Here is an 81,728-nt window from a genome sequence, read left to right as displayed (position 1 = left end):
CAGCGCTGCTCGAGGCGGTCCGCGGCCGCTTCCATCCGCTCGATCTTCCCGTCGAGCTCCCCGGTGCGGCCGGGCCGGATATCGGCCTTGAGCACGAGCGAGACGCGGGAGCCGTAACGGCCCGCCTCGGCGGTGGCACGGCGGACCACGTCCATCACCTCGTCCCACTCCCCCTCGATCTCGGTGAACATCGCCGAGGTGCGCGTGGGCAGGCCCGAGGCGCGCACGATCCGCACCGCGGCGGCGACCGCGTCGTGCACGCTCGCGCCGTCGGCCCCCTCCTGGAGTTCGCGGACGAGGGCGGGATCCGAGGGCTCGCCGGTGGGCTGGACGGAGAAGGCGACGATCATGGCGCCAGTCTGCGCCGGGCCGCCGCAGCGATGCAATGCGTCTCACAGTCCTGCAGGGCCCTGAAGGGCGTGGATCGCTCCGCGGAGACGGTATGCTTATCTCTCGTTGCGGGCTTACGGCGCGCACATGGTGGTCGTAGCTCAGTTGGTAGAGCTCCTGGTTGTGGTCCAGGCGGTCGCGGGTTCAAATCCCGTCGATCACCCCAAGAAACGCCCTGGTGACAGGGCGTTTTTTCATGCCCGTCGGACCTGCGGGCCATATACCCACCGCAGGAGTCCCTCCGCGGGACCGGCGCACCCGAGAGCCCGCTCCCGACACCAGGCCCGAGGCGTGCCTCCGGAAGCGCTCGCCCTGGTGATTCCGCGATGGCCCGCGGCACCGTGGAGCCCTTCCGGGTCAGGGGCCGACCTGCTGGCCCTCGTCGAACTGCTCGCAGTCGGTGCCGTCGATCCGGCCGTCGACCGTGATCGTGCCCGGCTCCGCGGAGCCGTTCCAGTACCAGTGGGTGCTCGGGGTGTTGCCGCCGGTGCTGGCGATCGCGACCGGCGCCCGCAGCACGACGCGAGTGCGGGTCAGCTCGAGGGGCACCCAGTCATTCAGCTCCGGCTGGTCGTCGGCCCGGTCGATGAGGGAGAAGTCGGGGTCGTCCCCGATGTAGGAGATCGTGATCTCGATCCAGTAGGTGTCCTCGGCGAACACCTCGGGATAGGACCAGGCGCGGGGATTGGACTCGATCTCGGTGGGGTGGATGCCCGTGTTCGCGTTGAGCCCGTAGTTGGCCGGAGCGCGGCTCGACACGGCGAGGGCGGGGGCGGCCGTCGCGACGGCCGCCACGGGAGCTGTCCATGCGGCGGTGGAGAGAAGCGCACGCCGCGTGGCCGTCCCGGTTCGTGGCGTGGGCGTGATGCCGTCCACACCGATGATCCCCTCACGTTCTCGGGAGTTCAGTGTGCAAGCAGTTTCCATATACTGGTGTGACCCGAGTCACACCCGCCCGTTGTGTTCGATCCACCCTCCGGCGCGGCCGACGCACCCGTGGGTCAGCTCGCGATCGAAGGAGCAGCAGATCGCTGCCGAGACGAGATCCCCGCACGATTCCGGTCACCTGTCGGAAAGTCCGGTTAGCCTGATTCCAAGTCCGTCCACTCCGAGCTGGTCGACCGTTTCGTCGACGCCATGGGCGGACCGGTCGACACCGGTGGACGTGCCGCGGTCGCCCTGCGATGCGATCACGGGCTCGCACCGTTCCGCGACAAGGTGCTGCCCCTCGCTCGCGCTGCGCGATGGCGCATCTCCCAGGCCTACAACCCCCGGAACTGGCACTACGCGGAGAATCACGGTGTCACGCCGGCGGATCTGAACACGTGGGTCGCCTCCGGGGACGTGGAGGTCTGGAACCACTCCGCGACCCACGGGCCGGCATCACGGAAGGTCGAGCTGCTCGACGAGATCTTCGGTGGTCTCCGCGAGATCGAGGACCAGCTCCCCGCCGCTCGTGGCCAGGTATGGGGATGGAACCCGCCCGGACTCGCACCGGGCAACTACGGCGGATTCGATGGTGGGCGCACCGCCGCGAGCTGGGCGACCCCAGCCGGGCGGCTGATCCTGCGACACCATGCGGTGGCGTCCGGAATGCTGCACGGCACGCATCTGCAGGTGCTGGACGGAACTGTGCGCATCGGCCTCGCCCGCTGGCAGATCGACTCCCGGCCCGTCCCCGAGACCCTCCGCATGATCGACCGCGCGGTGCTCGAGCGGCGAGGGCTGCAGTTGATGCTGCACCCCGCAGAGCTGGATCGTCCGGGTCGACTGACCGAGGAAGGCCTGCGACGGGTGGTACGGCACATCCTCCGGCGCCGCCGGCAAGGACTCCTCATCACGGTGTCCCCGTACCAGCTCACGCTCGCCGACGCGACCCGCGGGCCACGCGCCAGCCGCGTCGCACGTCTCCGCCGGCGGAGGATCCGCCGTCGGCTGTCCGAGGGCTGACCCCGGAACGGGCGGGGCATCCGCATCCACATACCCACGCCGCGACTCCTCAGTCAGGACAATCGTGCCCGTCGCGCGGCAGCCCCGGCTGCGCGAAGTACACCGCCCCGCACTCCTCGCAGTGAACAGCACCGAGATCCTCGGCGTAGGCGCGCGCCTCTATGGGCGGACCGTAGAGCTCGCGATGCCGGGCTCGTGCCCGGACCAGATTTTCATCACTCATGCCCAGAATCTATCGTGGATGTCTGACATGTCGGTCTTGTCCGGAACGGCCTGACGGTCCGGCGCGCACCCCGCCCCGCCGACGGATCAGCGGGTGAGAGCTCCCGCGAGCGTCTCGCGCAGCGGCGTGGTGGGACGACCGATGAGCCCCGAGAGGGTACCCGACGCAGGGTCGGCCAGCTCGCCGTGCGCGACCGCCTGCTCGGTGCTGACCAGGAAGTCGACGAGGCCGTCGGGCAGGCCAGCCTCCGCCAGCGCCGCACGATGCCCCTCGGTGCTGACGTGCTGCGCAGTGACCGTGGCTCCCGCGAGCTCGCCGACGAGCTGTGCGAACTCGTCCTGCGTGAAGCCGGTGTCCCCGGCGAGCTCGTAGGTGGCAGCCTCGGCGGTCTCCGCCGTGAGCACCGCGGCGGCGGCTGCGGCGTAGTCACGGCGCGCGGCGGTGAACTGTCGGCCGTCCCCGGCACTGGTGAGCACGTATCCGCTGCCCGCGGCCTGCGCCGCGGCGTCGACGAGGTTCTCCGAGTACCAGCCGTTGCGCAGCAGCGCCACGGCGAAGGGCGCGTCCGCCAGGAGCTGCTCGGTCTCGACATGGTCGGGCGCGACGGCGAGGTGCTGGGCGGTATCCGCGTGCAGCACGCTGGTGTAGGCGACGAAGGGCACGCGGGAGGCCGTCGCCGCCTCGATCACCGCGGCATGCTGCGCCACTCGCTGACCGACGGCGTCGCCGGAGATCAGCAGCAGGCGGTCGACCCCCTCGAGCGCCGGGGCGAGAGCCTCCGGCCGGTCGTAGTCGAACGGTCGCACCTCGATGCCGCGTGCGGCGAGATCGGCAGCCTTGGAGGTGTCCCGCGCGAGGGCGACGATCTGCTCGGCGCTGGTGCGGGCGAGCAGCTCGTCGACGACGAGGCGGCCCAGCTGGCCGGTGGCTGCGGTGATGGCGATGGTCATGGTGGTGGTCTCCCTCTCGATTACTTACTGATCGTAAGTCCTTACGTATCGTAAGCACACGCTAGGATGGTTGTCGAGGAGAGGAAGGAGACTGCTGTGACACCACCGGCGACTCCGTCGTTCGATGCCTTCAGCGCGCAGTGCCCCTCGCAGTCCGCGCTGCGCGATCTCACCGGACGCTGGGTTCCCCTGGTCATGGTCGCCCTCGACGACGGCGCGACCCGCTTCGGGGAGATCCATCGTCGCGTCGGCGGATCGAGCGAACGGATGATCTCCCAGACCCTCCGCACCCTCGAGGAGGACGGCTTCGTGCAGCGCACGATGGACGGCGCTCGTCCCGCCTACACGCTGACCGAGGGCGGCCACGCCGTCGCCGGGCGCTTCCGCGAGCTGCTCGAGACGCTCTACAGCCACCTCGGCACCCAGCACCCGGACCGGACGGGGAGCACCGAGGAGGACTGAGTGCCGCCACCCATGGCGCCCGCTCTCCTCCCTGGGCTACCGTGAGGACGCTCACACCGAGCTCGGGAGGATGCCATGGCTGAGGTTCCGGATCGCGCAGACATCGTCGTCATCGGCGCAGGGGTGGTGGGCAATGCCGCCGTCGCCCATCTGGCCGAGCTGGGATGGCGCGACATCGTGCAGGTCGACAAGGGCCCGCTGCCCGATCCCGGCGGTTCCACAAGCCACGCCTCGAACTTCGTCTTCCCCGTCGATCATTCCAAGGAGGTCACCGACCTCACCGTCGACTCGCTGCGGCAGTACGGCGAGCTCGGCGTCCTCACCGTGTGCGGGGGCATCGAGGCCGCGCGCAGCGCCGAGCGGATGCAGGAGCTCACGCGGCGCATGACCTCGGCGATGTCCTGGGGCGTGGAGGCCCACATGATCTCCCCTGCCGAGATCCAGCAGCTGGTCCCCTTCTGCGACGCCTCCGCTCTGATCGGCGGCTTCCACACTCCCACCGGCGCGATCGTCGACCCGCTGCGTGCCGGCGAGCTGTGGCGCGAGCGCGCCCGGGCGCTCGGCGCCCTCAGCACCCATCCCGAGACCGAGGTGCTCGAGCTCGAGGTCACCGGCGGGCGGGTGCAGAAGGTGGTCACCGATCGCGGTGCGATCGAGACCGAGACCGTGGTCATCGCCTGCGGCGTGTGGAGCCCGCAGGTGGCCGCCCTGGCCGGCGCCTCGATCCCGCTCACCCCGGCCGTGCACCAGATGCTCGACGTCGGCCCGATCCCGCAGCTCGAGGCCACCCAGGAGTGGATCAGCGTCCCGCTGCTGCGGGACATGGACCACAAGATGTACGAGCGCCAGCGCGGCGCGGATCTCGAGATCGGCTCCTACGCGCACCGGCCGCTGCTGCATCGCAGCGAGGAGATCCCGCCCGTCGGCGACCTGCGAGGGCAGGCCTCCCCCACCAGCTTCCCCTTCACCGAGGAGGACTTCGCCGAGCAGCTCGCCCACGCCCGCGGACTGTTCCCCGAGCTGCTGAGCGATCCGGAACCTCCGCGACGGGCGGCGATCAACGGACTGCTCTCCGTCACGCCCGACGGCGGCGCCCTCATCGGTGAGCTGCCCGAGGTCCGGGGCCTGTGGTCGGCGGCGGCGGTGTGGATCAAGGAGGCCGCCGGTGCGGGCCGGATGCTCGCCGAGCTGCTCACCGACGGCGTCAGCGAGATCGATGCGCACGGCGCGGACCCCGCCCGCTTCCACCCCGGTGCCCGCACCGAGGCCCATGTCCGGGCCCGGGCCGCGGAGGGGTTCCCGAAGATCTACGGGATCTCCCACCCCCGCGAGCAATGGCTCAGCGACCGCCCCCAGCGCACCGGCCCCGTCCACGCGCGCACCGAGGCGCTCGGCGCGGAGTACTTCGAGGCGGCGGGCTGGGAGCGGCCGCAGTGGTACACCTCCAACGAGGACCTCCTGGACCGGTACGCGCAGCAGATCCCCGTCCGCGAGCACGAATGGGACGCACGCTGGTTCTCGCCGATCATCGAGGCCGAGCACCTCGCCCTGCGCGAGGGCGTGGCGATGGTGGACCTCGCCTCGTTCGCGATCCTCGACGTCACCGGTCCGGGTGCCCTCGGACTGCTCGAGCACCTGGCGATGGCGCGCATCGACGTGCCGATCGGTCGCGTGGTCTACACGCCGATGCTGACCCCCGCGGGCACCTTCCGCTCCGATCTCACGATCGTGCGCCGCGGCTCCGAGGACTTCCGGATCATCACCGGCGGCGCCGAGGGCGGCCGCGACCTGCTCTGGCTGCGGGACCATCTGCCCGCGGACGGCTCGGTGCAGCTGACGGACCGCACCTCGGCGATCTCCACGATCGGCGTCTGGGGGCCGCGGGCCCGCGCCCTTCTCTCCGCGGTGACGACGCACGATCTGTCCGATGCCACCTTCGGCTTCGGCACTGCGCAGGACGCGGAGCTGGGCAGCATCCCGGCCTCGCTGCTGCGGATCTCCTATGTGGGCGAGCTGGGCTGGGAGATCCATGTGGCGAGCGAGCACGCGCTCGCACTCTGGGACCAGCTGTGGGAGGCGGGCCAGGAGCACGGCGTCCGCCCGGCGGGGATCGGCGTCTACGGCACGACGGGACGGCTGGAGAAGGGCTACCGACTGATGGGCGCCGAGCTCACGGCGGAGTTCGACCCCGTCGAGGCGGGTCTGGCGCTGCCGAAGGTCAAGCGCGCGGATTTCGTGGGCAAGCAGGCCTACCTCGCTGCCCGCGAGGGAACGCCCGCGGCGCTGCTGTGCACTCTGGCCATGGAGCCGCCGGCGGGCGGCACCCCGCCCCGCTTCCCGACCGGCGGAGAGCCGGTGCTCGCGCCCGACGGCGACGTGCTCGTCGACGCTCGGGGCCGACGCTCGTTCGTCACCTCCGCCGGGCCGGCCCCGTCGCTCGGCCGATACCTGCTCATGGCGTACCTGCCCGCCGAGAGGGCGCGGGAGGGCGAGAGCCTGCAGGTGCAGTACCTGGGCGGCCGCCACGCGGTGACGGTGCTGACCGTCGGCCGCACTCCGCCCTTCGACCCCGACGACGCGCGGATGAAAGGCTGATCGACGTGCTGTGAGCCTGCGAACGGCAGGAGATCAGCGCATCCAGCAGGGGCTGATCGACGTGCTGTGAGCCTGCGAACGGCAGGAGAACAGCGCATCGAACACGGCTGATCAGCCTGTGACCTCCGCACGGTGCCCGAGCGCGCGGGAGATCTGACCGGCGGCCCGGCGCACGGCCTCCGCCGCACCGGGCAGCGCCTCCGGGGAGAGCCGATAGGCGGGGCCGGCGACGGAGAGAGCGGCCACGACCGTGCCCTCGGGTCCGCGCAGCGGCGCGGCCACCGCGTTCAGCCCCTCCTCGAACTCCTCGATCGACTGCGCCCAGCCGCGCTCCCGGGCATGGCGCAGCTCCTCGCGCAGGGCGTCGCGGTCGGTGAGGGTGCTCTGCGTGAACGCCTCCAGCGTGGTGGACAGCAGCTCCTCGCACTCCTCGGGCGGCAGATGCGCCATCAGCATCTTCCCGCTCGAGGTGGCGTGCAGGACGGTCCTGTCCCCCACCCAGTTGTGCATGGCGACGGTCCTGGTCCCCTGCGCCTGGTACAGGTTCACCGCCGCGCCCGAGCGGTAGACGGCGAGGTTCACGGTCTCCTCGAGCACCTCGGCGAGCGCATCGCAGACCGGGCCCGCCTGCGTCACGAGGTCCAGCCCGGAGCGAGTGGCCGAGGCCAGGCGCAGGATCCCCACCCCGAGGCGGACCTGCCCGCTGGAGGAGTGCCGTTCGACCAGCTCGTGCGCGGCCAGAGCCCCGATCAGACGCGAGGCGGTGGAGGCATGGACCCCCAGCTCACGGGCGATCTCCCCGACGCCCGCGCCGCCCTCACGGGCGAGGATCTCGAGCACCGTCGCGGCCCGCTCCACCGACTGCACCGGGCTCGAGGCACTGCGCACCCCGGCATCGGCCCCGCCTCCGTCGCCTCGGCTCTGCGATCCCTGTCGTTGCGCCATACGCACATGATTGCGCATCGCGCAGTGAAGTGCCACAGTTGGCTACGGACACATCTCTTGGAGGCCACGATGACCGTGAACCCGAACCCACAGGTGCTGCTCTACCCCCGGATCCGCAAGTCCCCCTTCTTCTACGCATCGCGTCGCCACGGGGTCGCGATGTACAGCGTCTACAACCACACGTACCACCCCCGCCACTACGGCGACCCGGTCGCGGAGTACTGGGCGCTGCTCGAGGGCGCGACCCTCTGGGACGTCGGCGTCGAGCGCCAGATCGAGATCTCCGGTCCCGACGCCTTCGACTTCACGAACCTGCTGGTGACCCGCGATCTCTCGAAGTGCGCCGTGGGGCAGTGCAAGTACGTCTTCCTCACCGACCAGCACGGCGGGATCCTCAACGATCCCGTGCTGCTCCGGCTCGAGGAGAACCGCTTCTGGCTCTCCCTCGCGGACAGCGACATCCTGCTGTGGGCGCGCGGGGTCGCCGCCTACGCCGGGATGGACGTCCGGATCGTCGAGGCCGATGCCGCACCCGTCCAGGTGCAGGGCCCGGCCTCCTTCGCCGTGATGCGCGACCTGCTGGGCGATGCCGTCGCGGACATCCCCTACTACTACCTCCACGACTTCCACGTCGAGGGGATCGACGTGACCGTCTCGCGCACCGGCTACACCGGGGAGATCGGCTACGAGATCTACGTCCACGAGGCCTCCCGGAACGCCGAGCGCCTCTGGGACCTGGTGTGGGAGGCCGGGCGCCCGCACGGCCTGCGGGTGATCGGCCCCTGCCACATGCGCCGCATCGAGGGCGGGATGCTCGCCCACGGCGCGGACATCACCGTGGACACCAATCCCTTCGAGATCGGGATGGGCTACGACTGGATGGTGGATCTCGAGCAGGAGGCGGACTTCCTCGGCAAGCAGGCGCTCACCCGGATCAAGGCCGAGGGGCCGCGGCGGCGCCTGGTGGGCCTCGAGATCGGCGGGGCGGATCTGGGCACCTACAACGACGGATCGATGATCGACGCCTTCCCCGTCCTGCACGAGGGCGAGCGCGTCGGGCAGGTCACCTCCGCCTGCCGCTCCCCGCGGCTGGAGAAGAACATCGGACTGGCCATGGTCCCCGCCGCGCTCTCCGCGGTGGGCACCGAGCTGCAGGTGGACGTCGGCGAGCGCCCCGGCGTCGCGGAGCCGTCCGGCCAGACCCCGGTCGAGGCCGTGGTGGTGCCCAAGCCCTTCATCGACCCCACCAAGGAGCAGCCCAAGGCCGATGTCACCGCCGCCGCCCCCGGCCGTGGCTGACAGCGAGCCGGGGCGCGGCCTTCCCCCGGACGTCACCGCCCGCGCCCCGGCCGCTCCCCTCCCCCGGGATTCGGCCTCCTCCCTGGCCGCCGCGCAGTTCGAGGTCATCCCGCTGCCCGGCATCGTGGGGGCCGTGCACGAACACCTCCCTCCCGGGGCGCGAGTCACCGTCACCTCCTCCCCGCGCCAGGGCCTCCAGGCCACGATCGACACCGCCGCCGGCCTCGCCCGGGCGGGCTTCGCGGCGATCCCCCACCTGGCCGCACGGCAGGTGGACTCGCGCCGGACCCTGGAGCGCCAGCTCGCGGAGCTCACCGCCGCCGGCGTCCGGGAGGTGTTCGTCATCGCCGGGGACGCCACGACGCCCGCCGGCCCCTACGAGGGCACGCTCGCCCTGCTCGAGGAGATCGCGCGCACCGGGCACCGCGTCGAGATCGGCGTGGGCGTGCACCCCGAGGGGCATCCCTACGTGCGCTCGCCCTTCGCGGCGACCGATCTTCTGCTCAGGAAGGCGGAGCACGCCTCGGTGCTGGTCAGCCAGCTGTGCTTCGACGCCACGCTGCTGCTGGACTGGACCCGGGAGCTGCGCCGGGCGGGGATCGGGCTGCCGCTGCGCCCGGGGATCGCCGGCCCGGTGGACCGCGGCCGGCTGCTGCGGATCGGGGCGCGCGTGGGCGTGGGGCCGTCCCTGAAGCTGCTCGCCGCCCAGGGCGCCGGGATGCGGCACCTGCTGGGCCGCAGCAGCTGGTCGCCGGACCCGCTGCTCGAGCAGCTCGCCCCCGGCTACGAGGATCCCCAGCTCGGACTCGCCGGCGCGCACGTGTACACCTTCAACGCGCTCGAGGCGACGGGCACCTGGTGGCGGGAGCGGGGCGGAGCGTCCACCGGACGTCCAGCGTGATCTGGCACAGTCGGCGCGCCGCAGTTCCCGTCGAAGGGCAGCCCCATGGACTCACCGCTTGCTCCGGAGCCCCCGGAACCCCCGACGGGCGCCGCGCCGTCGACGGAGGAGGACGTCCAGCTCGTCGGCGAGCTGATCCGGAGGCGACAGGAGCAGCTGACCAGTCCCGAGACCGATCAGGATCAGCTGGCAGCCCAGATGCGTCAGATCCATGCGGAGTTCACCGCGCTGCGGATGCACTACCAGTTCGGCATCGACGAGGTGCAGACGAAGGTGAACATCCTGCGCCAGGAGTTCGAGCTGATCCACGACTACAGCCCCATCGAGCACGTGCGCACGCGGCTGAAGTCCACCGAGTCACTGCTCGAGAAGGCCGTCCGCACCGGCGGCGAGATGACGATCCCCGCCATCCGCGAGCGCGTGCTGGACATCGCCGGGGTGCGCATCACCTGCAGCTTCGTCTCGGACGTCTACTGGATCGCGGACATGCTCAGCCGCCAGCAGGACCTCGAGGTGCTCGCGGTCAAGGACTACATCGCCGCGCCCAAGCCCAACGGCTATCGATCCCTGCACGTGATCGTGCGGGTGCCCGTGTACCTCTCGGAGCACACCGAGCTGGTGCCCGTCGAGCTCCAGCTGCGCACCATCGCCATGGACTTCTGGGCGAGCACCGAGCACAAGCTCTCCTACAAGTACGCCCGGAACCTGCCGACGGCGCTGCGGGAGGAGCTCGACGACGCCGCGCGGGTGGCCGCGGACCTCGACGCGCGCATGGAGCGGATGCGCGACGAGATCCGTCCGATGCCGCAGAGGCCTTCTGGAGAGGCGCGCTGAGCCTCATAATGGGCGCATGAGCGACTCGAGGCGGCGTGTGCTGATCACCGGGGCGACCGGGGGCGTGGGCTCCCATCTCGCGGCGGCCCTGGAGGAGGACTACGAGCTGGTGCTGCACGGCCGGGATCCGGACAAGGCACGGGCGGGGCAGAGCCTCGCGATCGCCCAGCTGGATGTCTACGAGGAGGTGCTCGCCCTCATGGACGGCATCGACACCGTGGTCCACATGGCCGGCGCCTCCTCCCCCGAGTCGAGCTGGGAACTGGTGCTCCAGGCCAACATCATCGGGGTCCGCAACGTCCTCGAGGCGGCCCGGGAGGCGGGCGTGCGGAGGGTGGTGCTCGCATCCTCCAACCATGTCAACGGCATGTACGACCGGCACGAGCAGTGGCCGGTGTACCCGCAGCAGCTTCCCCGACCCGATTCGCTCTACGGGGTCTCGAAGGCGTTCGACGAGGCGATCGGCCGCTACTACCACGACGAGTTCGGGCTCGAGGTGATCTGCCTGCGCATCGGCTGGTTCGCCGAGGACCCGCTCGCGGCGACGGACGACCTCCTGCGCGCCATGTGGCTGAGCCCGGCGGACTGCACGCAGGTGGTGCGCTGCGCGATCGAGGCGACGGTGGGCTTCGGTCTGTACTACGCCATCTCCGACAATCCGAACCGACGCTGGTCCACCACCAACACCACCCTCGAGCTGGGGTACCGCCCGCAGGACTCCTGGACCCAGCTGCCCGGCGCCGTCGAGCACGTCGTCGAGGGCGGCGCCCCGGTGCGCGACACCTGGCCCCGGGGGTCGTGAGAGCGGCTCGGTCGGTGCGGCCGGGCTGACCTCCTGCCGTCCGCACGTTCCGGCACGTCGATCAGTCGTGCCCCTCGGCGACCAGGGCGGACAGCTGGTCGATCGCGGCGGGGTCGCCGTGGATCGCGACCTTCTCGCTCCTTCCGCCGAGGTGATCGAGGGCGGCCTCCCGCCCCCAGGCCCAGAGATCCAGCGCGAGCGCCGAGCCGGAGACGGTCGCGCGCGGGAGCCCCTCGGCCTCCGCCGGGTCCTCGACGAGCCGGCCGACGGGGGCGTCGAACTCCTTCCCGTCCCGGGGCCGCGTGCCGGACCAGCGGCTGATCCCCAGCAGCCGGTCGCCGCCGCCCTGCGGGCGGACCTCCACGGCCGCGACGGGACGCAGGGTCGCCCAGTCCGGGATCCACTCGATGCTCGCCGGCCACATCACGCGCAGCACGTGCTGCAGTCCGGCGGCGGCGACCTCGGCGTCGATCGGGGTCACCGGATGGCCGGCGGTGAGCTCGGCGTCGACGCGATGGATGGTCGCCTCGTGGGTCTGCATCCGCCGCACCGCCCCCACGGTCCGCTCCGCCGCGTACCAGAACCAGGCGGGCTCCTCATCGGCCCGGGCCGCGAGCTGCTCGAGGAGGGCGGCGGTGGCCGCGGCGCGGCGCTCGGGAAGGGCATCGGGGTCCTTCGGACGCGGCGCCACCCCCTCTTCGAGGGGCTGCACCTCCTCGTCGGTGGTGGCGCCGGTGGCGAGGACCGCGGACCAGAACTCGTGCACCTCGGTGAGGTGCCACAGCAGATCGGCGGCGTTCCAGTCGGGACAGGTGGGGACCCTCTGCTCGGGGTCCGCAGCGACGAGCGCCGCGGCGAAGCGGTCCGCTTCCTGCTGGATGATCGCGGCGGCATCGAAGCTCATGCCGCCCATCGAAGCATGTCGGCGTGACGAGTGACACCCCCGCGGGCGTCTCCCGGTGCGCCACCCCCTTGCCCCACATACCCCCGAGGGGTATAAATGGAGGCACGAAGTACCCCTCCAGGGTATGCCACCGCCGTCACGACGGCACCGTCAGAAGGAGCGCACCATGAGCGAGACCATCACCGACTTCCAGGTGACCGGCATGACCTGCGGACACTGCGAGATGTCCGTGCGCGAGGAGGTCTCCGAGATCCCCGGCGTGCAGGAGGTGGCCGTCAGCCATGCCAGCGGCCGTCTCTCGGTGACCACGGAGCAGCCGGTCGACGAGGCCGCGGTGCTCGCCGCCGTCGCCGAGGCCGGATACGCCGCGATGCGCGCCTGATGCGAGCACCTGCCCGACTCGCGCTCTACGGCCTGCTGCTCGTGGTGCTCTTCGCAGCGTCCTACCTGCTGGCCGACCTCCTGGTCCCCACCCAGTGGGCGGAGACCTGGTCCGGCACCGCGGGCCACTGACCCCGCCGCATCCCGCCCGCCCTCCCGAGGAAGAGGTTCCCCCGCCATGACCATCACCCCACCCCCGCTGCCCGCGAGCTCGTCGATCGAGCTCGAGATCGGCGGGATGACCTGCGCGTCCTGCGCGAATCGGGTCGAGCGCAAGCTCAACAAGCTCGAGGGCGTCGCCGCCTCGGTGAACTACGCCACCGAGAAGGCGCGGGTGACGGTGCCGAAGGGCTACGACGCCCAGGAGCTGGTGGCCGTGGTGGAGCAGACGGGGTACACCGCCGCTCTGCCCGCACCACCCGAGGCGGAGTCCTCCGGAGCCGAGGGCGAGGAGACGGAGGATCCCGAGCTGCGCTCGCTGCGCCAGCGACTGATCGGCGCGGCCGTGCTGGGGATCCCGGCGGTGGTGCTGTCGATGGTCCCTGGCCTGCAGTTCGCCTTCTGGCAGTGGCTGGTCCTGGCCCTCACCGCCCCGGTGGTGGTCTGGGCGGCGTGGCCCTTCCACCGCGCCACCCTGGTCAACCTCCGCCACGGCACGGCGACCATGGACACGCTGATCTCGGTGGGCACCGTCTCCGCCTTCCTGTGGTCGCTGTACGCGCTGTTCCTGGGCGAGGCGGGCATGCCCGGCATGACCCACGAGTTCACGCTGCGGATCGGACCCAGCGACGGCTCGGCGAACATCTATCTCGAGGTCGCGGCCGGGGTCACGCTGTTCCTGCTGCTGGGACGCTATGTCGAGAAGCGCTCGAAGCGCCGGGCCGGTGCGGCGCTGCGCGCCCTGCTGGACATGGGTGCGAAGGACGTGGCGGTGCGCCGCGGCGGCACGGAGGTGCGGGTCCCGGTCTCCGAGCTCGCGGTGGACGACGAGTTCGTGGTGCGCCCGGGCGAGAAGATCGCCACCGACGGCGTGGTCCTGGCCGGCAGCTCCGCGGTGGACGCCTCGATGCTCACCGGCGAGTCGGTGCCGGTCGAGGTGGGCGAGGGCTCCTCCGTCACCGGGGCGACCGTCAACGCGGGCGGTCAGCTGCTGGTGCGCGCCACCCGCGTCGGCTCCGACACCCAGCTCGCGCAGATGGCGCGGATGGTCGAGGACGCGCAGTCGGGCAAGGCGGAGATCCAGCGCCTGGCCGATCGGATCTCCGGCGTGTTCGTCCCGGTCGTCATCGCGGTCGCCGTGATGGTGCTCGGGGCGTGGATCGGGGCCGGCTTCCCGCTCGAGGCCGCCTTCACCGCCGCGGTCGCGGTGCTCATCATCGCCTGCCCGTGCGCACTGGGACTGGCCACGCCGACGGCCCTGCTGGTGGGCACCGGGCGCGGCGCCCAGCTGGGCATCCTGCTCAAGGGGCCCGAGGTGCTGGAGTCCACGCGCCAGGTCGACACCGTGGTGCTGGACAAGACCGGGACGGTGACCACCGGGGTGATGACGCTGATCGAGGCGCTCCCGACCCCGGGGGTGGAGCGCGAGGAGCTGCTGCGCCGCGCGGGCGCCGTCGAGGACGCCTCCGAGCACCCGATCGCCCGCGCGATCGCCCAGGGCGCGCGCGAGGAGACCGGAGCGCTGCCGGCGGTCACCGGCTTCACGAATCGCGAGGGGCTGGGAGTGCGCGGCCTCGTCGAGGGCCGGGAGATCCTGGTGGGGCGCGAGAGCCTCCTGGGCCAGGAGCTGGCGCCGGAGCTCGCCGCGGCGAAGGCCGATGCCGAGTCCCGCGGCCGCACCGCCGTGGTGGTCGGCTGGGACGGCGCCGCGCGCGGCCTGCTCGTGGTGGCCGATGCCCTCAAGCCCTCGAGCGCGGCGGCCGTCGCGCAGCTCAAGGGCCTGGGGCTCACCCCGATCCTGCTCACCGGCGACAACCGCGCCGCCGCGGAGCAGATCGGCGCCGAGGTCGGCATCGAGACCGTGATCGCCGAGGTCATGCCGCAGGACAAGATCGACGTGGTGCGCCGCCTGCAGGACGAGGGCAAGGTGGTCGCGATGGTCGGCGACGGCGTGAACGACGCCGCCGCACTGGCCCAGGCCGACCTCGGGATGGCGATGGGCACCGGCACCGATGCGGCGATCGAGGCCTCGGACATCACCCTGGTGCGCGGCGACCTGCGCAGCGCGGCCGACGCGATCCGCCTCGCGCGGCGTACCCTCGGAACCATCAAGGGCAACCTCTTCTGGGCCTTCGCCTACAACGTCGCCGCGATCCCGCTGGCGGCGCTGGGGCTGCTGAACCCGATGCTCGCCGGAGCCGCCATGGCGTTCTCCAGCGTGTTCGTGGTCGGCAACAGCCTGCGGCTGCGCTCCTTCCGCAGCCGCGCGCACGAGCCGCTGGCCTCCGCGGACGCGACCGTCGCGTCGGAGGAGAGCGCGGACCGGTCCCGGGCGAGGCTCTGATCGCCCTGCACGCCCCGCTCCACCCGCACACCCACCCGAGAGGGACAGACCGATGACCACTGTCGACCCGACCGCCGCCTCCACCGAGCACGCGCACGACCACGCCGGGCACGGCTACATGTCCGACAAGGACCGCTACCTCGCACGCCTGAAGCGCATCGAGGGCCAGGCCCGCGGACTGCACCGCATGGTCGACGAGGAGAAGTACTGCATCGACATCCTCACCCAGATCAGCGCGCTCAAGAGCGCCCTGGACGGCGTGGCGATGGCGCTGCTGGACGACCACCTGGGCCACTGCGTCCTGGATGCCGCCCGCGCGGGCGGCGACGAGGGCGAGGAGAAGCTCAAGGAGGCCTCCGCGGCGATCGCCCGGCTCGTGCGGTCCTGAGCTCCGTCGGGGACTCCGGGACCGGTCGCCTCGCCGATCAGCGCCCCTTGCCGCGCCAGCGGGCGAGCACCTCGTCGGTGGTGAGGAGCTCGGCCTGCCGGTCGGCGGACAGCAGCTCCAGGACGTGCTCCTTGTGCTCGACCTGCTCGTCGGCCACCGCGTCGGTGATCACGGCGGCACGCACGTTGTTCGCGTAGGCGTCCCGTGCGGTCTGGGCGATGCAGGCGTGGGTCGAGACGCCGGCAATCAGCACCCGGGACACCTCCAGGTTGCGCACGCGCAGCAGCAGATCGGTGCCGAACCAGGCGCTGTCGCGGGTCTTCTCGATCCGGGTCATGCCCGTGGTGTCCAGCTCGGCCACGGTCGCCGTGCCGGGATCGCCGTGGAAGAGGAAGCCCTGCCCCGCCTCGAGCATGCCCAGGGTCCAGGTGGAGCCGTCGCGGCTGTGCTCGGTGGTGATCAGGAAGATCGGCACGTCGCGGCGCCGCGCCTGGTCCGCCAGGCGCTGCGCCGCGGCGACCACCTCGGCGCGGGACGCCTCCAGCGCCGGATGGTCGAAGAACGCCTCCTGCAGGTCGATCAGCAGCAGGGCGCTGCCGTCGGCCCCGGCGCGTGCCGGCCCCTGTCCGGTGGATGGTCCCATGGTTCCGCCCTTCCCTCGGGGCCGCTCCCCGACCGCTCCACCGTAGGCGGGGGCGGGGCCGGCGTCACGGGCTCGGCGTGCCGCCGTTGACGTTCAGGGTCTCGCCGATCACGTAGCTGGACTCCGTGGAGGTGAGGAAGACATAGGCCGGGGCCAGCTCGGTGGGCTGTCCGGCCCGGCCCAGCGGGGTGTTCTTGCCGAACTCCGGCAGGGCATCCTTGGGCTGGCCGTCGGAGACCTGCAGCGGGGTCCAGATCGGCCCCGGCGCCACCGCGTTCACCCGGATGCCGCGGGGAGCCAGCTGCTGCCCGAGCCCCTTGGTGAAGTTGTTGATCGCGGCCTTGGTCGAGGCGTAGTCCAGCAGATGCGCGGAGGGGTTGTAGGCCTGGATCGACGTCGAGTTGACGATGGTCGAGCCGGGCTGCAGGTGGCGCAGGGCCGCCTTGGAGACCCGGTAGATCGCGCGGATGTTGACGTCGAAGGTCGCGTCCCACTGCTCCTCCTCGAGATCCTCGAGGCGCTCGATCGCGATCTGCCGGCCCGCGTTGTTGACGACGGCGTCGAGCCCGCCCAGCCCGGAGGCCGCCTCCTCGACGACACGGGTGCAGAACTCGAGGTCCGCGAGGTCCCCGGGCAGTCGCAGCGCGGTGCGCCCCGCGTCCTCGATGAGACCGGCGATGTGCTGGGCGTCCTCCTCCTCCTCGGGGAGGTAGGAGAGGGCGACGTCGGCGCCCTCCCGGGCGAAGGCGATCGCGACCGCCGCCCCGATGCCGGAGTCCGCGCCGGTGATCAGGGCCCGTCGGCCCTCCAGACGGCCCGTGCCGCGATAGGAGTCTTCCCCGCGATCGGTCTGCGGGATGAGCTCGGCATCGAGGCCGGGCTCGCTCTGGTGCTGCTTCGGCGGCGTGATGTCGGGGAAGCGATGTACAGGATCCTGAAAGGTCAGCTGGTCGGTCGTCATGATCGTTCCTCTCACCATGTCGCGGAGGGCCGGCGGAGCGGCGCACGGCGTGGTCCGACGCCCCCGGCCCGGGACGTCGTCAACGTAACCTCGATCCCCGCGGCAGGGGAAGGAGTGCGACCGACCGCTCGGTCCCGGCCGGTGCCGGACGGGTGCAGTCCCGCTCCAGGAGCCGGCAGTAGAGTGCGGGGGTCCACCCCCTGCGAGGAAAGTCCACGATGCCTGCTGCCAGCACCCTGACCGCCACGTCCCTGCATGCCGGCCATCCCGGTCAGAGCGTGCTCGCGGGAGTCGACCTCACCCTCCGCGCCGGGGAGGCGCCGGTAGGACTGCTCGGCGCATCGGGCTCGGGCAAGACCACGCTGATCGAGACGCTCTCCGGGGCGCTGAAGCCGACGTCGGGTCAGGTCACCTGGAACGGGCGCAGCGTGCACCGGCTGCGCGGGAAGGAGCGCCGCGCCTTCCGCGCGGCGGTCCGCTTCGTCTCCCAGTACGCGATGACCATCGCCGACCCGCGCGAGACCGTGACCTCGCGGCTCGAGCTGGCCGCGAAGGAGGCGCGCAAGGGCGGACGCACCCACGCCGTCTCCTCTGCCGAGATGCTCGAGAGCGTGGGCCTGCCCGAGAATTTCCTCCCTCGCACGATGCGCACCCTCTCCGGCGGGGAGACGCAGCGGGTGGCGCTCGCGACCGCACTGGCCACCCGGCCGGAGATCCTGGTCCTGGACGAGCCGCTGACCGCGGTGGACCCGACCATGCGCGGCGAGATCGCCGCCCGCCTGGCCGATGTCATCGCGCGCCTGGGCATCGGCACACTGATCGCCTCCCACGACGTCGAGCTGCTGCAGCGCCTGTGCCCGCAGATCGCCTTCCTCGGCGAGGGCCGGATCCTCGCCACCGGGACCCTCGAGGAGGTCCTCGCCCACACCGAGCACGAGGAGATCGCCGAGCTCGCGGACAACGCCGCCGAGGCCGTGCGGCGGTTCGCCTGATCGAGGTCCATGGTCCGGCGGCGACGGCGGCGCTAGGCTCCTGTCATCAGCCCTCCCCCGGTGAAAGGACCCGCGATGTCCGATCAGCCTCCCGGCATGTCCTCCGAGGCGCTCCGCAACGGCACCGGGAAGGAATGGCCCCAGTGGGTGGAGATCCTCGACGGGATCGGCGCCACCTCGATGGACCACACCGCCATCGCCCGGCACATCCGTGACACCTACGCGCTGAGCACGTGGTGGTCGCAGGCCGTCGCCATCGGGTACGAGGATGTCAAGGGCATGCGCCCGCGCGGGATGACCAGCGACGGCTTCGCGGCCAATGCGAGCAAGACCTTCGACCTCCCAGTGCACGTGCTGTGGCGCCATGTCGCCGAGGACGAGCTGCGCGCGCTCTGGCTCGATCCCGGCCTGCTCACGGCGTCGAGCGCGAAGGAGGATCGGACCTTCAACGCGCGGTGGAACGCCGACGACTCGCGGGTCAGCGCGACCTTCACGGCGAAGGGCGAGGCCCGCAGCTCCCTGAGCCTGCAGCACCGCCGTCTGGCCTCCCAGGAGCAGATCCCGGAGACGAAGGCGTTCTGGAAGGACGCCCTGGCCCGCCTGGCCGACGTCGTCGGTCGCGGGAGCTGACCCGGCACCCCGGCCGGTGGTGGCCCTTGCCCCCGCTCTGCACCGGTTCACACCCGGCACCGTCACCCGGCGATCCGGGACCTGGGCAGTACTTTGGACCACGCTGAGATCATCCTGAATCCCGGTGCGAGCACACCGCCTCGCGAGGACCTCGCCGCCTGCGCGCCCGCCGCCTCCCCGACGGCGACCTCCCGCTCGGCGGCCGAACGCCCCCTTCTCGACGGCGACGACCGAAAGGAGAACGACGATGAGCGACGAGACCGAGGTGCAGCGCCTGCGAGCCGAGGTGGCGGCGCTGCAGGCCGAACTGGCCACGAAGGAGGCGGCGACCCCCGCCCCAGCTCCCGCGGCGCCCCGGTCCGGCACCGGATGGTTCCGTCCGCTGCTGGCCAGTGCTCTCATCGTCCTCGCCGCCCTGCTGGCGCCGGTCACCGTGATCGCCAACTGGGCGCATGACCTGGTCACCGACACGGACCGCTACGTGGAAACGGTCGCTCCCCTGGCCGAGGACCCCGCGGTCAAGGCCGCGGTCTCCGAGGCGGTCACGCAGGCGATCATGGAGGCGCTGAACGTCGACGAGCTCACCGCCCAGGCTCTGCAGGCCATGTCCGAGCAGGATTTCGTGCCGCCCCAGGTGGCACCGATGGTGCCCGGGCTGGCCACTCCCCTCAGCGATGCTGTGGAGGGATTCGTCCACGACACGACCGATCAGTTCGTGAACTCCGAGCGATTCGAGCAGGCCTGGGAGACCGCCAACCGGGAGGCCCACGCCCAGGCGGTCGCGGTGCTGACGGGCGAGGGCTCCGAGACCGTCCACGTCGCCGATGGCACCGTGGCGCTGAACATCGCCCCCTTCGTCGCGGCGGCCAAGGAGCGGCTCGCCGAGCGCGGATTCGGTCTGGCCGAGCGCATCCCGGAGATCGACAAGACGATCGTCATCTTCCACTCCGAGCAGCTGTCCGCCGCGCAGACCGCCGTCAGCTGGCTCAGCACGGTCGCGCGCATTCTCCCGTTCCTCGCCCTCGCCGCCCTGGTGGGCGGGGTGCTCCTCATGCCGGATCGACGCAAGGGCCTGCTGGCGGCGGGGATCGCCGTGGCGGCGACCATGGCGCTGCTCGGCCTCGCGCTGAACATCGTCCGCCCGCTCTACCTCGGTGCCGTACCGGAGGGCGTCCTCCCCCACGACGCGGCGGCGGCCGTCTACGACCAGGTCACCCTGTTCCTCACCACGGCGCTGCGGGCGGTGCTGGTGGTCGCGGTGGCGCTCGTGGTCATCGCCTTCCTGCTCGCGCGGTCCGGGGCCGGTGCGACGGTGCGCCGAGGGATCGGCGCGGGCCTGGGCCGGCTGAGCGAGACCTCGGGGATCTCCCGTGGACCGGTGTCCCGGTTCGCCTATGAGCACGTGAACCTGCTGCGTGCGGTGGTGGCCGGGATCGCGGTGCTCTGGTACGTCCTGCTGCCGCACCCCACCGGCGCCGACGCCCTGATCATCCTGGTGGTCGCTGTGGTGGCCCTGTTGCTCGTCCAGCTGGTCGCCGGACCGCGGAACGCTCGCTCGGAGCTCGCCGAGGAGCCGTCCGGAGCGGCTGCCGCGCAATCACCGGCATCCGCCGCCGGCCCGGCCGCGGGGCCGACGGAGCATCGCTCCTGATCCACGACCCGGCGGCGCCGGCGCCGACCTCCGGGAGCTGCATGACGGGGGCACCCACCAGCTGGTGGGTGCCCCTGTCATCTGCGTCCGGACAGGTCACTGCCCGGGCCACGGATCCCGCCAGTCGACGACCTCGGCCGAGCCCAGTGCCACGGGTCCCCGGGTGAGGACGTGCGGGGTGCCGTGGAACCAGGCACCGCGACGGTGCTCCCGGGCGAGCTGCGCGATCCACTCGGCGTTGCGCGCGGTGGTCTCCTTCTCCGCGCAGTACTCGTCGGTCCGCAGCGTGCTGACCTCCCGCGGGTCGATCGGCTCGCCGCTGCGGGTGAGCCGGCGATCCAGCACCACGGCCGGCCCGATCTCCTCGACACCGATGGCCCAGAACTCCTGCGCAGGCAGCTCCACCGCCGCGATGTCGCGCCAGGCGCTCCAGATGGCGTGCGGGTGGATCGGGGTCAGGAAGATGACCTCCGTCCACCGCGCGTCGATCACGGGGATCCACGTCTCCGGGAGCCGGCGCCGCTGCGGAGTGTCGTCGTACTTCGCGATCGCAGTGGCATAGGCCTCGGGATCCGCGTGCTGCAGCGCGCTGAGAGGGTGCAGCTCCTCGAGGCCGGCGTGCGCGGCGGAGCGGAGGTGGAAGACGCAGCGGCGATGGTCCGCCGGCTCCTGCTCGCCGGGGCGGGGCGAGGCCGCGCTCAGCGCCATGGCCACTCCCCCTCCCCGCACGGGACGCTCGTCGCACACTCGCGCAGCTCGGTCATCATGGCATCGGCAGAGCCGGCCGCCCGGGCCCGCATGTACTCCTCCAGCGCAGTCATCGATCCACCGTAGCGGCCCGCGGTGCGGGCCGGCCAGATCATCGGCGGGCACGAGAAAGCCCCCGCCGCGACTGCGACGGGGGCTTATCTCACCGGTGCGCCATCAGGGACTCGAACCCCGGACCCGCTGATTAAGAGTCAGCTGCTCTAACCAACTGAGCTAATGGCGCGAACAGGAAAGAACTTTACCCCCATCCGGCCGCGCGTCCAAGCCGAGAGGGCTCTCTGTGAGCGAGCGAACAGCGGCGGCGTCCCCGCGAGTCCCGCACCCTTCCCCCGAGGCGTTTCCGCCCGTCGGCCGGGACGGAAGCCGCCGCGGCGGGCACCGGCGATCCTCTAGACTCGGATCTCCCAGGAACGTCGGCGCACGAGAGTCTCCCCAGGCTGCTCGGCAGAGGAGGTCAGGGTGAGGATCGCGGTCACCGGTGCCACAGGTGTGCTCGGCCAGGAAGCCGTCCAGGCGCTGGTCTCTGCCGGGCACGAGGTCACCGGCATCACGCGCCGCGACTCCGGCATCCCGATCGTCGAGGGGCGCGGCGCCTCCGCGATCGTGGCCGACGTCTTCTCCACTGACGATCTGACCCGCGCTTTCCGCGGGCACGAGGTCGTCCTGAACACGCTCGCCCACGTGCCGGTGGGCGGCGCCGGGATGCGCCCCCTGGCGTGGCGCGAGGACGATCGGCTCCATGCGGAGGCCTCCGTGGCCATCGCGAAGGCCGCTGCCGAGGCGGGTGTTCACCGCCTGATCCAGGAGTCGTCGGTGTACCTGTACCCGGACAACGGCGCGGACTGGATCACCGAGGACCAGCCGCTGAGCGTGCGCAATCAGGCCTTCCGCCCCCGCGTCAAGGAGATGCGCGCCGCGGTGGACTTCGCGACCGCGGGCCGCAGCGCGGTGATCCTGCGTCTGGGCCAGCTGTTCGGCCGCGACCCGCAGACCACCCATGCCCTCAAGGCGGTCCGCGAGGGCGACCCGATCCTGCTGGGCAAGCCGGAGAGCTACGTGACCCTGCTGCACCACTCGGATGCCGGGCGCGCCTTCGTGGCGGCGCTGCGGGCGGGCAGCGGCTTCTACAACGTCGGCGGCGAGCCGATCACCCGCAGCCGCTGGGCGAAGGACCTCGCCACCGAGGCCGGTGCGCGCCACAGCGCGAAGTTCTACCCCGAGATCACGCAGGCGATCGTCGGCACCCGCCTCGAGGTCCAGCGCCGCTCGCTGCGCGTCTCCTCGGTGCGGTTCATGAACGAGACCGGCTGGCGGCCCACGGTGGGCCCGTCCACCCCCGGCTGGTCCCGCCGCTGACCTCGAGCCTCGCCGCCGGCATCGGTCGGTGCCGGCGGAACGGGCCCGTGCTGCGGGGCCCAGCGCCGCAGCGTGCAGTCCGCGGGCCCGGGCGTCGATGCCGTGGGACCGGACAGGTCGCCGGTCTCCTGCATGCCGCGATGCTGCCCTCTGCACAGTCGTCATACTCGATGCATGGACCCGGAATCGCCGTTCCCCTCTGATCATGGCCGCTGCCCCTGCGGCAGCGGCGACACCCTCGGCGCCTGCTGCGGGCCGGTGCTGCGCGGCGACCGCCGGGCCGCCACCGCGCAGGCGCTGATGCGCTCGCGCTACACGGCCTTCGCCCTCGGCGACCTCGAGCATCTGCTGCGCAGCTGGCACCCGGACACCCGGCCGGAGCGCGGGGAGCTGGCCGCGTCGCTGGCCGACGAGGTGCGCTGGCTGCGTCTGGACATCCTGGGGACGAGGGCGGGCGGCCCGTTCGACGCCGACGGCACCGTCGAGTTCCGGGCGATCTCCAAGGGCCCGCGGGGCCGGCAGGAGCAGCACGAGATCTCGCGCTTCGTCCGCGAGGACGGGCACTGGCTCTACGTCGACGGGGACCTCTGAGCGATCCGCGGACACTCGCGATCACTCGCCGCGGCCCAGCGCACATCCGCAGCGAGCACGCAGAAAGGTGCGGTCCCGAACCATGATCCGGGCGGGGAGGGGGAGGGCGCCCACCCGGGCCGGTCCCTACCCTTGATCGGGGCGGATGTGGTGCGGGCCCGCACCTTTCCAGGTCGCGGTCCGGGGAGCGATGTGCCCCGGGGAGGCTCAGGACTTCGCGGCCCGGGCTCGTTCCTTCGCCGCGCGGGCCTTCCGGGCCTCGGTCTTCTTCTCGGAGTCCTCGTCCCCGCCGGACAGGACGATCGCCGCGGCGACCCCCGCTCCGAGGAGGACCACGCCGATGACGCCGCCTGCGATCGCCGGGAGCGTCGCAGAGGTCTTCCCGTCACCGGCGTCGGAAAAACCCTTCACCGAGCCGAGCACCTCGTTCTTCCACCGCCGCGCGGCGTTCTTCGGGTTCACGCGATCGACCAGCTCGTCGATGTCGGACGCGAGGTTGTCCTGCCGGCGATAGGCCTCATCGCGCATGTCATCCAGGCTCTTCTTCGTGGCCACCACTGCCTCCGGTGTTCTCTGGTCTCGATCGATCCGATGCTATCGCGGTCGGGTCGCTGTGACGGAATCCCCGTCGAACACGGGGCGCCCCGACGCCGGATCCGTGCCCGGCCTGTCGGCAGGCGGCCCCGCCGGCGCGGGACTCAGCCGCGGGTGCGGGCGAGGAAGTCCTCGGCCCCGCCGACGAGCTCGATGTGTCCGGTCTCGACGTCGGCCGTCGCCATCGCGGCGACCTCGGCGGCGAACTCCTCGACCGAGTAGAGCTTGCCGGCGGCCTCGCGCCGCTCCTCGAGCGCACCGGGACGTGCACGGTTCAGGAGGGTGGCGGTGACCGTGCCCTCGATCATGTCGCCGGAGACCACCACGAAGGAGACGCCCTTGGCGCTCATCTCGTCGATCCGGGCGGTCAGCGCGGTCTCGCCGGCGCGCTTGGAGCGAGCGACCTGCTCGTACTCGGGCATGGTCTCGACCTCGTCGATGAAGTGCGCCTGGTGGCTGGTCACGAAGACCACGCGGCCGCCGGGCGCGAGGCGCTCCAGGCCGGCCTCGAGCGCGGCGACCTGCGCGTCACGGTTCAGCCGCATCGCGTAGTCCTCGCCGAGGTTCGTCTCCATGCCCCCGGAGGCGTTGAGGACCAGCAGGTCCAGACCGCCGTAGGTGTCCACTGCGGCCTGGAGCAGGGAGGCGATGCCCTCGGCCTCGGTGATGTCCGCGCCGACGGCGATCGCCTGACCACCGGCCGCCTCGATCTCCGCGACGACCTTGTTCGCGCGCGGCGCCTTCTGGCGGTAGTTGATGACGACGTTCGCGCCCTGCTCGGCGAGCAGCGTCGCGGTGGCGGCACCGACTCCACGCGAGGATCCGGTGACGACGGCGGTCTTGCCTGCGAGGGCGCTCATGGGGAACTCCTGTGAACTCGGGGGTCTCGTGACGTGGTCGAGGGGCGTCGCAGCCGCACGGGTCGGGATCCGGGCCGGAGCGGCGCGCCACCAGGGACACGAGCCTACCGGAGCACGACCCGCGGGCCGTTAGGCTGGGCGGGCGCGCGAGTGGCGGAACTGGCAGACGCGCTGGATTTAGGTTCCAGTGCCCGAGGGCGTGAGGGTTCGAGTCCCTTCTCGCGCACGCAGGCTTTAGCTCCTGACCTGCAATGACGAAGCGACGGAGCGGGCGTCGGAGTTGATCCGAACACGAAATGAAGACATCGACCCCAAGGGTCCGTTCGTCAGACCCCTCCCCCAGGCTGGGCGCCATGTACGACGCACGACAGCTCGAGCTCGGCGCACTCCCGCCCCCAGACCACAGGCCGGCACGTGGTGCTCGACCGACACCGGTTCAACCCCGTGTCGTGGGACCTGCTCGGTCAGACCTCCCAGGACCCGGCACGGACGGAGCGGGCGGGAGCGACGTCGAGCAGCATTTCGCCCACCAGAAGGCGGTGCAGACGATCCAGGACGTGACGATCCACTACCAGCTCACACTCATCGGCCCGACAGTGACGGTGACGCACTCGGACATCGACGAGACTCTGCCTTTGCATTCGGTGCGGCTCACGGCCGGCGAGAGCGAGCTCGTCGTCGTCTCGACGGAGTGGATCGACCGCTGGGGCGAGCTCGACGAGTACGTGCTCGCGTGGCTGCTGGAGCACATCGACCTCCACGCTGCACGATCACGACCCGGGTCACGTCGGTACGACGAGGTGTGGATGCGGGCGTGGCGCGAGGCGAACCCGGTGGTGAGCTAAGAGGTGTGCCGGCAGCGCCCTGGTAGACGAGCGGCTACGACGGCCGGGAGTGACCACGCGCCCGTGCTCCCCACGGTGAGTGGGTGGACCTCCTGCGGGCGCCTTCACCTCGACAGAGCTGGACGTGTCTCTCGATAGCTCGCGATTTTTGACACCCGACAAGAAACTGCGACAATGACAGCGTGGATCCCATCTGAAACCCCCTCGCAGGAGACCGCCTTGGAGCGTCGAACCCTATTCCGTAGACTCGCCGGACCGGCAAGACACGACGAACTCACGAGCAACGTTCTCTGACATGGGATCACGGAACACTGTGCGATTCCTGCTCATCTCCGCCAGCACTGGCGTCGTATTCAGCTGGCTCCTGGACGCGGTCCGCGGCGGATTCGAGGGCGGCCCCACAGCACTTGCAGCCGTCCTCGTGCTTGTACTCATCGCCTGCGCCGCTCTGACATTCCATGGGGGCTCACGATCCTGACCGAGGTTCTCAGCGTGGGGGAAAGCTGGATTCAGCTCCTCCGGCCACGACGGAGCTCGGGACGGAAGGAATGACCACCGTTCGCGGTGACGAAGCGTGATGAGCTCCGCGCCCAGCACGGCCGAGCCGGAGCGCGCCCGTGCTGAGCGACTCCGTGGAAACAATGACTGAGCGCCCGCATCTCAGCCAGGAGACCAGGGAGGGCGGGCACTCCTTCGTCATCCACCAGGTACTCTCAGCAACCCTTTCGGGGCCGGTGTGCGGTTCGCACGTACTCGCCTACTACCGCGAAAGGCAAAGGTGCGAGATTCCACCATCCGACGAGGTGCCCGTCCGCGGAGTACTGAATGACCATTCCGATGACAGCCGTCATCACGAGCACAGAGACCACGTTTCTCAGCGTCACCCTGGCCACCTTACATGTGGGGCGCTCTGGAGCGAGCCCTGCAGGTCATCGACTACCTGACGGAATGCAAGCATCGCCTGGAGTGCCTTGAACCCGCCGTGACGAGCGATGGACCTCGCCTCGATCGTGAAGCCAGGAGGAGGGCGACGTCATGTCATCGTCGATTGATGTCGTGCCCGGCGGATCAACGATTGCTGACTTCTCGGGTGTCCGTGGCGGCGAAGAACTGCCGTGCAGCATCCGCGAGCCGGATGATCCCCAGCACCGCCACAATTCCACCGAGCAGGACGCTCTGCGACAGAGAGACGCCGGAGGTGGCCCAGGCGATCCCGAACCAGACGATAATCACTGACACCAGGATCCCGACTATTCCCAGAAAGAGTTTCTTCCAATCCATCCACCCTCCTCGCCCGTGCGGTCCGAATCGATGATGGTACATGGGGTGCATGCCCTGCCATCGCCACCGGACGTCGCGGTACGAGGGCCGGTTCCGAGGCCCCTCTCTCACACGACGGCTTTCTTCTCTGAACAGCAGGTACTCGGCATCGGGACGGGTCGCTGGGCCACGGCGGGCATGGATCGATCAGATCAAGGCCCGAGGCCTTCCCATCAAGCCTTCCCCCGGACGTGGCACCGTGAACGAGGCACCGCAGGTCGGGCTCGGCGCACTCCCGCGCCCCCGCAGACCCGAGATCGACGGACAGGTTGCGACGCGAGGTGCGGCCACCCGGTACGAGGCGGGAGCGCGACGCATGCCCTGGAGCCCTGACGGACTCCGCTTTAGGTTTGTGTCACGAGACATTGCGTTCACCGCGGTATTCTGAGGGTGAGGAACGGCAATGAGGGAGGGTTCCCATGGACGAGCCCACACGGTCCGCGCGGGCAGGGACAACGTTGCGACGCGCCCTGCTGACGACCGCCGCCTGGACCGCACCGATGGCTGTCGTGGCGACCGCCGCTCCCGCCCTCGCCGCCTCGGTCGCCTGCGAGATGAGCTTTCCCCCGCCCAGCAGCGGGAACGGGTGGAGTCCGCAGACCACGCCAGGGAACATCCTCTCGGGAACCTCAGGCAGTTGGCAGTTCACCAACGGGGGCTACATCGTCACCCGGGATCCGAACCAGGCGTACGACGGCGCCATCACGGTCGAGGTGACGAGCCCTCCGATCTCCTTCCAGGCCGGCTTCGAGTACCTCTTCACCTTCGACTACGAGCTGTTCGAGGAGGGACCGAGGTCGATGACCTTCGACCTCCTGGTCGACGGCGAGGTGGTGCCGGGAAGTCATCTCGACACCGCCGATGCCCCGGGCACCGGCAGCGTGGAGGCTCTGTACACGGCGACGAGCACCGGGGAGAAGACCGTGTCGCTGCTGTTCACCTTCGAGTCCGGCACCGAGGAGACGGCCTCCGACGGCATCCGCGTCTCGGGCCTCACGGCGGAGTGTGCCGCCTAGCCGTCTCCGCGACGAGACCGGACGTTCCCGTTCCGATGCGGTCGTCCAGCGTGTATCGGCGATGCCTGCGCGGCTAGGGTCGGTCCATGACCGACACCTCGACACCTCGCCGCGGGAACCCCGCCGGCATCGCCTCGCTCGCCGTCGCGATCCTGCTGCTCCTGGCGAGCATCGCCGCCCACGCGCTCGCGCCCGCGCTTCCGCTCCTCCTCGACCAGGCCGGCATGTCGTACCGAGTGGTTCCGCTCCTGATCACGGGTCCACAGGTGCTCCTCGCCATCATCGCGGCCGTCCTCGGCATCATCGGGCTGCTGCTCCGCGACCGGCCCCGTGTCCTCGCCCTCATCGGCACCACCCTCGGCGTCAGCCACCTCGTCGTCGCGGTCGTCGGAGCGCTCGCCTCCGGGGTCGTCGCGGCACTGCTCGCCGCGGCCTGATCACCCCTGCTGCGAACGCGTAGGACTGCGGCCCCGCCAGCGTCTACCCTGGTCCCGGTAGCACGGAGGACGGTCTCGAGCCCTCCTCGCGCATCGCTGGACCACAACCCGAGGAGACGCTTCATGACCCTGTTCGGCCTCGTCCGCCATGGGCAGACGGACTACAACCTGCAGAACCGCTTCCAGGGCTCCTCGGACATCCCGCTGAACGCCACCGGGATCGAGCAGGCGCACCATGCCCTGGACGGCCTGCCCGACGTCGAGTGGGACGTGATCCTGTCCTCGCCGCTGCAGCGGGCCGAGCAGACCGCGCGGATCATCGCCGAGGACCACGGCATCCCCTTCGGCGGCACCGAGGAGCGCCTGGTGGAGATCCACTGGGGCGTCGCCGAGGGAGAGCCCGTCGAGGAGATGGAGGAGCGCTATCCGGAGCGCTCCTTCCCCGGGCGTGAGGACCACCAGGCGGTCGCCGATCGCGGCTATGACGGCCTGGAGGCGCTCGAGGAGCGCTTCCCCGGGAAGAAGGTGCTGCTCGTCGCCCACGGCACGCTGATCCGCTTCGTCCTCTCCGGCATCATCGAGCGCCCGCTGCCGTCGATCCCCAACGGCACGCTCTCGCAGGTCGAGCTCGAGGGCACCTCCTGGCGGGTGCGGATGATCGCCGGTCGCGACGTCGACCACACGGTCAAGGTCGCCTCCCGGGAGCAGAACCCGCGGTTCTTCGTCGAGAAGGGCCAGCTGGCCCCGCTCCCCGCCGCGTCGGCGGAGGCCCCCGGGGCCGACGACGCACCCGCCACCGCCGAGGGAGGGCCCCGATGAGCAACCGCACCGCCGTGGACTCCGAGGGCTCCTGGTTCGAGCCGGAGCGGATCTCCGAGCTGCGCCGGCACCTGCCGATCACCTACGTCGACGTGGTGCCCGTGCGCGCCGACACCGACGGCTCCGTGGCGGAGGTGGGCATGCTGCTGCGCGCCTCCGGCGACGGGCAGATCGTGCGGGCGATCGTCTCCGGGCGCGTCCTGATCCACGAGAGCCTCCGCGAGGCCATCGCGCGGCACGTCGAGAAGGACCTGGGGCCGATGGCGCTGCCGCGGGTGCCGGTCTCCCCGGTGCCGTTCACCGTGGCGGAGTACTTCCCGACGCCGGAGGTCTCCCCGTTCCACGATCCGCGCCAGCATGCGATCTCCCTGGCCTATGTGGTGCCGATCGACGGCGAGACCGCCCCGCAGGAGGATGCGCTGGAGCTGTCCTGGTTCGGGGTCGACGAGCTGCTCGCGGACAGCTCCCCGCTCGACGAGATGACCGGCGGGCGCGACCTGCTGGTGCGCCGTGCGCTCGCGCACGTCGGCGCCGCCTGATCGGTCCCGCTCCGACGGGTGGACGCCGGCCCACGGTGCGGCGCGGGGTCACGCGCCGCACCGCCCCGGAGGCTCAGGCCAGCAGCGGGGCCACCTGCGCGGCGAGCGCGCGGAAGGCCGTGCCACGATGGGAGATCGCGTCCTTCTCCTCCGGGCTGAGCTGCGCCGCGGAGCGCGTCTCGCCGTCGGGCCGGAACAGCGGGTCGTAGCCGAAGCCACCGTCGCCGTGGGGCTCGCGCAGCAGCACCCCGGGCATCTCGCCGCGCTCGACCACCTCGCGGCCGTCGGGGCCCACGAGTGCCGCCGCGCACACGAAGCGTGCCCCGCGATGCTCCTCGGGGACGTCGGAGAGCTGGGCGAGCAGCAGGGCGTTGTTCGCCGCGTCGTCGCCGTGGCGCCCGGACCAGCGGGCGGAGAAGATCCCCGGGGATCCGCCGAGGACGTCGACGGCGAGCCCGGAGTCGTCGGCGATCGCGAGCAGGCCGGTGGCCGCCGCGGCCGAGCGGGCCTTGAGCAGGGCGTTGCCCTCGAAGCTCACCTCGTCCTCGACCACGTCCGGCAGCGCGATCCCCGCGGAGGAGATGATCTGCTCCGCCGCCAGGCCCGGCACCGCCCCGACGAGGATGCGTTGCAGCTCCCGCAGCTTCCCCGGATTGTGGGAGGCGAGGATCACCCGCGCACCGGCGGGCGTTCCCGCGGGAACGTCGGCGCCGCTCATCGGGAGGTCGCCAGCACGTCCCGCTGGACCTGCGCCAGGCGCGCGCAGCCGTCGGTCGCGAGGTCCAGCAGGCTGCCCAGCTCGGCGCGGTCGAAGGGCGCGCCCTCGGCCGTGCCCTGGACCTCGACGAAGGAGCCGGAGCCGGTGACCACGACGTTCATGTCGGTCTCGGCCTCCACGTCCTCGCGGTACTCGAGGTCCAGCAGCGGACGCCCCTCGACGATCCCGACGCTGATCGCGCTCACGGAGTCGGTGAGGACGTCACGCGCGGCAGGCAGGGCGGTGTGCTGCTTGCCCCAGGTGATCGCATCGGCCAGCGCGACGTAGGCGCCGGTGATCGCGGCGGTGCGGGTGCCGCCGTCGGCCTGCAGCACGTCGCAGTCCAGCTGGATGGTGTTCTCACCCAGCGCGTCGAGATCGATGACCGCGCGCAGCGAGCGGCCGATCAGCCGGGAGATCTCGTGGGTGCGCCCGCCGATCTTCCCCTTGACCGACTCGCGCGGGGAGCGGGAGTTCGTCGCGCGCGGGAGCATCGCGTACTCGGCGGTGACCCAGCCGGAGCCGGAGCCCTTCTTCCAGCGCGGCACGCCCTCGGTGAAGGAGGCGGCGCACAGCACGCGGGTGCGGCCGAACTCGATGAGCGCGCTGCCCTCGGCGTGGTCGAGCCAGTTCCGGGTGATGCGCACCTCGCGCAGCTGGACGGGGGTGCGGCCGTCGACGCGGTCGCCGGCAGGGGTCGGGGTCGAAGAGCTCACGGAGCTCCTTCCTCGGGAGTGTGGGACGGGACGACCTCGAGGATATCCATGGGGCGGACCCTCCGCAGACGGCCCGTGTACACCTCGCGGGCCTCGGCCAGGGGAACCGCCGGGTCCGTCCAGGCGGGGATGTGGGTCAGCGCGAGGTCCCGCACCCCGGCGCGGGCCGCGGCCTGCCCGGCTCGGCGCCCGGTCAGGTGCACCCCGGTGAAGCGGTCGTCGCGCCCCTCGATGTACCCGGCCTCGCAGAGGAACAGGTCCGCGTCCCGGGCCAGCTCCTCGAGCGCCGCGCAGGAGTCGGTGTCCCCGGAGTAGGCGACGGTCTGCCCCGCGGCCGTGATCCGGAAGCCGTAGGCCTCGACCGGATGGACCACCGCACGGGTCTCGATCTCGAAGGGGCCGATGACCAGGCGCTGCCGATCGGCGAGCACGTGGTACTCGAAGGGCGAGCGGTCCACTCCGGCCGGGATGTGGCCCTCGCGCCCCACCACGGCGGCCAGCCGGTCCGCGAGCGGAGCGGGGGCGTGCAGCGGCAGCAGCGGGAGGTCGACGCGCGAGTGGTATGCGCGGAACACCTCGAGCCCGGTGAGGTCGAGATAGTGGTCCGGGTGCAGGTGGGAGACGATCACCGCGTCCAGATCGACCGGGTCGATGAGGCGCTGCAGCGGGCCGAAGGCGCCGGAGCCCAGATCCATCAGGACCCGCCAGATCCGGCCGGCCGCGTCCTCGTGCTCGAGCAGGTAGCTCGAGGCGGCGCCGTCGGGGCCCGCGAAGCTGCCGCTGCAGCCGATGACGTGGATCCTCATGTCGACACCACGGGCAGCGACCCGGTCATCTCGAGGGTGGGGCCCAGGAAGCGGCGGGAGAGGCGCGCGAAGCTCTCGCCGCCGGTCCCGATCGCGGTCTGCGCGAACACGTGGCGCGGGGGCCGCTCGGACTCGCGCAGCTGGTCGCTCGCCCGCAGCAGGCGATACACGTCCAGCGCCGTCTCCTCCGCGGAGGAGACCAGGGTGACGTCCGGGCCCATGAGGTAGCTGATGGGGCCGGCGAGCATCGGGTAGTGGGTGCAGCCCAGCACCAGGGTGTCCACCCCCTGGTCGCGGACCGGCGCCAGGTACTCCTCGGCGATGGACATCACCTCCTCGCCGCTGACCACGCCGTTCTCGACGAACTCGACGAAGCGCGGGCAGGCCTGGGTGACCAGCGAGAGGTTCGGCGCGGCGGCGAAGGCATCCTCGTAGGCGCGGGAGGTGACGGTGCCGGCGGTGGCGATCACGCCCACGCGATGGTTGCGGGTCGCGGCCACCGCACGGCGCACGGCCGGCTGGATGACCTCGACGACCGGGACGTCGTACCGCTCGCGGGCATCGCGCAGCACCGCCGCCGACGCCGTATTGCAGGCGATGACCAGCATCTTCACGCCGTGCCCGACGAGCTCGTCCATGATCTCCAGCGCGAGGGAGCGCACCTCGGCGATGGAGCGGGGGCCGTAGGGGCCGTGCTCGGTGTCGCCGAGGTAGACCAGCTCCTCCTGCGGCAGCTGGTCGAGGACGGCGCGGGCGACGGTGAGCCCGCCCACCCCGGAGTCGAAGATCCCGATCGGCGCGTTGTTCATCCGGGCAAGGCTAATGTTCGCGGGCCCTCGGGGCAGTGACGGCACGCTCAGTGCGGGCCGTGTCACAGACCACCTGCTCATGCGCTGGTCGCGCCCCGCTCAATCGAGCGCGCGCAGCAGGCTCTCCTGCAGCCAGGACAGCAGCTCGTACACGGCGATGACGATGTCCGCGCTGACGTGCTCGTCGTCCTCGACGGCGGCGCCCTCGACCCGTTCGCCGATCTGCTGCAGCATCCGCACGGTGTCGAAGTCGCCGTCGCGCTGGAGGTCCAGCCGGTCCGCGAGCACGATCCGCACGTCGTTCAGCGCCCGGAGCACCACCAGGGCGTCCTCCTCGTCCAGGACGACCTCGCTGTGATCGGGCCCGGCGGCATCGAGGACGGCCATCACCCGCCGCAGATCGGCGAGCTTGCCCTCGGCGAGGTGCTGCTGCCCCAGCCGGCGGTACTCGGCCGCGAGCTCGGTGTCCTCGGAGGCGGCGGGGAACAGGCGCTTCACGGCGGAATCGGAGGGCTCGCGGGCGTCCCGGCCGGCGAACTCCGCCTCGAGCCGGCGCAGCGGATCCTCGCTGTCGGCCGCGCGGCGCAGCACCCCGGCATCCGCCTCGATGCCCAGGTCCGCGCGGATCAGGTCCGCGGTCTCCTGGGCGACCTGGGCGATGATCGCCTTCTCCTCGCCGTCGAGCCGGCAGGCGAGGCTGCCGTCCTCGCGGCGGCGGAACGCATGCGCCATCAGTCCTGCCCTGCCCTCTCCAGCGTGGCCCGCAGCCCGAAGGAGTGCATGGCCTGCACGTCGGTCTCGACCCGCTCCCGGCTCCCGCGCGAGACGATCGCGCGCCCCTCCTCGTGGACCTGCATCATGAGCTGCTCGGCGACCACGCGGGAGTAGCCGAAGTAGCGGCGAAAGACGAACACGACGTAGCTCATGAGGTTCACGGGATCGTTCCAGACCACGGTGCACCAGGGTCCGTCGGCCTGCAGGTCGGTCCCCGCCGCGGCGGAGGGGTCGGTGCGAGAGCCCGTGGCGGGATCCACCCGCGGCACCTCGACCGCCATGCGTGCTCCTCCTGTGTCCTGCGCTGCGTCTTCGTCCCGCGCTGCTGACGCGGCATCGGCCGCTGTCGCGACGCGGTGGCACCCGAGTCTACGGGGCGTGCCGCGTCCACCGCCCCTCCCGGCACGCATTACGGTGGACTCTGTGACTTCTGCCCTGCTCACCGACCTCTACGAGCTGACCATGCTGGAGGCCGCCCGTGAGGCCGGCACCGCCTCGCGGCGCTGCGTCTTCGAGGTGTTCACCCGCTCCCTCCCGGAGGGTCGCCGCTACGGCGCGCTCGCCGGCACCGGCCGCGTCCTCGACGCGATCGCCGACTTCCGCTTCGACGACGCCGATCTGCGTGCCCTGCGCCGCACGGGCGCGCTCTCCGAGGCCACCCTCGAGCACCTCGCCGAGTACCGCTTCACGGGGGACGTGCACGGCTACGAGGAGGGCGAGCTGTTCTTCCCCGGCTCCCCCGTGCTGCGCATCGAGGGCACCTTCGAGAACGCTGTGCTGCTGGAGACCGTGGTGCTCTCGATCCTCAACCACGACAGCGGCGTCGCCTCGGCCGGGTCGCGGATGGTCACCGCCGCACGGGGGCGTCCCTGCATCGAGATGGGCGGCCGCCGGGTGCACGAGGACGCCGCGATCGCCGCCGCCCGCGCCGCCTACGTGGTGGGCTTCGACTCCACCTCCAACCTCGCCGCCGCAGCGCACTACCGGATCCCCGTCCGGGGCACCTCCGCGCATGCCTTCACCCTGCTCTTCGACACCGAGGAGGAGGCGTTCCGCGCCCAGCTGGCCGCCCAGGGGACGGGCACCACCGTGCTGGTGGACACCTATGACGTGGAGACCGCGGTGCGCACCGCGGTGGAGCTCGCCGGTCCCGAGCTCGGCGCCGTGCGCCTGGACTCCGGGGACCTCGGCGAGCAGTCTCGACGGGTGCGGGAGCTGCTGGACTCCCTGGGGGCGACGGACACCCGCGTCACCGCCACCGGTGACCTGGACGAGTACCGGCTCGAGGAGCTCGCCGGCGCCCCGCTGGACGGCTACGGGATCGGCACCCGCCTGGTCACCGGCGGCGGCAGCCCCGCCCCCGGCTTCGTCTACAAGCTCGTGGAGCGGGAGGGGTCCGACGGGCAGATGCACCCCGTGGGCAAGCAGTCCCGGGACAAGGCCACCCTCGGCGCAGGCAAGCGCGCCTTCCGCCTGCGCGTGGGCGAGCGCGCCCACGCGGAGCTGGTGCTGCCGGGCGAGGCGCAGATCGCCGAGTTCGAGCGCGAGCTGGTGGCGGAGCTGACCAGCGGCGCGGCGAACCCGGACTGGCAGCGCACCAGCCTGCGCCCGCTGCAGCGGCCGCTGATCCTCGGTGGGGAGATCGTCGAGGACCTGCGCCCGCCCGCGCGTGTGGAGGCCGCCCGGGCCCGCCATGCGGCCTCGCTCGCGGAGCTGGGCCTCGAGGCCGCCGACGGGCCCGACGGCCCGGTCGCGATCGAGACCGTCACCGACGGCGTGGAGGCCGCGCGGGTGCTGGGCTGAGGCCTCCGTCGACGCGCCGTGCGGCGGCCTCGCCGCGCGTCAGCGCCGGCCCACGAACCACCCGCGGACGATGTCGATGCGGGCCTGGATCTGCTCGGCGCTGGCCTGCGCCACGGCCGGTCCCCCGCTGCGCGAGCGCAGCGTGTTGTGCACCGAGCCGTGCGGGGAGCCCGACTTCTTCGACCAGGCGGAGACCAGGGTGCTGAGCTCCTTGCGCAGCTCCATGAGCCGGCGGTGGTCCACCACGCCGGGCGTCTGCGCCGGCGCGGGCCCGCTCTTCTGACGCCGCTCCTGCTGCTGGGCCTGCTGCTGCTGGAGGACGGTGCGCATCTGATCGGCGTCCAGCAGGCCCGGGATCCCCAGGAACTCCTGCTCGTCCTCGCTGCCGATCATGCCGCCGGCGCCGTACTCGCCGCCGTCGAAGAGCACCCGGTCGAAGGAGGCCTCGGACTCCAGCGCCTCGAAGGACATCTCCAGCTGATCGCTGGTCTGCTCGGGGCGGTTGGCCTGCTCGATGAGGCTCTCGTCGAGCCCCGTCTCCGGGTCGCCGGTCTTGGGGCGGCGGTCCAGCACGTGGTCCCGCTCCGCCTCGAGCTCCGCCGCGTGGGCCATGAGGATCGGGACCGTGGGCAGGAAGACGCTCGCGGTCTCGCCGCGGGTCCGCGAGCGCACGAAGCGCCCCACGGCCTGCGCGAAGAACATCGGTGTGGAGGTCGAGGTGGCGTAGACGCCCACGGCCAGGCGGGGCACGTCCACGCCCTCGGAGACCATGCGGACGGCCACCATCCAGCGGTCCGTCGAGGCGGAGAACTCCTCGATGCGCGCGCCGGCGCCGGCGTCGTCGGAGAGCACCACGGTGGGGTCCTCGCCGCAGATCTCCCGCAGCGTCGCGGCATAGGCGCGCGCGGCCTTCTGATCGGTGGCGATGACCAGTCCGCCGGCGTCGGGGACGTGGCGGCGCACCTCGGTCAGGCGGCGGTCCGCGGCCGAGAGCACCGATTGGATCCACTCCCCCGCCGGGTCCAGCGCGGTGCGCCAGGCCTGCTGGGTGATGTCCTTCGTCTCGAGCGCGCCCAGCTGCGCGGAGACCTCGTCCCCGGTCTTGGTGCGCCAGTGCATGCGGCCCGAGTAGGTCATGAACAGCACGGGGCGCACCACGTGGTCGCGCAGCGCCTCGCCATAGCCGTAGGTGTAGTCGGCCTTCGAACGGGCGAAGCCCTCGCCGTCCTCCTCGTAGGTCACGAAGGGGATCTCGGAGTCGTCGGAGCGGAAGGGCGTGCCGGTCAGGGCCAGGCGGCGCGTGGCGGGATCGAAGGCCTCGCGCACGCCGTCGCCCCAGGTGCGCGAGTCCCCGGCGTGGTGGATCTCGTCGAGGATCACCAGGGTGCGCTCGGCCTCGGTGCGGGCGCGGTGCAGCGCCGGGTGCATGCCGATCTGCGCGTAGGTCACCGCGACGCCCTGGTAATGGGAGCCGTGGGCACCCTGGGCGTTGGAGAAGTTCGGGTCCAGCGAGATGCCCACGCGCGCAGCGGCATCGGCCCACTGGGTCTTCAGGTGCTCGGTGGGAGCCACCACGGTCACCCGGCGGACGGTGCCCTCGGAGAGCAGACCCGCAGCGACCTGGAGGGCGAAGGTGGTCTTGCCGGCGCCGGGGGTCGCGACCGCGAGGAAGTCCTTCGGCGCGGTGCTGCGGTAGAGCTCGAGCGCCTCGGACTGCCAGGCTCGGAGCTTCGGGACGGTGCCCCAGGCCGCCCGTTCCGGGTAGGCCACGGGCAGCGATCGCGCGGCCGCCTCGGAGGGCTGGCGGGGATCGCTCGCGGAGAACAGGGAAGGAGTGGTATTCACGGCGTGGACCACCGTACCGCCGCGGTCCGACGACCCGCCGGAGCGACCGATGTGAGGAAGTCGCGCCCCGACGCCGACCTCAGCGACGGCCCCCGAAGAAGCCGCGGAAGCCGCCGCGGCCGGATCCGCCCGACCCGCCGGAGTCGCCGTCGCCGCCGTCCCGCGGGGCGCGCATGCCCTCGTAGATCTCCTTGCACTCGGGGCAGACCGGGTACTTCTCGGGATCGCGCCCGGGCACCCAGACCTTCCCGCACAGCGCGATCACGGGAGTGCCGCCCAGAGCGGCCTGCGTGATCTTGTCCTTGCGCACGTAGTGGGCGTACCGGTCGTGATCACCGTCGTCGGTGGTCTGCTCCTTCTCCTGGAGCTGACGGTCCAGCACCGCGGTGCTGCCCGGGGCGGCGCCGGGGTCGTCGGCGTAGGGGTCCATCCGGGACGGGTCGGACGTGGAGGACATGGCACACTCCCTGAATCGATGTCGGGCTCCCCAGAGCCTAGCGGCCCTGCCTCCGAGGAGTCAGGCGCGCCCGCTGGGACAATCGGCCGATGGACGCTGCCATGGACTTCCTCCGCCGCCTCCCCGACGAGATCCGCGAGGCGGGCGGCTCGCTGCCCGGCCGCCTGGGCCTGGTGGTCCTCGCCCTCGCGGCGAACCTCGGCTTCTACCTCCCCTCCATCCCGGACGGGACGCCGGGGCTCGGACTCCCCGGGCTCGACAAGCTCGTGCACCTGCTCGTCTTCGCCCTCACGGTCTGGGCCGCCGGGCGCCTGCTGGCCCCGCTCCGGCGCTTCCCGATGGGCTGGGTGGTGATCGTCGCCCTCGCCCATGCCCTGTTCATCGAGCTGTTCCAGCTGGTGCTGCTGCCCCAGCGCGGGGCCGAGGGCGCCGACCTCGTGGTCGATGCGATCGGCATCGCGCTGGGCGTGGGAGCGTGGATGCTCGAGCGCCGACGCTCGCTGCGCGAGGATCCGTACCCGCTCGAGGACGACGAGATGGAGGCGGAGCACGTCCCGGAGGACGCGGCCGGCCCTCCGCGCTGAGCGGACGTCGGCGGCACGGCCCCGCCGGCTCAGCGCAGACGTGCTCCCGGGTTCGGCGCCGCGGCCAGCAGGCGCCGTGTGTACTCGTCCTGCGGATCGTCGATGACCGAGCGGCTCTCGCCGGCCTCGACCACCTTTCCGTGGTGCATGACCATCACCTCGTCGGAATAGCGCCGTGCGCTGCCCAGATCGTGGGTGATGTAGAGGACGGCGAGATCCTCGTCCCGTCGCAGGGCGTCGATGAGGTCCAGCATCTCCTTGCGGATCGTCACGTCGAGCATCGAGACCGGCTCGTCGGCGATGAGGACCTTCGGGGAGGCGGCGAGCGCCCGGGCGAAGGAGACCCGCTGACGCTCCCCGCCGGAGAGCTCGTGCGGGAAGCGGTCGAGGTACCGCTCGGCCGGGGTCAGCCCGACTCTCTCGAGCAGCGCCAGGCATCGTTCGTGGACCGCCTCCGCGGTGCGCACGTCCTGGTGGATCCGCACCGCCCGCCCCAGCGTGTACTCGATCCGACGCAGCGGGTTCAGCGAGGCGAAGGGGTCCTGGAGGGTCAGCTGCACATCCCCCACGTACTCCCGGTGGCTCATGCGCCCCGCGGAGAGCACCTCGGTGCCCTCGAGCAGGATCTCTCCCGCGGTGACGGGGATGAGACGGGCGAGCATCCGCCCCAGCGTGGACTTCCCCGACCCGCTCTGACCCACCAGGGCGGTGACCCGTCCCGCGGCGAGCACGATCGAGACGTCGTCGACCGCGCGCATCCGCTGCTGGCGCCGCAGCAGGCCGCTGCGCGCGCCGACCGGGTACTCCTTGACGAGGTTCCGCCCCTCGAGGACGACGGCGGGCCCGGCGGCCGCGCCGGGAGCGGTGGTCGTGTCGGTGGTGGTCATGCGAGGCTCCCCAGTTCTTCGAGCGAGGACAGCAGGTTCTTCGTGTACTGATGCCCGGGCTCCCGGTAGAGGTCGCGGGCCGGGCCGTACTCGACCAGGTGGCCGCGGCGCATGACCGCGACGGAATCGGAGATCTCCAGCAGCAGCGCCAGGTCATGGGTGGTGAACACGATCGCGAAGCCGTACTCCTCGCGCAGCCGCACGATCTGGTCCAGGACGTCGCGCTGCACCAGCAGGTCCAGGGCCGTGGTGGGCTCGTCCATGAAGATCACGTCCGGCTCCAGCACCAGGGCGATGGCGATCGCGACGCGCTGCTTCATGCCGCCGGAGAGCTCGTGCGGGTAGGCGTCGATGCGATCCGCCGGGATCCCGACGCGCTCGAGGTGCTCCCCCGCGATCTCGGTGCGCCGAGCGGGCGGAAGCCCCGGTCGGTGCACACGGATCACGTCGTCGAACTGGGCACGGATGGAGGTCACGGGGTTGAGGGCGTTCATCGCGCTCTGGAACACCACCGCGATCTCGTTCCATCGCAGCGCCCGGAGCCCCTGGTCCTCGAGCCGGAGCAGGTCCGTGGGGGTGCCGTCGTCCGCGCGATAGACGATCGAGCCGCCGGCGACCTCCGCCGGGGGCCGCAGCAGCCGCGTGATCGCGTTGGTGAGCGTGGACTTCCCGGACCCCGACTCCCCGGCCAGACCCAGGATCTCCCCGCGGCGGAGGGTGAGCGAGACGTCCTGCACGGCGTGCACCGTGCCGAAGGCCGTGGGGTAGTCGACCCGCAGGGAGTCGACCTCGATGATCGGTGATCCCGGCATCGGGGAGGTCCGCAGGCACGGGGCGAGTTCGGGTTCGTCCGCTCGATCAAACTCCGGGTGGGCGGCGGTCCGCTCCGCCGTCTCGTCATTCCCGGGCCCCGCCGGACTGTCGTTCTCGGCGAGCGTCTCCGCGACCCCGGAGAGCTCGGCCTCCGCTCCGGCGGCCACGGCCGCCGCGGCGCGCCGGCCGGAGCGACCGGGTCGGGTCGCGGAGCCGGTGCGGAGCCGGGGGTTGGAGTACTCGTCGATCGCGAAGTTGATCAGCGCGAGCCCCGCACCGACCACCGCGATCGCGAGGCCCGGCGGCACGTACCACCACCAGGCACCGGACAGCAGCGCCTGCGAGTTCTGCGCGAAGTAGAGCATCGAGCCCCAGCTCGTGGTGGTCAGCGAGCCGAGGCCCAGGAAGGCGAGCCCGGCCTCGGCGAGGATGCCCCCGATGACCGAGAACAGGAAGCCCGAGGCGACCAGCGGCAGCATGTTGGGCAGCACCTCGAAGAACATGATGCGGGCGCGGCTCTCGCCCGTCCCCCGGGCCGCCTCGACGAACTCCCGGTTGCGCAGCGAGAGGGTCTGGGCCCGGATGACCCGTGCCGATCCCGCCCAGGAGGTGATCGCGATGACCACCGCGATCGACAACAGCCCGCGCGAGGGCAGATAGCCCGTGAGCACGATGAGCAGCGGCATGCCGGGGATCACCAGGAACACCGCGGTGAGGATGTACAGCAGGTCGTCGGCGACGCCGCGGAGGTATCCGCCCAGCAGGCCCACGGCCACGGACACCACCTGCGAGACGACCCCCGCGACCAGACCCACCAGCAGCGAGGTCCGCGCGCCGGTCATGAACTGGGAGAAGACGTCCTGGCCGGTCTGCGTGGTGCCCAGCCAGTGCCGTCCCGACGGCGGCTCCAGCATGTCGAAGGAGGTCTGGTTCGGGTCGTACCGCGCGATGAACGGACCGACCACGGCGATCACGACGAAGGCGACCACGATGGCGAGTCCGGCGCGGACCTTCCCGCTGCGCGGGATCAGGGTGGAGATGGACATGGCTCAGGCCCCCTGCCGGGTACGAGGATCGAGGACGACGTAGGCCGCATCGGCGATGAGGTTCGCCGCGATGACGGCCAGCGAGATGATGAGGAACAGCCCCTGCATGAGCGGGAAGTCCTGGGCGGAGACCGCCTGGAACAGCGTGTAGCCGAGGCCCGGATAGTTGAAGATCACCTCGGTGAGCATCGATCCGCCGACGACGGCGCCGAGCGCGAGGGCGAAGCCGGTGATGCTGGGGAGGATGGCGTTGCGGGCGGCATAGCCGAACAGCACCGTGCGGCGCGGCAGTCCCTTCGCCTCGGCCATCGACACGTAGTCCTCGCCGAGGACGGTCACGGTCATGTTGCGCATCTGCAGCACCCAGCCCGCGAAGGAGCCGATCACGATCGTCAGCGCCGGCAGCGCCGCGTGGTACAGCACCGATCCGATGAAGGGCAGCGCCAGCTCGGGGAACATCGTGCGGTCGTAGCCGCCCGCATAGGGGAACCACCCCAGCGTGACCGCGAGGAGCAGCACCAGGATCAGCGCCATCCAGAAGTACGGGATCGCGTTGAGGAAGGTGAGGGCCGGGAGCACATGGTCGGACCAGGTGCCGCGCCGCCAGGCGAGGAGCACGCCCAGCCCCGTGCCCAGCAGGAAGCTGATCACGGTGGCGACCCCCACCAGGCCCAGGGTCCAGGGCATGGCCCCGGAGATGATGTCGCTGACCGGCACCGGGAAGTGGCTCAGCGACACCCCCAGGTCGAGGCGCGCGAGGTCGCCGAGATAGGCGAGGTACTGGACGAGCAGCGGGTCGTCGGTGATGCCGAACTGCGCCTTGATCGCCTCCGCGGCCTCCGGGGTGAGCTGCCCTTCGGAGGCCGCGATGAGGACCTGGACGGGATCACCCGGCATCAGGCGGGGGATCAGGAAGTTCAGGGTCAGCGCGGCCCAGGCGATGAAGGCGTACAGGGCGAGCTTCTTCAGCAGGAATCTCATGGTCTCTCTCCCTCAGCTGCCGGTCCGGGTCAGGCGGTGCAGGATCATGACGCGCGATCCCGCCTCGACCGGGGAGCCCAGCGCGTACGGATCCTCCGCGCTGGGGAAGCCGGTCCAGTCCGCGGTGTTGTAGTTGAACCAGTTCGGCGCGATGACGATCGGCAGCACGGGGAGCCGCTCGACCATGAGGTGCTGGAGGCCGGCCAGCGCCTCGCGCTGGACCTCCGGGTCCTCGGTCGTCGAGTACTCGCTCAGCAGCTCGTCGCTCTCCTCGTCGTACCAGCGCTGGAAGTTCGCGGTGACGGGCTCGCCGTCGTCGCTGCGGTACTCGGAGGAGAGCAGCGCGCGGTACAGGTACCACGGGTTCTGCCCGGCAGCGGCGGTGGTGATCGTGACGTCGTAGTTCCCGCTCCGGTGGGCCTCCACCCAGTTCTCGAAGGAGATCCCGCGCGGGGTCAGCTCGACCCCGATCCGGCGCAGCTGGGTGCCCAGGATCTGGGCGACGGTGACCCAGTCGTTGTAGGTCGAGGGGATCTGCAGCGGGAACGACAGCGGCGTCCCGTCGGGCGCGACCCGGATCCCGTCCTCCCCCGCCTCGTATCCCGCCGCGTCGAGGAGTCGGTTCGCCTCGTCGAGGTCGACCGCGAACTCGAGATCCTGGAACTCCTCGGCGATGTACTCCTCGAAGGTGGGTCGGGGAAGGCCCGTCGGATGCGGCGGCCCGAAGTAGTTCATGTAGGCGACCTCCGCGATCTCGAGGCGATCCACCGCGAGGCTGATGGCGCGCCGCAGGTCCAGGTCCTGCCACAGCTCGCGCTCGAGATTGAGGGTGAGGTTCACGACCCCGGCGCCCGGGTACCAGTAGCCGCGGTGCTCGGGATCGTGGCCGACGAAGACCTTGTCGATGTTCGAGATGAAGCCGCCGGACCAGTCCAGCTCGCCGGCCTGGAGCGCGGTGTTCATCGTCTGCGTGGTGAAGGACGGGAAGGCCAGACGGCGGGGCTCGAACTCCTCGGCCGCCCAGTGCTCGTCGTTGCGCACGAAGGTGTAGAGCTGGTCCGAGAACCGTTCGAGCCGGTAGGGGCCGCTGCCCATGGGCTCGGCGATCTGCTCGGCCCCGGGGTCGAAGGTGGAGAACACGTGCTCGGGGACGATCGGCCGGCTGCAGACGTCGGCCTGCTGCACGAAGGTCGGCGTCGAGAAGGAGATCTCGACCGTCGTCGCGTCGAGGGCGGTGGCCCCTGCCACGGCGAGGGCCAGGCCGTTGGTCGCCGGATTGTCGCGGATCATCTCGTAGGTGAAGACGACGTCCTCCGCGTCGAGCACCTCGCCGTCGGTCCAGCGGACGTCATCGCGCAGGTGGACCGTCAGGACGGTCCCGTCCTCGTTCCAGGCGACCTCGGTGGCGAGCCAGGGCACGGGATTCTCGGCGTCCATCGGCGAGGACAGCTGCAGCGTCTCGTAGATCAGTCCGTGCGGCCCCTGCAGGGACCCTGCCGCATACGGATTGAAGCTGGGCTGGAAGGTCGTCGCATCGTTGGCGTGGATCCGCACCGGGAGGTCCTCCGTCGAGGTCTCCGGTGCCGAGCAGCCCACCAGTGCGGTGCCTCCGGCGACGCCGGCGGAGCCGAGCAGCAGGGCACGGCGACTGACTTCTGGGGTCATGGCATGGGTCCTTCTCCTGAGTCGTGACCGCGGCGTCGTCGTCCGCGGTCGGGGCCTGCGGGGCGCAGGTGGCCGGGGCGCAGGGCAGGGAGAGGAGCAGGAGCCGGGACCCGGGTCCTCGCGCGACCCCTGATGTGCGCCCGTGTGCGTCGAACGCTCAGCAGCGTCCGTGCGGGTGTGCGCTCGCGCCGGGGAGGAGGCTCCTCGCCGAGCTCGCTGCCCGCCGATCGCTCCGTGCAGGGTGCGCGCAGGGGCGCGGTCCTCCGGTCCGGAGATGGCCGTGATCAGGCCTCGGGCGATCGTGTGACGCGAACAACATGCCTGCAACCTACACAGGTTCAGGCAATTACGTAACCCGGTTGCACAAAGAAGTGCTCCGACGTCTCACCCAAGGTCCGGGCGCCACCTGACAACCGTCGACGAAATGTCCGTTGTGCACCCTGCAGGGAACAGCAGGTGCCGGCGATCCGTGACGCAGGGCTCCTCCGAGCGGGAGGGGGGCGCCCCGTCGCGCAGCACGGACATCCGACCCCTGGTGGTCCGCGGGCTCAGCCCTCGAGCGTGATCTCGTCCGCGTAGACGGCGGTCATCGTGCCCGTGATGGTGTCCACGGTGCCCGCCTCCTCGCGCGCCACCTGCTCCACCGCGCTCGCGACCGCCTTGGTGACCCCGTCGTGGAAGACGCTGGGCACGATGTAGGTGGGGTTGAGCTCCTCCGCGGTGACCACATCGGCCAGGGCCCGCGCCGCGGCGAGGAGCATGCGGTCGCTGACGCGGGTGGCGTGGGCGTCCAGCAGCCCGCGGAACACGCCCGGGAAGGCGAGGACGTTGTTGATCTGATTGGCGAAGTCGCTGCGCCCGGTGGCGACCACCTCGGCGTGCTTGACGGCCTCCGAGGGGTCGATCTCCGGGGTGGGGTTGGCCATCGCGAAGACGATCGAACGATCGGCCATGGTCGCCACGTCCGCGGCGGTGAGGATGTTGCCGGCGCTGACGCCGATGAAGACGTCGGCCCCTGCGACCGCGTCACGGAGGGTGCCGGTGAGGCCGCGCGGATTCGTCACCTCCGCGATCCAGGGAAGGCGGCCGGTGAGCTCGGTCCGCCCCTCGTGGACGATCCCGTCGATGTCGGTGACCACCACGTCGCGGGCCCCGGCCGCGCGCAGCAGGCGCAGGATCGCGGTGCCCGCCGCGCCGGCGCCGGAGAGCACGATCCGGGCGGAGGCGACGTCCTTGTCGACCACGCGCAGGGCGTTGCGCAGCGCGGCCACCACGACGATCGCGGTGCCGTGCTGGTCGTCGTGGAAGACGGGGATGTCCAGCTCCGCGCGCAGCCGGTCCTCGATCTCGAAGCAGCGCGGGGCGGAGATGTCCTCGAGGTTGATGCCCGCGAAGACCGGGGCGATCGCCTTGACGTGGGCGACGATGTCGTCCACCGAATGGGCGTCCAGGCAGATGGGGAAGGCATCGATGCCGGCGAAGCGCTTGAACAGCGCGGCCTTGCCCTCCATGACGGGCATCGCGGCGAGCGGCCCCAGGTCGCCCAGGCCGAGGATGGCGGAGCCGTCGGAGACCACCGCGACGGTGTTGCGCTTGATGGTCAGCCGGCGGGCGTCCTCGGGATTCTCGGCGATGGCCTTCACCACCCGGGCCACGCCCGGGGTGTAGATCATCGAGAGGTCGTCGCGGTGGCGGATCGGGAGCTTCGACTCCACCGTGAGCTTGCCGCCGAGGTGGGCGAGGAAGGTGCGGTCGGAGACCTTGCCCAGCTCGACCCCCTCGAGCCCCTGCAGCTCCTCGACGACCTCCATCGCGTGATCGTGCCCGGCGGTCAGCACGGTGATGTCCGCGCGCATCCGCTCGGGCCCCGAGGCGGAGACGTCGAGAGCGGTGACCGTGGCCCCGCGGCTCTCGATGCTCGCGGTGATGTCGCTGACGGCGGCGGAGCGGGCGGCGAACTCGAGTCGGATCGTGATGGAGTAGCTCACGGTGGGCATCGGTGACATGCACCACACCCTACCGATGCGCCCGGCCTGCCCGCGGGAGGACGCGCGCGGGCCCGCACCAGGACGGGCCCCCGCGAGGACGCGAGGGCTCCGTCCGGCGTCAGTCCGTGTACGGCTCGACGTCGTCGGCGTAGCGCTCCCACAGCCGCAGCGCGGCGGAGACCTGCTGCGCGTAGCGCTCGGGGTGGGCGGAGGCCTGGACCGTCTGCGCGGCCGCCCCGGGATCGGCGTGACGATAGTTCGGCACCGCCTGGAGCAGTCCGGGCGCCTCGGAGTGGTCGCCCAGGCCCAGGAAGGCGTCGATCGCCTTCTTCTTGTGCCGCACCTCGGCGGCCGAGCCCCAGCCCATCGAGGGACGCTGCTGGAAGAGGCCGCCGGAGTCGAGGTCGACGGCGGGCTCGTAGTTGTACAGCCAGGACTCGACGATCGCGGTGCTCAGGGCGATGCAGGCCGCTTCCTTCCCCAGCTCGTGCCCGCGGACCACCGCGATGATGAACCGGGCGTTCTGGATCTGCCAGCGATCCATGCCGTCGATCAGGAAGCCCTCGCGCGTCTCGGCGCGGGTCATGAACTCCTCGGTCCAGGTCTCGTCCGCCGCGCGGGCGGGGGCGAGGCTCCCGAGGGTCGCGAGCGAGGCGGCACCGAGCACACCGGCGGCGACGAGGGAGCGCCGCGTCAGCGGCGAGGTGGAGGTGGAGGTCATGCGGGCCATCCTTGTCAGGTGAGGCGGGGGCGGAAGCCCCCGGTCGGTCGGGCCGTGCCACCGTAGGGGCCGACCCCGGTCGCAGGGAACAGCCACCTCGCGGGGCCCGAGCGGCCTCCGGCGGGGTGCTTGAACCGTCCATGACCGCAGCAGGGGCCGGAGCTGACCCGGACCGGCAGGGGTGTCCTCACCGGTCGCGGCGCGGTCGGGGCGTCCGGGGCGCCCGGGCGAGCCCCGTCGCGGGGCGCGCAGCGACCCGGCGGGTAAAAAGTGTGCTCGTGAGCGCCCGCACGCCCCGCACGGGACCTGCGTCACGCCGCGGCACCCTGCTCGGTGGCCCGCGCCACAGGAGCCGCGCTCAGGAGGCGAGGTCGGCGATGGCCTTGCGCACCCGCTTGTCGGAGACGGTCTGCCGCGTGCCGAGGGTCTGCGCGAACAGGCTCACCCGCAGCTCCTCGAGCATCCAGTCGATCTCCTGCACGTCCGGGTCGGTGCGTCGCCGTGCGGAGAGCGCGGCGCGGCGCGTGGCCCAGTACTGCTCGAGGTCGCCGATCTGCCAGGCCAGCTGCTCGTCACGTCGCGGGTTCTCCGGCAGCTTCTCCAGGCGCAGCAGATCCGCCTCGAGGTAGCGGCGCAGGTCCGGCAGGCGCTCCGTGCCCGTGCGGCCGATGAATCCCTCGGCCAGCAGGCCGGCGGCGTGCTCGCGGATCTGCGTGAGGTGGGACAGCACCGCCAGCGAGGTGGCGCGGCTCAGCTCCCGCTGGAGCCTCGCGTTCATCGCCAGGGCCGCGGCGGCGTCCTTCACCGCCTGCGCGGCCAGGGCGTCGTGCTCGGCGCGGACCCGCTCCAGCAGCGCCTCGTACTCGGTGCGGCTGCGCACCTGCGCGGCGCCCGCGAGGTGCAGCGTGGCGGCGAGGGAGGCGTCGGCCAGCAGCGCGGAGGTGGAGGCGTAGGAGGAGCCGGAGACGGCGAGCTTGGTGGGATTGGGCAGGGCGTTCAGCACGCCGCCGAGATCCGCGCCGAGGTCACGGTCCAGCAGCGCGATGACTCCCTCGCGGTGCGCGAGGTGCTGCTCGTCGGCGGTGGCGAGGACGGCGAGGTCCACGCGGTCCAGGCGTCCGTCGGCCCCGCGCCGAGCGAGGAGCGCCGGGTAGCCGGTGACCTTCAGCCCGCCGACGGTGGACTCGTGCACCGCGGGCACCCCCTGCGCGGGGAAGCCGGGCAGGTCCCGGCGGGCGAGGTCGTCGGACTGTGCGGAGACCGAGGCGTCGACCCGCTTCTTCAGTCGCTGCCGGAGCGCGAGGAGATCGTCCCCGGCCCCGACCTCACGGCCCGCGTCGTCGACCACCCGGAAGTGCATGCGCAGATGGGCGGGCAGCTTGCCGAGGTCGAACTCGGGTCCGTACAGCGGCAGGTCCTCGGGCACGCCGGGCAGGGCCACGAGCTCGTCGGCGACCGCCTCGAGGAAGACCTCCCCGGCATCCGGGTCGTCGTCGTGGAGCGTCGCCGCGACCGCCTTGGCGCGCTCGGGAGCGGGGACCAGGTGACGGCGGATCGGCTTGGGCAGGGAGCGGATCAGCTCGGTGACCAGCTCCTCCCGCATCCCGGGCACCAGCCAGTCGAAGCCGCGATCGGCTAGGCGGTTCAGCACCGCCAGGGGGATGGTGGCGGTGACGCCGTCGGCGCCCTTCGCCCCCACCTCGCCGAAGGAGTAGCTCAGCGGCAGGGTGATGTCGCCCTGCACCCAGGTGTCGGGGAAGTCGGCCTGGATGGCCTCGCGGGTGCCGTCGTCGGCGACCAGCAGGTCCTGCTCGGTGAGAGTGAGCAGGTCGGGGGTCTCGTGGCGCTGCTTCTTCCACCAGGTGTCGAAGTGGCGGCCGGAGACGACCTCGGCCGGGACGCGCTGGTCGTAGAAGCGGAACAGCTGCTCGTCGGAGACCAGGAGGTCCCGCCGGCGGGTCTTGGCCTCGAGCTCCTCGAGCTGGGCCATCAGGGCGCGGTTGTCGCGGAAGAAGTGGTGGCGGGTGCGCCAGTCCCCCTCGATGAGCGCGTTCTGCACGAAGATCTCCCGCGCGGCCTCGGGGTCGATGCGGCCGTAGCCGACCACGCGGTCCGCGACCAGCGGCACCCCGTAGAGGGTGACCTTCTCGTGCGCCATCGCCGAGGAGCGCTTGGAGGACCAGTGGGGCTCGGAGTGGCTGCGCTTGACGACGTGCGCACCGGTCTCCTCCGCCCAGGCAGGGTCGATCCGAGCGGCGGTGCGTCCCCACAGCCGGGAGGTCTCCACCAGCTCGGCGACCATCACGAAGTCCGGGCGCTTCTTGGCCAGCGCGCTGCCGGGCCACAGCGCGAAGCGGGCACCGCGGGCCCCGGAGTACTCGCGGGTGCGGTCGTCGAGCAGGCCCACGTGGCTGAGCAGCCCGGCCAGCAGGGACTGGTGGATCGCCTGCGGGGAGGCCTCGTTGTCGTTGGTGGACAGGCCGACGTCCTTGGCCATGTCGCGCAGCTGCGTGTGGAGGTCCCACCATTCGCGGATGCGCAGGTAGTGGAGGTGCTCGGCGCGGACCTCGCGGCGGAAGGCGCTCGAGGAGAGGGCCTTGCGCCGGTCCTGGAGGTGGTTCCAGAGGTTCAGGAAGGCCAGGAAGTCGCTGGTCTCGTCCTCGAAGCGCTTGTGCTTCTCCTTGGCCTGCTGCTCCTGACCCAGCGGCCGCTCGCGCGGATCCTGGATCGAGAGGGCGGCGACGATGACGAGCACCTCGCGCAGAGCGCCCAGGCGATCCGCCTCGATGAGCATGCGCGCCATCCGCGGATCCAGCGGGAAGCGGGCCAGGGTGCGGCCCACGCGGGTCAGCCGCCGCCCGCCCGGCTCGCGCGGGGCGTCCTCGATCGCGCCGAGCTCGTCGAGCAGGCGCACCCCGTCGGTGATAGCGCGGGAGGCGGGAGTCTCGACGAAGGGGAAGGACTCCACATCCCCCAGGCCCAGCGAGGTCATCAGCAGGACCACGGAGGCGAGCGAGGTGCGCAGGATCTCCGGCTCGGTGAACTCCGGCCGTCCCTCGAAGTCCTCCTCGGAGAACAGGCGGATCGCGATGCCGGGTGCCGTGCGGCCCGAGCGGCCCGCTCGCTGGTTCGCACTGGCCTGGGAGATCGGCTCGATCGGCAGGCGCTGGACCTTGGTGCGCTGGGAGTAGCGGGAGATGCGGGCCAGTCCCGCATCGATGACGTAGGTGATGCCGGGAACGGTCAGGGAGGTCTCGGCGACGTTCGTGGACAGGATGATGCGGCGGTACGTCCCCGCCGGCGGCGGGGAGAAGATCTTCTGCTGGTCCTGGGCGGAGAGCCGCCCGAACAGCGGCAGCACCTCCACGGGCAGCGCGGCCCTCCCCCGCGTGCCGCGCTGGAGATGGGTGGTGAGCGCCTCGGAGATCTCCCGGATCTCGCGCTCGCCGGGCAGGAAGACGAGCATGTCGCCGGGGCCCTCGGCGGCGAGCTCGTCGACCGCGTCGGTGATGGCCTGGGTGAGATCGCGCTCGATGGAGTGGATGTCCTCGAGCTCGTCCTCGTCGTCGACCTCCGCCTCGAGCACCAGCGGGCGGTAGCGGATCTCCACGGGATAGGTGCGCCCGGAGACCTCGATGATGGGCGCGGGCTCCGTCTCCCCGGAGGGGAGGACGTGCGCGAAGTGCTCGGCGAAGCGCTCGGGGTCGATGGTCGCCGAGGTGATGATGATCTTCAGGTCCGGGCGCTGGGGCAGGATCTGGCGCAGGTAGCCGAGGATGACGTCGATGTTCAGCGAGCGCTCGTGGGCCTCGTCGATGATGATCGCGTCGTAGCGCCGCAGGAGGCGGTCCCGGCCGATCTCCGCCAGCAGGATGCCGTCGGTCATGAGCTTCAGCCGCGTGCCGCGGCTGGTCTCCTTGGTGAAACGGACCTGGAAGCCGACGGTCCCCTCCCCCAGCTTCTCGCCGAGCTCGGAGGCGATGCGCTGGGCGACGGAGCGGGCGGCGATGCGGCGCGGCTGGGTGTGGCCGATGAGCGACCCGCCCTGCCCGTACCCCAGCTCGAGGAGCATCTTGGGGATCTGGGTGGTCTTGCCGGAGCCGGTGGCGCCGGCGATCACGACCACCTGGTGCTCCTCGATCGCCTTCTGGATGTCCTCGCGGCGCTGGGAGACGGGGAGGTCACCGGGGTAGGTGATGCGCGGGCCGGGGGTCGTGGAGGGCGTGGTCATGGCGGACCCACTCTACGTCCCCCTCGCACTCGGGGCTCGTGGATTCCGGCGTGGAGCGTTCACCTGCACACGGCGGTGGCTACGGTAGTCCGATGCTGCCCGAGGGTCTGTCCATGCTGTGGGAGTCCGACGATCCGGAGCTCGCGCTGCGCGATCGCTTCGGCCTCGCGGATCTCGCCGAGGCCGAGCGCTTCGTGCGCACCGTGCTCGCCGAGACCTGGGATCTGCGCGTCGCGTCCCTGCGGCGAGTGGTGATCAGCGATCACAACGCCCTGGCCTGGGTCACGGGCCCCGCGGGAGAGCTTGTCGTGAAGTGGTCGCGGGCGGTGCCATCGTTCCCGACGCTCGAGGCGTCGACGCGCCTGCTCGCGCACCTGGCCGCCCAGGGCATCCCCGTCGCCGCGCCGCTGCCGTCGCGGTCCGGCGAGGTCCGCACCGTGCTCGACGGACCGCGGGGCCCGCTGTCCGTGGCCGTACTGCCCGAGGTCTCCGGCGACTGGCTCGATGTCGCCGATCTCGCTGCGGTGCACGACACCGGGGCGGTGCTCGCCCGCCTCCACGCCGCGCTCGCCGGCGCGCCTCCGGAGCTCCGGGCGGCGCTGACCCCGTCGGCACCGGGGCCGACGGCACCACCGGGGCCGACGTCGGCCCCGGCGCCCGCGGCACGGCGACCCGCGGCGGAGGACCCGTCGGCCCACCTGTCCGCCGTCCTGGGCCGCTGGCTCGCGGAGTCCGACCCGGGCCGCGCACCCGCGGCCTCGCGCCGCCTGTCCGCGCTGCTGGCGGAGGCGCCGAGGCTCCGAGCGCCCGCGCAGCTGGTCCACCACGACATCCGCGCCGCCAACATCCTGATCAGGGATTCCCGGGTGGTGGCCGTGCTGGACCTGGACGAGGTGGAGCCGGCCGTGCGGGTGGACGACCTGGCGCGCGCCTCGACCTATCTGGCCACCCTCTTCCGGGACTGGGGGCCCACTCCCGCCGCCGCCCGCGGCGCGCTGCGGGCGGGCTACGAGACGGTCGCTCCCCTGGACCAGGAGGAGGCGGCGTGGCTCGAGATCCTCACCCTCTGGTACGGGATCATCGCCTTCCCCGCGCACGCGGAGCGGGAGCAGTCCGCTCCGGCGTCCTGAGCCTCGCTGCGGCGCCGGGTGCCCGGCGCCGGGCGCCCGGCGCCGGGCCGCGGCTCAGGCGCGCAGAGCCCGGTGGCCGACGGCGCCCAGCGGATCATCGGCCGGATACGCCGTGACCAGCATCAGGCCCATGCGCACGGCCCAGGCACGGGCCCGTGCCACCAGCGCCTCCCACACCGTGTCCTCCTCGATGCCGGTCCAGGACGCGGCCTCCCGGTAGGTCGCCAGCAGCGGCTGCGCCGGGCCGTGCAGCAGCAGGGCGCCGAGGTCGCTCGCGGGGTCGCCGCGGGTGGTGTCCCCCCAGTCGATGAGCACCGGGGCTCCGCCCACGGTCCGCGGCGGGACCACGACGTTGCCGGGGTGCGGGTCACCGTGCAGCAGCAGGGGCCTGCCCTCCCAGACCTCCGCGTCGAGGCCCTGCTCCCAGCGCTCCCGTGCCCGCCGGTCCTGCTCGATCGGCAGGCCGGCGCGCTCGAGGTCGATCCGGAACGCGTCCTCCCGGGTGGCCAGAGGCACCCCGCGCACCGGATTGGCCGCGATCTCCGGGGCCGGTCCGGAGTGCACCACGGCGAGCATGCGGGCGAGAGCCTGCGCGGTGGCCGATCGCACCTCCGCCGGGACCTCCGCGGCGGTGACCCCGTCGTACCAGGGCACCAGCACGGCGTCCTCCGCCGAGGCCAGCAGCTCGGGGACCCGCATCGGCAGGGACGCCCCGGCGCTGCGCAGCCGGCGCAGCACCGCCGTCTCCCGGTGCAGCAGCGGACGGGCGGCCTCGCGGCGCACAACCCGCAGCACGAGGGCTCGCCCCGCGAGCCGGCCCACCGGCCACAGCACGTTGTCCCAGCCCGCTCCGCGCGGCGTCTTCGCGATCTTCCACTCGACCCTCTCGAGCTCCGCCTCCCGCTCGGGGCGCAGTCGCGCGCACAGCAGTTCGACGCGCGAGAGGTTCACGGTGAGGTCGGAGGGCGGCGGAGCAGGGGCGACGGGCGGGGCCTCGGTCATCCGGCCACGGTAGGCGACCCGGGGACCGCGGGCAACGCACTATCGGCTGTCCTGGACAGGCCGGCCCTGGGCACGAGCCGACCATCCTCACGGCGGCGAGGGCAATCCGAGGCAATCGCCGCAGGTGGCGCTCATCACTCGATACGCTGATCGGCGGATGACTGGACGGCGGCCGCCGTCCTCGGGCGACGCGGCCCGCATCGACACAGGAGGCGCAGATGGCACGTATCGGCATCCAGCTCATGATGCTCAAGGACCACGTCGCGGAGCAGGGGATCACCCCCGTGCTGCAGCGGGTGAAGGAGACCGGCTTCGAGGTCGTGGAGGTCTCGCAGATCCCGATGACCGAGGAGAACGTGGCCGGCATGGAGGCCGCCCGCGAGAGCCTCGGCATCCAGTACGCCGCGATCTCGGCACGGACCTCCGCCCCCGCGGGCGGCGAGGGCATCACGCTGGAGAAGGACTTCGACCTCCACGTCGAGCACGCTCGGCGCCTGGGCACCTCGATGATCCGGATCGGGATGATGCCGCTGGGCGCGCTCGCCTCCACCGAGGCCTTCGACGCCTTCGCCGCGGAGGCCGACGGCTATGCCGTGCGCCTCGCCGAGGAGGGCATCGCGCTGAGCTATCACAACCACCACGTGGAGTTCGCGCGGATCGAGGAGACCACGCTGCTGGAGAGGCTGCGGGAGAAGGCGCCGCACCTGCGGTTCGAGATCGACTGCCACTGGGTGCAGCGCGGCGGGCGTGACCCCGAGCGCACGCTCGCGGCCTTCGACGGGGTGCTCGACCTGGTCCATCTCAAGGACTTCCGGATCACCCTGCCCTCCGCCGAGACCTTCACCGCCATGAGCGAGGGCACCCCGGGCGCCTGGGCGCAGTACTGGACCGCGGACATCGTGCAGTTCGCCGAGGTCGGCTCCGGGACGCTGGACTGGAAGCCCGTGATCGAGCAGGGCATCGCCTCCGGCGCGCAGCACCTGCTCATCGAGCAGGACCAGACCTACGGCCGGGACATCTGGGAGTCGCTGGCGATGAGCCGGGCGCACCTGGTCTCGCTCGGCTACGAGAGCCTCATCACCGCGGCCTGAGGCGGGGAGCGCCCCGGAACAGCGAGAGGCCCCCTCCCCCGCGCCGCGGCGCAGGGAAGGGGGCCTCTCGTGGTGAGTGCAGTGGTGGAGACGGCGGGAATCGAACCCGCGTCCGATAGTGCGGAGCCAGGGCTTCTCCGGGCGCAGTCTGCAATGACGTGTTCTCAGTCCCGACGCTCGTGCAGACACGTCGTCGACGGACTCAGTCACTCTGAGGTGTTCATCCTTCCCCGATGACGAGGGTCGGCAGCAGTGGCTCCTTAGATGATGGAACGATCCGGGTCAGGAGCAATCCCGGGGTTCCAGACTGCTAACGCTGATCAGGCAGCGAGAGCGAAGTCAGTGCGCTTGGGTTCGGCACTTATTGGTTTCCAGAGGACATTAACGAGATGACTCTGGATTCTCGGCCCGCTTCCCCTCGCTGGACAACTACCGTCGAAACCGATCGTCCCCGAGCGTGGGTCAAGCAGCACAGATATCGACGACCCCGCAGGGCCGTCCGTGCACTCACTCTTCTGTTGTCAATCACCCACCGACGAGCGGTCTCCCCCTCGTCGTCGTCCTACTCTACCGCGGCCGGACCACCCACGGAAGCGATTATCTGTCAGCTCACGGCGAAGCCTGCGGCCTCGGGGCCGGCAGCGACCGCCCGGCGGATCCGGTCCGAGGCCCGGTCAGGCGAGCTCGCGCCGGCGCATGGCGCGCTGGGCCTCGCGCAGATCCTGCTTCTCGCGGAGGGTCTGGCGCTTGTCCCACTCCTTCTTGCCGCGGGCCAGTCCGATGACGACCTTCGCGTGGGAGCCCAGGAAGTACATCTCCAGCGGGACGATCGTGTAGCCCTTCTCGCGGGACTTGCTGGCGAGCTTCACGATCTCCTGCTTGTGCAGGAGGAGCTTGCGCTTGCGGCGGGCGGCGTGGTTGGTCCACGTGCCCTTGACGTACGGGGCGATGTGCACGGCGTCCATCCACACCTCTCCCCCCTCGATGAAGCAGTAGCCGTCCACGAGGGAGGCACCGCGGTCGCGCAGGGACTTCACCTCGGTCCCGGACAGCACGATGCCCGCCTCCCAGGTCTGGTCGACGTAGTAGTCGTGCCGGGCCCGCTTGTTCGAGGCGATGAGCCGCTTCTCGGGACCCTCGTCCGCCGCGGACTTCTTCGTGGCGGCCTTCTTCCCCTTCGCGGCCATCGGGTCCCTCCTGTCGTGCGTCGCTGATGCTGGTGCGTCCCGGTCGCCACGTGCGACCGGACATCACAGCGTACGACGAGGTCACCGTCGGAGGCGACCGAATAGTCCCCGGATCACGCCGCCGGGACGGCGCGGCGGGCCGCGCCCGCCCTCAGATGTACGAGGCGGGGTTGACGGCGTTGCCGTCCTCGTGGATCTCGAAGTGGAGATGGCAGCCGGTGGAGGACCCCGTGGTGCCCACCGTGCCCACCGTGCCGCCGGCGGAGACCTGATCGCCCACGGAGACGCTGTAGCTCTGGAGGTGATGGTACGAGCTGGTCATCAGCTTGCCGTTCTGGATGCCGTGGCTGACGATCACCTTGTTGCCGGACCGCCCGCCGTACTGGGCGGAGATCACGCGGCCGGCATGGGTGGACCCCACCGGCACCCCGCAGGCCACCGGGTAGTCCACGCCCGCGTGCAGCTTCCGGGTCCCGTAGATCGGGTGGACGCGCCAGCCGAAGTTCGAGTTCAGCCGCCCGCTGACCGGGGCGACCCAGCCGCCGGCGGAGCTGACCGGGGCCTCCGCCGCCTCGCCGCCACCGCTGCCGCCGTTGCTGCTGCTGCCGCCGGAGGAGTTCTCCTGCTCCTTCTGGCGGGCGGCCTCCTCGCGCTCGCGCTCCTGGCGGGCGAGCTCCTCGATCTCGCCGTCCAGCGTCGAGCTGCGGGTCTCGAGATCCGAGGTGTCCTGCTCGTGCTTCTCCTTCTGCTCCTCGAGATCGTCGCGCTGGATCTGCTGCGTCTCGTAGAGCTCGTCGAGCTCCTCCTTCGCCGTGGCGGCCTCCTCCTCGGCCTCCTGGGTGCGCTCGACGGCCTCCTCGGACTCGACCTTGAGGTCCTTGATCTCCTCGCGGACCGCGCTGAGGCGCTCGGCGGAGTTCTCGGTGACGACCTGGTCCGTGCGCAGCGTGTCCAGCCGCGTCCCCTGGGAGGACATGGTCAGCTGGTAGTTCATCGACCGGTCCACGGCGTCCTGCGGGCTCTCCCCGCCGACGTACACGGTGGAGGGGTTGGGCAGCGCCCCGCCCTTGTAGGCGGCCAGAGCGACCTCGGCGAGCTCGCCGTCGCTGCGGTCCACCTCCTCCTGGCCCTCCTCGACCTCGCCGGAGAGGCGCTCCTCCTCCTCCTGCGCCTCCTCGAGACGCTCGCCGATGATCCGGTCCTCCTCCTGGGCTTCCTCGAGCGCCTCCTGCGCCTCCTCGAGGTCCTCCTGGGCCTCGGGGATCTGCAGCTCGGTCTCGGCGAGGGCGAGGTAGGTGTCGGCCAGCTCCTCGTTGACGTCGTCGAGCTCGATCCGCAGGTCCTCGAGCTGCTGATCGACCTCGTTCCGCTCGGCGATCTTGTCCTCCTTGGAGCCCTCGGCGACGGCCGGGCCGGCCAGCAGGGGCAGGGCCAGGAGGGAGGCGGCGAGCAGGCTGAGGGGACGGCGCAGAGTGTTCCAGGACATGCTCAGACCTTCAGGTAGCGGTTGAGGGAGACCACCGAGGAGGCGATCGAGAGGACGGCTCCCAGGGCGATGAGAATCGGCGCGGCCCAGATCAGGTCATGGGTGCCGACCGTGATGAGCTGCTGGCCGAGGGTCGGTGCCAACCAGCCCTGGACGATGTAGTGCAGCCCCACCCAGAGCATGCCCGAGGCGATGAGGCCGCCGATGATCGCGGCGACCGCCCCCTCGAGCAGGAAGGGCAGGCGGATGAACAGGTTCGAGGCGCCCACCAGGCGCATGATCGCGATCTCGCGCCGACGGTTGGCGACGGACATGCGGATCGTCGTGGCCACCAGCAGCAGGGCGGCGACCAGCATCAGCACCGCGAGTCCGAGCGCGAACAGGGTCGACTGGTTGAGGATGTCGATGAAGGGCGCGAAGGCACTGAGCAGGTCCGTCACCTCGTCCACGCCGTCACGGCCCTGGAAGAACTCGACCACCGCGGCGGAGTCGTCCGCGTTCTCGAGCGTGATGTGGAAGGAGACGGGCATGTCCTCGGCGGTGAAGTTCGAGACGAACCCCTCCCCGGCGAACTGCTCCTGGTAGATCCCCAGCGCCTCCTCCTGGGAGCGCTCGGAGTAGTCGGCGATGTACGGGGAGAGCACGTCCCCCTCGAGGGCCTCGCGCACGGACTCGATCTGCGCGTCGGTCGCCGCCCCGCCTGCGCAGGACGCGGCGGTGGAGTGCGGGGAGCACAGGAAGATCGTCACCTGGGACTGCTCGACCAGGGTCGCCTTCATGTCCATGATCTGCTTCTGCATCACCAGACCGGTGCCGACGAAGGTCAGCGAGACCGCCGTGACGATGATGACCGAGATGACCATGGCGATGTTCCGCCACAGCCCGGTGAAGATCTCACCGAGGATGTACCGCGCCCTCATCGCCGCTCCTCCTCGGGGTCCTCGGCGAAGGGATCCTCGTCCTGCTCGCGCAGCGCCTCCCGCTCGTCGATGAGGTCCTCCTCGAGCACGTCGTCGACGGGCACCTCGCCCGGACGCGGGGTCGCGGAGGAGCCGGCCGCAGGGTCGCCCTCGGCGTCGTGCAGGTCGGTGGCCGCGGTCTCGAAGCGGTCCTCCGTCGCGGAACCGGACGCCGGGGCGCCGTCCTCGAAGGGGCCGTCCTCACGGTGGCGGGAGTCGTCGGGCAGATGGCCGGAGATGACGCTCACCGGGGTCGGGGTCTCATAGTTGCCGGCCTCCTCGTCGCGGACCACGTGGCCGGCGACCATCTCGACAACGCGCCGGCGCATCCGGTCCACGGCCGCCCGGTCGTGGGTGGCCATGACGACGGTGGTGCCGCGCTCGTTGATCTCGGCCAGCAGGTCCAGGATCCCCGAGGCGGTCGAGGGGTCGAGGTTGCCGGTGGGCTCGTCGGCCAGCAGGATCGAGGGGCGGTTGACGTAGGCGCGGGCGATCGCGACACGCTGTTGCTCACCGCCGGAGAGCTCGTGCGGGAGCCGCTTGCCCTTGTCCTCCAGGCCCACCATCTCGAGCATCTCGGGGACCAGCCGACGGACCACCTTGCCCGGGGTGCCGATGACCGCGAGGGCGAACTCGATGTTCTGGTAGGCGGTCTTCGAGGGCAGCAGGCGGAAGTCCTGGAACACCATGCCGATGTCGCGGCGCAGCGAGGGAACCTTCCACGAGGGGATGCGGGAGAGGTCCTTGCCCGCCACGTAGACGGTGCCCCGCGTGGGCGTGACCTCCTTGAGGACCATCCGCATCATGGTGGACTTCCCCGAGCCGGAGGCTCCCACCAGGAACACGAACTCCCCGCGGGAGAATTCGATGTCGAGATTCTCCACGGCGGGGTGCTGGCCGCGCATGTACGTCTTGGTGACGTTGTCGAAACGGATCACTGGTGCCTGTCGGTGCCTGTCGCCTGTGGGGGAACGCGTGCCGTTCCAGGGTAGGGGTGAGGGGTCGCTCTCCGCCGCCGCGCAGGTCACCATCTGGGTCAAAACCTGGTCAAGGGTCGGTGCGGATCGTGCTGGGCACGCCCGGGCGACCGTCGCGGGACGGCCGGACGGGCGACCGGAGCGACGACCGATCAGGGGCGGCGCCGGTCGCGGCGCCGGACGTGGTCAGTCGGTGAGCTTGCCCTGCTCGGCGCGCCAGCGGATGCCGGCGTCGATGAAGCCGTCGATCTCGCCGTCGAAGACGGTGGAGGGGTTGCCCTCCTGGTGGTCGGTGCGCAGGTCCTTGACCATCTGGTACGGGTTCAGGACGTAGGAGCGCATCTGGTCGCCCCAGCTGGCCTTGACGTCGCCGGCGAGCTCCTTGCGCTCGGCGGCCTCCTCGGCCTTCTTCAGCAGCAGCAGGCGCGACTGCATGACGCGCAGCGCCGCGGCACGGTTCTGGATCTGCGACTTCTCGTCCTGCATGGACACGACGGTGCCGGTGGGCAGGTGGGTCATGCGCACGGCGGAGTCCGTGGTGTTCACGGACTGGCCGCCCGGGCCGGAGGAGCGGAAGACGTCGATCTTCAGCTCGTTCTCGGGGATCTCGACGTGGTCGGTGGACTCGATGAGCGGGATCACCTCGACCGCCGCGAAGGACGTCTGGCGGCGGCCCTGGTTGTCGAAGGGGCTGATCCGCACCAGGCGGTGGGTGCCGCCCTCGACGGACAGGGTGCCGTAGGCGAAGGGGGCGGAGACCTCGAAGGTGACGGACTTCAGCCCCGCCTCCTCCGCGTAGGAGGTGTCCATGACCTTGGTGGCGTAGCCGTGGCGCTCGGCCCAGCGCAGGTACATCCGCAGCAGCATCTCGGAGAAGTCCGCGGCGTCCACGCCGCCGGCTCCGGCGCGGATGGTCACCACGGCGTCGCGCTCGTCGTACTCACCGGCCAGCAGGGTGCGCACCTCGAGCTCGTCGAGGGTGCGGTGGATGGAGACCAGCTCGTTCTCCGCCTCGGTGAGGGTGTCGGCGTCGTTCTCCTCGGCGGCGAGCTCGACCATCACCTCGATGTCCTCGATGCGCTGGCTGAGCTCGCTGATGCGGCGCCGCTCGGACTGCGCATGGGACAGGGCCGAGGAGACCTTCTGCGCATTGTCGACGTCGTCCCAGAGGTCCTGCGCGGAGGCCTGCTTCTCGAGGTCCGCGATCTTCGCGTCGAGCGCGTCGATGTCCGTCACCTGCTCGATGGAGTTCAGGGTCGAGCGGAGCCGGGGGATCTCTTCGGAGAAGTCGATGGAAGCCACGAGGGAAGAGTCTACGGCAGTGCCGCTGTGCATGCCGGGGCGGTCACGGCGGCGGCGGGGTCGGAGCCGCTCACCGCGGCCGTGTGGGCGGGTCCTCGCCCTCGGCGTCGGCCCACCGCCCCAGCTCGCGTCCCACCTCGACCAGCAGTTCCCGCCCCTCGGCGAGCGCTCTCTGTGAGGAGCCGGCCCGGGAGGTGAGATCCCACGCCCGGGCGATCCCCGCCGCGGCGAGCTGCGCCTCGCTGAGGGTGACCGCGCCGGCGACGGCCGCGACGCTCAGGCCGCGCTGCTGGGCGCGGCGGGCGACCTCCGCCGGGCCCTTGCCGTGGAGGGTCTGCGCATCGAGCTTCCCCTCCCCGGTGACGACCAGGTCCGCCTGCTCGAGCAGGGCGTCGACGCCGACGATCTCGAAGACCGCATCGGCGCCCGAGCGCTCGGCGGCGCCCAGCAGGGACAGGGCGAAGCCGGTGCCGCCCGCCGCCCCGGCCCCGGGCCGGTCGCGGTGGCGCCCGGAGGGATCCAGGAGCTCGGCGGCGCGGGCGAGGACCGCATCGGCCGCGGGGACGTCCTCGGGGGCGATGCCCTTCTGCGGGCCGTAGACGGCGGCGGCGCCCTCGGTGCCGAGCAGCGGGTTCGTGACGTCGTTCGCGGCGACGAGGGTGACGCCCTCGAGCGCGGCGAGCGCGGGGGCCAGGTCCACGGAGGCCAGCTCCTCCAGGCCCTCCAGCCCGGGGCCGATCTCCCCTCCCCTGCCGTCCAGCAGACGGGCACCGAGGCCCTGCAGCAGGCCCGTGCCGGCATCGGTCGAGGAGCTGCCGCCGAGGCCCACCACGACGGTGCGGGCGCCGCCCCCGGCCGCGGCGGCGATCAGCTCACCTAGCCCGCGGGTGGAGGCGGTGCGCGGGTGGAGGGCCCCGCCGGGCAGGGCGTGGAGCCCCACGGCCTCGGCGAGCTCGAGCACGGCGGTGCCCTCGCCGAGGGCCCAGCGGGCGCTGCGCGGCTGCCCCGTCGGCCCGGTGATCAGCGTGACCATCTCCCGGGAGCCGGCGGCGATCGCCGCGTCGACGGTGCCGTCGCCGCCATCGGCGATCGGGCAGGCGAGCACGCGCGTGCGCGGGGAGGTCTCGGCGATCCCCTGCCGCAGCGCCTCGACCACCTCGGCGGCACGGAGCGTGCCCTTGAACTTGTCGGGGGCGAGCAGCACGGTGCGGGGCGGGGGCTGCGGGTCCGCAGCGGGTGACGGGGTCGTCGGCGTCATCGGGAACGAGCCTCTCCATGGACGGTCAGGGGGACGGACAGCCCCGTCCCCCGGGTGAACCACCCTGCCAGGGGCGGGTGGGTGGTGGCGGTGAGGACCACGTGGACGGTGCCGTCGGGGTCCACCCGCACCTCGCCGAGCCCGAGATCCTCCGTGCTGGTGGAGTCCAGGGGGTAGCGACGCAGGTGCTCCTCGGCGGCCTCACGCGCGGAGTCTGCGTGGATCGCCGCGCCGCCCTCCGTGTACACCCGAGCCGGGTCCACGGCCTGCGAGGCGGCCAGCGCGGCGCTGTCCGCGGCGTGCTGGAGAGCGGTGCGTTCGAGGTGGACGCCCGTGATCGCGGTCCCCACGCCGACCACCATGAGGATCACCACGAGCACCCCCGTGGTCAGGATCGTCATCGAGCCGCGGGCCTCGGCGAGGCGCGCACGCAGCGTCGCCCCGGCCGGCCCGCCGGTCCGCGTCGCGGGAGTCATAGATCCTCCCGGTAGAGGTCGACGGGGACCGCGTGGGAGGCGCCGACGGCCACCGGCCCGGCCCCTCCGAGGATCGGGCCGAGGCCCGGCACGGGCACGGCGACCTCCACCTGCGCGGTGACCGTCCCGCCGGAGGTGGCGCAGGGATCGTCGCTGCAGCTGACCTGCGCCACGTCCTGGGCGGGGAGCCCGTGGTCCTCGAGCACCATGGCCGAGTGCCGCGCGGCGCGTTCGGCGGCGCGCCCCGGGTCCGGCTCGGTCGCGTGGATCCTCGCCACGTCCCGCGAGATGGTGTCGGCGGCGAAGACCGCTGCCTGCACGTTCCCCAGGGTGAGCACGAGATACAGGGACGGGATGAGCAGCGCCGCGGACAGCACCACGAACTCCACGAGGGCATTGCCGTCCTCCGCAGCCAGGGAACCCGGTCCGCGCGCCGTCTCAGCGGCGGACCACGGGGCGCCGCGCAGATGGCGCGGCGCGAGGCGGAGAGGCACCGCCTCCCGGCGGTGCACGCGCTTCACCACGACTCCTCGTCGAGAGCCCGGCCCTCGACGCTCATCACCCCGGAGGGCCCCAGCAGGCCCACCAGGGGGAGGGTCGCGGTGACGCGGACGCGGATCGTGCCGTCCTCGTCCTCGACGGCGGTGGCGTCCGCCGCCAGGCCGTCCCCGAAGCGCTCGCCGATGAGCTGCTCGGCGCGCGAGGCGCCGTCCTGCGGGGACGAGCCGACCAGCGCGGCGTGATGGGCACCCTGCACCGCGGCGTCGACCAGGGTGTTGCGGGTATGGACGATGAGCGCCGCCTGCACCACCATCAGTCCGATCATGACGATCAGCACCGCGACCATCGGGAACTCGGCGACGGCGGAGCCGCGCTCCGAGCGCAGGCGCCGCGCCCAACTCCGCCATGATCGGGCACGCTGCGCCCCGTCGCCGCGGACTGCGGCGCCGAAGTGGGAGCGCTCGGGCGTGCTCATGGTGCGCCAGTTCGGGACGGCGGGCGGCTCAGAGGCTGCCGCCGAGGAAGGGCGCCATCGCGTTCTGGAAGATCTGCACGATCTGCTCCGAGGCGACGGCCCACAGTGCGACGACGATTCCTGCCGTCATCAAGGTGATGAGCACCCATCCCGGCACGTCCCCCTGATCGGAACCCATGCGCTCGAGGAGGCGCGCGGTGAGCGTGCGCCGCGCCTCCCGGGCGGTCCGGGGAGGAGCCCCGGGACGGGAGCGGAGCGGACGGCGGTGGAGTCGGTGTCGGTGGACGGTCATGTCGGCCTCCTCGGCAGATGATCCCGGGTCGTTCCCGGGGATGGTGGGCACGGTGTCGGTGGAACGGGAATGAGGTACGGCGGTCAGAGGGAGATCTCCAGGACGGCGAGGCCGGGGAAGATCGCGAACACGATGACCAGTGGCAGGACGAAGAACACGACGGGGACGAGCATGAGGATCTCCCGCTGTCCGGCGATCTCCATGAGCTCGCGTTTGGAGGTCTCGCGCGCGTCCTGCGCCTGGGCGCGGAGCACGTCGGCCAGCGGGGTGCCGCGCTCGATGGCGATCGCGACCCCCTCGGAGAAGCGCCCCAGGGAATCCAGCGGCGTGCGGGCCCCCAGGGAGATCAGCGCCTGGGAGATGCTGGTGCCCGACCGGATGTCCGCGACCGTCGCGGCGAACTCCTCGGGCAGCGCGCCGTGGGATGTGCGGGCCACGCGCTCCATCGCGGCGATCGGGCTCTCGCCGGCGGCGACGGCGAGGGCGAGCAGATCGGCCACGGTGGGGAACTCCCGCGCCATGCGCGCGGCCCGACGGGTGATCTCCACTCCCAGCAGGTAGTCGCGCAGCAGCACCCCGAGCAGGGCGCCGAGCACCACGATCAGCAGGCCGAGGAGCGGGCTGGCCCCTCGGGTCCCGATCACGGCCAGGGCGACGGCGATGCCGACGACCGTGCCGGCCGCCCCGAGGATGACCTGTTCGATGCGGAAGGAGTCGGTGGAGGTGCGCCGGCCGGCCAGGCGGAGACGTCGCTCGAGCTGGTCCTGCCCGCCGGTGAGCCGCTCGAGCAGCCCGAGGATCCGGTGCGCGACCGGGCCCATGAGGTTCTCGAGCACGATCCGGGCACGGCTGGTGGACCGGGGAGCGGCGAAGAGGGAGTCGCTCGGCGAGCGCCGCAGGTACGGGTCCACCCGTCCGGCCAGGTCCCGTGCGCGGAGCCAGGGCAGTCGGCCCGCGAGCAGGGCGAGACCGGTTCCCAGCAGGAGGCCGATCACCGCTCCCGCCAGCACCGCCGAGGACCCGGTCATCGCAGCACCCGCTCGTCCTGCGGCAGCCGTGCGATCAGAAGCATCACGCGGTAGGCGATCAGAGAGACGGCCGCGCCGACGACGATCAGCAGCAGGCCGGTCGCGGAATCGTAGGCCTGCGCCGCCTCCGGCCTGGTGGCCATCAATGCCAGCACGATCCAGGGCGCAGCCAGGGCCAGGCGCGCCGCGTTGACGGTCCACGACTGGCGCGCCTCCAGCTCCGACCGGGTCCGGGCGTCCTCGCGGAGGAAGGCGGCCAGTGTGCGCAGCAGCCCGCCCAGATCGGTGCCGCCCACGTCGCGGGTGATCCGCAGCGCCTCCACGATGCGGTCGCCGACCGGATCGGCCAGCCGCACCTTCAGGCGGTCCAGGCATCGGGCGAAGTCGCCGCTGGCCTGGTAGTCGAGGGCGAACTCCGTGAAGGCCGGGCGGAGCTCCTCCGGCCCCTTGCGGCTGAGCTGCACGAGGGCCTCGGGCAGGGACAGCCCCGCGCGGATCGCGGAGTTGACGTGGTCCACCGCCTCCGGCCAGACCTCGCGCAGGGCGGTGGCGCGCCGTCGCGCCGCGGAGCGGAGCACGAGGACCGGCAGCACCGAGGCGACGGCTCCGATGGTCAGCGAAGGGACCACGGCGCTCGAGGCGGCCCACAGCGCCGCGGCGATCACCAGCCCCATCCCGGCGCTGAGGGCCGGGACGGCGGCCGGGGGCACGGTGCCCAGGCCCACGGTGATGAGGTCGTCCCGCAGCTGCTCCCGGATCCGCCCGATCGGGCCGCGCCGCGGAGCGGTGCCGTCCTGCTCCCACATCGACCACCAGATCGAGAGCAGGCCGAGGCCCGCGACGAGCCCCAGGAACGCGCCGTCGCTCATGCCGCCACGGCCTGACCGAGCAGGCCCACCAGGTCGTGCCCCGCCCGCGCGAAGCGCTCGGGATGCGGCGGGTGTCCGTCGCCGCGCACCAGCCGGTCGCCCTGCAGGGCGAAGATCTCCGAGATCTCGATGACCTCGTCCTCCACGCGACCGCTCAGACCCGCGATCTCCCGCACCCGGCGCCGACCGTCGGCCAGCATGTCCAGATGGACCACGAGGTCGATCGCACCGGCGACCGTGGGGACCACGAAGCGGCTGCTCACGTTCTCCCCGGCCAGCAGCGGCAGGGTGCACAGCTTCGTCACGGCGTCGCGCGCGGAGTTGGCATGGATCGAGGCCATGCCGGGCAGGCCGCTGTTGAGCGCGATGAGCATGTCGAGGCTCTCCGCCTCGCGGACCTCCCCGACGATCACCCGGCTGGGGCGCATCCGCAGCGCCTCCTTCACCAGGCGGCGCATCGTGATCTCGCCGGTGCCCTCGAGGTTCGCCTGTCTGGTCTGCATGGCGACCACGTCGCGCAGGGCGAGGTTGAGCTCGAAGACCTCCTCGATGGTGACCACCCGCTCGCGGGGCCCGACCGACTGCGCGAGGCAGCGCAGGAAGGTGGTCTTCCCCGCGCCGGTCGCCCCGCTGCAGACCACGTTGAGGCCGGCGTCGACCGCGGCATCGAGGAAGTCCGCCGCCTGCTGCGTGAGCGATCCCAGCGCGACCAGCCCGCGGAGGTCATGGGCGGTGGCGACGAACTTGCGGATGTTCACGGCCCAGTGCGCACGGGTCACGCTGGGGATCACCACGTGCAGCCGCGACCCCTCCGGGAGCAGGGCGTCGACGAAGGGCGTGCTCATGTCGAGGCGACGCCCGCTGCTGACCAGCATCCGCTCGACGATCCCGCGGACCTCGTCATCGGTGAGCACGATGGTGGTCAGCTCGCTGCGTCCGTTGCGGGCGCAGAAGACCTGTGAGGGCGAGTTCAGCCAGATCTCCTCGATGCTCGGATCGTCGAGCATCTCCTGGAGCGGGCCGAAGCCGCCGATCCGCGCGCCGACCTCGGCGACCATCGCGTCGTCGTCCTCGCGCAGGGCGGGCACCTCCCCGGAGGCGGAGCGTCGGTCGTAGTCGGCCACCACCTCGCGGATCAGCGGCTCGAGCTGGTCGGCGTGCACGTCGAGCCCCCGCCGCCGGATCAGCTCCCGCGATTCGCTCTCGATGATGGTGGCGGCGTCCATCCGTCCCCTCTTCCCGGCCCCTGACCGACCGGTCACCTCGTCGTCCTGTCGGTGATGCAGCTCGCATCACGGAGGTCACTGTAAGCGGATTCCGAGACGACCGTCCGCGACGTTCAGAGATTGTGGACAACTCTCCCGGCCCCCTCCCATGACAGGATGAGCGGGGCACCCGTCCTCGAGTTCGTCCCGACCCAGGAGCTCCCCATGGCCGACTCCTCCTCCGCGACCTCCCCGTCCCGGCCGCGCCTTTCCGCCGCGACGACGAAGTACATGCTCAAGCGCACCCTCGCGGAGTTCCTCCGCGACGGCGGCATGGACCAGGCCGCGAAGCTCACCTACTACATGGTGCTGTCGATCGCGCCCACCCTGCTGGCCCTGTTCTCCCTGGTGACCCTGCTGCTGCAGGGCATCAAGGACGAGATCGCCGCACTCATCGAGGAGGCGGTCTCCTCCGGCGCGGAGGGCAGCGGGACGAACATGGGCAGCGCCGTGGACTCGACCCTCGATGCGGTGATGGGCTCCACCACCGGCGGCACCATCGCCCTGATCATCGGTATCGCAACAGCCCTGTGGTCGGCCTCCGCCTACATCAAGGCCTTCGGGCGCGCGGCCAACACGATCTACGAGGTGCCCGAGGGGCGCGGGGCGCTGCGGATGACCGGCACCATGCTCGCGCTGACCGTGGCCCTCATCGTCGGGATCCTGGTGGTGCTGATCTCGATCCTGCTGAACCAGTCGATCGTGGAGGGGCTGCTGGGCCCGATCGCCGCCACGCTCGGCACGCAGGACACGCTGACCTTCCTCACCGAGAGCTTCCTGCCGCTGTGGGCGTGGCTGAAGTGGCCGGTGATCCTCGTGTTCGCCTTCGCCCTGATCTCGCTGCTGTACTGGGGCGCGCCGAACCTCGAGCGGCCCTACCGCTTCATCTCCCCCGGCGGCGTCTTCGCCATCCTCGGCATCGCGCTGGCCGCCGTCGGCCTCTCGGTGTACATGAGCACGATCGCCGGCTACTCCAGCTACGGCGCCATCGGCGGTCTCATGGCGGTGCTCTTCGCGCTGTGGGTGGTCAACCTCGTGATCGTCCTGGGCGCCGAGGTCGATGCGGAGTTCGAGCGGGCCCGCGAGCTCGAGTCCGGCAAGCCCGCCGAGGAGTCCCTGGCCCTGCCGCTGCGGGACTCCTCCGGGGTCGAGAAGGCCGAGGCGAAGCATCAGGCGCTCGTCGACCGGGGCCGCGACATCCGGCTGCGCAACCTGCACCATGACGGGAGCGCCTACACCGCCGAGGGCGCCCGGCTCACCCCGCGCCACGGGGTGCCCGTCGTCCCCGACGACGGCGAGGCCGAGGCCGAGGCCGAGCAGAGCACCGGCAGCGCCGAGAGCCCCGGCAGCCCCGAGCGCGCCGAGACGGCGACGGGCCGGTTCCGCCGCCGGTCCCGGAGGTCCTGAGATGTGCGGACGCTTCGCCTTCTTCCAGGAGATCGAGCCGCTGATCGACGACCTCGACGCCGTCGACCTCGCCGATCCGGCACTGCGCCGACGCTGGAACATCCCGCCCACGGCTCCGATCCACGTGGTCACCGAGTCCCTCGATCGCGACTCCGGGGAGGTGCTGCGCGCGCTGCGGGTGGCGCGCTGGGGGCTGCTGCCGCCCTTCGCCAAGGACGCCGCCTTCTCCTCGCGCACCTTCAACGCCCGCCGCGAGACCCTCGGCGAGAAGGCCAGCTTCCGCGGGAGCCTCGCCCGCTACCGCGCCGTGGTCCCCATGGACGGCTACTACGAATGGGTGCGCGACGAGGCGGGGAAGCGCAAGCAGCCGATGTTCATCGCCCCGGCCGACGGCTCACCGCTGTTCATGGCGGCCCTGGTCTCGTGGTGGAAGGGGTCCGGTGACCACGAGGGACCCGCGGCGAGCGAGGACGGCCGCTTCCTGCTCTCGGCCACGATCATCACCCGCGCCGCCACGGGCGATCTCGCGCGGATCCACGACCGCACCCCCGTCATGCTCCCCCGCGACGAGGTCGATGCCTGGCTGGACCCCGGGATGGACGACCGGCACGCCGCGCAGGACTGGATCCTGGAGGACGGGCATCTGCTGGACGACGCGACCCTCGCGGTGCGGGAGGTCTCCCCGGCGGTCGGGAAGGTCGGCAACGACGGCCCGGAGCTGCTCGAGCCTCCGCAGCGACTGCTCTGAGGGATCGGCGCCGCGCCCGCCCGCGGGCGCGGCGCCGTGGCGCGGGATCCGCCCCCGGTCTGACGCGCGGCGCGCCGAGCTCCCCGTACCCTCGAGGCCATGACGAACGGGCCCGAGCACAGCACCGGCGCGCCGGGACGGCGCGTGCGGCTGAGCGACCCCTTCCGCTGGGTCATCGAGAATCCCGGCACCGTCGATCTCATCGTCTTCGGCGCGCTCTCGCTGATCAGCCTCGCCTTCTCGGTGGTCACCGGCAGCATGGACTGGTGGGTGCTGTTCACGGTGCCGATGTTCGCCGCCGGGGCGCTGTGCCGCGTGCGCCCCCTGCTGGGCGTGATCGTCATCGGCGTCCTCGCCGTGCTGCACCTGCTGCTGGGCCTCCCCGTGGTCGGCGGCGACGTGATGACCTTCTACGCGCTCTACTGCGCGGTCGCCTATGGCACCCCGGTCGTGCACGCCGTCGGCGTGGGCGCGGGCTTCCTCGGCGTGTTCGCCCAGGCCTCGTGGTGGTCGCTGAACGCGCTGCGCGGCGAGTACGGCGGCCCCTACGAGGCCATCGCCACCTTCGCGGGCCTGAGCGTCGTGGGCAGCATCAGCATCATCGCGCTCTGGGCGCTCGCGAACCTCCAACGGGCACGCGTGCGCCAGCTGTCCCTGACCCGGGACCGGGCCGAGCAGGCCCTGCGCGAGCGCGAGCAGCGCACGGCCCTCGCCGTCGCCGACGAGCGCGCCCGCATCGCCCGGGAGATGCACGACGTGGTCGCCCATTCCCTCTCGGTGATCATCGCGCAGGCTGACGGCGGCCGCTTCATCGCCGAGAAGAAGCCGGAGAAGGCCTCCGAGGTGCTCGGGACCATCGGAGAGACGGGCCGCGCGGCCCTCGCGGACATGCGCTCCCTGCTGGGGGTGCTGCGTCAGGAGGACGAGACCAGCTACGGCCCCCAGCCCGGAACGGCGATGCTGCCCGAGCTCGTCGAGCGCGTGCAGAGCGCGGGTCTCGAGGTCACCCTCGAGGTCGACGGCTCGCTCGAGGACCTCCCTCCGGCCACGGGCATGTCGCTGTTCCGCCTGGTCCAGGAGTCGTTGACCAACGTCCTCAAGCACGCCGGGCCCGGCGCCGGCGCCGCGGTGCGGATCACGCGCACCCCTGCGCAGCTGAGCGTCGAGATCCTCGACGACGGCCAGGGCGTGGATCCCGCCTCCGACGGGCAGGGGCACGGCCTGACCGGGATGCAGGAGAGGATGTCCGTGCTGGGCGGGTCGCTCCAGGCGGGCCCTCTGCCCGGACGCGGCTACCGGGTCCGGGCGGTGGTCCCGCTCGACGGCGGCCCTGCCGCCCAGCCCGCCCCCGCCCCCGATCTCCGAGGAGAGACCCGATGACCGCCTCGCCCGCCCCTCCCCTGCGCGTCGCTCTGGTCGACGACCAGCCGCTCGTGCGCGCCGGCTTCGCGATGGTGATCGACTCCCAGGACGACATGGAGGTCGTCGCCCAGGCGGCCGACGGCCTCGCGGCGCTCGAGGAGCTGCGCGCCCGCTCCGTCGACGTGATCCTCATGGACGTGCGCATGCCGCGCATGGACGGGATCGAGGCGACTGCCGCGGTCCTCGAGGCCACTCCCCCGGACCGGGCACCGCGGATCATCGTGCTGACCACCTTCGACCTCGACGAGTACGTGGTCGCCGCGATCCGCGCCGGGGCCAGCGGCTTCCTGCTCAAGGACGCCCAGCCCGAGGAGCTGCTGGGCGCGATCCGCACCGTGCACCGCGGGGACGCGGTGATCGCCCCCTCGGCCACCAAGCGCCTGCTGGAGCGCGTGGTCGCCGCGCCCGAGCCCCAGGAGAAGGACACCTCGGTGCTCGAGGCGCTCACCGAGCGCGAGCTCGAGGTCCTCACCCTGATGGGGCGGGGCTTCTCCAACCGCGAGATCGGGGCGGAGCTGTTCGTCGCCGAGGCCACCGTGAAGACCCACGTGGGACGCGTGCTCACCAAGCTCGGGGCCCGTGACCGGGTCCAGGCCGTGATCATCGCCTTCGAGACGGGACTGGTGGCCCCGGGCTCCGAGTGAGGCCGGACCGTCGGCGGGCGGGTCCTGTCATCCCGGGGTATGACCGGCCCTGCGCCCACGGTCGCACGCTCTGAGCTGGGACGAGACCCCGGGCGGATGGCACGGGATCGCGGGGTGCGGAAGCATCGTGGACGACCGCACAGACTCCTCGAGAAGGACCACGATGACCGCCCAGCCCCAGGCCGCTCCCCCGTCCCCCGCCGATGCCGCTCCCGCCCTCGTCGCCCGCGGGGTGACGCGCACCTACGGGACCGGCGCGGGTACCGTCACCGCGCTCGACGCCGTGGACGTCGACATCGCCCGCGGGCAGTTCACCGCGATCATGGGCCCCTCCGGATCCGGCAAGTCCACCCTGCTGCACGTCCTGGCCGGTCTCGACGTCGTCGACCAGGGCTCGATCCGCCTGGACGGCACGGAGATCACGGGCCTCGGCGACGACGCCCTGACGCGACTGCGCCGGGAGCGGATCGGCTTCATCTTCCAGTCCTTCAACCTGCTGCCGATGCTGAGCGCCGAGCAGAACATCCTGCTGCCGCTCGAGCTCGCGGGCAAGCGCGCGGACCGCGCCTGGATGCAGACCCTCACCTCCGCCTTCGGGATCAGCGACCGCCTCTCCCACCTGCCCTCACAGCTCTCGGGCGGCCAGATCCAGCGCGTCGCGATCGCCCGCGCCCTGATCACCTCCCCGGCCGTCGTCTTCGCCGACGAGCCCACCGGCAACCTGGACTCGCACTCCACCGACGAGGTGCTGGACTTCCTGCGGCTCTCGGTCGACGAGTTCGGACAGACGGTCGTCATGGTCACGCACGAGCGCGACGCCGCCGAGCGCGCCGACCGCATCCTCACCCTGGCCGACGGCCGCATCGCCCGCGACGAGGACCTGCGGGGGGACCGCTGATGTCGCGCCGCTCCGCTGTGCAGCTCACCCCGATGCGGCGGCATCTCGCCGCCGTCGTGACCATCGCCCTGTCCTGCGCCTTCGTCGCGATCATGGTGCTCGCCGGGAACCTCATGCTGGCCTCGCTGCAGTCGCAGGCCGCGCAGACCTATGACGGGGCCGACCTCGCGATCGAGGTGCCGCTGAGCGACGCGGACTGGACCTCGGAGGAGCCTCTCGCCGCGCCCGAGATCGAGGGTGCCGAGCAGGTCTGGCCCATGGTCCAGAGCTTCACCGAGCTCACCGCCGGCCAGGAGAGCGGATTCTTCCAGGTCACGATGCTTCCTCCGGGCGATGCCGGTGCCGAGCAGCTCCTGGAGGGCGCCCCGGCCGCCTCCTCGAGTGAGATCGTCCTGGACGAGAGCGCCGCCGAGGCGCTCGGCGTCGGCCTCGGCGACACCGTCGCCCTGCCGGGTCGGATGGCTCCCAGCAGCTCGGAGACCGCGCTCGAGGTGGTCGGCATCGCCCCGGCGCCGGAGGGCGCCGTCTTCGGCGGCACCCCCCGCGTGCTGGTCGACGAGGCGAACGTCGAGGCCCTGCTCGGTCCGACGGCCGGCACCCTGACCGATCAGTGGCTGGCCACCGTCCCCGAGGGCACCGATGCCGGCGCGGTCGCCGAGGCCGCCTCCGACGACGACCAGACAGTCCTGACCGCCCAGGAGGCCATCGACGAGCAGGCGGCGAAGGCCATGAACGGCACCGCGGCCCTCGGGATGCTGCTCGCGGTGTTCGTGGTCATCGCCCTGTTCACCAGCGCGGTGGTCATCGCGAACACCTTCGCGGTGACCATCGCCCAGCGCACCCGCAGCCTGGCCCTGCTGCGCACCCTGGGCGCGACCCGCTCCCAGGTGCGCGGGGTGGTGCTGCGCGAGTCCGCCCTCGTGGGCGTGCTCGGCGCGGTGGTCGGCATGGCCGCCGGGCACGTGCTGGTCCAGGCCGCCCTCGCGGCGGCCGCCGCCCTGGGCTGGCTGCAGGGCGTGATGGTCGTCCCCGTCTCCGTGCTGTCCGTGCTGCTGCCGGTGCTCGCCGGCGTGGCGATCACCCTGGGCGCCAGCCTGGCCCCGATGCGGGCCGCCACCCGCGTCGCCCCGCTGCAGGCTCTGCGCCCGGCGCCGCCGCAGCAGCGTCGCGGACTCGGCGTCCGCGGCGTGCTGGGGCTGATCGGCCTGGTCCTCGGCGTCGCGGCGCTCGCCGGCGGCTCCGCCCTCGCGCTGAGCGGATCGACCGCGCTGGGGACCGCGCTGGCCCTGCTCGGCGGCGTGCTCAGCTTCCTGGGCGTGCTGGCCACGCTGGTCCTCCTCACCCGTCCCCTGTCGACGCTCGGGGGGCGGCTGATCGGACGGATCGGCCGGATGCCCGCCCGGGTGGCGAGCGCGAACGTCTCCCGCAACCCGCGCCGCAGCGCCGCGACCATCGCGGCCCTGCTGATCGGGACCACGCTGATGACGATGATGGCCGTCGGCGCCCGCACCGCGGAGTCGACCCTCACCTCGGAGCTCGACTCGCGCCGCCCGATCGACCTGGTCGTTTCCGCTCCGCAGATGCCCGGGGACGCCGCCGAGCAGATCGCGGCGATCGACGGGATCGACCGGGCGATCGCCGGGCAGCGCGGCGACATCGAGGTGGGCGCCGAGGAGCCCATGACCCTGTACTCCGCCACCCCCGAGACCGTCCGCGAGGTCTCGCACCGGCCGGAGATGGCCGAGGAGCTCGCCGACGGCGTGGTCCTGCTGGGTCAGGAGCGCGCCGAGAGCTTCGGGGTCGAGGACGGGCAGGTGCTCCGGATCGATGCGGCCGACGGCACCGCGGTCGCCCTGGAGGTGCACGTCGATGCGAATCTGCAGATGTCCCTGGTCACGCCCGCCACTCTCGAGCAGCTGCTCGGGCAGGGGACGACTCCGGTGGTGCTCGGCGACTTCGCCGATCCCGGCACCCCCGAACGCGCCGGGACCGATGTGTACGAGCTGATCGACGAGGTCAGCACCCTGGTCCAGGGCGAGGGCTTCGAGGAGGCCTCGGTGCAGGCCGGCGGTGCCGAGCGGGAGATGTACGGCCAGGTGCTCACCATCCTGCTGGGCATCACCGTCGGACTGCTCGCGGTCGCGGTGGTGGTCGCCCTGGTGGGTGTCGCGAACACGCTGAGCCTCGGGGTGATCGAGCGCCGCGGCGAGAACGCCCTCCTGAGGGCGCTGGGCACCACGCGGCGCCAGATGCGCGCGATGCTGGCCTGGGAGGGCGTGCTGCTGGCCCTGGTGGGCGCGATCCTCGGGCTCGCCCTGGGCACGGCCTACGGGATCCTGGGAATCACCACCCTGCTGGGCGGGATCTATCCCGTGACGATCACGATCCCGTGGGCGCAGCTGGCCGTGGTGCTGGTGCTCTCGGTGATGGCGGGCCTGCTCGCCTCGGTGCTCCCGGGCCGGTCCGCCGCCCGCACCGCACCGGCCGCGGCGCTGGCCGACGCCGACTGAGGTCCCGGTCCTCGAGGACGGGCCCCGCTCCGGAGCGATCCGGAGCGGGGCCCGTCCTGGTCCGGGGCGAAGGGACTCAGTCGGAGCCCTGCGGCAGCGGCGTGGAGCGGACCAGGCGGGTCAGCAGCACGAAGGCCGCCAGCGCCAGGAGCAGGGCGAGCCCGCCCTGCCAGTACATCCCCCCGCGCAGCAGACTGGCCCCGACGAGGGCCTGGAAGAACTGCCAGGTGACGCCGTACCCCAGGCCGAACCGCCCCTTGACCAGGATCGACCGTGCGGCCATGGCCGCGGCCAGGGCGAACAGCACCAGGAAGATCGCCATCCCGGTCCCGAAACGGGCGTCGAGGATCCCCCGGGAGGCCGCGAGCGCGCAGTAGGTGGCGGCGGCGGCCAGGAGCAGCGCCTCGGCACCGAGCAGCGTCGCGACGATCGGCCGACTGCGCGGGCTGGGATCCGCGACCTCGCCGGACGGGTCGCCGCTGGTCCGTCGCGAGCCTCCGGAGGCGGAGGCCGAGGGTGCGGTGGAGGGGGGTTCGCTGGGCATGGTGGCACTGTAACGGCCGCGGGTGGACGCGGTCGGCGAGCGGTCCGACGGTCCATCGACGGGGCGCTGAGGTGCCGCTGATGAGCATGCCGCGATCCGCGATGCAACGGCTTCGTGCGCGGCATCACGGCCGGATCCGCACGAGGAGAAGGCAAGGAGGTTCTGTGTGGGAAGTGCCACCAGGCCCGCGCAGCCAGGCCCTTGTCGAGCCCGCGAGCGGCCCAGAGAATGGATGACGGCTCGACCCGCCGAGGGGACTGCAGCGGCTCGTCCGTCGCCGGCCCCACGTCGAGGAGAGCATGACACCCGAGAACGCCCCGCTGGGAGCGAACCTCGCCGCGTCACGCCCCACGGGGCGGGACGTGGCGTCCTGGAAAGAGAGAGTGACGATGGACTGGCGCCACCGTGCCGAGTGCCTCAAGAACGATCCCGAGCTGTTCTTCCCGATCGGGAACACCGGACCGGCGATCACCCAGATCCAGGAGGCGAAGGCGGTGTGCCAGCGGTGCGACGTCATGACGGCGTGCCTGAAGTTCGCGCTCGAGACCGGCCAGGACTCCGGCGTCTGGGGCGGCCTCTCCGAGGATGAGCGCCGCTCCCTCAAGCGCCGCAACGCGCGCGCCCGCCGCGCCGGCTGACACCCCACCGGCCCGCCGACATACCGCGGGCCCCGGGCACTCCCCGGGATCCCGGCCCCGTGCCGCGATCCCGGCGGGTGCCCCCGCGGCCCCACCCGCCGACGCTCCCCACCAGCAGGGGGCCGAGCACGGCGGGGCCGCCGGGCTCGGCCCCGCCGCCTCCCGGCGCCGCTCAGAGCGTGAGCGGATCCAGATGGACGTCGACCCGCGCACGGGTCCCGCCGCCGGGGCGCTCCTCCCAGGCGAGCGTGCCGCCCAGCTGCCCCTGCACCAGGGTGAGCGCGATATTGGTGCCCAGCCCCGTCGGCTTCGCGGCGCCCATCCCCATGCCGTCGTCCTCGATGTCGACGACCAGGTGGGACCCCCTGCGCTCGCTGCGGATCGTGAGGGTGCCGCCGGTCTCCGAGAGCCCGTGCTCGACGGCGTTGGTCGCGAGCTCGGTGACCACCAGCGCGAGCGGGGTCGCCTCCTCGGCGCGGATGGTCCCCACCTTGCCCACCTTCTCGGTGCGCACCTCCACCTGGGCGTCCGCCAGCTGCGGGGTGCCCGCCCGATGCACGGTCGCGCTCGCCGCGTCGACGGCGAGTCGCAGGCAGCGGTCGATCACCTCGTCGAAGTGCACCGCCTCCTGCGACCCCTGCAGGAGGGACTCGTGGACCAGGGCGATGGTCGAGACCCGGCGCATGGCCTCGGCCAGCGCGTCCCGCGCCTCGTCGGTCTTCATCCGCCGCGACTGCATGCGCAGCAGCGCCGCGACGGTCTGCAGGTTGTTCTTCACCCGGTGATGGACCTCCCGGATGGTCGCGTCCTTGGTGATCAGCTCGCGCTCGCGCCGCCGCAGCTCCGTCACGTCGCGCACCAGGATCACGGCACCGGTGCGCTGGCCGAGCGCCGTCAGCGGCACCGCCCGCAGCGAGAGCGTGCCGCCCCGGGCCTGCATGTCCGAGCGCCAGGCGGCGCGCCCCATCAGTACCAGCGGGAGCGACTCGTCGACCGGGCTGCGGGACTGCAGCACCTCGGTGGACACCTCGGCGAGCGTGGTGCCCTCCATGTCGCCCTCGATGCCGAAGCGGTGGAAGGCCGAGCGGGCGTTGGGCGACATCCACCGCACCACCCCGGCCTCGTCGAGCTCGACCACCCCGTCCCCGACGCGCGGAGCACCGCGGCGCGGGGGGATCGGAGCACCTTCGATGGGGAAGGCGCCGCTCTCGAGCATGCGCAGCACACGGTCGCCGAGCGCCCGCTGGTGGGTCTCGTTGTCCGAGGGCTGGCCCTCGCCGTCGGGGGTCTCCGCCGCGAGCGCGGCCAGCGTGCGACCGCCCTTGCGCACCGGCACCAGGACGATGGAGGCCGTCCGTCCCTCGCGCTCGACGGGCAGGGGGCGGTGCTCCGACTCCCCGCCCTCGAGCAGGCGCGAGATCTCCTCGCCCTCCTGACCGTGGGGGCCGCTGCTCCCGACGGGGTCCTCGTAGTACACGGTGGGACCGGTCGCGGGACGGCAGTGGGCGACGGCGATCGCGCCCTCCTCGCCCCGGATCCAGAGCACGAGGTCGGCCCGGAGGAGATCGGACAGGAGGTTCCAGTCCCCGACCAGGTGCTGGAGCCAGTCGGCCTCCTTGTCGGTGAGACCGCGGCTATCGGCGAGGAACTTGGACATGCTCGGCATGGGACCAGGATATGGGGTGCGTGGGGAACGGGCGCACGCCGCCCGGGACGGGGGCGGAGGACGGCTGGGCGGGTCAGGCACCTGCTCTAGGCTGTGCCCGTCGATACTTCGAGGAAGGATGAGGATGAAGCTCCGCGAGACGTTGAACCTCCCGCTGTCCGCCCGCTCCGCCGCCGTGATGTACGCCGATCCCGAGTACACCGCGATCCGGCGGAGCACGCTCGCGGCCTCGAGCGCCGAGTCGTCCGTGACGGGCGATCCTGCCGGGTCGTTCACCGTGACCACGGAGCTCTCGATGCCCACGGACCGGGTGCCGGACATCGTGCGTCCGTTCGTCGGCTCCGCGGTGACGATCAAGGAGGAGCAGTCCTGGTCCGCGCCCGATGCGGAGGGCGGGCGCACGGGGACCATGCGTCTCGACGTCGCCGGGACCCCGGCGGGGATGACCGCCTCGCTGCGTCTGGTGCCCGGCGGCGACGGAGCCAGCAGCGTGGAGATCGCCGGCGACCTGGTCGCGAAGGTCCCGCTGCTGGGACCGCGGCTCGAGAAGGCCGCCGTCCCCTACGTCTCGAAGGTGCTGCGTGCCGAGGAGAAGTCGGCCGCGACCTGGTCCGCGACCGACCGGTGACCGAGGCGGCCGTCCGGGCCGGCGACGGGCGGCGCGGATCGTCGCCGGTCAGCTCGGGGCGTGCCCGCCGACGTAGGCGAGCGCCGCGGCGCTCTCGCTGAGGTCGAACCACAGCAGCGCGGGGTCGGTGTCGTCCGCCGCGGCGTCCGCGGCGCCCAGCTCGGTGACGTGGAAGCTCGCGATCCTCGCCTCGACCGCCTCGCGGGCGCGCACGCCGAAGGCGCCGCCGTCCTCGGAGGAGTCCACGAAGCCGCTCTCCGGCGCGTCCGCGGCGATCACGAGGGCCCGGGCCGCAGGGTCCGATGCGCTCCAGGCGACATGGACGGCATCCTGGAGGGCGTCGTACTCGAGGTCCTCCTCGTCCTGACCGGGACGGTCGGTGCGTGCCGAGGACGTGACGCCCCAGGCGGGGCGTCCGGCCTCCAGGGAGAGGGTGCGTCCGGCGTGCTCCAGCACGGGCCGGTCGAGGTCGGTCAACGGCAGGTAGATCCTCATGGCCGTCATCCTCTCACCGCCGGCCCCGGCGCGCGCGGCGCCTCCTGCCCCTGTCCCTGCAGGACCTGTGAGGCGGCGATCTCCTGGAGCGCCCGGCGCAGCGCGGAGCGCGGAGCGGTCTCGGCCAGCAGCGCGCCGTCCCAGGCCGCGGTGCGGCAGGAGACCGGGTCGTCCGGGAGGAGGTGGAGTGTCGCGGTGTCGATCCGGGAGGCGATCAGCTCCCTCACCCGCTCCCCCGGCACCGGGGCTCCGAGGCGGTTGACGATCACGTGGAGCTCCTGGACGCCGAGGTCCTGGAGCCGGCTCTGGTCCCGGAGCAGCCGCGTGATGCTCACGGGATCCGCGGCGACGACGGCGATCACGGCGTCCGCCGCCTCGAGCACGCTCAGCGCGGCGGCGTTGCGCTGCGGGGCGACGGTGTCGTAGCTGAGCTCCTCGTCCTCCTCGAGGACCGGCCCGACGTCCGCCACGACCAGCCCGCCACGTCCGGCCAGCGCGGACCACACGCCGTCCAGCGCCGCACGACGCAGCTCCGCCCACCGTCCCGGCACACCGATGCCGCTGAGCAGGCGCAGATCCGGCTGCACCAGCGGCAGCAGCGCGTCGAGGGTCTCGGCATCGAGGGTGTCGCGGTCGTGCGCGCGGCATGCCGCGATCAGCCCCGGGGTCTCGTCGAGCACCCCGAGGATCTGGCTCTGGGACGGGCCGTAGGTGTCGGCGTCCACGAGCACCGTCGACCGACCGGAGAGCGCGGCCTCGGCCGCCAGGTTCACGGCAACGGTGGAGCGGCCCGGCGCGCCCGTCGGCCCCCAGACCGCGACCATCCGTCCCGGTGCGGCGGCGCCGGTGGAGGGCTCGACCTCCGGCTCCTGCCCGGTCTCGCCCTCCTCGGCACCTGTGGCCGCGGCGTGCACCGCCTCGAGGATCTCCTCGAGGGGCGCGCTGCTGGGGAGCACGTGGCGCAGCCCGAGCCGCGTCGCGGCGGGCACCTGCTCCGAGCGCAGCCCCACCACCGAGGCGTCGCGGAGCATCGTCGCGATCGCGTCACGTCCCATTCCCCGCACGGACACGTCGATGACGACGACGTCGCCGATGCCCGCGGCGGTCACCGCCAGCGTCTCGGCGAGGTCCGCGCACCGCCGCACCACCCGGGCGCGCTGGCTGCGGTCCACCGCGAGATCATGGACGATCCGCACCTCGTCGCTGCCCGAGGCGCACAGGACGATGTCGATCATGGGGCGAGCCCGTGCGCGCCGGGAACGCCGATCACGTCGAGGCGCTCGTCCTGCGCCAGCACCTCGAGCACCTCCGCCAGGCTGTCGGCCGGGACGAGCACCTCGACGGACATGGACTGCATGCCCAGCGAGCTGCCCTCGTCGATGCGCCGCACCACGGCGTCGGGGACCAGCAGCTCGGCCGTCCCGGTCCCGCCGTCGTCGACCGCCGGCGCCGTGTGCCACAGCTCCACGGCCGCCCCCGGGGCGACGGACTCCGCCACGGTCTCGTCCACCGGGATCACCACCGGCCGCAGCGGGACGTCGGCCGGCTGCCCGACGGCGGTCAGCGGCAGCAGCTCCCCGGACTGGATGGTCCTGGTGGCGACGGCGCCCTCGGGGATCGCCTCCGCGGTGCCGAGGTACAGATCGGCCTGGTCCCCCAGGCGCATCTCGACGGTCGTCAGGTCCGCCGCGTCGATCTCGTCCCCCGGAACGATGGGGGCCTTCGCCACCAGCATCGGGGTGGTCGCGGACAGGCGCGAGACCAGCAGCGCCCCCATCAGGACGCTGGCCACGACCAGCACGATGCCGACGATCAGCCGTGGATCCTTCCATCGCGGTCTGCGCAGCCTCATCACCGGTGCATCCGCCCCCACGGGGTCCCTCCTGCCCTCACGTCGATCCCGCCCGTCGGGATCTGAGGGGGAGGCTACGACAACCGGGCCCCTCGCCGTGCCCCGGAGGTCCGAATGTGGACGACCGTCCGTCCCGGACCACCGCTCCCTCGCGCCAGACGTCGCCGTCCACCGCTCGCGACGCCCCTGGTCGCAAGTGTGAGAGTATCCCTGTCGACCCGGTGTGTCCGACTGGAAGGATCGTCGATGACGCCACGCTTCGTCCCGCTGTCCGATGTCGCGGAGATGCTCTCGATCTCTGCCTCGCAGGCCTACGCACTGGTGCGCTCCGGTGAGCTGCGGGCCATCAAGATCGGCGGTCGCGGCCAGTGGCGCGTGGAGGTCACCGAGCTCGAGTCGTACATCCAGCGCAGCTACGAGGCGACCGCGCACATCCTCGAGGAGGAGCGCGAGCAGGAGCGCCAGAAGGCGTCCCGGGACCGCTGACCCCTGGCGGGCGCTCCCCGCTCCCGGAGCGGGCCGCACCACCCGCCCCGTCGCCGGGAACGGCGCTCAGCGCGGGAGGACGGCCAGCAGCGCGGACATCGCGACGGTGAGCCGCTGCGACCCCGGCATCGCGGTCGCCTCCCCGGTGGGCAGGGAGTGGACGTCGACGGCGTCCGCGCCCACCGCGGCGATCCGCCCCACGATGCCCCCGGCGGTCGTCTCCACCCGCACCACGCTGCGATCCCGGGCGATCTCCCGCAGGATCGACCCCAGCCCGAGAGCTGAGCGCAGGGTCTCCTCGGCCGGCCGGGCCCGCGTGGGGAGCCCCTCGATGAACCCGATCCCCGCGAGCGGGACCACAGCACGCCGGCCGTCGGCCCGGTCGGTCAGCGCGACCCAGTGCTCACCGACGTCCGCGACCGCACCGCTGAGGCGCAGCGAGGCCCCGACGTGGAGGATCAGGGGCCGTCCGCCGGCTCCCCGCAGTCGATCGGCGAGGGTGAGCTGAGCGCGCTCGGCCCGGGTGAGGTCCTCGGAGACCGCCCGCATCTCCTCCTGCTCGTGATGGGCGAACCGCCCCTCGAGGTCGTCGAAGATCCGCTCGAATCGCATGGGGACACTGTAGGGCGGCGCACCCGACATGCCCTCCCCCGACCCTGCGCATCCACAGCGCGACCTCGCCGAATTGCGTCCTGCGTCACAGACCACTAACTTCTGTACTCACGACCGAACACGACCAAACGACATCAAACGGCATCGCCTGCGGGTTCTGCGGGACGATGCTCGTTCGACGGGGGACGCATGGACGAGCACAGCGGGAACCAGCCGGCGGCGCGGCCGGCGCCGGCGGCGCTGGGGGCGCTCGGCGCCGCCGTCGGCGCCCTCGGCATGGCCGCGGCGGCCCGCACCCTGACACCGGCCGCGGCGGCCGGTCACGGGTCAGACGTCCTGATCGCCTGGGTGCTGGTGGTGGCCGCGGTCCTGGGCGCAGCGCTGTGCGCTTACCTCGCCCTGATCTGGTCGCTGGCCTCCATGGTGCTGCTGGCAGGTCCCGCGACACGCGGCGGCACGGCGGCGCTCGCGGCGCTTCGGCTCCTCGCGCCCCGGATCGCACGACGCCTCAGCCTCGGCGCCGCGCTCGCGACGACGACCACGGGGCTCGTGCTGGCTCCGGCAGTGGCCGGTGAGATCGCCCCGTCACCGGCGGCGGATCCGGGACCCGGGCCCGTCGCGCACTCGGCGGAGCTCGAGACGAGCGAGCCTCCTGGCTCGGAGCAGGATCCCTCCGGCTCCCTGCCCCCGCTGGGCTGGAGCGGGGACCCCTCCGCCGCCTCGGGTGCCTCCGCCCCGGCCGGGTCCTCCGGTCCTACGCCGTCGGACGGCACATCCGCCGCTCCGGACGACGCCCCGGCGTCCCCGCCCACGGTCGTCGTGCAGCCCGGAGACACTCTCTGGAGCATCACGGACGATCTCCTCGCGCCCGCCCCGGACTCCCCCTCGACGATCGCGGCCGGCTGGCCTCTGCTCCACGACGCCAATCGTGAGGCGATCGGAGACGACCCCGACCTGCTCGTCCCCGGGCAGGTGCTGACAGTTCCCACCTCCCTCACCCCACAGGAAGCGCCATGACCTCCACCGACCAGCGTCCAGCACCCTCGGGCACCTCTGCGGAGGTCCTCTCGCCCCACGATCCCCGCCTCGTCGAGCGGATGGTGGCGCCCGTCGCCCGCCATGCGGTCGAGATCATCCGCGACATGCGCCCGGTGAACGCGCTGTCACGAGTGGTCACCCCCGAGGTGGCGCGCATGCTCTCGCGCCGCGCGGCGCTGACCCGGCGCCTGCGGGCGAGCACCGGCTACGCCCCGTCGCGCCAGCTCCAGGTCTCCGGCGTGCGCACCTGCGTGGTCAACGAGCGCACCGTCGAGGCGAGCTGCGTGCTGCGGGAGCCCGAACGGGCCCGCTTCCTCGCCATGCGCTGGGAGCTGCGGCACACCGGATGGCGGGTGACCGTCCTCGAGGTCGGCTGAGCGCCGGCCCCCGGCCGCGGACGGCCGGGGGCC

At 72.1% G+C, this 81,728-nt stretch carries 84 protein-coding genes, 3 tRNA genes and 1 other RNA gene; 38 read left to right on the top strand and 50 right to left on the bottom strand.

Annotation, left to right across the window (positions count from 1 at the left end):
• Positions 1-350 (bottom strand): thiamine-binding protein (locus CXH06_RS14695; protein ID WP_157975763.1); only part of this gene is annotated, 350 nt, incomplete at its 3' end.
• A gap of 130 nt (positions 351-480) precedes the next feature.
• On the opposite strand from CXH06_RS14695, the gene CXH06_RS14690 reads away from it, so the two are divergent.
• A tRNA-His gene (locus CXH06_RS14690) sits at positions 481-556 on the top strand.
• 191 nt (positions 557-747) lie between these two features.
• On the opposite strand, the gene CXH06_RS14685 is transcribed toward CXH06_RS14690, so the two are convergent.
• A complete protein-coding gene (locus tag CXH06_RS14685) occupies positions 748-1,185 on the bottom strand; it encodes a hypothetical protein (RefSeq protein ID WP_114855949.1) in 438 nt (145 codons plus the stop codon).
• A 342-nt stretch (positions 1,186-1,527) separates the two neighbouring features.
• Here CXH06_RS14685 and CXH06_RS14680 point away from each other — a divergent pair, with 342 nt between their 5' ends.
• A complete protein-coding gene (locus CXH06_RS14680; RefSeq protein WP_114855948.1) occupies positions 1,528-2,340 on the top strand; it encodes a hypothetical protein in 813 nt (270 codons plus the stop codon).
• A gap of 49 nt (positions 2,341-2,389) precedes the next feature.
• Here the strand turns inward: CXH06_RS14680 and CXH06_RS18470 are convergent, their stop codons facing one another.
• Positions 2,390-2,563: a hypothetical protein gene (locus CXH06_RS18470; RefSeq protein ID WP_198684085.1), complete on the bottom strand. Its 174-nt coding sequence runs from the start codon at positions 2,561-2,563 to the stop codon at positions 2,390-2,392.
• An 86-nt stretch (positions 2,564-2,649) separates the two neighbouring features.
• A complete protein-coding gene (locus CXH06_RS14670; RefSeq protein WP_114855946.1) occupies positions 2,650-3,513 on the bottom strand; it encodes an NAD(P)H-binding protein in 864 nt (287 codons plus the stop codon).
• Between the two features lie 96 nt (positions 3,514-3,609).
• Between CXH06_RS14670 and CXH06_RS14665 the strand changes: the two genes are divergently transcribed.
• The gene (locus tag CXH06_RS14665) at positions 3,610-3,975 is read left to right on the top strand and encodes a helix-turn-helix domain-containing protein (RefSeq protein WP_157975762.1); all 366 of its coding nucleotides are present in this window, start codon (positions 3,610-3,612) and stop codon (positions 3,973-3,975) included.
• A gap of 75 nt (positions 3,976-4,050) precedes the next feature.
• Positions 4,051-6,570, top strand: coding sequence for an FAD-dependent oxidoreductase (locus CXH06_RS14660; protein WP_114855944.1), 2,520 nt, complete (start codon positions 4,051-4,053; stop codon positions 6,568-6,570).
• Between the two features lie 111 nt (positions 6,571-6,681).
• On the opposite strand, the gene CXH06_RS14655 is transcribed toward CXH06_RS14660, so the two are convergent.
• Positions 6,682-7,515: an IclR family transcriptional regulator gene (locus tag CXH06_RS14655; RefSeq protein ID WP_114855943.1), complete on the bottom strand. Its 834-nt coding sequence runs from the start codon at positions 7,513-7,515 to the stop codon at positions 6,682-6,684.
• A gap of 69 nt (positions 7,516-7,584) precedes the next feature.
• On the opposite strand from CXH06_RS14655, the gene CXH06_RS14650 reads away from it, so the two are divergent.
• Genes CXH06_RS14650 through CXH06_RS14635 form a run of 4 tightly spaced genes read left to right on the top strand, consistent with a single transcriptional unit; the run spans position 7,585 to position 11,351 of the window.
• Positions 7,585-8,814, top strand: a complete 1,230-nt coding sequence (locus CXH06_RS14650; protein WP_114855942.1) for a glycine cleavage T C-terminal barrel domain-containing protein — start codon at positions 7,585-7,587, stop codon at positions 8,812-8,814.
• Positions 8,783-9,715, top strand: a complete 933-nt coding sequence (locus CXH06_RS14645) for a methylenetetrahydrofolate reductase (RefSeq protein ID WP_114855941.1) — start codon at positions 8,783-8,785, stop codon at positions 9,713-9,715. The genes CXH06_RS14650 and CXH06_RS14645 overlap by 32 nt, the downstream gene beginning before the upstream one ends.
• 45 nt (positions 9,716-9,760) lie before the next feature.
• The gene (locus tag CXH06_RS14640) at positions 9,761-10,549 is read left to right on the top strand and encodes a GTP pyrophosphokinase family protein (RefSeq protein WP_114855940.1); all 789 of its coding nucleotides are present in this window, start codon (positions 9,761-9,763) and stop codon (positions 10,547-10,549) included.
• Between the two features lie 16 nt (positions 10,550-10,565).
• Positions 10,566-11,351, top strand: coding sequence for an NAD(P)-dependent oxidoreductase (locus tag CXH06_RS14635; protein ID WP_114855939.1), 786 nt, complete (start codon positions 10,566-10,568; stop codon positions 11,349-11,351).
• A 61-nt stretch (positions 11,352-11,412) separates the two neighbouring features.
• On the opposite strand, the gene CXH06_RS14630 is transcribed toward CXH06_RS14635, so the two are convergent.
• Entirely contained in the window at positions 11,413-12,255 is an 843-nt protein-coding gene (locus tag CXH06_RS14630; RefSeq protein ID WP_157975761.1) for a maleylpyruvate isomerase N-terminal domain-containing protein, read from the bottom strand.
• 166 nt (positions 12,256-12,421) lie between these two features.
• On the opposite strand from CXH06_RS14630, the gene CXH06_RS14625 reads away from it, so the two are divergent.
• Genes CXH06_RS14625 through CXH06_RS14615 form a run of 4 tightly spaced genes read left to right on the top strand, consistent with a single transcriptional unit; the run spans position 12,422 to position 15,527 of the window.
• Positions 12,422-12,637, top strand: a complete 216-nt coding sequence (locus CXH06_RS14625; RefSeq protein WP_114855938.1) for a heavy-metal-associated domain-containing protein — start codon at positions 12,422-12,424, stop codon at positions 12,635-12,637.
• Complete coding sequence (locus CXH06_RS18725; protein ID WP_255411456.1) at positions 12,637-12,768, top strand: hypothetical protein; 132 nt, start codon at positions 12,637-12,639, stop codon at positions 12,766-12,768. Before CXH06_RS14625 ends, CXH06_RS18725 begins: the two co-directional genes overlap by 1 nt.
• 46 nt (positions 12,769-12,814) lie before the next feature.
• Positions 12,815-15,139 (top strand): cation-translocating P-type ATPase, encoded by a 2,325-nt coding sequence (locus CXH06_RS14620; protein WP_114855937.1) that lies wholly within the window; start codon positions 12,815-12,817, stop codon positions 15,137-15,139.
• A 52-nt stretch (positions 15,140-15,191) separates the two neighbouring features.
• Entirely contained in the window at positions 15,192-15,527 is a 336-nt protein-coding gene (locus CXH06_RS14615; protein ID WP_114855936.1) for a metal-sensitive transcriptional regulator, read from the top strand.
• Positions 15,528-15,564: 37 nt separating this feature from the next.
• Here the strand turns inward: CXH06_RS14615 and CXH06_RS14610 are convergent, their stop codons facing one another.
• Both CXH06_RS14610 and CXH06_RS14605 read right to left on the bottom strand, forming a co-directional pair.
• Complete coding sequence (locus tag CXH06_RS14610) at positions 15,565-16,170, bottom strand: cysteine hydrolase family protein (protein WP_114855935.1); 606 nt, start codon at positions 16,168-16,170, stop codon at positions 15,565-15,567.
• A 64-nt stretch (positions 16,171-16,234) separates the two neighbouring features.
• Positions 16,235-17,131: an SDR family oxidoreductase gene (locus tag CXH06_RS14605; protein ID WP_114855934.1), complete on the bottom strand. Its 897-nt coding sequence runs from the start codon at positions 17,129-17,131 to the stop codon at positions 16,235-16,237.
• A 218-nt stretch (positions 17,132-17,349) separates the two neighbouring features.
• On the opposite strand from CXH06_RS14605, the gene CXH06_RS14600 reads away from it, so the two are divergent.
• From CXH06_RS14600 to CXH06_RS14590, 3 genes are all read left to right on the top strand, one after another.
• On the top strand, positions 17,350-18,123 hold the full coding sequence (locus tag CXH06_RS14600; RefSeq protein WP_114855933.1) for an ABC transporter ATP-binding protein: 774 nt from the start codon (positions 17,350-17,352) through the stop codon (positions 18,121-18,123).
• 75 nt (positions 18,124-18,198) lie between these two features.
• On the top strand, positions 18,199-18,753 hold the full coding sequence (locus CXH06_RS14595; RefSeq protein ID WP_198684084.1) for a hypothetical protein: 555 nt from the start codon (positions 18,199-18,201) through the stop codon (positions 18,751-18,753).
• Between the two features lie 247 nt (positions 18,754-19,000).
• Positions 19,001-20,404: a hypothetical protein gene (locus CXH06_RS14590; protein ID WP_114855932.1), complete on the top strand. Its 1,404-nt coding sequence runs from the start codon at positions 19,001-19,003 to the stop codon at positions 20,402-20,404.
• Positions 20,405-20,500: 96 nt separating this feature from the next.
• Here the strand turns inward: CXH06_RS14590 and CXH06_RS14585 are convergent, their stop codons facing one another.
• The 3 genes from CXH06_RS14585 to CXH06_RS14580 form a co-directional block, all read right to left on the bottom strand.
• Complete coding sequence (locus CXH06_RS14585) at positions 20,501-21,112, bottom strand: hypothetical protein (RefSeq protein WP_114855931.1); 612 nt, start codon at positions 21,110-21,112, stop codon at positions 20,501-20,503.
• On the bottom strand, positions 21,103-21,225 hold the full coding sequence (locus tag CXH06_RS18720; protein WP_255411455.1) for a hypothetical protein: 123 nt from the start codon (positions 21,223-21,225) through the stop codon (positions 21,103-21,105). The genes CXH06_RS14585 and CXH06_RS18720 overlap by 10 nt, the downstream gene beginning before the upstream one ends.
• Positions 21,226-21,321: 96 nt before the next feature.
• Positions 21,322-21,395 (bottom strand) — tRNA-Lys (locus CXH06_RS14580).
• Positions 21,396-21,631: 236 nt separating this feature from the next.
• On the opposite strand from CXH06_RS14580, the gene CXH06_RS14575 reads away from it, so the two are divergent.
• Together CXH06_RS14575 and CXH06_RS14570 are read left to right on the top strand one after the other, a co-directional pair.
• A complete protein-coding gene (locus CXH06_RS14575; protein WP_114855930.1) occupies positions 21,632-22,528 on the top strand; it encodes an NAD(P)-dependent oxidoreductase in 897 nt (298 codons plus the stop codon).
• Between the two features lie 174 nt (positions 22,529-22,702).
• Positions 22,703-23,119, top strand: a complete 417-nt coding sequence (locus CXH06_RS14570; protein WP_114855929.1) for a YchJ family protein — start codon at positions 22,703-22,705, stop codon at positions 23,117-23,119.
• Between the two features lie 207 nt (positions 23,120-23,326).
• Here CXH06_RS14570 and CXH06_RS14565 read toward each other — a convergent pair whose 3' ends face one another.
• Together CXH06_RS14565 and CXH06_RS14560 are read right to left on the bottom strand one after the other, a co-directional pair.
• Positions 23,327-23,674, bottom strand: coding sequence for a DUF3618 domain-containing protein (locus CXH06_RS14565; RefSeq protein ID WP_114855928.1), 348 nt, complete (start codon positions 23,672-23,674; stop codon positions 23,327-23,329).
• Between the two features lie 143 nt (positions 23,675-23,817).
• Positions 23,818-24,573, bottom strand: coding sequence for an SDR family oxidoreductase (locus CXH06_RS14560; protein ID WP_114855927.1), 756 nt, complete (start codon positions 24,571-24,573; stop codon positions 23,818-23,820).
• A gap of 144 nt (positions 24,574-24,717) precedes the next feature.
• Between CXH06_RS14560 and CXH06_RS14555 the strand changes: the two genes are divergently transcribed.
• Together CXH06_RS14555 and CXH06_RS14550 are read left to right on the top strand one after the other, a co-directional pair.
• Positions 24,718-24,799 (top strand) — tRNA-Leu (locus tag CXH06_RS14555).
• 331 nt (positions 24,800-25,130) lie between these two features.
• Positions 25,131-25,418, top strand: coding sequence for a hypothetical protein (locus CXH06_RS14550; protein ID WP_232820378.1), 288 nt, complete (start codon positions 25,131-25,133; stop codon positions 25,416-25,418).
• Positions 25,419-26,486: 1,068 nt separating this feature from the next.
• On the opposite strand, the gene CXH06_RS14545 is transcribed toward CXH06_RS14550, so the two are convergent.
• Entirely contained in the window at positions 26,487-26,699 is a 213-nt protein-coding gene (locus tag CXH06_RS14545) for a hypothetical protein (RefSeq protein ID WP_114855925.1), read from the bottom strand.
• A gap of 458 nt (positions 26,700-27,157) precedes the next feature.
• Here CXH06_RS14545 and CXH06_RS14540 point away from each other — a divergent pair, with 458 nt between their 5' ends.
• The 4 genes from CXH06_RS14540 (at position 27,158) to CXH06_RS14525 (ending at position 29,549) form a co-directional block, all read left to right on the top strand.
• A complete protein-coding gene (locus CXH06_RS14540; protein WP_157975760.1) occupies positions 27,158-27,754 on the top strand; it encodes a hypothetical protein in 597 nt (198 codons plus the stop codon).
• 86 nt (positions 27,755-27,840) lie between these two features.
• A complete protein-coding gene (locus CXH06_RS14535) occupies positions 27,841-28,191 on the top strand; it encodes a hypothetical protein (protein ID WP_114855923.1) in 351 nt (116 codons plus the stop codon).
• A gap of 123 nt (positions 28,192-28,314) precedes the next feature.
• Entirely contained in the window at positions 28,315-29,010 is a 696-nt protein-coding gene (locus CXH06_RS14530) for a histidine phosphatase family protein (RefSeq protein WP_114855922.1), read from the top strand.
• Positions 29,007-29,549 carry a DUF4916 domain-containing protein gene (locus CXH06_RS14525; protein ID WP_114855921.1) on the top strand — a complete coding sequence of 181 codons (543 nt, stop codon included), beginning with the start codon at positions 29,007-29,009 and terminating at the stop codon, positions 29,547-29,549. Before CXH06_RS14530 ends, CXH06_RS14525 begins: the two co-directional genes overlap by 4 nt.
• A 73-nt stretch (positions 29,550-29,622) precedes the next feature.
• Here CXH06_RS14525 and rdgB read toward each other — a convergent pair whose 3' ends face one another.
• The 6 genes from rdgB to clpS all read right to left on the bottom strand — a co-directional run bounded on the left by rdgB (position 29,623) and on the right by clpS (position 33,692).
• A complete protein-coding gene (rdgB, locus tag CXH06_RS14520; protein WP_114855920.1) occupies positions 29,623-30,267 on the bottom strand; it encodes an RdgB/HAM1 family non-canonical purine NTP pyrophosphatase in 645 nt (214 codons plus the stop codon).
• Complete coding sequence (gene rph / locus CXH06_RS14515; RefSeq protein WP_114855919.1) at positions 30,264-31,022, bottom strand: ribonuclease PH; 759 nt, start codon at positions 31,020-31,022, stop codon at positions 30,264-30,266. The genes rdgB and rph overlap by 4 nt, the downstream gene beginning before the upstream one ends.
• Complete coding sequence (locus CXH06_RS14510) at positions 31,019-31,828, bottom strand: MBL fold metallo-hydrolase (protein ID WP_114855918.1); 810 nt, start codon at positions 31,826-31,828, stop codon at positions 31,019-31,021. Before CXH06_RS14510 ends, rph begins: the two co-directional genes overlap by 4 nt.
• Positions 31,825-32,637: a glutamate racemase gene (murI, locus tag CXH06_RS14505; RefSeq protein WP_114855917.1), complete on the bottom strand. Its 813-nt coding sequence runs from the start codon at positions 32,635-32,637 to the stop codon at positions 31,825-31,827. Before murI ends, CXH06_RS14510 begins: the two co-directional genes overlap by 4 nt.
• A gap of 99 nt (positions 32,638-32,736) precedes the next feature.
• Positions 32,737-33,369 (bottom strand): DUF2017 family protein, encoded by a 633-nt coding sequence (locus tag CXH06_RS14500; RefSeq protein WP_114855916.1) that lies wholly within the window; start codon positions 33,367-33,369, stop codon positions 32,737-32,739.
• Positions 33,369-33,692, bottom strand: a complete 324-nt coding sequence (gene clpS, locus CXH06_RS14495) for an ATP-dependent Clp protease adapter ClpS (protein WP_114855915.1) — start codon at positions 33,690-33,692, stop codon at positions 33,369-33,371. Before clpS ends, CXH06_RS14500 begins: the two co-directional genes overlap by 1 nt.
• A 142-nt stretch (positions 33,693-33,834) precedes the next feature.
• Between clpS and CXH06_RS14490 the strand changes: the two genes are divergently transcribed.
• Entirely contained in the window at positions 33,835-35,214 is a 1,380-nt protein-coding gene (locus CXH06_RS14490; protein WP_157975759.1) for a nicotinate phosphoribosyltransferase, read from the top strand.
• 39 nt (positions 35,215-35,253) lie between these two features.
• On the opposite strand, the gene CXH06_RS14485 is transcribed toward CXH06_RS14490, so the two are convergent.
• Positions 35,254-37,059 (bottom strand): DEAD/DEAH box helicase, encoded by a 1,806-nt coding sequence (locus tag CXH06_RS14485; RefSeq protein WP_232820377.1) that lies wholly within the window; start codon positions 37,057-37,059, stop codon positions 35,254-35,256.
• Between the two features lie 79 nt (positions 37,060-37,138).
• Positions 37,139-37,516, bottom strand: coding sequence for a DUF3039 domain-containing protein (locus CXH06_RS14480; protein WP_114855912.1), 378 nt, complete (start codon positions 37,514-37,516; stop codon positions 37,139-37,141).
• A gap of 89 nt (positions 37,517-37,605) precedes the next feature.
• Between CXH06_RS14480 and CXH06_RS14475 the strand changes: the two genes are divergently transcribed.
• Positions 37,606-38,100, top strand: coding sequence for a VanZ family protein (locus tag CXH06_RS14475; protein WP_114855911.1), 495 nt, complete (start codon positions 37,606-37,608; stop codon positions 38,098-38,100).
• Positions 38,101-38,129: 29 nt separating this feature from the next.
• Here the strand turns inward: CXH06_RS14475 and CXH06_RS14470 are convergent, their stop codons facing one another.
• The 7 genes from CXH06_RS14470 to hrpA form a co-directional block, all read right to left on the bottom strand.
• Entirely contained in the window at positions 38,130-38,987 is an 858-nt protein-coding gene (locus CXH06_RS14470; protein WP_114855910.1) for an ABC transporter ATP-binding protein, read from the bottom strand.
• Positions 38,984-40,846 (bottom strand): dipeptide/oligopeptide/nickel ABC transporter permease/ATP-binding protein, encoded by a 1,863-nt coding sequence (locus CXH06_RS14465; RefSeq protein ID WP_114855909.1) that lies wholly within the window; start codon positions 40,844-40,846, stop codon positions 38,984-38,986. The genes CXH06_RS14470 and CXH06_RS14465 overlap by 4 nt, the downstream gene beginning before the upstream one ends.
• Before the next feature lie 3 nt (positions 40,847-40,849).
• Positions 40,850-41,827 (bottom strand): ABC transporter permease, encoded by a 978-nt coding sequence (locus CXH06_RS14460; RefSeq protein WP_114855908.1) that lies wholly within the window; start codon positions 41,825-41,827, stop codon positions 40,850-40,852.
• Positions 41,828-41,839: 12 nt separating this feature from the next.
• A complete protein-coding gene (locus tag CXH06_RS14455; RefSeq protein ID WP_114855907.1) occupies positions 41,840-43,492 on the bottom strand; it encodes an ABC transporter substrate-binding protein in 1,653 nt (550 codons plus the stop codon).
• Positions 43,493-44,040: 548 nt separating this feature from the next.
• Entirely contained in the window at positions 44,041-45,498 is a 1,458-nt protein-coding gene (locus CXH06_RS14450; protein ID WP_114855906.1) for an NAD-dependent malic enzyme, read from the bottom strand.
• 100 nt (positions 45,499-45,598) lie between these two features.
• Positions 45,599-46,201, bottom strand: coding sequence for a hypothetical protein (locus CXH06_RS14445; protein WP_114855905.1), 603 nt, complete (start codon positions 46,199-46,201; stop codon positions 45,599-45,601).
• 358 nt (positions 46,202-46,559) lie between these two features.
• Positions 46,560-50,432, bottom strand: a complete 3,873-nt coding sequence (hrpA, locus tag CXH06_RS14440) for an ATP-dependent RNA helicase HrpA (RefSeq protein ID WP_114855904.1) — start codon at positions 50,430-50,432, stop codon at positions 46,560-46,562.
• Between the two features lie 92 nt (positions 50,433-50,524).
• On the opposite strand from hrpA, the gene CXH06_RS14435 reads away from it, so the two are divergent.
• Positions 50,525-51,562 carry a phosphotransferase enzyme family protein gene (locus tag CXH06_RS14435; protein WP_114855903.1) on the top strand — a complete coding sequence of 346 codons (1,038 nt, stop codon included), beginning with the start codon at positions 50,525-50,527 and terminating at the stop codon, positions 51,560-51,562.
• 54 nt (positions 51,563-51,616) lie between these two features.
• On the opposite strand, the gene CXH06_RS14430 is transcribed toward CXH06_RS14435, so the two are convergent.
• Positions 51,617-52,564, bottom strand: coding sequence for a phosphotransferase (locus CXH06_RS14430; protein WP_114855902.1), 948 nt, complete (start codon positions 52,562-52,564; stop codon positions 51,617-51,619).
• A 218-nt stretch (positions 52,565-52,782) separates the two neighbouring features.
• Here CXH06_RS14430 and CXH06_RS14425 point away from each other — a divergent pair, with 218 nt between their 5' ends.
• The gene (locus CXH06_RS14425) at positions 52,783-53,655 is read left to right on the top strand and encodes a sugar phosphate isomerase/epimerase (RefSeq protein ID WP_114855901.1); all 873 of its coding nucleotides are present in this window, start codon (positions 52,783-52,785) and stop codon (positions 53,653-53,655) included.
• Positions 53,656-53,737: 82 nt separating this feature from the next.
• On the opposite strand, the gene ssrA is transcribed toward CXH06_RS14425, so the two are convergent.
• The 14 genes from ssrA to CXH06_RS14355 all read right to left on the bottom strand — a co-directional run bounded on the left by ssrA (position 53,738) and on the right by CXH06_RS14355 (position 65,691).
• Positions 53,738-54,108: a transfer-messenger RNA gene (ssrA, locus tag CXH06_RS14420) on the bottom strand.
• A gap of 221 nt (positions 54,109-54,329) precedes the next feature.
• Complete coding sequence (gene smpB, locus CXH06_RS14415) at positions 54,330-54,842, bottom strand: SsrA-binding protein SmpB (protein ID WP_114855900.1); 513 nt, start codon at positions 54,840-54,842, stop codon at positions 54,330-54,332.
• A gap of 151 nt (positions 54,843-54,993) precedes the next feature.
• The gene (locus CXH06_RS14410; RefSeq protein WP_114855899.1) at positions 54,994-56,328 is read right to left on the bottom strand and encodes a M23 family metallopeptidase; all 1,335 of its coding nucleotides are present in this window, start codon (positions 56,326-56,328) and stop codon (positions 54,994-54,996) included.
• 2 nt (positions 56,329-56,330) lie between these two features.
• Positions 56,331-57,248 (bottom strand): permease-like cell division protein FtsX, encoded by a 918-nt coding sequence (gene ftsX, locus CXH06_RS14405; protein ID WP_114855898.1) that lies wholly within the window; start codon positions 57,246-57,248, stop codon positions 56,331-56,333.
• Complete coding sequence (ftsE, locus tag CXH06_RS14400; RefSeq protein ID WP_114855897.1) at positions 57,245-58,225, bottom strand: cell division ATP-binding protein FtsE; 981 nt, start codon at positions 58,223-58,225, stop codon at positions 57,245-57,247. The genes ftsX and ftsE overlap by 4 nt, the downstream gene beginning before the upstream one ends.
• Positions 58,226-58,450: 225 nt before the next feature.
• The gene (gene prfB, locus CXH06_RS14395) at positions 58,451-59,566 is read right to left on the bottom strand and encodes a peptide chain release factor 2 (protein ID WP_114855896.1); all 1,116 of its coding nucleotides are present in this window, start codon (positions 59,564-59,566) and stop codon (positions 58,451-58,453) included.
• Between the two features lie 70 nt (positions 59,567-59,636).
• Positions 59,637-60,824: a glycerate kinase gene (locus tag CXH06_RS14390; RefSeq protein ID WP_114855895.1), complete on the bottom strand. Its 1,188-nt coding sequence runs from the start codon at positions 60,822-60,824 to the stop codon at positions 59,637-59,639.
• The gene (locus tag CXH06_RS14385) at positions 60,821-61,300 is read right to left on the bottom strand and encodes a pilus assembly protein TadG-related protein (protein WP_114855894.1); all 480 of its coding nucleotides are present in this window, start codon (positions 61,298-61,300) and stop codon (positions 60,821-60,823) included. The genes CXH06_RS14390 and CXH06_RS14385 overlap by 4 nt, the downstream gene beginning before the upstream one ends.
• Positions 61,297-61,821, bottom strand: a complete 525-nt coding sequence (locus CXH06_RS14380; protein ID WP_232820376.1) for a hypothetical protein — start codon at positions 61,819-61,821, stop codon at positions 61,297-61,299. Before CXH06_RS14380 ends, CXH06_RS14385 begins: the two co-directional genes overlap by 4 nt.
• Positions 61,818-62,276, bottom strand: a complete 459-nt coding sequence (locus CXH06_RS14375) for a TadE/TadG family type IV pilus assembly protein (protein ID WP_114855893.1) — start codon at positions 62,274-62,276, stop codon at positions 61,818-61,820. Before CXH06_RS14375 ends, CXH06_RS14380 begins: the two co-directional genes overlap by 4 nt.
• 28 nt (positions 62,277-62,304) lie before the next feature.
• Positions 62,305-62,568, bottom strand: a complete 264-nt coding sequence (locus CXH06_RS14370; RefSeq protein ID WP_114855892.1) for a hypothetical protein — start codon at positions 62,566-62,568, stop codon at positions 62,305-62,307.
• An 83-nt stretch (positions 62,569-62,651) separates the two neighbouring features.
• Positions 62,652-63,596, bottom strand: coding sequence for a type II secretion system F family protein (locus CXH06_RS14365; RefSeq protein ID WP_114855891.1), 945 nt, complete (start codon positions 63,594-63,596; stop codon positions 62,652-62,654).
• On the bottom strand, positions 63,593-64,465 hold the full coding sequence (locus CXH06_RS14360; RefSeq protein ID WP_114855890.1) for a type II secretion system F family protein: 873 nt from the start codon (positions 64,463-64,465) through the stop codon (positions 63,593-63,595). Before CXH06_RS14360 ends, CXH06_RS14365 begins: the two co-directional genes overlap by 4 nt.
• Positions 64,462-65,691, bottom strand: coding sequence for a CpaF family protein (locus tag CXH06_RS14355; protein ID WP_114855889.1), 1,230 nt, complete (start codon positions 65,689-65,691; stop codon positions 64,462-64,464). Before CXH06_RS14355 ends, CXH06_RS14360 begins: the two co-directional genes overlap by 4 nt.
• A 156-nt stretch (positions 65,692-65,847) precedes the next feature.
• Here CXH06_RS14355 and CXH06_RS14350 point away from each other — a divergent pair, with 156 nt between their 5' ends.
• From CXH06_RS14350 to CXH06_RS14325, 6 genes are all read left to right on the top strand, one after another.
• Complete coding sequence (locus tag CXH06_RS14350; protein ID WP_232820375.1) at positions 65,848-67,137, top strand: YihY/virulence factor BrkB family protein; 1,290 nt, start codon at positions 65,848-65,850, stop codon at positions 67,135-67,137.
• A 1-nt stretch (position 67,138) separates the two neighbouring features.
• On the top strand, positions 67,139-67,885 hold the full coding sequence (locus CXH06_RS14345) for an SOS response-associated peptidase (protein ID WP_114855888.1): 747 nt from the start codon (positions 67,139-67,141) through the stop codon (positions 67,883-67,885).
• Positions 67,886-67,984: 99 nt separating this feature from the next.
• Positions 67,985-69,265, top strand: coding sequence for a sensor histidine kinase (locus CXH06_RS14340; RefSeq protein ID WP_114855887.1), 1,281 nt, complete (start codon positions 67,985-67,987; stop codon positions 69,263-69,265).
• Positions 69,262-69,951 (top strand): response regulator transcription factor, encoded by a 690-nt coding sequence (locus tag CXH06_RS14335; protein ID WP_114855886.1) that lies wholly within the window; start codon positions 69,262-69,264, stop codon positions 69,949-69,951. Before CXH06_RS14340 ends, CXH06_RS14335 begins: the two co-directional genes overlap by 4 nt.
• A gap of 163 nt (positions 69,952-70,114) precedes the next feature.
• On the top strand, positions 70,115-70,849 hold the full coding sequence (locus CXH06_RS14330; RefSeq protein WP_114855885.1) for an ABC transporter ATP-binding protein: 735 nt from the start codon (positions 70,115-70,117) through the stop codon (positions 70,847-70,849).
• Positions 70,849-73,359, top strand: a complete 2,511-nt coding sequence (locus CXH06_RS14325; protein ID WP_114855884.1) for an ABC transporter permease — start codon at positions 70,849-70,851, stop codon at positions 73,357-73,359. Before CXH06_RS14330 ends, CXH06_RS14325 begins: the two co-directional genes overlap by 1 nt.
• A 76-nt stretch (positions 73,360-73,435) precedes the next feature.
• On the opposite strand, the gene CXH06_RS14320 is transcribed toward CXH06_RS14325, so the two are convergent.
• Positions 73,436-73,903 carry a hypothetical protein gene (locus tag CXH06_RS14320; protein ID WP_114855883.1) on the bottom strand — a complete coding sequence of 156 codons (468 nt, stop codon included), beginning with the start codon at positions 73,901-73,903 and terminating at the stop codon, positions 73,436-73,438.
• Between the two features lie 389 nt (positions 73,904-74,292).
• On the opposite strand from CXH06_RS14320, the gene CXH06_RS14315 reads away from it, so the two are divergent.
• Positions 74,293-74,541 (top strand): WhiB family transcriptional regulator, encoded by a 249-nt coding sequence (locus CXH06_RS14315; protein WP_114855882.1) that lies wholly within the window; start codon positions 74,293-74,295, stop codon positions 74,539-74,541.
• A 172-nt stretch (positions 74,542-74,713) separates the two neighbouring features.
• Here the strand turns inward: CXH06_RS14315 and CXH06_RS14310 are convergent, their stop codons facing one another.
• Complete coding sequence (locus tag CXH06_RS14310; protein ID WP_114855881.1) at positions 74,714-76,207, bottom strand: sensor histidine kinase; 1,494 nt, start codon at positions 76,205-76,207, stop codon at positions 74,714-74,716.
• Positions 76,208-76,325: 118 nt separating this feature from the next.
• Between CXH06_RS14310 and CXH06_RS14305 the strand changes: the two genes are divergently transcribed.
• A complete protein-coding gene (locus tag CXH06_RS14305; protein WP_232820374.1) occupies positions 76,326-76,835 on the top strand; it encodes a DUF2505 domain-containing protein in 510 nt (169 codons plus the stop codon).
• A gap of 48 nt (positions 76,836-76,883) precedes the next feature.
• Here the strand turns inward: CXH06_RS14305 and CXH06_RS14300 are convergent, their stop codons facing one another.
• Genes CXH06_RS14300 through CXH06_RS14290 form a run of 3 tightly spaced genes read right to left on the bottom strand, consistent with a single transcriptional unit; the run spans position 76,884 to position 79,182 of the window.
• Positions 76,884-77,330, bottom strand: coding sequence for a hypothetical protein (locus tag CXH06_RS14300; RefSeq protein WP_114855879.1), 447 nt, complete (start codon positions 77,328-77,330; stop codon positions 76,884-76,886).
• A gap of 5 nt (positions 77,331-77,335) precedes the next feature.
• A complete protein-coding gene (locus CXH06_RS14295) occupies positions 77,336-78,565 on the bottom strand; it encodes a P-loop NTPase (RefSeq protein ID WP_114855878.1) in 1,230 nt (409 codons plus the stop codon).
• The gene (locus CXH06_RS14290; RefSeq protein WP_232820373.1) at positions 78,562-79,182 is read right to left on the bottom strand and encodes an SAF domain-containing protein; all 621 of its coding nucleotides are present in this window, start codon (positions 79,180-79,182) and stop codon (positions 78,562-78,564) included. Before CXH06_RS14290 ends, CXH06_RS14295 begins: the two co-directional genes overlap by 4 nt.
• Before the next feature lie 246 nt (positions 79,183-79,428).
• On the opposite strand from CXH06_RS14290, the gene CXH06_RS14285 reads away from it, so the two are divergent.
• A complete protein-coding gene (locus tag CXH06_RS14285; RefSeq protein ID WP_114855876.1) occupies positions 79,429-79,668 on the top strand; it encodes a helix-turn-helix domain-containing protein in 240 nt (79 codons plus the stop codon).
• A 66-nt stretch (positions 79,669-79,734) separates the two neighbouring features.
• Here the strand turns inward: CXH06_RS14285 and CXH06_RS14280 are convergent, their stop codons facing one another.
• Complete coding sequence (locus CXH06_RS14280; protein WP_114855875.1) at positions 79,735-80,280, bottom strand: hypothetical protein; 546 nt, start codon at positions 80,278-80,280, stop codon at positions 79,735-79,737.
• A gap of 189 nt (positions 80,281-80,469) precedes the next feature.
• Here CXH06_RS14280 and CXH06_RS14275 point away from each other — a divergent pair, with 189 nt between their 5' ends.
• Both CXH06_RS14275 and CXH06_RS14270 read left to right on the top strand, forming a co-directional pair.
• Positions 80,470-81,297: a LysM peptidoglycan-binding domain-containing protein gene (locus CXH06_RS14275; protein ID WP_114855874.1), complete on the top strand. Its 828-nt coding sequence runs from the start codon at positions 80,470-80,472 to the stop codon at positions 81,295-81,297.
• On the top strand, positions 81,294-81,695 hold the full coding sequence (locus CXH06_RS14270) for an Rv3235 family protein (protein ID WP_114855873.1): 402 nt from the start codon (positions 81,294-81,296) through the stop codon (positions 81,693-81,695). Before CXH06_RS14275 ends, CXH06_RS14270 begins: the two co-directional genes overlap by 4 nt.
• Positions 81,696-81,728: the final 33 nt, after the last annotated feature.

The sequence above is a fragment of the Brachybacterium sp. YJGR34 genome, assembly GCF_003347015.1.
Taxonomy (GTDB): Bacteria; Actinomycetota; Actinomycetes; order Actinomycetales; family Dermabacteraceae; genus Brachybacterium.
Note: the sequence above shows the minus strand (reverse complement) of the source record. Positions and strands in the feature narration are given on the sequence as shown.

Coding starts and splice junctions, on each gene's coding strand:
- CXH06_RS14680 (WP_114855948.1), top strand. CDS start 1,528: ATGGGCGGACCGGTCGACACCGGTGGACGTGCCGCGGTCGCCCTGCGA.
- CXH06_RS18470 (WP_198684085.1), bottom strand. CDS start 2,563: ATGAGTGATGAAAATCTGGTCCGGGCACGAGCCCGGCATCGCGAGCTC.
- CXH06_RS14670 (WP_114855946.1), bottom strand. CDS start 3,513: ATGACCATCGCCATCACCGCAGCCACCGGCCAGCTGGGCCGCCTCGTC.
- CXH06_RS14660 (WP_114855944.1), top strand. CDS start 4,051: ATGGCTGAGGTTCCGGATCGCGCAGACATCGTCGTCATCGGCGCAGGG.
- CXH06_RS14655 (WP_114855943.1), bottom strand. CDS start 7,515: ATGGCGCAACGACAGGGATCGCAGAGCCGAGGCGACGGAGGCGGGGCC.
- CXH06_RS14650 (WP_114855942.1), top strand. CDS start 7,585: ATGACCGTGAACCCGAACCCACAGGTGCTGCTCTACCCCCGGATCCGC.
- CXH06_RS14645 (WP_114855941.1), top strand. CDS start 8,783: ATGTCACCGCCGCCGCCCCCGGCCGTGGCTGACAGCGAGCCGGGGCGC.
- CXH06_RS14640 (WP_114855940.1), top strand. CDS start 9,761: ATGGACTCACCGCTTGCTCCGGAGCCCCCGGAACCCCCGACGGGCGCC.
- CXH06_RS14635 (WP_114855939.1), top strand. CDS start 10,566: ATGAGCGACTCGAGGCGGCGTGTGCTGATCACCGGGGCGACCGGGGGC.
- CXH06_RS14630 (WP_157975761.1), bottom strand. CDS start 12,255: ATGAGCTTCGATGCCGCCGCGATCATCCAGCAGGAAGCGGACCGCTTC.
- CXH06_RS14625 (WP_114855938.1), top strand. CDS start 12,422: ATGAGCGAGACCATCACCGACTTCCAGGTGACCGGCATGACCTGCGGA.
- CXH06_RS18725 (WP_255411456.1), top strand. CDS start 12,637: ATGCGAGCACCTGCCCGACTCGCGCTCTACGGCCTGCTGCTCGTGGTG.
- CXH06_RS14620 (WP_114855937.1), top strand. CDS start 12,815: ATGACCATCACCCCACCCCCGCTGCCCGCGAGCTCGTCGATCGAGCTC.
- CXH06_RS14615 (WP_114855936.1), top strand. CDS start 15,192: ATGACCACTGTCGACCCGACCGCCGCCTCCACCGAGCACGCGCACGAC.
- CXH06_RS14610 (WP_114855935.1), bottom strand. CDS start 16,170: ATGGGACCATCCACCGGACAGGGGCCGGCACGCGCCGGGGCCGACGGC.
- CXH06_RS14605 (WP_114855934.1), bottom strand. CDS start 17,131: ATGACGACCGACCAGCTGACCTTTCAGGATCCTGTACATCGCTTCCCC.
- CXH06_RS14600 (WP_114855933.1), top strand. CDS start 17,350: ATGCCTGCTGCCAGCACCCTGACCGCCACGTCCCTGCATGCCGGCCAT.
- CXH06_RS14595 (WP_198684084.1), top strand. CDS start 18,199: ATGTCCGATCAGCCTCCCGGCATGTCCTCCGAGGCGCTCCGCAACGGC.
- CXH06_RS14590 (WP_114855932.1), top strand. CDS start 19,001: ATGAGCGACGAGACCGAGGTGCAGCGCCTGCGAGCCGAGGTGGCGGCG.
- CXH06_RS14585 (WP_114855931.1), bottom strand. CDS start 21,112: ATGGCGCTGAGCGCGGCCTCGCCCCGCCCCGGCGAGCAGGAGCCGGCG.
- CXH06_RS18720 (WP_255411455.1), bottom strand. CDS start 21,225: ATGACTGCGCTGGAGGAGTACATGCGGGCCCGGGCGGCCGGCTCTGCC.
- CXH06_RS14570 (WP_114855929.1), top strand. CDS start 22,703: ATGGACCCGGAATCGCCGTTCCCCTCTGATCATGGCCGCTGCCCCTGC.
- CXH06_RS14560 (WP_114855927.1), bottom strand. CDS start 24,573: ATGAGCGCCCTCGCAGGCAAGACCGCCGTCGTCACCGGATCCTCGCGT.
- CXH06_RS14545 (WP_114855925.1), bottom strand. CDS start 26,699: ATGGATTGGAAGAAACTCTTTCTGGGAATAGTCGGGATCCTGGTGTCA.
- CXH06_RS14540 (WP_157975760.1), top strand. CDS start 27,158: ATGGACGAGCCCACACGGTCCGCGCGGGCAGGGACAACGTTGCGACGC.
- CXH06_RS14535 (WP_114855923.1), top strand. CDS start 27,841: ATGACCGACACCTCGACACCTCGCCGCGGGAACCCCGCCGGCATCGCC.
- CXH06_RS14530 (WP_114855922.1), top strand. CDS start 28,315: ATGACCCTGTTCGGCCTCGTCCGCCATGGGCAGACGGACTACAACCTG.
- CXH06_RS14525 (WP_114855921.1), top strand. CDS start 29,007: ATGAGCAACCGCACCGCCGTGGACTCCGAGGGCTCCTGGTTCGAGCCG.
- rdgB (WP_114855920.1), bottom strand. CDS start 30,267: ATGAGCGGCGCCGACGTTCCCGCGGGAACGCCCGCCGGTGCGCGGGTG.
- CXH06_RS14510 (WP_114855918.1), bottom strand. CDS start 31,828: ATGAGGATCCACGTCATCGGCTGCAGCGGCAGCTTCGCGGGCCCCGAC.
- murI (WP_114855917.1), bottom strand. CDS start 32,637: ATGAACAACGCGCCGATCGGGATCTTCGACTCCGGGGTGGGCGGGCTC.
- CXH06_RS14500 (WP_114855916.1), bottom strand. CDS start 33,369: ATGGCGCATGCGTTCCGCCGCCGCGAGGACGGCAGCCTCGCCTGCCGG.
- clpS (WP_114855915.1), bottom strand. CDS start 33,692: ATGGCGGTCGAGGTGCCGCGGGTGGATCCCGCCACGGGCTCTCGCACC.
- CXH06_RS14480 (WP_114855912.1), bottom strand. CDS start 37,516: ATGTCCTCCACGTCCGACCCGTCCCGGATGGACCCCTACGCCGACGAC.
- CXH06_RS14475 (WP_114855911.1), top strand. CDS start 37,606: ATGGACGCTGCCATGGACTTCCTCCGCCGCCTCCCCGACGAGATCCGC.
- CXH06_RS14470 (WP_114855910.1), bottom strand. CDS start 38,987: ATGACCACCACCGACACGACCACCGCTCCCGGCGCGGCCGCCGGGCCC.
- CXH06_RS14465 (WP_114855909.1), bottom strand. CDS start 40,846: ATGTCCATCTCCACCCTGATCCCGCGCAGCGGGAAGGTCCGCGCCGGA.
- CXH06_RS14460 (WP_114855908.1), bottom strand. CDS start 41,827: ATGAGATTCCTGCTGAAGAAGCTCGCCCTGTACGCCTTCATCGCCTGG.
- CXH06_RS14455 (WP_114855907.1), bottom strand. CDS start 43,492: ATGACCCCAGAAGTCAGTCGCCGTGCCCTGCTGCTCGGCTCCGCCGGC.
- CXH06_RS14450 (WP_114855906.1), bottom strand. CDS start 45,498: ATGTCACCGATGCCCACCGTGAGCTACTCCATCACGATCCGACTCGAG.
- CXH06_RS14445 (WP_114855905.1), bottom strand. CDS start 46,201: ATGACCTCCACCTCCACCTCGCCGCTGACGCGGCGCTCCCTCGTCGCC.
- hrpA (WP_114855904.1), bottom strand. CDS start 50,432: ATGACCACGCCCTCCACGACCCCCGGCCCGCGCATCACCTACCCCGGT.
- CXH06_RS14435 (WP_114855903.1), top strand. CDS start 50,525: ATGCTGCCCGAGGGTCTGTCCATGCTGTGGGAGTCCGACGATCCGGAG.
- CXH06_RS14430 (WP_114855902.1), bottom strand. CDS start 52,564: ATGACCGAGGCCCCGCCCGTCGCCCCTGCTCCGCCGCCCTCCGACCTC.
- CXH06_RS14425 (WP_114855901.1), top strand. CDS start 52,783: ATGGCACGTATCGGCATCCAGCTCATGATGCTCAAGGACCACGTCGCG.
- smpB (WP_114855900.1), bottom strand. CDS start 54,842: ATGGCCGCGAAGGGGAAGAAGGCCGCCACGAAGAAGTCCGCGGCGGAC.
- CXH06_RS14410 (WP_114855899.1), bottom strand. CDS start 56,328: ATGTCCTGGAACACTCTGCGCCGTCCCCTCAGCCTGCTCGCCGCCTCC.
- ftsX (WP_114855898.1), bottom strand. CDS start 57,248: ATGAGGGCGCGGTACATCCTCGGTGAGATCTTCACCGGGCTGTGGCGG.
- CXH06_RS14390 (WP_114855895.1), bottom strand. CDS start 60,824: ATGACGCCGACGACCCCGTCACCCGCTGCGGACCCGCAGCCCCCGCCC.
- CXH06_RS14385 (WP_114855894.1), bottom strand. CDS start 61,300: ATGACTCCCGCGACGCGGACCGGCGGGCCGGCCGGGGCGACGCTGCGT.
- CXH06_RS14375 (WP_114855893.1), bottom strand. CDS start 62,276: ATGAGCACGCCCGAGCGCTCCCACTTCGGCGCCGCAGTCCGCGGCGAC.
- CXH06_RS14370 (WP_114855892.1), bottom strand. CDS start 62,568: ATGACCGTCCACCGACACCGACTCCACCGCCGTCCGCTCCGCTCCCGT.
- CXH06_RS14365 (WP_114855891.1), bottom strand. CDS start 63,596: ATGACCGGGTCCTCGGCGGTGCTGGCGGGAGCGGTGATCGGCCTCCTG.
- CXH06_RS14360 (WP_114855890.1), bottom strand. CDS start 64,465: ATGAGCGACGGCGCGTTCCTGGGGCTCGTCGCGGGCCTCGGCCTGCTC.
- CXH06_RS14355 (WP_114855889.1), bottom strand. CDS start 65,691: ATGGACGCCGCCACCATCATCGAGAGCGAATCGCGGGAGCTGATCCGG.
- CXH06_RS14350 (WP_232820375.1), top strand. CDS start 65,848: ATGAGCGGGGCACCCGTCCTCGAGTTCGTCCCGACCCAGGAGCTCCCC.
- CXH06_RS14345 (WP_114855888.1), top strand. CDS start 67,139: ATGTGCGGACGCTTCGCCTTCTTCCAGGAGATCGAGCCGCTGATCGAC.
- CXH06_RS14340 (WP_114855887.1), top strand. CDS start 67,985: ATGACGAACGGGCCCGAGCACAGCACCGGCGCGCCGGGACGGCGCGTG.
- CXH06_RS14335 (WP_114855886.1), top strand. CDS start 69,262: ATGACCGCCTCGCCCGCCCCTCCCCTGCGCGTCGCTCTGGTCGACGAC.
- CXH06_RS14330 (WP_114855885.1), top strand. CDS start 70,115: ATGACCGCCCAGCCCCAGGCCGCTCCCCCGTCCCCCGCCGATGCCGCT.
- CXH06_RS14325 (WP_114855884.1), top strand. CDS start 70,849: ATGTCGCGCCGCTCCGCTGTGCAGCTCACCCCGATGCGGCGGCATCTC.
- CXH06_RS14320 (WP_114855883.1), bottom strand. CDS start 73,903: ATGCCCAGCGAACCCCCCTCCACCGCACCCTCGGCCTCCGCCTCCGGA.
- CXH06_RS14315 (WP_114855882.1), top strand. CDS start 74,293: ATGGACTGGCGCCACCGTGCCGAGTGCCTCAAGAACGATCCCGAGCTG.
- CXH06_RS14310 (WP_114855881.1), bottom strand. CDS start 76,207: ATGCCGAGCATGTCCAAGTTCCTCGCCGATAGCCGCGGTCTCACCGAC.
- CXH06_RS14305 (WP_232820374.1), top strand. CDS start 76,326: ATGAGGATGAAGCTCCGCGAGACGTTGAACCTCCCGCTGTCCGCCCGC.
- CXH06_RS14300 (WP_114855879.1), bottom strand. CDS start 77,330: ATGAGGATCTACCTGCCGTTGACCGACCTCGACCGGCCCGTGCTGGAG.
- CXH06_RS14295 (WP_114855878.1), bottom strand. CDS start 78,565: ATGATCGACATCGTCCTGTGCGCCTCGGGCAGCGACGAGGTGCGGATC.
- CXH06_RS14290 (WP_232820373.1), bottom strand. CDS start 79,182: ATGAGGCTGCGCAGACCGCGATGGAAGGATCCACGGCTGATCGTCGGC.
- CXH06_RS14285 (WP_114855876.1), top strand. CDS start 79,429: ATGACGCCACGCTTCGTCCCGCTGTCCGATGTCGCGGAGATGCTCTCG.
- CXH06_RS14280 (WP_114855875.1), bottom strand. CDS start 80,280: ATGCGATTCGAGCGGATCTTCGACGACCTCGAGGGGCGGTTCGCCCAT.
- CXH06_RS14275 (WP_114855874.1), top strand. CDS start 80,470: ATGGACGAGCACAGCGGGAACCAGCCGGCGGCGCGGCCGGCGCCGGCG.
- CXH06_RS14270 (WP_114855873.1), top strand. CDS start 81,294: ATGACCTCCACCGACCAGCGTCCAGCACCCTCGGGCACCTCTGCGGAG.